Source organism: Vibrio sp. 1069 (assembly GCF_033340555.1).
The window spans coordinates 1-115343 of sequence record NZ_JAWOWP010000002.1 but is presented as its reverse complement, the minus strand read 5'-3'; the positions used below and the strand labels follow the sequence as shown (position 1 = coordinate 115343).

Below are 115343 nucleotides of genomic sequence, written 5' to 3'. Positions count from 1 at the left end.
CTCTGGTGTGGCGGACTATTACGCAGAAAATGATCACCACGCGTTAGAGTTGGCAAGACAAGCGGTTTCACAAATCAACCACTTGAAACCCGTTCAACTCAAGCAAAAAGCACCTCAGGAACCACGTTTTCCTGCCCAAGAGCTGTACGGCATCGTCGGAACCGATCTTAAAAAGCCGTTTGATGTTAAAGAGGTCATTGCCCGAATTGTTGATGATTCCCAGTTCGATGAATTTAAAGCCTTGTTCGGCGAAACCTTGGTCTGTGGCTTTGCCCATATTCACGGTATGCCGATTGGCATTGTCGCTAACAACGGCATTCTATTTTCGGAATCAGCACAAAAAGGCGCGCATTTTATTGAGCTGTGCGCACAACGCAAAATTCCTCTGCTCTTCTTGCAGAACATCACGGGCTTTATGGTCGGTCAGAAGTACGAAGCCGAAGGCATCGCCAAACATGGTGCGAAAATGGTAACTGCTGTTGCGTGTGCAGACGTGCCGAAGTTTACCGTGGTTATTGGTGGATCGTATGGCGCAGGAAACTACGGCATGTGTGGCCGCGCTTATGATCCAACCATGATGTGGATGTGGCCAAACGCGCGCATCTCCGTCATGGGTGGAGAGCAAGCGGCTGGCGTGATGGCGCAAGTGACCCGCGATATCAAAACTCGCAAAGGTGAAAGCTGGAGCGCGGAGGAAGAAGAAGCGTTCAAACGTCCAATTGCGGAGCAATATCAGACTCAAAGCCATGCGTATTACGCCAGTGCTCGCCTGTGGGACGATGGCATTATTGATCCTGCAAAAACCCGTGATGTTGTCGGCATTGCTCTGTCTGCTGCGCTTAATGCGCCGATACCAGACAGCAAATTTGGCATCTTCCGTATGTAGTCGGATGCAAGGCAAACCTTAACTCCTCGCAAACACCGATGTTTATACAAGTAACGGTTAGCGAGCATTGGAATAGAGACTGAAATGTCAGACAAAGGAAGTCACATGACCGGACTACTGCTTGAAAAAGACAGCAATGGCGTTGCTTGGTTGAGCCTCAATCGACCAGAAAAACACAACGCGTTTAATGACGCATTGATTGCCTCACTAATTGAGACACTAGAACAGCTCGAAAAGGACGATTCTCTCCGTGCACTGGTGTTTACTGCACAGGGAAAACACTTTTCTGCGGGAGCAGATCTGGGCTGGATGCAGTCAATGACAACCAAAACCGAGGGTGAAAACCTGCAAGATGCACAGCAACTAGCAAAACTTTTGCATACGCTGGATACCTTTAGCAAACCAACCATTGCTATGGTGCACGGCGCTGCATTTGGCGGCGCGCTTGGGCTTATCTGCTGCTGCGATATCGCTATTGGTACACCTGAAAGCCGCTTCTGTTTGAGTGAAGTGAAGCTCGGTTTGTTACCCGCCACCATCGGACCTTACGTAATCCGAGCGATTGGACAAAGACAGAGCCGACGCTACTTTTTAACCGCGGAACTGATTGATGCCGAAACCGCACTATCGATGAGTATTCTTCATCAGATAGACGCTCAACCACGTGAAGCCGTCAATCGCACCATTGATCACCTGCTTAACAACAGTCCACAAGCCATGCAGGCAGCAAAAGCACTCTGCTTACGTTGTGACAATCAACCTATCGATCACTCATTAATTGAATACACCAGCCAAGCTATTGCAACCGCTCGCGTGTCCAGCGAAGGACAAGAAGGACTAGCTGCATTTTTTGAAAAGCGCGCCGCCAATTGGAGGAATCATGTTTAAAAGAATACTGATCGCAAACCGCGGTGAAATTGCCTGCCGAATCATTAAAACCGCAAAAAGCATGGCTATAGAGACGGTTGCCGTCTATTCCGAAGCGGATCGCAGCAGCTTACATGTTAAACAAGCGGATTTCGCTGAATTCATTGGCCCCGCTCCGGCGAGTGAATCGTATCTCGATATCGATGCGATTATCGGCGCTGCGAAAAAATGGCAAGCCGATGCTATCCACCCTGGGTATGGTTTTCTTTCCGAGAACCCGAAACTGGCGAAAGCGTGCAGCGAAAATGGCATCGCCTTTATTGGCCCTTCCACCAGCGCAATTGAAGCAATGGGTTCGAAGTCGCACGCCAAAGCCATCATGTCTGAGGCGAACGTGCCCTTGGTTCCCGGCTATCACGGCACAGACAACAGCGTAGAGCACTTATTAGCGGAAGCTGAAAAAATCGGTTACCCAGTGATGCTTAAAGCAACCCAAGGGGGTGGCGGTAAAGGCATGCGAGTAGTCAATAGCGCAGCCGAAATGCCTCTGGCCATCGACGGTGCGCAGCGTGAAGCACTTTCAAGCTTTGGCGATAAGCAGCTTCTAATCGAAAAATGTATATTGCAGCCTCGCCACGTTGAAGTTCAGGTATTTGCTGACCAACATGGCAACTGTGTCTATCTTTCTGATCGCGATTGCTCCATTCAACGCCGTCACCAAAAAGTAGTCGAAGAAGCACCAGCTCCCGGTCTTAGTGATGAACTGCGTAAACAAATGGGTGAAGCTGCGGTTCAGGCCGCTCAAGCGATCGACTATGTTGGCGCTGGCACGGTGGAGTTCTTACTCGATAGCCGAGGTCAATTCTACTTCATGGAGATGAATACCCGTCTGCAAGTTGAACACCCTGTCACTGAATTGATCACCGGCGTTGATTTGGTGGAGTGGCAATTCAAAGTCGCAGCTGGCGAGCATTTACCTATTTCGCAATCTGAAATCACCCACAACGGTCATTCAATTGAGCTGCGAATTTACGCAGAAGATACAGACAATGACTTTATGCCGTCGACTGGCCGCATTGACTACTTAAAAGAACCCGTATCAGACAGTAATGTGCGCCTAGCGTACGTACGAGTTGATAGCGGTGTTACCCAAGGCGATAGCATCAGCGAATATTACGATCCAATGATCAGCAAGCTGATCGTCTGGGGGCAAACTCGTGATATCGCTCTAAAGCAGCTTAAGCAGGCGTTAACTCAATATCACGTACGTGGCGTAACGACAAACATTGGTTATCTGCACAGCATTATTTCGCAGCCAGCCTTTGCAGAGATTGAGCTTGATACAGGTTTCCTCGTCACACATCAACAAGGCATAAATGAGCAGCAAGACGTGTCGGATTCAATCTGGCTTACATTGGCGGCGGTTGCTCGCTGGAATGATCTGATTTCAAAATCAGACAGCTCAACGTTACCCGCGCCAACCAAACGAGGTTTTAGACTGTCGGTTGACAACGTTTACCGATTTAACTTCACGGATGCCAATGCCAACCATCAAGTACGTTTGCAACAATCATTGCAAGATACAGGATCTCACTTCACTGTCCGATGCGGTGAGGAGCTGCATCAGGTCATCCTGCTTGAAAGTGACAACCAATTTATCGTCGATATTGATAATGTGCGTTACACCTTTAATGCACTTAGCGATGAACAAAGAACAACACTATTTTATCTTGGTCAGCAGCGCACGTTCGCTCATCAACCTAACTTTGACTCTGCAAAAGATGTAGATGATGAACTAAGTCCAACCGCACCACTCAACGGCATAATTTCAGCAGTTATGGTGGCTAAAGGTGACGAAGTGGCGGCGGGCGATCCGCTTTTGGTACTCGAAGCAATGAAAATGGAATACACCATCACGGCTCCGGTCGCAGCAACAGTCGACGAATTGTTTTATCAGCACGGGGACCAAGTACAGCACGGTTCCATACTGCTGAATTTGTCTTTGATATCGGATAACGTCAGTGAAGATAAGGAGCGCGAATATGCTACCAGCGAAGGTTAATATCGTCGAAGTCGGCGCTCGTGATGGTCTGCAAAATGAAACGGCAGTGACGCTGGTTGATAAAATCCGTTTGATTAACCAACTAAGCAGCAGTGGCTTAAAGCATATTGAGGCGGGATCTTTCGTCTCTCCAAGGTGGGTGCCTCAAATGGCCGATTCCGATCAGGTGTTTGCTGGTATCTCAAAAAAGCCTGACGTGGTTTATAGCGCGCTCACACCAAATCTCGCAGGGTTAGAACGTGCGCTGGAAAGCGGTGTAAAGCGAATTGCGGTGTTTGGCTCCGCTTCAGAAACGTTCAGCCAGAAGAACATCAACTGCAGCATTACCGAAAGTCTCGCTCGATTTGAACCCGTTATCGAATTGGCGAACCAGCACAACATTCCTGTACGCGGGTACTTGTCTTGTACCATGGTGTGTCCATATGAGGGAGTAATCAAGCCAGAGCAAACTACCAAGGTCGCCAATACGTTGTTTGATATGGGATGTTATGAGATTTCGCTCGGTGATACTGTCGGTAAAGCAACGCCTAATCGCGTTATCACCATGCTGGATTCGTTGTTAACGCTACTGCCAAAAGACGCGCTCGCGGTACATTTTCATGACACCTATGGACAAGCTTTAGCCAATATTTACCAAGCCTTGTTAATGGGCATCAACACCATTGATAGTGCGGTTGCTGGTTTGGGCGGCTGCCCTTACGCGAAAGGTGCCAGTGGCAATGTTGCAACGGAAGATGTACTTTATCTGTGTGAGCAACTTGGGATTGAAACGGGCGTTGACCTTAGCGTCATCAATGAAGCGGGTTGGCAAATTTGCCGTGCGTTAGGAAAGTCTCCTGCTTCTAGGGTCGCATTAGCTCTGGGCGATCCGTATAGCTTGTAAATCATCAACAACCAATCAGGTAATGTATTTCAACGGGCATGCAGACGTACGTGCCCGTTTTTTGTTGTTACTCATAAAAACCTTAACGCTCAACGGTCTTCATCACATTAATTAGTGTCTGATTTCAGCTACAATTTAGTTTCAAACCGAACATATAAAACAGGATCAGGTAAATGCTCATAACATTTCGTTGTCGAAGCCACTCAAACGTCACAATGTTTGGTGATATTGCATTAGATATGCTCAAAATGATGGGTCACAGCGGCACGGTGCCGGGATCAATTTCCGCTCAAGATGTTCCTGACGCGCTATCAAGATTAACTTCTGCTCTATCTGCGAAAAATGCAGCTGAAGAAAACCTCCCTACTGATGTAGACGAAGAGGAAGAACAAGCAGAGCCCGCGGTAAGCCTAGGACGCAGAGCGTTTCCACTGATTGAGTTGCTAAAATCAGCAATCAAAGAAGAATGCGAAGTCATGTGGAACAACCAATAACGCCTTCAAACTGGTTTCTAGCGAGGTGAATCCGTGTTGTGACCGCCTCGCTATGGTTACTCGACACCAAGATAAGAACACCAATACCGCTTATCGCCCTATCCGTTTCTCTCCCTAGACAACTTGATTTGCCCATCAATGTGCACATCTCGTTGTGGAAACGCGATTTCAATGCCGTGCTTTTCAAAAGCTTCGTAGATTTCAAAACGCATGGCACTTGCGACCGAGCGAATACCGCCCTCAACCGTTGAGTTAATCCAAAAATAAGATTCGAAGATCAAAGCATTGTCACCAAAGTCTTGAAAAAACACATCTGGCGCTGGCGAACTCAGAACTTGCGCTTGCTGCGAAGTCACTTCCGCCATTAAGGCAGCAACCTGTTTGACATCGCTCCCATACGCGGCGCCGACGACGACCGAGCCACGAACTAATCTGTCGCATAACGTCCAGTTGATCACCACGTTCTCAATCAACTGACTGTTGGGTATGAGCATATGAACACCATCGGTTCGTCTGATTCTCGTTGAACGTGTATTTATTTGCTCGACAGTGCCTTTGGCGCCCTCAACCTCTAAAAAGTCCCCAATTCGAATTGGCTTTTCACCAATCAAAATCCAGCCACTTATGAAGTTGTTAATGATGTTTTGCGCACCAAAACCGAAGCCGATAGCGATGGCACCAGACAGAAAGGCAAACGCGGTAATTGGCACATTGATCATCGAAAGTGTGGCCATAAAAATAATGGCGAGAGCGATGACAAATAATATCCGTTTAACCAAATGAATCACGTTTGGGTCTTTCCCCGATGAAGACATTCTTGACGTAACGGTTTTGATCAAAATTTTTGATAACCATAAAGCGACAATCACCCATGTCGGCACCATCAATATCGCCCATAACGTGATAGGTTGTTCGTTAAAGGTAAACAGTGTTGTTTCTAAAAATGAAATGACCCGTTCGAACATAAAGTGCTCACTCTTGATTCATCGTTGCCAGCAAGCCAGAGCGCATAAGTCTTATATTTTTAGCCCAATCGATAGCGCAAACGGCTCAATTAAGTTCTTCTTATTAACTATATTGTAATCTACGCAAAACGCTTCGAGTGGTTTCCCGCTTTAGCTTCAACACGATTAAGCTATTTAGGGAGCACGTCTTTGTGTACTAAACGAGCCAATCAACCGACTGAATACGCAAGGCAAATCAGTGATAACTTTCTGATTTTTAAGCATCAAATTTTCACTTCGAGTCACTCTCACTTATTATTGTGCACCTTGTTGCAAATAACATTGATGGAATGATTGTTATGTCAGAACTGACTCGGATGCGCTCTGGAGAAACCTATAATTGTCTGGATGAAGAGCTAAAGCTAATGCGCGCCAAAACCGCGCAGCTTGTCTTCCAATTTAACCACGAGCCAAACCCAGATATACGTAGACAACTATTGGCAGAAATGGGCGTCCAATTAGAAAACAGCGCCTGTATAGAGCCACCGCTTCAACTTACCTACGGTTGTCACTTGTCCATCGGGGAAAACTCCTACATCAACTGGGATGCCATTATTCTGGACAATGGGCAGGTTGAGATTGGCGCGAACGTCATGATTGGGCCTAGAGTGCAAATTTACACAGCCGCTCATTCACTCGATACGCAAAGGCGCTTAGCTGGAGATGAGATCGCCAAACCGGTCAACATCGGCAATAACGTTTGGATTGGTGGGGGCGCTATCATACTGCCAGGCGTGACCATTGGCGACCAGGCCATCGTTGGCGCTGGCTCTGTCGTAACCAAAGACGTTGTGCCGGGCGATCGAGTTGTCGGAAATCCGGCGCGCTCCATTAAACCAAAAAACTGAAGAAAGTCGCTATTTCGCCAAATGGTCGCGAATAATATTGGCAAGCAGAATGAGAGCATGAACGTATTTGTCATTGAGCTCAAAAGAAGCGTTAAGACGAATACAGTGATCGTATTGTTCTGTCAGGCTGAACATCTTTCCCGGTGCGATGCTGATATTACCTTTTAGTGCTTCTCGATATATTGGCAAGGCATCAATATGCTTGGGGAGCTCTAACCAAATAAAGTACCCGCCGCTTTGGCTTAACACGTTGACTGCTTCAGGTAACAGCTCACTGAGCAGACCCGTCATCTTACTTTTGCGTTCAAACAGCTTTTTCCGTAACTGCTTCAAATGCAATTCATAATTGCGGCTTGTTAAATAATGCACCAATGTCATTTGCACTGGTGCACTCGTCGCTAATGTACTCATTAGCTGTAACTTTTGTACCTCTAGCGCCCGCTTTCCCGCCGCAACCCAACCAATACGTAGCCCTGCGATTAATGATTTTGAAAATGAGGAGCACAACATGGTATTGCCCGTGTCATCAAACATTCTTAGTGGGTAAACCGAGTCATTCTCAGCATGCAGTTCGCTGTACACATCATCTTCAATTACTGGCACGTTATATCGCTGTGTCAGTTCAATCAGCTTTTGTTTTTTCTCGTTGGAGAGCGTAAAACCCAGAGGATTCTGGAAGTTCGACATCAGCCAGCACGCTTTCACATCATGCGTTTGCAGCGCTCGTTCCAATGAGTCTAGGTCAATGCCCGTGACTGGGTCTGTTCTTACTGAGAGCGCTTTCAAACCTAACCGCTCTAAGGATTGCAAAGCGCCATAGAATGCAGGCGACTCCACAACCACCCAATCTCCCGGTCTTGTACAAGCTTGCAAACTGAGCGTTAACGCCTCCAGCGCGCCTGCCGTAATGACAATTTCATCGGGTGAAATTTCAATGCCTTTCGCAGCATAACGCTTCGCGATGATGGTGCGTAATTGTTCGTTTCCCGGCGGTAAGTTATCAAAGGTGGTGGAAATCGGCATATTGCGAGCGGCTGCGCTCATCGCCCGATTCACGTGATATCGTGGGTACAAACTTGGGTCTGGATAGGCAAAGCCAAAATTGATCATGGATGGATTTTTGCTCGCCTGCAGAACATCAAAGATAAACTCATTGATGTCTACCTGCTCTGTCCACGAAACCGCGGCTGGCGCTTGGGGTTCATTTGAACTCTTAATATTGGGCGCGACTCGATAACCAGATCGCGGCTGTGATGTTACCCAGCCTTGAGATTCCAGAATTTGATACGCGTGCAACACCGTCATCAAGCTCAAACCCGAGTGTTCAGATTGGCGACGCAGAGAAGGCAGCTTGTCACCCGGATGCCATATCCCCGATTTTATCTGCCTTTTAAGCTGTTCCACTAACTCTTGATACTTCGCCAAACGCAAATCCCCTTTCATAAAGCCGAATGCAAAATAATAACACTTCAATATTTAATCTGTTATAGGTTTATAGTCACTGTCTGTACCTACTTCCCTCATTTCACTCCTTTTAAAATAGCTCTCTCATAAAACTTAAAAGATCAAAGGAAGTTTAATGTTTGGCCTCGACGCATTTATGCTTGCACGGATACAGTTCGCCTTTACCGTATCCTTTCATATTATTTTCCCCGCTATCACCATAGGTTTGGCCACCTATCTCGCCGTGTTGGAAGGTTTATGGCTAAAAACACGTAATCCCGATTACCAAAAGCTCTATTACTTCTGGTCGAAAATTTTTGCGGTTAACTTTGGAATGGGTGTTGTATCTGGTCTTGTCATGGCCTATCAATTCGGCACCAATTGGAGTGGTTTCTCCGACTTCGCTGGTTCTATCACAGGCCCATTACTGACTTATGAAGTGTTAACGGCTTTCTTTCTCGAAGCCGGATTTCTTGGCGTAATGCTGTTTGGGTGGCGTCGCGTCGGCGAAAAGCTGCACTTTTTTGCAACCTCGATGGTGGCGTTAGGAACGATCATTTCGACGTTCTGGATTCTCGCCTCCAACAGTTGGATGCAAACGCCACAAGGCTATGAAATTGTCGACGGACGTGTGGTGCCAACCGACTGGTTTGCTATCGTTTTCAATCCTTCATTTCCTTATCGTTTGGCGCACATGAGCGTCGCGGCTTTCGTCAGTTCAGCACTCTTTGTAGGCGCGTCAGCCGCTTGGCATTTATTGAGAGGCAATCAATCGACTGCGGTAAAAACCATGTTTTCGATGTCGCTAGGGATCTTAGTGTTCCTTGCGCCACTCCAAGCCGTGATTGGCGATGTGCATGGGCTAAACACTCTGGAACACCAGCCCGCCAAAATCGCTGCCATCGAAGGACATTGGGATAACAGTGATGGCAAACCAACCCCATTGATTTTGTTCGGCATGCCAAACATGGAACAAGAACGCACAGACTATGCCTTAGAAATTCCTGTTCTAGGAAGTTTGATCCTACGCCACAGTTTAACTGAGCCAATCCCGGCGCTGAAAGACTTTCCGAAAGAGGAACGACCGAACTCACCTATCGTCTTTTGGTCATTTCGAATCATGGTCGGGCTAGGACTTCTGATGATTTTTCAAAGCTTCTACAGCATGTGGTTACGAAAAAAGAACACGCTTTATACCTCGCGTTGGTTCCTCAAATTTTCATTGTTTATGGGGCCATCTGGTCTTATCGCAATACTCGCTGGCTGGTTTACGACAGAGGTTGGTCGACAACCTTGGGTCGTGTATGGCGTACAAAAAACGCGTGATGCGGTTTCTGCACACGGAGACCTACAAATGAGCATCAGCCTGCTGTGTTTCCTTGTTGTGTACAGCTTGGTGTTTGGTTTTGGGTATTACTACATGATCCACCAAATCAAGAAAGGCCCCGATGCAATCGAGCACGATGAGCACGACATGACGACCGTTTCAGGCCGCATCTAGAATTTGTCACAAAGTTAAGGTAGAGAATATGCATTTTGATTTATCCGTGATTTGGTTCGCGATCATCGTTTTTGCCACTTTGATGTACATCATCATGGACGGCTTCGATTTGGGTATTGGAATACTGATGCCCTTCATCAAGGATGAAAAACAAAAAGACGTCATGGTCAACAGTGTCGCGCCGGTTTGGGACGGAAACGAAACTTGGATTGTGCTTGGAGGTGCATCTCTATTTGGCGCTTTTCCCATGGCTTACGCGGTAATTATTGAAGCGCTAACCATCCCTTTGACGTTGATGTTGATTGCTTTGATCTTTCGTGGCGTCGCGTTTGAGTTTCGCTTTAAAGCATTGGAAAACCACTTAAAGTTCTGGGACCGTTCTTTTATGGTCGGCTCGATTTTAACCACGTTTTTCCAAGGCATCGTTGTTGGCGCGGTAATTCAAGGCTTTGCGGTGGAAAACCGCGTCTTCGTAGGTAGCCAACTAGACTGGCTTACCCCTTTTCCCATCTTTTGCGGTTTGGGTTTAGTCGCAACGTACGCGCTGCTCGGTAGCACATGGCTCATCATGAAGACGGAAGGTGCACTGCAAAACACGATGTACCGCTTCACTAATAAAACACTACTGGCGATGATCTCCGCATTAGTCATTGTGAGCGCTTGGACTCCACTTGCTTACCCTACCATTGCGGAAAGATGGTTTTCTCTGCCGAATTTGTTCTACTTACTGCCCGTACCAGTCATTACTGGACTGGTATGTTTGAAGATTGCTGACTCCGTTAAAAAGCGTAAAGAGCGCAGCCCTTTCGTGATGGCGCTAGTGATCGTGATTCTCGGGTTCGCAGGGCTTGGTATCAGTATCTGGCCAAATATCATTCCTCCTAGCATATCAATATGGGAAGCAGCGGCTCCTGCAAGCAGTCAGCGCTTTATGCTCGTTGGAGCGGTGATCATCATCCCGATCATTCTGGCTTACACCTTTTGGAGTTATTACGTCTTCTCTGGAAAAGTGAAAGAAGACGAAGCGTACCATTAACGAGTTGATAAGGAGTGAGTATGAAAGTCAAAAATTGGTGCCGCCAATGGGCGTGGATGGTTGGAATTTGGGTCGTTAGCGTCGCTGCATTAGGGTTAGTGTCTATGTTATTTCGCGTCATGATGACCGCTGCAGGGTTAAAATCTTAGCGCGGCATTTTTAAGTCAATAAAAAATGGATGCCTCTAGATCTTGTGTAAGAGCTAGAGGCGTTGAACCTAATACTCAATCTTAATGAAAAAGCCAAGCGTTAAGAATCTACTCAAAACATTCTTTCATAAGTCTACATTGCCTGAAGTCGTTCATGCATGCTTACGAGATCAAAAGGTTCAAGCTTTTTCGCAATGCTCAGTAATGCTTCCTTTTTATCTTGCGGTAAACTTTGAAACTTCGACTCTAAACGTAAATCCACTTTGCTAAAAAGTAGCTTTCTAATTTGACTAGCTTTTGCCTTTGATAATTGCAATCCATCATTATCGGAGGTTTCAATTATCATGATAATTCTTGCTAAATCACTGAATTCATCATCAGAGCATAAATAAAGTGATTGTTTGTATAAATAGCCAACCGAAATTTCAAAATCAATATTAAGCGCTTGAATCTGACTGACAATGTTTTCACTCATATCACTTTGAGAAGCAGAGTTGATACAATCATCAAATCGCCTTTCAAATGTAACAAATCGATTATTGAGCTCGTCCAACATAGTCGTATCTTTTGCGAATGATTCTATAGGTAAAACCAATAAGAACATTGGCAGTAGGTATTTTTTCAGCGATCGGCTATTCACAATCAAGTCCTTCTTCTAAAAAACTTTCATGCGGTGTTGGTGCAAGTGTTGCTTTCAAATTCAAGTCCATTAAACTCGCCAAATGGCTTTCATTAAACTCTGATAGCTTTTGCAGCTTTAGACTGGCTTCATTAAACTCTTGGTAGAACTTATCAGGTTGAGGTATCACGACTGTTTTTATGTTTGCTCGTGTTGCCGCAAGCATACCCGAATAAGAGTCTTCAAAGGCAATACAGTTACTTGAATCTACACCTAGTTTATTGATTGTTGAAAGGTAGACATCTGGCTCTGGCTTACCCTGCTCTACATCGTCTGACGATGATATCGCGTCAAAGTAACTGGCAATACCGAGTTTGTTCAAAATGATGGGAATGAGTTGATAAGGTGAATTAGTAGACAACCCTATCTTAAACCCTTTTTCCTTAAGCAATTTGAGTGTTTCTGTAACACCCTCTAATTCGCATCCTTTTTCAATTATTAATGCCTCCACTTTATCCACAACAGCATTCTCTACTTCCTCTAGGCTCTTTTCTTGCCAAGGATTACGTTCATACCAAAACCTTGTTACTTCACCTGTCGTCATAGTTGCAGTCTGCTTTGACAGCACTTCGGTCACTTGGACACCAACTGATGAAAACACCTGCTTTTCCGCTTCCTTCCACAAAGGTTCTGAATCAATCAGCAACCCGTCCATATCAAAGACCGCAGCGTATATCATTGGTACATCCTCAGTAAGTTCTATTCGTTGAGTAAGATTTGTCTATTCAACCAAAGCATAGCTTTGCATATAACGAGTGAGAGTATCACATTTGCCTGTGGCTATCAGAGCCAATTCGATGACTCATCTTTAAGCCTCAACATGACCGATGTGCATGGCTACTTTTAGCGCTTGTTTATTGAGATTAGATGCCTCCCAAGCAACAACAACACGACTAATGAGAGGGATATTATCAATCTCAGCGACTGTCGCGGAATCATCGAGATGTTCAGCCAGTGAGCGCGGAACGAGAGCAATACCTAACCCGGCCTGCGCCATGGCAATCGTCGTACGAAGTTGCGGTGCTGCGAACTGTGGTTCGAGCCTTACTCCTGCGTCGGCAAAAAGTGTGCTCATGCCATCAAACAATGCGGGTCCAGTCTCTCGTGGAAACAGTAAAATTTTATGGCCTCTCAACTGTTTCATCTGGATACAGGGATATTTTGCCAGTTCGTGGCCCGCCGGAATCACTGCGACAAACGGGTCGTTAAACAACACCTTGTGCTCAAAAGGCTCACTGGCGTAACAGGGTAGCCGCATGATTGCGAGATCAAGTTGTTTGCTTTTTAACTGAGTGGCAAGCTCTGGCATTGATAGTTCCGCCGTCTGTAAATGAACCCCATTCTCTTGAATACGCCCAATCTTCTCCAATACCTTAATGCAGGTTGATGTTGACGTCGCGAACCCAATTTTAACCTGCGTATTTTCACCACGAGCAATCTGACGAGCTTTTGCTTTAGCGCGTTCCACATCAGCAAGAATATTTACCGCATCCGTATAAAAGACTTGCCCTGCACGGGTCAGCTCTACTCCTCTAGACAAGCGCTTAAATAAGTCCACGCCAAGCTCGTGCTCTAGCTTTTTGATTTGTTGACTCAAAGGAGGTTGCGCAATCCCTAACTGTTCAGCTGCTCGGGTAAAGTGACGAGTCTCGGCGACCGAGACAAAATACTTCAGGTAGCGAAATTCCATATATTTTCCATATCAAAATAAATCTTTTTTATATTGGATTTAGCACCGTGTAGAAGTCAATCTAAATATACTCTTCATTGCATAACTGGTCTTACTCATGCGTGGATTTTATAACCCTCTATGTGCTTGTTCGCTTGAAGTAGCGAAAGAATTTTCTGAATACCATCACGTTACCGGAGATGGTGAGATTTATCAGACTTCGTTAATGAGTGCTTTGATCGCTGGAGTTTACGAAGGTTCAACAACCATAGAAGAACTGCTGAAACATGGGGATTTTGGTTTAGGTACGTTCAATGAATTGGATGGTGAGTTGATTGCTTTTGATAAGGAAGTTTTTCAACTCAAGTCGGATGGCTCCGCAAACCCGGCAGACCTGGCGCAAAAAACGCCCTTTGCTGTCATGACTTTTTTTAAACCTGATATCGAGCTGCCACTGACATCGCGCATGTCACGTCATGAAGTCCATAACCTCATAGACGACATGGTTCCAAGCGATAACCTATTTTGCGCAGTGCGCATTGATGGCGTTTTCGATTCAGTTCGCACTCGTACCGTACCTAAACAAACACGCCCTTATCGGCCAATGCTTGAAGTGGTCAAAGAACAACCAACATTCCGCTTCACGCATAAGCAAGGCGTGGTCGCCGGCTTTCGCAGTCCTAAATACACGACTGGCATTAATGTGCCCGGCTATCACGAACACTTTATTACCGATGACCGCCAAGGAGGTGGTCATATCCAGGATTACAGCATTTCGTCAGGGTTCCTCCAGATTGGCAAAGTCTCACGGCTAGTGATTGATACCCCAGTATCGACAGACTTCCTCAACGCCAATTTGGCTCCGGAAGATATAAATACCGCCATAGAAAAGGCGGAAAAGTAACAAAGTCAGGCAAATAATAAGGACAACAAATGCAATCCAAACCTTCAAATAAAAATGGAGCTCAGTTGATCGCTCAACAGCTAGAGTCTCTCGGCATTAAGTACATTTTCGGTATTCCTGGTGCAAAAATAGATCGACTGTTCGATGCGATTGAAGACACTAACATCCAAATGATTCCGGTACGTCACGAAGCTAACGGCGCGTTTATGGCGGGCGTTATGGGAAGACTAACCGGCAAAGCAGGCGTCACAATGGTTACGTCAGGCCCTGGCTGTGGAAATCTAGTTACGGGGGTTGCAACAGCAAACTCCGAAGGCGATCCGCTGATTGCTATCGGTGGTGCGGTGAAACGAACTGACCAGCAAAAACAAACACACCAGAGCATGGATACCGTCAGTATTTTTCGCTCTATAACTAAGTTCAGTGCTGAAGTGCAGCATGTGGACGCCGCAAGCGAGATCATGGCGAACGCATTTCGTATCGCAGAGTCAGGTCGTCCTGGGGCTTGCTTTTTGAGTCTCCCCCAAGATGTTTTATCCGAGCAAACCCAAACGGACATTATTGTCCCCTCGCCTTACACACAGCCTGGTTGCGCAGACATCGCAGCAATCGAAGAAGCGGTCAGTCGAATCAGTAAAGCAAAGCGCTGTGTGGTTTTACTTGGCCTTCACGCGAGCCGCAGTCAAAACGCTACTGCTATCGCTCGGTTTCTTCAAAATACGCAGCTACCCGTTGTCGGCACTTACCAGGCCGCCGGCACGGTAGACATCAATTACTATCATCACTTTGCTGGGCGTGTCGGTTTGTTTAATAACCAACCTGGCGATGTTTTACTGCGGGACGCCGATTTAATTCTCACCATCGGCTTTAGCCCAATAGAGTATGACCCTGAGCTTTGGAACAGCCACCGCAACCCAGTGATTCACCTCGATATTGAACCGGCAGAATACCAACTTAATTATCAGCCTTGTGTTGAAATCGTCGGAAACATTGCGCAGTCATTAGACAAGATGGGCAGCTATATCTCTGAATATGCTCGTCTTTCCCCAACAGCACTTTCAGTACTGGAAGAGGTAGCACTGCAACGGCAAGTGATCAAAACCTATCCCAATGTCTATCACAAGCAAGGATTTCATCCACTGGCACTGATTAAAGCCATGCAATCTATCATCACACCAGATACCACGCTATGCCTTGATATGGGGAGCTTCCACATCTGGATCGCTCGTTACTTAAGCTGTTTTCGAGCTCGCCAAATGCTGGTGTCTAACGGCCAACAAACGATGGGCGTTGCACTACCATGGGCCATTGGTGCCAGCCTACTAAAACCTGGTAGCAAAGTGGTATCGATATCAGGAGACGGCGGTTTTATGCAATCGAGCATGGAGTTAGAAACCGCGGTTAGACTGAACTGCAATATCGTCCATATTGTGTGGGTTGATAACGCCTACAACATGGTAGAAATGCAAGAGATCAACAAATATCAGCGCTGCTCTGGTGTGAAATTTGGACCAATTGATTTCAAGGCGTACGCCGAATCATTTGGCGCGAAAGGCTTCGCAGTGACTAGTCAACACGAATTGCTACCGACATTGAATAAAGCCATGGACGTTGAAGGACCAGCAGTGGTGGCTATCCCCGTAGATTACAGCGACAACGACAAACTGATGTTGCCGCGCACAGAGAAAAATCAAGATCCCGTTTTTGTAAGTTTCGAAGGAGAAATCGCATGAGAGGATTAAAAAATAAAGTCGCACTCGTCACTGGTTCTGCCAATGGTATTGGTTTGGCCATCGCAAAACGTTTGTATGAAGAAGGCGCAAACGTCGCTCTTGCCGATTGGAATGAAGAGCAGTTGGCAAACGCCGTTGAGGGCTTTGATAAACAGCGTGTGTCGGCACATTCCATTGATGTTTCTGATCCAGACAAAGTCGCAGCACTGATTTCTGATGTTGTTACCCGTTTCGGTAAACTGGATATTTTAGTAAACAATGCTGGCGTACATGTCCCAGGTTCCGTGATTGAAGGTAGTTTGGAAGACTGGAAGAAGATCTCTGGTGTAAACATTGATGGTGTTGTTTATTGCGCGAAGTTTGCTTTGCCTGAACTCTTAAAAACGAAAGGTTGTATGGTAAATACCGCGTCCGTTTCCGGTTTGGGTGGTGACTGGGGTGCCGCATTCTATTGCGCGAGTAAAGGCGCAGTGGTGAACCTTACCCGAGCGATGGCATTGGACCATGGTGCGGATGGGGTAAGAATTAACGCCGTATGCCCAAGTTTAGTAAAAACCAACATGACAAACGGCTGGCCGCAGGACATCCGCGATAAATTCAATGAGCGCATTGCGCTTGGCCGAGCAGCCGAACCTGAAGAAATTGCGTCTGTCGTGACTTTCTTGGCAAGTGATGACGCATCTTTCATTAATGGCGTAAACCTACCTGTAGACGGCGGTGCCACCGCATCAGATGGTCAACCTAAAATAGTGTAAGCATTAACACTGATTGAGCAGAATTTTTAACTGTAAGGTATCCACGCAAAAAAAGAGCCGAGTTTGTACTCGGCTCTTGTGTGCCTGTTCTTAAGCCTGCGATGTTGCTAAACCTGCCGACGCGCCGCCTAATAACACATGATTAAATTCCATTCGAGATTCTTGGGCTTGCTCAGACAGTTCTTGTTTCTTCTTTTGAGCCAACTCAAGCGCTTCGGTTAGTTGCTGTAGCTCTGTTTGCATCTCTTCTGGTAAATGATGGTCCGAAAACCCAGATTCACAGCTGTGTTCTAAGGCAAATGCGCGAATTCTCTTACGCATGCTCATCAGGGCCGCCATTGCTTCGCGCTCTTCTTCAGCCGCCTGTTGAGCTAAGTCTTTAAAGCGCTCAAATTTCGCCAAAGCCATTCCCTCTGTTGACCAAGGGTCAATTTCCGGCAGTTCTTCAATGTTAATGGTTGGCTCTTCGTATTCTGCTTGATGTTTAATATCTAGGCTCGCCGCGCGGACAAAGGACACCATCAACATCACCGAGATAACTAACAACGGTAAACCTCCCACGATCGCAGCGGTTTGTAATGTCGATAAACCTCCCATGAACATTAGGACGGTTGGCAGAAAAGACAAAGTAAACGCCCAGAACAAACGGTTCCAGCGCATCGGTTCTTCCGTCACATCATTTTGAACCACAGACGCAAGAATGTACGAGATAGAGTCAAACGAAGTCGCCGTAAAAATGATACACAATAGTGTAAAAACACCAATAACGATTGGCCCTAACGGTAATGTGTCTAACGTTGCAAAAATAGCCGCTGGCGCGCCTGATTCGTTGAGGATTGCAATGACATCAAGCTCACCCGTCAATTGCAACGATAAACCATAGTTACCTAAAACAATGAAGAATAAGAAACAACCTAAAGAACCGTAAAATATAGAACCTACGACCATCTGTTTGATCGTTCTTCCACGCGAGATACGCGCAACAAACAATCCCATACAAGGAGCAAAGACCAACCACCATGCCCAGTAGAAAATAGTCCAGTCTTGCGGGAAGTGTGTATCTGTAAACTCACCATAACCACCAAACGGCTCCGCCCAGGTAGCCATAACAAAGAAGTTAGACAACATACGACCAATTGAATCTAAGCCCGTTTCTAACATGAACACGGTTGGCCCAACGGCAAGTATAAAGAGTAACAAGCCCATCGCACCCCAGAAGTTAATGTTACTAAGGAATTTGATCCCCTTCTCAAGCCCTGCATACGCGGAGTAACCAAAAATAGCAGTACAGAGAAGTAATACAGCCACTTGGCTGAAGGTATTGTTTGGAAGACCGAAGATATGATGTAGACCACCATTGATAAGAGGCGCTGCTAAGCCAAGCGTAGTCGCCGCGCCACCCAACATACCAAAAATAAACAACACATCAATAAACTTGCCAATACCACCGTTTGCACGCTTTTCTCCTAATACAGGCATTAACGCACTAGAGATTTTCAAAACAGGTTGTTTGCGTACATAAAAGAAGTAAGCGATAGGCAGAGCAGGAATAAGGTAAATTGACCAAGCAATCGGTCCCCAGTGAAACAGACCATAAGTCGCGGCCCAGCGAATGGCTTCTTCACTGCCTGCTTCCAACTGAAATGGTGGTGATTGATAGTAGTATGCCCACTCGATACACCCCCAATACAGAATACTTGCGCCAATACCTCCACAAAATAGCATTGCAGCCCATGAGGCGTTACCAAATTCTGGTTGCTCGTCGGCTTCACCAAGTTTGATTTGGCCAAGATCGCTGAACACGGTGTAAATCATAAAACACATTGCTGCGATACCCAGTGCGAGGTATAACACACCAAGCTTATCGGTCATGAAAAATTTGGCCGAAGCTATCCAATCCGCACCTTGTGTGGGAAATAAAATTAAGGGTATAACGACGCTGAGTAAAAGAAAGAGTGAGCCTAAGAAGGTAGGCTTATCGATGAGAGCAAATGATTTGTCCATATTATATATCCTTATATTTTCAAAGGACATAATCCACATTTCTCGCAACTTCGCCAATTCACAACACTTATCGTTACCACAAGAATAATTGTCTTTAAAAGATGCATTATGTGACGCTGATTTTGTATTCATTATTTGATGCCATAGCGTTTAAATACGGCAACTTTTCTGCCACACCATCCAGCGCTCCTACCTTTAAAAACCTCAACACTGTTTGCCACCACTGAGGATTCCACAAGCTTAAACGTCGGTTCTAGATAACCCTCCAACTCCCCACTTCGCAAACAAAATGGAGGGAAGCGAGAGTGGTAATCATCATCTATAACGAAACAACCAATTAACAAACCGTCTCTTGTCAGCAATTTATCCACCATAGCAAAGTAATCTGGCCACTGGTCTCTCGGTAGTGCAGCGAGAAAGGATTGATTTTGGCGCAACATGTATGGATGCCGAACTCGCAGCCCCAGCCAATGACAGCGCTTGGCAGACGTTCAACGCCAAAGTGACATTCCCCCAAGCGGGCTACTACGAAGTTGGGGCAAAGGCGACTGATGACCAAGAGGTGGGCCAACCTTTTGCTATCACATGGAACCCGAAAGGTTACCTCAACAACACCTTCCACCGAATCGCGCTGATTGTTAAGGGTTAAACATGAAGGGGGAATAACAGTGAAAGCAACATCCTTAAATAAGCGGGTTTTCCCGCTCTCGTTTACTTTTCTCGCGCTGTTAAGTTACTCAGCCTTAGCAAACAATGACGAGTTGATAGCCGCAGGCGAACAGCAAGCGATGGTGTGTAAAGCTTGTCACCAGTTTGAAAAATGGAGGAAGTGCTTGTGGGGCTGCCTCTTTGGGGCTTAGCAGAGCGTGATATTGCCGGCTTTACAGGCTTCAATTACAGCGAAGCCATCAAACAGCATCAAGGTCAATGGGACGCAGAAAAACTGGATGCTTTTTTGGCGTCACCACCAGAGTTTGCTCCGGGCACAAACATGGTCTTTCCCGGCGTAAAAGACCCGGGTGCGCGAGCCGCAATCATTGCATGGCTAGCAACCCAAAACCCTACACGCCACCAGATTGGAATACTGCTTCATCTGAAATGGAGGTCAAATCAGCTGGTGATGGGATATTAGCGCCAGGAGAGAATATGGAACTCGTCGCGGCAGTCTGCTCAGCCTGTCATTCGTTACACATGGTCACACAACAATGACTAAGCCGCCAACGATGAGATGAAACCTTAGACTGGATGATTGAAGAGCAAGGGATGGATGAACTGCCGGGTGATAATCGCGAAGCCATTCTGAAATACCTTTCGACCTATTATGGGGGTAACTCCCGCCTTTAAAACTAACGCTTATTGATATTTTACATACGTATTCTTTCTGTGTGAGTATCCCCTCAACAGGAATAGAGTGAAGTAACCTCTGTTATTTCACAGTATGTATCGATGAGGTTTAAAAGATTGAAGGCAGAAGAGTTTTTTGACAACCATTACCTTTCTATTTGGGTTTTTCTTGTTGGCGTGGCAGTCATTACCTTGATTATGATGGGAGGCGGCATGGCAGTAACGTTGCTGGCAATATTGATTGACCAGTCGTCTGAGCACTTAACTACTGATACTTTCTTGGCTCTAAACTTTTCTTTTGCTGGGGTCATGACTCTACTGCTTGTTATCCCAAGCATGATGATTGTTAGAGGCAAACCTAAAGCGGCAGAAATCAACTTAATCAATATTTACTTTCAGTTCCTTGTTTACGCTCTTGGCCTATTCCTTCTTGAAGATGAACATAAACTTTTTTTTGTTAGTTTTGTACTTTTTCCTATTATCGCTCTCTGGCTCATGGCATCGACCAAATATCATACATTTGTGACTTACTTTTCAGCGATTAAAAAAGAACCAGACAGTTTCCGTGAATACTTTCTAAAGAAGTCTCAGTGACGACTAACGTTTCTGCCACACCATCCATTGTTCTCTGCCTTTAAAAACCTCAACACTGTTTGCCACCACTGAGGATTCCACAAGCTTAAACGCCGGTTCTAGATAACCCTCCAACTCCCCACTTCGCAAACAAAATGGAGGGAAGCGTGATAGGTAATTATCATCAATGACGAAAAAACCAATTAGAAAACCTCCGCTTGGCAATAATTTATCCACCATAGAGAAATATTCTGACCACATGTCTCTCGGTAGTGCTGCGAGAAAGGCCCGCTCGTAAATGACATCAAACGATTGAGAAAAATCGGCATTAAATACATCACCCAATACGACTTTATCTTTGTAGTTACCTAACGCTGATTGCGCCATTTTTACCGCTTCTTGGCTGTAATCCATCGCGATCACGTCATGCCCATATTGAATAAAAGTGCTCAGTTCATAAGCGGCACCACACCCAGGAATAAACACTGAATGGCCTACATGAAGTGAATTGTCGAGATAGTCCTTGAGTTCTTGAGGTGTCGATTGGGCATCCCAAGGCATAGTGCCTCGGATAAACAAATCATCCCAGAATTGTGTGTTAATCATTGGTGCCTGTTTCATTTACCCGCTCCCTGATTGCGGTAGTAAAAAATAAAGGGATACGCAGCGCAATGTGGTATCCCTTTTCTAGCCTTTTGTCTGACGTTGTTAGTTTTTTATGACAACCACTTTCTACTGCACTTATGCCACCAATGAGTTAACTGCGAAGATCATTGATTAACGGCTGCTCCGCTTGGTTCGGTACAAACTGGACATTGCCTTTCAGTTTAGTGACAGACTGGAGTGTTGCTTGAATGTCCTCTGCTGATACATGCACATCATGACAACAGAAAGTAATGGCATCGTTGAAGCCATCGCGCTCAATTTTCAATGAGCCTTTAATATCGTGGCGACGACAGACTTCTTGGATCTGATGCGGATAAACAAATAGCCCTTTTACTTTCACCGCGGAGTCTGCTCGTCCCATCCAGCCCTTAATTCGTGCATTCGTGCGTGAAGAATCAGAACTTGTCTCTAGGTATGCCGATAAATCTCCCGTTGCGTAGCGAATCAGCGGGAACTTCTCATCGAGCGACGTTACAACGACTTCACCGACTTCTCCCGGTTGTACAGGAACACCATCAGGATCAACGATTTCAACAATAATATCCTCGGCAATCACTAATCCTTGTTCACCAGACACTTGATAAGCAATCAAGCCAAGCTCTGCACTTGCGTAGGCTTGAAAGACTGCAATGCCTTTTTCCTCAAACATCTGTTGCATGTCTGCTGTAACCGCTTCACCAGAGACCAGAGCTTTCTCAAAGCTAGGCAGCTCATCGTATTTCTCTTGGTACTTTTGTAGCAACGTCAGCAAATAGGAAGGTGTACCAGTGTAACCATTAGGTTGAAGCTGTTTAATTGCCTCTATTTGCGCTTCGGTATTGCCTACCCCAGCCGGAAATACCGAACAGCCACAAGCCCTTGCGCCACCATCCATAATAAATCCGCCAGGAGAGAAATGGTAAGAGAGCGTGTTATGCACTAAATCACCCGCACAGAACCCAGCAGCGTGAAACGCGCGCCCCATACGCCAGAAATCGGCCTCATTCGTTTGAGCCTCATATAAAGGCCCAGGAGACTGAAAAACACGTGCCATTTGACCAATGGCAACGCTATTTAAGCCACCAAACGGCGGTTTAAGTTGCTGCTGATTAGGTACATTGAACTTACGTGTAATCGGGAACTGAGCAAGCCCTTCACGATTGTTTGCCAATGTAGGCTCTAACTCAGAAAAATGCGCCGCGTAATGTTCGCTATTGGCTTTCGAATTTTCAATCAGTGCTGGCAAACGTTGAAACAGCGACTCTTCTCGCGCCTGTAGAGACAACGATTCTTTCGCATCAAATAGTTCGTTCATCCTTGCTCCTTACAACCAACGCTTACGACGTTTGTAAGATTTCAGATTCTTAAAGCTCTTGCGATCTTCATCGCCTCCGCCAAGGTAGAATTCTTTTACGTCTTCATTGTTTAACAGTTCGTGCTTGCTGCCATCTAGTACGATTTTGCCTGATTCCATGATGTAACCGTAATCGGCCGCTTGAAGAGCGAAGTTGGCATTCTGTTCAACCAAAAGCATGGTAATACCTTGCTCTTTGTTGATCTTGTTAATAATGCTGAATACTTCTTTAACTAGCAGTGGAGAAAGCCCCATAGACGGTTCGTCCAACAAAATCATCTTCGGTCGAGCCATTAAAGCTCGGCCAATCGCTAACATTTGTTGCTCACCGCCAGACAAATAGCCCGCCAGGCCAGTGCGCTCTTTGAGTCGCGGGAAATAGTCAAACACCATTTCGATGTCTTGTTCAACTTCGTTGTCAGTGCGTGTATAAGCGCCTAAGCGAAGATTTTCTATTACCGTCATATCTTCAACAATTCGGCGACCTTCCATAACTTGGAAGATGCCCGAACGGACGATCTCTTCCGGGCTTTTGTTGTCTATGCGCTCGCCCATGAAGTTGATTTCGCCGCGCGTTACTTCACCATCTTCGGTTTTCAATAGACCAGAAATGGCTTTCAACGTTGTGGATTTACCCGCACCGTTGGCCCCCAGTAAGGTCACAATCTGCCCTTTTGGAACTTCTAAACTCACACCGCGAAGCACTAGTATTACTTCGTCGTAAACGACTTCAATGTTGTTCACTGAAAGCAGTATTTCTGCCGGTTCGATATTCGTTGCTAATTCAGCCATCAAACTACTCCTTGCTAGGGTGAGAGTGTTCTCTCACCCATCTTTATTTTCAGTAGGCTTTGTTATTAATAAGTCGTAAATTAGTAACCTAGCCAATCGTCACGACGTGACAATGTCACCTGAGATACTTTCTTAATATCAACTGCGCCGCCATCGTTGTTGCCCATAAAGACGTTCACGGTTGTTGTGCCTCGGTGATCTTCCGGTTTCCAGTTCGCAGGGACACAAACACCTTCTAAGCCTTGTGGTACCCAGTTGTCATGGACATACATGCCCTTCTTGATGTTTTCACCTGTGATACCACCGTTGTCTTTCGCCCACTCCATCGCTTCTTTCATATAGAACGCAGAACAAATACCGCGAATGTAATGGTGAGTTCTGAATTCGCCCGGCTCTGATTCAGACTGCTTAGAAATCTCACGAACCAGCTTCATGCCTTCGTTATCGTCTCCCCAAAACGCCGTCATACCTGGGAAAACGTAATCTTTAAGGCCATCGCCTGCTGCTTCAAGCACTGGCTTGTCGCCGCCCCAAATGTTTGCCATGTACTGGAACTCTGTCCCAACCGTGTTACAAGACTTCACTAGTGAGATAACCGAGCTACCGATATTGGCAATGTAACCGTAGTTGGTGCCTGACTCTTTCAGCGACAAACATTGCGCTTTAAAGTCCCCTGGTTTTAGTGACACAACGACTGGGTTTTGCACATCAAAACCAAGCTCTTTGGCGTACTCTGCACACGCTTCTTTTGGCGCATTCGGGAATGGATGGTTATCGCCAATGTGCGTAAATTTCGGCGCACCTTGATTGCCCTTAGATTCCCAATCTTCTTTCGCCCACTTAACTAGCGCACGGCACGCATCTGAGTACGACGCACCATAAAAGAAATTATAAGGCGCTGGTTTCGCGGTTTTTGGGTTTTTGCCAGTTGGGTCAGTTAAGTGACCAGAGTAAGAAGCAGAGAACACCGGCACTTTGTCTTTGGTAACAAACGAAATAAGCGCTTCGGTATCCGCCGTACCCCAACCTTGCAGCGCAACCATGTCTTTACGCGCAACCCAACGTTTATAGTTAGAAATCGCCACTGGTACTTTGTACGCCATGTCTACTGTTTCAAATTCGAGCTCGGTACCGTTAATGCCACCGTTTTGGTTAATCCAACGCAATGCGTCTCGCACGCCAGAACCATAAGGCTTGCTCACATAGGCAGTTGGTCCAGAAAAGTCGACTAATTGCCCGACAAACACAGAATCTTTTGCCCAAGTTGCGGTAGTAAACAGTGCAGATGACAGCACCAACGTTGTCGCTAAATGTCCTTTGTTCATAACTCGTTGTCCTTGTTATTGAGGTATATTCCACTTAATTCCACGTTAATATGAGAACGGATAGTGTTTCCAATATGCTCGAATCTGTTGCCAGCGATGCGATAATCCTTGAGGTTCGAAAATAAGGAACAACATGATGACTAAACCAATCGCCATCTCTTTGAAGTAAGCCAGACCATCAGTGAAAGCGGTGGTATCACCAAACGCTGAAAGCCCCGTTACGCCAAACTCCAAAACTTCAGGCAGCAATACGATAAATATCGTCCCCATCAATGTGCCTTTGACTGAACCCAAGCCACCAATGATGATCATTGCCAAGAACTGGATAGACATCATGATGGTGAAGCCTTCTGCTGATACAAACCCTAGATAATGTCCGTAGAGTGCCCCCCCGATGCCTGCATAGAATGCACACACTCCAAATGAGAGCAGACGATACTTGGTTAGGTTGATGCCCATGATCTCTGCTGATAGATAGTGATCTCGTACTGAGACAAACGCGCGACCGTCACGAGAACGGATTAAGTTTGATGCCCACATATACATGAAGATCAGCGCAAACAGAGCGATGTAGAAGAAGCTTTCGTCAGTCGTAAACTCAAAGCCAAACAAATTAATTGGGTTCGCGCTAGCACCGTATGAGCCGCCACTGAACCAATCTGCGCGAGCAAAGAAGTCCTCTAGAATAAACTGCGCCGCCAACGTTGCGATAGCTAGGTATAAACCTTTAATTCGAGCTGCTGGCAGACCAAACAGCATCCCCACAATCATGGTTAAGTAACCCGCGAGCGGAATCGCAAACACGACTGGAATGTTAAACTGGTTATTTAGCCAAGCCGATGCAAAGGCGCCAAAGCCAAAGAACGCACCGTGACCTAGCGAGATTTGTCCGGTAAAACCAACCAAAATGTTTAAGCCCAATGCCGCGATACCGAGGTATGCAATCTGAATAAACAGGTTTAGGAAGTAAATATCCAAGACCAGCGGTGCTGCCAGCATGGCGATGACACCTGCAATCGCAAGGCTTCTGATGGTTTTGGTTTCAAAAATTGGCGTATCGCTTTTGTATGTGGTTCGAAAATCCCCACATGGGCGCATGCTAAGTTGAGCCATGTTATTTCTCCTTAAATACGCTCAATATCTTTGGTACCAAACAGGCCATATGGCTTGAAGGCAAGAATGATTAACAGCACATAGAATGGTGCGATGTTGTACAGGTTACCCACTTGCAGGTATTGGCTATCAAAAAACTCAGCCAAGTTTTCTAGCACCCCGATGGTAATACCACCGACAATTGCGCCGACTACCGAGTCTAAGCCACCTAAAATAACGGCTGGGAAAACTTTGATACCAATAATGGATAGCGCGTCAGATACGCCGTTAACGATACCGATAACAATCCCTGCTGTTGCAGATACCATTGCCGAAATGGCCCAACTGATGGCGAACACTTTCTTGATGGAAATGCCAAGACTCTGGGCTACTTGCTGGTTGAATGCCGTTGCGCGCATTGCCAGACCCATTTTGCTGAATTTGAAGAACCAGTAGAACGCGCCCATGATGAGCATTGAGAAGATCAAGCTCAGAATGTAAGCAAACTCAACATTCAAACCTCCGATATTCACCACGTTAGTTTCGAACACTTGCGGGTACGACACAGCAGAGACACCGAATATCCACTTCATCAGCGCTTGGAAAAACATCGATAGACCAATGGTCACCATGATCACAGAGATAATCGGTTCACCAATCAACGGTCTGAGCACAATGGTTTGCACGGCGATACCAAAAATCATCATGAACGCGAGCGTGAGTAAAAAGCCTATAAAAAACGGTAACTGTAGGTGTACCAATGCCGCCCAACATACCCATGCGCCAATCAACAAGAACTCACCCTGAGCAAAGTTGACCACCTGGGTCGATTTGTAAATCAATACAAAGCACATGGCGACAACGCCATACAACATGCCAACGATCACGCCATTAATGACGAGTTGCAGTAATAAATCCGTATTCACTATGCGATCCTCCGTTGTTCGCTATCCACTAGTGTTGGCTCATGCTCAATAAGCGTTTCAATAACTAGCGACGTTTGAATGCGTGTTTTGGTGCCATCTTGATAAGTGATCACCGTATCGACATCGACTTTTGGATCGTCGCTGTAGATGGTTTCGATGATGTCTCCGTATTTCTCTGCAACCACACCACGGCGTACTTTACGTGTGCGAGTTAGCTCTCCATCGTCGGCATCCAGCTCTTTGTAAAGTAGAATGAATTTGCTGATCTTCTGTGCATCCGGTAGGGATTCGTTCACTTTTTGAACTTCTTCACGAATCGCTTGGTACACTTCTGGTTGAGCAGATAAGTTGGTGTAGTTGGTAAATGCCAAGCCGCGTTGCTCTGCCCACTTCGCGACGATCGCATAGCGAATACAGATGATGGCAGACAGCCAAGGTCGACCTTTACCTACCACCACGGCTTCTGCAATAAACGGCGAGAACTTGAGTTTGTTTTCGATAAACTGTGGCGAATAACGGTCGCCATGGCTGGTTTCCGACATATCTTTCAGACGATCAATCACCACCAAGTGACCGGAATCTTTAAAATAGCCCGCATCGCCTGTGTGCATCCAACCATCTTGAACATCTTCATCATATGCTGCTTGGTTGTTTAAGTAGCCAGTAAACATGCCTGTACTTTTCGCGATGATTTCACCAACGCCATTGCTGTCCGGGTTGATGACTTTCACTTCTGCATTATCAAACGCAACACCAACGGAATCGTAATCCACATCATCCGCTTGGTGCACGGTGTATGCGCCACACATTTCGGTCTGACCATAAAGCTGCTTAAGTGGCACACCAATAGCTTGTAGGTAACGGAAAGTATCCGGTCCCATCGCCGCACCGCCGGTTGCCGCAGATGTCAGGTTCGAAAACCCTAAACGGTCACGCAGAGCACGCAGAAGAATCCATTCAGCCAACTTAGAGCGTTTGCCCTGCTCCAGCGCTTTGTTGGCTAAGCTCATGCCCAGTTTGTACATCTTTTGCTTAAACGGTGTCGAATCCATCATTCGTGCAGACACGTCTGCCACAATGTTTTCCCACACACGTGGCGCTAACAGCACAAAGTTTGGACCGATTTCACGCAAGTCGGACATCATGGTTTCTTGTTCTTCCACAAAGTTAACGATTTGACGAGAAATCAACGCCTGACCAACCACGTAAACCTGCTCCATAATCCAAGGCAAAGGCAGAACAGAAACATAGTTGTCGCCTGGGGAACGAGGGTCTGCACGCAAGTAAGCCGCACAGTGATCCAAGAACGTGCCACTGTGTAGCTGAGCCAATTTTGGTTTAGAAGTCGTACCCGACGTAGTACAAAGAATTGAAAGATCGCTGCCTTTGGTTTCAACAACCATATTGAGATATTTGTCTGGGTCCGCTTTATCAATCAGCTGACCTTTTTTGTAGACCTGTTCAACATCAATCAATCTTGGATCATCGTATTTACGCATTCCACGAGGATCGCAGTAAATAATGTATTCAACGCTAGGAATTTCATCACCAAGCTCAAGCAGCTTGTCGCATTGCTCTTCATCTTCGGCAATCACGACTTTTGCTTTGGCATAGTTGATAAGGTACGCCACCTCTTCGTGCATAGAATCTTGATAGATGCCCAGCGAGAAACCTTTGATCGCATGTGCCGCTAACTCGCCCCATACCCATTCCGGGCGGTTATCACCTAACAAACCAACGACATCTTGCTCACCAATACCCAAATCTCGTAGTGCCAGTGCCATCCACTTGACGCGGTTTTCATAATCCTTCCAAGTGAACTCTCGCCATATACCAAACTCCTTTTCACGCATTGCGACTTGTTCGGGCCAGTTCTTGGCATTGTGTTGCAACACTTTTGGAAAGGTATCTAAGCGGGTTATATCTGCCCAATCATTATGTTGCTGTGCCATTATGCACTCTCCTCTAATGTCGGTAACTCTTCGCCTAAGTACGCTTGTTTCACATGTGGGTTGGCCATCACTTCTTCAGGCTCACCCGTAGCAATGTGTTTACCGAAATCCAAAACCAAAACGCGATTAGAGATGTCCATGACCACGCCCATGTCGTGCTCAATCATGATGATCGTGATATCTAATTCTTCATTCAGATCCATGATGTAACGTGCCATGTCTTCCTTTTCTTCCAAGTTCATACCTGCCATTGGTTCATCAAGCAGCAGTAACTTAGGTTTTAAGGCAATGGCACGAGCAAGCTCTACACGCTTACGTAAGCCGTAAGATAGGGTGCCTGCAGTCGCTTTTCGGATGTGCTGGATTTCTAGAAAATCGATCACGTCTTCCACATATTTGCGGTGCGCCATCTCTTCTTTCTGCGCATTGGAGAACCAATAGAGTGGCCCCGTGACGAAGTTGTTTTTTAGTAGGTGGTGTCGGCCAACCATGATGTTGTCCAGTACCGACATGTGAGAAAAGAGCGCTAAGTTTTGGAAGGTTCTTCCCAACCCTAACTCAGCTCGTTGGCTAGGTGTCCGTTTAGTTACATCATCTCCAGCGAAGATTACAGAGCCTTTGTTTGGTGTGTATCGACCAGAGATGCAATTGAGCATTGAGGTTTTACCTGCACCGTTTGGACCAATGATTGAAAAAATTTCCTTTTCATTCACATGGAAGCTCACGTCAGTTAAAGCTTTCACCCCACCAAAAGCCAATGAAATATCGTTTACCTGCAACAGAGGCGATTCCGATACCATAGTTGATCTCCCTTTCGTTATTTTAAGTGCGTTCCATTGAGCACTATTTGATCAAACCTAACTTTGATACTGGTAACCGCTTTTACACCTATGCATCAACTTTGTATTCAGTTTACGTAAACGTCAATTTAAAATCAGAATAGTGCCTGAAAGATTAAGTTGCAATCGAGTTCATCGAGAAAGATTTGAACTAACGCAAACTTTAAGTAAATAAATTGTTAATAAAAATTATTCTCAAACGCTTACATATTTGGATAGTTCGGACCACCACCACCTTCTGGCGGAGTCCAGGTAATATTTTGACTTGGATCTTTGATGTCGCAGGTCTTACAGTGGATACAGTTGGCCGCATTTATTTGCAGCTCTGGCTGCTGCTCCCCCTGTACGATTTCATACACGCCAGCCGGACAATAGCGCTGTGCTGGCTCTGCATATAATTCAAGGTTCTGCTCAATAGGGATCCGCTGGTTCGCCAAACGTAAGTGGCATGGTTGATCTTCCTCATGGAAGATATTGGATAGATAAACAGAAGAGAGGCGATCGAAACTTAACACGCCATCAGGCTTCGGATAGACAATTTCATTGCTATTTTCCGCCAATAACAGAGACTGATGATCAGGCTTATCACAGCGGATATGCCACTTAGCTTTACCTTTTAACACGTTATGTTCTAGCAGCGCTATGCCACCGCCCAGCCACGATCCAAAGCGGTGAATGCCACTTGAGAAGTTACGTGCTTGATAAAGCTCTTCATACAGCCAAGACTGTTTGAAGTGTTTTTGATAGTCAGCGGTAATCACCTGATTATCAAGGGCTTCAACGACAGCTTCGGCGGCAAGCATGCCAGATTTCATTGCGGTGTGCGTGCCTTTGATTTTGGCTCCATTTAGTGTTCCAGCATCGCATCCAATTAATAAACCACCAGCAAATTGCTGAGTGGGAAGCGAATGAAAGCCACCCTTAGTGATCGCCCTTGCACCATAACTAATTCGTTTACCATTTTTGAGGTATTGCTCAATCATCGGGTGATGTTTAAAACGCTGAAATTCATCGAATGGACTCAAGTACGGATTCTTATAGTTCAAGTCAACAATCAACCCGACGGCAACTTGGTTTCCCTCTAAATGGTAGAGGTAGCTGCCACCTGTGGCTTCGTTTGATAACGGCCAGCCTAATCCGTGCACTACTAAACCTTGCTGATGCTGCTCTGATGGGATTTCCCACAGCTCTTTAAAACCGATAGCGTAATGTTGAGGAGTTTTCTCTTCAGCAAGATTAAATCGGTTAATCAACTGCTTACCAATATGCCCCCGTGCGCCTTCAGCAAATAAAGTAAACTTCGCTCGCAGTTCAATACCAGGTTCGAAATTTCCTTTTTGTTCACCATTTTTATCTAATCCCATATCGCCCGTGATCACGCCACAAACACGACTATCTTCATCGATGATCGCTTGACTGGCGGTAAAACCTGGGTAGACCTCCACCCCCAAGTTCTCAGCCTGCAACGCCATCCATCGGCATAGACTGCCCAGACTTATGATGTAATTACCTTTGTTATGTAACGTATTAGGCACCGCCCAAGAAGGCAGTTCATGACCATTGATGTCATTGCCTAGATAGTAGGTTTTATCTTGGTTTACTTTGGTATTGAGCGGAGCGCCTTTCTCTTCCCAGTCGGGAAAAAGCTCATCCAAACTCCGCGTTTCAAACACCGCACCCGATAAAATATGCGCTCCAACTTCAGAACCTTTTTCTACCACGCAAACAGAGAGGTCTTGTTTTTTTTCTGCTGCTAATTGTTTGATTCGGCATGCCGCAGACAAACCTGCGGGACCAGCGCCTACAATCAGAACATCAAATTCCATGCAGTCTCTTTCCATGATTGCATTCCTTTTTCTTTGCATGTTGCCAACTTGTTAATCAACAATATATTTAAAGTTGACGCAAACGTAAAGGTAAATTAACATCATTTTAAAGACGTCATCACATCGTCTTCACTGTAAACACATAGTCTTCACTGTAAAAGGAATCTAACGTGAAAATACTAGTGCCAATCAAAAGGGTCATTGATCCCTACGTTAAAGTTCGCGTGAAAGCGGACCATAGCGATGTTGAAACCAATAACGTCAAGATGACGATTAATCCATTTTGCGAAATAGCCGTTGAAGAAGCCGTACGACTAAAGGAGCAAGGTATTGCAGATGAAGTCATCGTTGTCAGTGCTGGCGGTAGCCAGTGTCAGGAGCAACTACGTACCGCGCTTGCATTAGGCGCCGATCGCGCTATTCATGTCGATACTGAAGACAAAATAGAGCCATTAGTTGTTGCTAAGCTGCTCAAAGCTCTAGTTGAGCAAGAACAAGCACAGCTTGTGATTACGGGTAAACAATCCATTGATACGGACAACAACCAAGTGGCTCAGATGCTGGCCGCCCTACTTGACTGGCCTCAAGCAACTTTCGCTTCCGACGTGAAGATTGAAGATCAAAAAGTTCAGGTCGTGAGAGAAGTGGACGGCGGCTTGATGACGGTCGCGATGAACTTACCTGCGGTGATCAGTACTGACTTACGCCTGAATGAACCGCGTTTTGCCTCTTTGCCTAATATCATGAAAGCTAAGCGCAAGCCGTTAGATACCATCACACCTGACAGTCTGGGTGTTGAAGTGGTATTTAGCCAAACCATTCAAGAAATCACACCGCCAGCGCAAAGAAAAGGTGGCATCAAGGTTGAATCTGTCTCAGAGCTTCTCGATAAGCTGCGTAACGAAGCGAAGGTGATTTCATGAAGAACTTAATCATAGCAGAGCATGACAATAACCAATTGCATGCGGACACACTCAAAGTGGTTAATGCAGCAAAACAAGTCAGCCAAGACAATGTTTTGATCGTAGTGGGCCACCAGTGTGAAGAAGTCGCTCAGCAAGCTTGTCGCGTTGATGGTATATCAAACGTAATTTGTGTCGATGATGAGCAACTTAAGCATCAATTTGCCGAGAGTATCGCACCTATTGTAGTGAGTATTGCTGAAGGTTTTGACGCAATCTGGGCTAGCTCATCATCAAAAGGGAAAGACCTTGCACCTCGAGTAGCAGCGAAGTTCGGCGTTGGGCAAATTTCCGATATTGTCCAAGTTATCGATGAAAACACTTTTATCCGCCCTATTTACGCAGGAAACGCATTTGCCAAAGTGACCACCAGCGACAAGGTTCGCGTCATCACCGTGCGCGCGTCTGCGTTTGAGCCGGTTACTTGTCACAACCAAGCTGATATTAAGCATCAGCAGGTCACTATCTCAGCTCCAATGGTTGAATTGGTTTCTGTCGATAAAACCGTGTCAGAACGTCCTGAATTAAGCGCGGCAGAGGTGGTTGTGTCAGGTGGACGCGGGGTCGGTAGCAAAGAGAACTTCGCGTTGATCGAACAAGTAGCCGATAAACTAGGTGCTGCCATTGGCGCTTCTCGCGCGGCGGTTGATGCCGGGTTTGTTGCCAACGACTTACAAGTGGGTCAAACCGGTAAAATCGTTGCACCTAAGCTTTATATAGCGGTTGGGATTTCCGGTGCCATCCAGCATCTTGCAGGAATGAAGGAATCCAAAGTGATTGTCGCGATCAACAAAGATCCAGAATCTCCTATCTTTGAAGTTGCCGACTATGGATTGGTTGGTGATTTATTTGAGGTACTACCTCAGCTTGCCGAACAACTTTAAACGATCAGATAAGGGGCGAACACTGCTATGTTCGCCCCTTTATTTTGTTTTTGGTCATATTCAAAAGAATTGAAATTAGAGGGACCTATGCCAAATTCTGCACCTATTTGGTCACCATCTGCTGAGCGCGTCAGCAATAGCAACTTATTACGGTTCATCGAAAAGGTTAATAAAGACAAAGCCGAAGGTACCGTAATCAACAATTACACGTCTCTACACCAGTGGTCCATTGAGCACAATGATGAATTTTGGCGACATACTTGGCAGTTTTGCAACGTAATCGGAGATATAGGTTCGCAAGTCAAGAGCCTTGGCAGTCCCAAATGGACACCAACAGGTTCTAATCATCATCATGTAAATAGAGACACAGTATGGTTTGCTGACGCCACGCTGAACTACGCAGAGAACCTCCTATCTCAGGCTGAACAATCACCAGAGCGTGAGTTTATTGTTTTTAGCAATGAAAGCGGTGAACACCGACAACTCACCGGTAAACAGTTGCTTGAACAAGTTTCTGCCATTCAACAATGGCTACTCAATTGTGGTGTCGGTAAAGGCGATGTCGTTGCGGGTTATTTGCCCTACCTTCCTGAAACCGTTATTGCCATGCTGGCCACCACCAGTCTTGGTGCCATTTGGACTTCAACCTCTCCTGATTTTGGTATCGATAGCGTCGTAGAGCGTTTTGGTCAGGTCAAACCGAAAGTTCTTTTTTGCTGTGATGGCTACCAGTTCGGAGGCAAAGCTTTCGATATGACGAACAAGAACACCACTCTTAGTAGTAAGTTAAGCAGTGCCTCCGAAGAGACTACTATTAGCGTATGCCAAATCGAATATTTACAAAACGCTGAGAGTGCTAGCACTTCTGAGTTTGTTTCTTGGTCCGATATTACTCACCACTTTTCTCCACAATCAATTCAATATCAACCAACGCTGTTTAATGACCCGTTATTCATTTTGTATTCTTCTGGTACAACAGGTCAACCTAAGTGTATTGTCCATTCCGCAGGCGGTACCTTGCTCAATCACCTCAAAGAACATCAACTGCATTGCGACATCAAATCGCAAGACAAGGTTTTCTACTACACAACATGTGGTTGGATGATGTGGAACTGGCATGTTTCCGCTCTTGCGAGTGGTGCAGCCTTAGTGATTTACGACGGTAGTCCGGTTTACCCTGATCACTCCGTCTTATGGCAATTAGCAGAAGAACATAGCGTGTCGCTGTTTGGTACTTCAGCGAAATACTTAGAAGCACTGGAACAGGCAAACTGCTCTCCAAAACTAGAACATAACCTGAAGTCACTCAAAACTCTTTGCTCAACTGGTTCGGTGCTTTACCCAGAACAATTTAGTTATGTCTATCAGCACATCAAGCAGGACTTGCATCTCGCTTCTATCGCTGGCGGCACGGATATTTGCGGATGCTTTGTACTGGGAAACCCTATCTCACCAGTTTACAAAGGTGAATGCCAAGGCGCAGGGCTGGGAATCGACGTGCGTGTTTTGGACGACGAGGGAAAAACCATTACACAGCAACGCGGCGAACTAACTTGCAATAACTCACTACCTAACTTCCCTATTGGCTTCTGGCACGACAACGGCGAACGCTATCACAACGCTTATTGGAGCAAGTTTACCGATATCTGGCACCATGGCGACGATGTGATGCAAACCGAACATGGCGGCTTCATTTTTTATGGCCGTAGTGACGCAACCTTAAATCCAGGCGGCGTACGCATCGGTACCGCTGAAATCTATCAGCAAGTGAACGCGTTACCCGAGGTTGAAGACTCCATCGCTGTCGGCAAGTTAAACCAGCAGTCTGAAGAAATCTGGTTACTAGTAAAACTCGCTCACAACGTCGAGTTAACCCAACAACTCACCGATTCAATTCGCCAAACATTGAAAACAAAATGTTCACCGCGCCATGTCCCACGACAAATTTTTGCCATCAGTGATATTCCTAAAACGCGCTCAGGCAAATTGGTTGAGCTAGCAGTGAAACAATTGGTAAACGGACAAGCTGTAAAAAACATTGGTGCTATTGCTAACCCAGAAGTGCTGGAAGAAATTAAAACGCTTTTCAACATAGAAAGTGGCGCCACTGTCAATTAGAGACTCAACAAGTCTTCCAACAATACAGACGGGTATAACCTAACTGTATTTTTAGCTCGCTCGATAACTCCTCCCCACTTTCGTGGAAACTGCGCGAAATATGCTTCATGTACACAAAAAAGGTGAGATAATTATATCTCACCTTTGAGCCATATGAGCTGGAGCATTAGTTGGGGGTTAAGCTTTTATCAGTTGGCTCATATCTTCGCGAACTTGTGGCACCGTTAAACCAACGATGATTTGAAGGCTCTCTTTATTTCTAACAATATTCACCGCTCCGTGCTGTGTGAAAAATGCGTTCTCCTTTACAAGAGAGACATCTTTAACTTTAACACGCAGACGCGTCGCGCAATTAGTTAACAAGTCAATGTTTTCTTTTCCACCCAAACCTTCAATAAAGGCACTAGCTTGTGACGGACTTGCGCTACTGTTATGGACCGCTTTCGCTTCTTTGTAGTCAGCTTTGGAATACAACTTACTATCTGCACCTTCACGTCCCGGAGTAAGTATGTTGTATTTTAAAATAAGCGCGCGAAACGTAACAAAGTAAACACCAGTAAACATGAGACCAATAATAATCTGAATCACGTATGTTCCTGCATGGTTACCAGCCAAAGGCAACCAGTTTTGGAAAATGAAGTCTATCAAGCCAGTCTGAAAGTTACCGGAAACACCAAACATAAAGGCGATCGTTGCCATTGTCGCAGATAACAACGCATGCAAAGCAAACAGCGCAGGTGCGATAAATAAGAATGTAAACTCTATTGGTTCGGTGATCCCTGTAAGAATTGCTGTGATTGCGGCTCCGAGCACTAACCCCATCACCATCTTTTTATTTTCTTTTTTCGCAACTGAATAGAGTGCTAGTGCGATACCCGTACAACCAAACACTTTACCCATTCCCGTCAACATCAAACCTCCCTGAGGAAATTGTGTCGTTAAACTTTCCGAGCTCTGGGCGAATGTCTGTATATTTTGAATCCAATAGGCAACCGTTCCGCCATCGACTGCAACTGGCCCATAAAAAACGGGACCATATACGAAATGATGTAACCCCGTTGGTATCATGATTCGCTCTAAAAACGTAAATAGCCATACCCCTAACGATCCAGCAGAAACCAAAAATGATTGCAGATTATTAATACCATGCTGAATACTTGGCCAAGTCAAACAAGTTAGAATTGCCATCACGACCATAATTGGGAAGCTAATGATCACAACCAATGGCGTTCCGCCAAATACAGCCGCCCAATCCGGTAGCTTTTTATCAAAGAATCGGTTGTGAACCCAAACAGAGAGACTTGCAATTAAAATGGCACCTAGCAAGTTGGTATCAAGCGTTAGAATGCCACCAACTTCAGTCAAACCTCGCTCACCTTCCGTATAGTTAACGCCCAGTTCTGGTCCCCAAAATTGAAGGATTCCACCAATAACGTAGTTAAACGTAATGTAGGAAACGAGTGTTGCAAGTACAGCGCGACCAGATGCTTTTTTAGCTAAAGCGATAGGTAACCCAACGGCAAAAATAAGTGCCATATTTTTAAATACAGCGAGAGATGCCTGTAAAATGATCGTCGAGACTTTAACCCAAGCACTCCCCTCTAGTGCCCAAGGAAACACTTCTTGATTTAACAGCACAACAGAGAAACCCAATAACATGCCCGCTGCTGGAAATAATAGAACGGGAACAAACATCGCGGCCCCGAACCTTTGAATAATGTCTTTCATATAAACCTCTTGTTTCATTCACGGAGCCTACAAGTAGGCCCCGAACGTCCAGTTGTTATTGAAAAAATTGAGGAAGGTAGGCTTTATTTTCTTCTAGTAATTGTTTTGTTATTTCTTTAGCTTTTGGCACATTAACCACGGTACGGTTAAGTGTGAGTGCATTAATCAGCTTTTGCTGACTTCCTTCGTACCAAGCATCCACGACTAATTTCTCGTAACCAAGTTGGCTCTCAATCATGGCTTTTTGGAAGGTTGGGATTTTTCCTACAGTAAAAGCTTTCGGTCCATCACTAGTTAGCGCAGCTGGAACTTCTACCATGGCGTCATTTTGTAAATTTGTAATAGCACCATTATTCGGTACGATGACGAGATACACATCGCTCAAGTTGTAGGCAAGCGAAGCCGCGACTCTCACCATGTATCGACCATGGATATCGGCATGCAGTGTTTCGTGCTTCGTGGTGCCCGCTTCAATTATTCTTGCGTTCAATTCGAACACTCGTTTCTCACGGCCGTTAATTACCTGCCTTGCGCGAGTATTATTGATATCCTCTTTCGCCACCATTTTTTCAGGGTACAAATAGTATTGAAGATACGTATTCGGCAAAAACTCTGGATTATCAGCAAGCATTGTTCTCATGTTTTTGAATGTGGCTTGCCACGATGGGTCATCCGCTATTTCCGCATCAACCGCACTGATCCCTTCTTTTAGGATGATATTTTTAATTTTATCCGTTAAGTCTTCACCCTGTTTGTTACGAATTTTGGTAAACCAGCCATAGTGATTAAGCCCAAAATATTCAGGAACAAAGTCCCAAATTTCACACCCTAACAATTGCGCATAGCTGACCATAATCGCTGCTGGCATATCACAAATATTTAGAATTCGCTTATCATGCGGAAATTCACGATTTAAAGCTTCAGCGACAATTGCCGCTGGGTTGGTGTAATTAAGAATCCACGCATCTGGACACGTTTGTCGGATCTCGTTCACTAGCTGGATCATATCGCCGATAGAGCGAAGTCCATATGCCATTCCTCCCGCGCCACATGTCTCTTGCCCAACACAAGAGTTGGATAGCGGGATTTGTTCATCGCGCTCGCGCATGGCCAACCCACCAGTGCGGATCTGTATAAAGAAAAAGTCCGAATCTGCGAATGCGACAGATTTATCCGTTGTATAAACAAACTCTTCAACTTCTGGATAGTGTTCTCGCAATAGAATTTCAGTAGCTAATGCATTCGACTCTTGGCGTTTCTCATCTATGTCGTAAAACACGACTTTTGCGAGTGGAAAGTTATCTTTTTCGGCAATAAGGCTGTTCATCATACCAAGTGTGTATGTACTGCCAGCACCAACAATCGTTAATTTTTGACGTTTCATTTCGCTACCTCAAATGTTCACCCTGAAATGTATAAAATAAGTATCAATACTTTTATGATACATTTAAAGTGTAAGCACAAAGATACGAGATAAAAATCACACAAAGATCCTAAGGAAAAGTATTAACTACATCTCAGATCACATTCTTGCTATCATGATCCAAGACTTAGCGAGGTATTATGAAACCCAAATACATAGACATTGCGGAACGATTAGAAAAAAAGATCAAAGATGGGGAACTACAACCTAAATCGATGCTTCCAAAAGAGAGTGATTTGCAAGAAGAGTTTTCCGTAAGCCGCGTAACCATCAGAAAAAGCTTACAAATTCTGGTCGACAATAATTTAATTAGTCGGACAAGAGGTAGTGGAACTTATGTAAACGATCTAAAAGCCCAACATGATGCCTTACATTTGCTGGGTTTTATCGAGGAAGTCAGTAAACAGGGGAAAACGCCTAGCTCTCAAGTCATAAAGTTCGAACTTAAAAAACCGAATGAACAGGTTGCTAAGCAGTTAAATCTCTCGCCCAATGATGATACATATGAAATACATAGACTCAGATGTATTAATGATGAGCCTGAAATTTACGAAGTCACTCATATGCCAGCAGTGTTATTTCCAGACTTGAGCATAGCCATAATGAATGGTTCTAAATATGAGTACATTGAAAATAGCAAAGGATTGAAAATTGCAAAAAGCAGTCAGTCTGTCAAACCGTATTTGTTAGATGCAGAGACGGCCTCATACCTGAATGAATCAGAAGCTTCCCCTATTCTAAAAGTTGAGTCCACTGGTTACCTAGAAGATGGTCGTGCATTTGAATATACCGTCAATTACTTCCGACTTCATCAATACAGCTTCGAGTTTATTTCAACTAGGACGTAGTACTATTCGACGCTAATGGTTAATCATTGCGCCAAATCTTATATCCGACCTCTCGCATTGCTCTGCCGAGCAGGTGGGAGGCGACTGGCGCAGTGAGAACGATAAACAACATCGTACCGATAACCCGAGAGATCACGGTAACTTCAGGGAGTGAGAAAGCGACCGCTAATAACAAGCAGCTCACTCCGACAGTTCCAGCTTTGGTCGCTGCATGCATTCGGGTATACAAATCAGGAAGCCTCAGGACACCTAGACTTGCAACCAAGGTCAACAATGTTCCTAAGCATAAAAATAGTCCAATCAACACGTCCATTATTCTTTCTCCTTTCTTTTAACGATCAAACGTGCAAATGCGATCGTGCCGAGAAATGCGACCAAACCTAATGTAATGGCGATGTCTAACAGAGCGTCCTCACCGCTGTCTAAGGTATAAACCGTAATAAATCCGATAGTGATAAATGAAATCAGATCTAACGCCACAACTCGATCAGCTAGCGTTGGTCCTAGAATTAAACGAGCAAAAGCCATAACAAAGCTGAGTAGTAGCCCAGAATAGGCAAAAGTGACCGTTATTTGCAGCCAACTATCCACGCGTCACCTCCAAAATTCGATGCTCTAACCCATCTTTAATTCCGCGAATAACCTCTTCATGTTCAGGTGCAAACATGGCATGAACGATAAGATACTTTTTATCAGCCGTAACATCCAAACTAAGCGTGCCCGGTGTTAAAGAAACCATGTTCGCCAGTAATGTGATTTCTAGATCAGAATCGACCTCCAGAGGGACATAAACGATATCAGGCTGACTCAAATGAGTAGGTGTCACGACGTCCCACACCACTTTCGCAACCGATATAACCATTTCATAAGCGAAGTACATCAATAACTTCAATGCAGATGCAAAACGTTGAAAATAGCTCGTTTTCAATCCAAATGGTTGACTCAACCTTAAAGCAAAAAAACCGACCGTAAATCCGACAACAAAATTCAGACTCGAATAGCTGCCATTAAGCATCATCCACGCTAACGCTAAGAAAAAATTGAGGAATAGATAGATCATGTATTTCCTCCTAACACCACTCTGATGTATTCAGTCGGATTTAACAGTTGTTCTGCAGCTTGAACGGAAAATTGATAAAAAGGCTCCGCCACTAAGCCAATGATTAGCGTCAACGTTGTCAATACAATAATTGGAACGCAGTACAACCAATGTACTTTGGCCTGCAGAGTCTGTTCTGGCTTCTCTCTAAATGGCTTTTTCCAAAATGCCTCACTCCAAATTTTCGTCATCGAGTAGACAGTAAGCAACCCCACCAATAACGCGGTACCTGCTAACCAGTAATACTCAGCCTGTATGCTCGACTTGATGACCAATAGCTTTCCCCAGAAACCCGATAGCGGTGGAAAACCGGCCAGAGAAAACGCAGGGACAAGAAACAAGAACGCCAACCAAGGCATAGCTTTGTATACCCCACCCAAATGTTCAAGTTGACTAGAGCCATATTTGCGCTCGATGAATCCACCTATTAAGAACAAATTCGCTTTTACAATGATGTGATGAACAATGTAGAAAATGGCACCGGCTAAAGCTAAGGGAGTGTAAATAGCCAACCCCATGATCATATAGCCTATTTGGCTAATAATATGAAAAGAAAGAATTTTCTTAATGTCGAATTGGCTAGCCGCTCCTAAAACGCCCGTTAACATGGTTAGCCCTGCGACCCAAATTAACGTCGGTTGCCAGCCACTCTCGGCGAGCGGAAATACTAAGGTGAAGACTCTTATCAACGCGTATACACCGACTTTAGTAAGCAACGCGGCAAACAGTGCCACCACACCACTTGGCAACGTGTGATAAGAAGCGGGCAACCAAGCAAATAAAGGAAAGAGTGCCGCTTTAATAGAGAAGGCAAACAAAAACAGCGCGGACAGCATCATGTTGATGCTCAATTCATTTTCCCCTACTTTGGTGTAGAGATCGGCCAGGTTCAAGGTGCCCGTTGCGCCATACAACAAGCCGATAGCAAGCAAAAATACCAGCGTCGAAATCAGGTTCAACATCACGTACTTTACTGCACCATCAACTTGAGTTTTCGTTGCATCTAACACCATTAAACCAAATGATGAAATGAGCATGACCTCAAACCAAACGTACAGATTAAAAATATCTCCAGTCAGGAAAGCGCCATAAACGCCAGCAAGCAACATGTGCATTAACGCATGGTAATTGCTATAGGAGGGCTTTCGGTGAAGGTCCGCCATCGCGTAGAAAACACATATCGCACCAATCACCGCCGTTATCATCACCATAGCAACGCTGAGGTAATCTGCGACAAACACGATACCAAATGGCGCACTCCACTGACCAAAAGCAACGGCTTGAATACCATTACTTATGATGTTTTCTGTGAGAAAGCCCGCAACGAAAAGGTTCGAAATCGCACTTACACCGCTCAACCACTCAACACTTTTTGTTGAGCGACGGACGAAGAAGATAGTCAACGCCGTACTCAGCGAGAGAACAACCGGTAACGTAAGCAAAATCGAACTCATTGACCCTCCTCAGAACGTTGCATTTCATCGACGTTTGCAGTTCCAGTGTCTTTATAAGCTCGATAGAACAGCATTAAAGCAAAAATAAGTAGTCCAAAACCGATGACTATCGCAGTTAAGATAAGCGCTTGAGGTAAAGGATTTGCCGCGCTATCTAGTGGTAAAAGAGCATTATCGCCAATCAATGGCGGCTCTCCGGGCGTCAGCCTTCCAGCGGTAAAAATAGCAAGGTTAACCGCACTACTGAGTAACATGATGCCGAACAAAAGGCGCAAGATATGCTTTTCAAGCATTAAATAAACACCTGCTGCGACAAATACTCCAACGACAACACTCCAAACTACTTCCATCACTCTAGCTCCTCATTAATACGAAGCAGCATACCCATCACGCCACCTATAACGGCAAGGTAAACACCAACATCAAAAACCAATGGCGTCCCTAGTGGTATCACGTCTTTCCACCACAGTCCGGTCAAAAACGGTTTATCAAACGCAAAGCTCAAAGCACCAGAAACTAAGCTCAATGCGATGCCAGATAACGCAATGAGAAACGGTTTGAAATACAACCTAGAACGAACGTATTTCGGTGATTCCGCGAACATGAGAAGTGATAAACCAATAACGGCAATCAACGCACCAATAAAGCCACCACCCGGTTCGTTATGACCACGTAACAACAGATACACTGAAAATACGAGCATGAGTGCCGAAACGATGTGTGCCGTGGTTGCAAAAATTAATGATTGGATACGATTTTGTTTTTTCGCTCTTGTCTTAAGCAAACTCACTGCCGCAATCCCAGCAATAACAACGACGACAACTTCTCCCAATGTATCAAATGCGCGAAAGTCGACCAGAATAACGTTAACAATGTTTCGCCCATGTCCACCCGGGACACTGTTTTCTGCAAAGAAATCTGACACCGAAGAGTCCATCGGCTGAGACGTGATTCCTAACAAAAGTAAAGTAACCGAAACACCTATCACACCTGCTATGCAAATATTCGCTACTTTACGTCTTATTGAATGCTTGGGCACGGTGGTTAGACGTGGCATATGACGCATTAACAATGCAAGAAAGACCACCATTAATGTTTCCACTAACAGTAAAGTCTTCGCAACGTCCGGGGCGCTATAAATCATAAAAACAAGCGTGGTCATGAAGCCAATCATACCAAGCGCAGAAATCGCAAGAAGTCTTGCGTGGGACAACGTACATACGAGCGCAGCACCAATCAACAATAAGGCAATACCAATCTCATAGAAAGTGACACTTGAAAGTTCGCCAACCAAAGGCAGAGGAATAAGCGCTACCTGACTCAGTAACGCAACGGCAAGTACCGTGAAAAATAATAGGACATAGCGACTCAATTTCTTTTGCTGTAACCGCGCCGTTTGCCACTTCGCCACTGTCATCATGCCATCTAATAGTCGTTCAAAAATATTCTCCGCTTTGGGGACGAATAGATGGAACCGCTGAAAAAATGCAGACACAGCTGGATAAACACGGTACACCACATACCCCAACGCTAACGTAATAACGCTTAACACTAACGGTACATTCACGCCATGCCATAGTGATGTCTCTTTAAGAGCTGCTGTGGGCAGAATGTCAGCAGAGCCCGGAAAAATAATATTGCGATCTAACCAATTTAAACCGAATAACGGGACCAGGAGACTGCCAAGTGCCAGGAGCAAAGGCGAGATCCACATGGCTTTTTTTGTCTCAACTGGCTTAGTTTCAATCGGCACGAGATCACGGCGAGCAAAGAATGGTCTCGCAATAAGCATAATGGTTAGCGCGACCATCAGTATATTCACGATTAATAGTACAAAGGCGATCCAATTATTGAGCTCTACTGCGGACTTATACATGTATTCTTTGCTCAAAAAGCCTAACAACGGCGGGAACCCCGCTTTAGACAATGCAGCCAAACTCCCCGCAACCATGCTGATGACGAGAGCTGACTTCAGACCGTACAATTGATCAATATCTCGTGTTCCTGTCGCTTTGTCGATATTACCCACCACCATAAACAGCGCAGCTTTATAGAAAGAGTGAGCGAGAATAAACATCAATACCGCACTAACGGCCAAATCTGTGCCCATACCTAGTAATAATGTTAATTTACCCAAAGCAACATTCGTGCTGTAGGCTAGCATCAGCTTCAAGTCAGCTTGTTTTAATGCGACAAATGTGCACCAAATGGCCGTGATACTCCCAGTGATGACTAAAGCATAAAACCAGATCTCGCTGTGGGCATAAACTGGCGATAAACGTGCTAATAGGTAAATGCCTGCCTTTACCATTGTTGCCGAGTGTAAATACGCACTGACCGGAGTGGGAGCTGCCATCGCGTTAGGTAGCCAAAAATGAAACGGGAATTGCGCAGATTTAGTAAATGCACCGAGTAGTATGAGCACTAGAGATGGGATAAACCATTCATGCTGCGCAATAGTTCCTGCCTGCTCGATAATGGTATTTAGCTCATAACTCCCTGCCATTGCTCCCAGCAAGATAAGACCCGCTAGCAACGCTAGTCCACCAGCACCGGTAACAATCAGCGACTGCAAGGCGTTTTTCCGAGACGTTTTATTTTCGTGATTAAACCCGATCAGTAAGTAAGAAGTGATGGTGGTGAGTTCCCAGAAAACAAATAACAACAGAATGTTATCGCTCATCACAATCCCTAGCATGGCAAGCATGAATAGGGTTAGATACAAATGAAAGGAAAACCGGCTATCACTTTCTCGTAAATAAGCCAAAGCGTAGATTTGAATCAGTGCGCCAATCCCACTGATCAGTCCCGCAAAAAGAAATGAAAGACCATCTAATCTAAAGCTAAGGTTGATATCGAGGCTTGGTATCCATTCCGCATTCCAGCTCACGCCTGCAGGAGTATAGATATAGAAGAGAAAAGAGAAGATTAAAACTGGCAGCGCAGGGAAAATCAGTAAGACCAACTGATTATCTAGGTTTTTCGGCAGGTTTTCTTTACCCGTTATGTTATTCAACATCGCAGCCCATTCGTTATTATAAGAAGGTATGCGCTAATCGGCGCAAATGACAAACTCCACTGTATTGTTTTAGCCCAAGCGCTTCAAAAACGATCATGAAACCAAGGGAAAAGTAGCAAACAGTAATCACTGAGTGCTACTTAGAGGAACGCCGATACAAACCGCTATTTGCTGTCTGCTACGGCATAAGAACGTAGGTCACTACTTACATATTCTTGGCTGAATGTATATGGATTATCGTCATCAGCTAACTCGAATGCATCGTAGGTGCAGTCACCGATATCATTTCTCGGACAAACATAAACATTCGAACGTTCTATCATTTCTGTGTGGCATTTCGGGCATAGGTTTTTCATGTCACTCTCCTCTGATAACTTATTGATACATTGATAATTCCATGTTCTAGAGATCCATCTCCCTCCTTTACCTAAAACATCACTTAAACCCAACTTTGTTACACCCCAATTACTGAATCGGTGAGACAAAACCATCGGGCTTAAGAGCGACCAAACTACAGTTAATCGATTGCAAAATATTTTCAGCCGTATTACCAATGACATAACCAGATATACCAGTCCTCGCTAAGGTACCCATGACCAACACGTCTACCTCAATACTTTCTACGTAATCTGGAATCTTTTCGTCGGGTTTTCCATGCAGGTGGTGAATCACAATTTCACCTGTAATCCCAGACTCCTCCAACAGCTGTTGCAGAGCTTGTTTATGATCGGCTTTTGCCTTATCGAGTTCATGTTTCAACTCAGCATCATCGACTTGAATCCAAGCGTTACCATTAAGGTAGTTTTCTAAGTAATACTCCCAGCAAGAAATCACGTGTAAACGACTATCGCAGGTGTCGGCTATCGAACGCGATAATTCGAGTAAACGCACGGCTAATGAGTGCTGTTCATCGCTTGCCGTTAATGGGTCGATAGCCACAGCAACACGGCGTTTATCTCTTGGCTTATCAATTGGTCGGTGCAACCAAAGCGGACAAGGGCATTTTCGTAACAGAGTCATATCAATAGCTTTGAAACCCTCAGCACCTTCACCGAGCGGTTCAGCTTCTTTGATGATGAGATCTTTGTTATCAGCTAATGCTTCTTGAATAATACAGACAGCGGGCTTTTCACTGCTTTTCACAGTAAGAGGAAATGCGAGATCCTCTTCAGAGAGTCCCAGCTTCTGTCTGTATTCGTGAATACTTTGTTTGAGGGAGTCTTGCAGCGATTGCTCATAACTTTGCTGATACTGGATCATGTCTGTTGGGAAATCAGGACACGCTATTAGCCCTGAGACAGGCACTTTGTTGCTAGATGCAATCCTCATCGCTTGTTCGAGGGCGTCACTATGGCCTGGCAATCCTTGTGTTGCAAAAAGTATGTTTGCGAATCGTTTCATACACACCTCCTTGTTTGGTTAAATGTTAACCACCCACAAAGTATAATACCTAACGGATAATTGTAACGGCTTGTGACGTTGATGAAATCAATTCTCATTAAGAGACGGATATTGCTTCATTTTGTTTTACGTCACACTCTCCTTTCTTCACAACTATCGCCTTCGACCTAAATAAATTCCGCTACCTAAAGTTGAGACCAAATAAAAACCCAAATTACTCAAAGTTTTTTCTCACCTTGAGTAACTTGGGTATAAGCAATAACACACTTAGTGTCCGGATTTAAATGGATGACCTAAATTTTCACGCAACTTAGTTTAAAGATGCCATCTCAATCACGAATCGATATGCAAAGTTTTACGGCTTTAGTGACCTAAAATCGCCGTAACTCAATGTTAAGGTTGTTGTTTTGTCGGTGCCAAAGCAATTTCACGAACACATACACCTTGCGGTTGCTGATAAGCAAACAGCACTGCGCGTGCGATGTCATCTGCGGCCAACACACCGCCCATATCCACCTTCCAGGCGTCATAACCATCTTTAATATCTTGAGACGTTGTATGTGAAAGTAATTCCGTTTCCACTGCACCAGGTGCAATCGTCGTAACGCGAACATTCGATGACGCAACTTCTTCACGTACGTTTTCAGAAATAGCATGAACCGCAAATTTGGTACCGCAATAAGCAGCATGATCAGGGAATGTTTTCTTGCCCGCGATAGAGCTGATGTTAATGATCGTACCACTGTTACGTGCTTTCATAGGTGCTAGGACGGACTGCATGCCATTGAGCAAACCAATTACGTTCACATCAAACATGCGCTTCCACTCCGATGCTTCCTGAGTATCTATCTGACCTAGAAGCATAACGCCTGCGTTATTTACAAGTGCATCTACCGGACCATACAACGCTTCTGCTTTCTCAATTGCCGCTTCAAAAGAAGCTTTATCGGTCACATCTACCTTTTCACAAAGCGTATTTGGTAAGTTTAATGCTTCTAAACGTTCTACACGTCTTGCTAACAAAAGAAGAGCATGGCCCTGTTCGCTGAAATGACGTGCAATCGCTTCACCAATGCCTGAACTAGCGCCTGTAATAACAATTAACTTTTTCATTTTGAATCCTTAATAGAACGGTTTACCTCAATGGCGATAAGTTTAAGAAAACTTTGTTTGTTGATATATACCGACCTAGTTGAAACACTGTTGTTATACTGCAACAATACTTTTTTGAATTATGAAGAAGTCATCATGCAAACACACATCAACCTTGCGGATATTCGCTCCTTCGTCCTAATCGCTCAACTAGGAAACTTCACGAAAGCAGCAGAGCAACTTGGCGTTTCTCGCTCACACGTTTCACGTCAAATAACAAATCTGGAGCAACAGATTGGTGTCACTTTGCTACAAAGGACCACTCGAACACTGAACCTCACCGAAGCAGGCAAGGCTCTGTATAAACAGTGTGAAACTGCCCTTCACAATATTGATCAAGCTGTTATGGCAGTGGTTGATGATGTAGAAGACTTAAGAGGTGACATTCGTATCAACTGTGTGGGGGGCTATTTAGGAGAAGACGTTGTCGCAGATATCGTTGCTCAGTTTCTAATCCAACACCCACAAGTGAGCATTAACTTAGATTTTAGTAGCCATCGTGTCGATTTAATCGCGGATGAATTCGATATCGCTTTTCGAATGGGAAAGTTAGACGACTCCAACTTTATCGCTCGCAAACTGATCGATGTGGAAATGGGGACATACGCAAGCCCAAACTATTTAGAAACATATGGCTATCCTTCACATCCAAAGGACTTAGAAAAACACGTTTGTTTGACAGGTAGTGTGACACGGTGGGCATTTGAGAACACGAATACAAAGCAGTCAACGGAACACCAGATACGTGGACAGTTACGATGTAAGAGTGGCAGAGTAATGATAAAAGCAGCCTTGGCGGGAAATGGCATCATCCGTGTGCCAACACTTTATTGCCAACAAGAACTCCAGACAGGCAAGCTAAAAGAAGTGTTTACCGACTGGAGCATTCCGAGTGTGGAATTTTCACTCCTTTATCATCACGACCGACATCAACCAAAACGCATCCGAGCCTTTGTTGATTTTACCACGCAATACTTTCGCAAACTGCAGAGTAAAGACAAGTAACCTGCATGTTGGTACCTGTCTATGTATGTTTTATAGGCTGAGCCTGCGAACCTGGGGTTTGTTCTAGAAAGAGTGTGAGCATTTTGACGCTTAAGGCTTGGTTTTCATAAACGTCAGAGGTGTTTGTCCAGTTTGCTTTTTGAAAAATGCAATAAAAGCACTGTCTGACGAAAACTCCAGCCAATCGGCAGCTGCGCTGACTGGCATGCCCGTTGATAACAATTCAACTGCCTTTAAAAGCCTCCACTGTTGCCGCCAATCTTGATAATTCATTCCCGTTTCCGACTTAAATAATCGTGTTACCGTCTTGGTGCTTGCCCCAACTTTGCTTGCAAGAGCAGTAAGCGAAGGAGCTAGAAATGAAGGTTCAACCAACTCTCGACGAAACGTTGTTAAGCGCCGATGCGATGGCAAAGGCAACTGAAACGAATAACGTTTCGCAGCATAAAACTCCTCCCAAAAAAGCGCCGTCGTATTTACCATCTCGCTGCTAGGCTTATCCCACTCCCAAAATGACATTTTATCAATAAGAGCTTGGAGTAAATTATTCACTTCTATCATCGTGATCTTACTCGGACAGGCAAACTCCTCACAATCAAAATACAAAGATCGGTACGCCACCACATTCGTCATTAGTGCGCGATGCGGCGTATTAGGTGGGATCCAAACCGCCTTTGTCGGTGGCAAAATACAAATCGAGTCTTCCAGAGCAAAACTCATACAACCTTGAGGTGCGTACAATAACTGCCCTTTCTTGTGCATATGCATACCTGAGTCGTGCTTGCCAATATCCGCAGCAATTCCCACTACACAAGTAGAAATTTTGTCTGCATCAAATTGTGTTTTTTCGTTAATAAGCGCCATTTTGTCCGAATGTTGATGTATTTGGTTTTTATGTTGTTATTAGATCAATCATAGCCTCATTTATACTGCCCGCCAACTTCATTAACGATGGGTAACAATATGAATACTAAGCCCTCTTTATGGCTCATGCTGGTTATGTTGATGTTTCCGCAAATTGTAGAAACTATTTATAGCCCAGCGCTGAGCTCAATCGCTCTTTCATTTGATGTAAACCACGCACAAGCAGCCCAAACATTGTCGATTTACTTCCTAGCTTTTGCCATTGGCGTTGTAGTTTGGGGAGTTCTCGCAGATAAACTGGGAAGAAGGCCCACCATGCTTATTGGGCTCTTTATCTATGGTTGCGCATCTTTACTCGCAACTCAAACCGAAAGCTTTGCTGTTGTCATGACCGCGCGAGCCCTAAGCGCATTTGGTATCGCGGTAGGATCCGTTGTCACACAGACCATGCTTCGTGACGCGTTTGACGGTCAAGAACTGAGTAAAGTCTTTAGCTTAATGGGGATGGGTATATCAATCAGCCCGGTAGTTGGCATGCTATTAGGCGGGCAGCTTACAGCGCTTGGTGGATACCGTTATGTGTTTTTTGCCTTGTTTTTAATCGCGTTAGTATTGCTCGCTTATAACGTTATTAAGCTTCCTGAAACACAGAAGGAACAGACACCAGTACGGTTGCATCAACTTAGCTGGAAAATGGTAAGAGACGCGCGAATTTGGCGCTCAGGATTACTGGTTGCTTTGTATAACATTGCTCTATTTTCTTATTACCAGCTTGGCGCATTTACTTTCTCGGTACTTGGGTATAACTCCGAACAATTTGGATACAGTGGCATGGTACTGGGGTTAGGCACTCTGCTTGGGAGTTGTTTAAACAAATCCCTAGTGTCTAAAAATGTTCGAAAAAGCCAACTACTTTGGCTCTCAGCAGTATTGCTTAGTTTGGGATCAGTCGGTGTGTTGATTCTGAGCCAATCAATCTGGTTTGTTGCTCCAATGGTGTTAGTCGTCATGTCTTATGGGATTGCGATACCCAATATACTCAGTGACGCACTCGTTGATTATAAACAACAGGTAGGTAGCGCAGGCGCTTTATTTGGGCTCATGTACTACATCATGATCGGGACGGGATTAGCGATGGCTGGAACAGCACAAAACTTAGGTGTCGTTCTATTAGCATGTAGCTGTTTAGCGATTTTATTAGCGTTTTCTAAAAGGCAAGTTCATACCAACTTGTGACCAGATACTACGCATTGCTTGCCTAATCTTCCGAAGATTGGTCTACATCTTTTCTAACGGTTAACTAAAACGTAAATAAAAAGCGCCTGTCGGCGCTTTAATTATCCATAGATCTTATTGCCATGTTGGCTCGCCAAACTCTTCACAACGTTGCTTGTCGTAATTTTCAATGCGCCCGCGTTTACCTACAAACTGAACCTGAACAACCATTCCAGCTTCAACATATTCACTGAAATAATCGCAAGAAACACGAAAACTAGTATCGCGTATAACAATTGGTACCCATTCATAGCCGCCGCTGCGTGGTAAGTAAGACTTGAAGGTAATGACCCCGTCATCTGAAACGTTGATTTCTTCATCATATTCATTCAACTTATAAAAACGTTGTCCATCAAACTCTGTCTTTGCTTTTTCAATTATTTCCTTCGTTGCTGTCGATTGCATCGGCGTATTTGAGACCAGTTGACACCCAACAACAGATGTCAATACGGACAAAGCCAAAGCGAGTTTAGTTATTTTATTCATTTACCTAACCACTGTTGAATTATTCAACACTTACCATTTTAAAAGGAGGGAGACCATACTTTATTTTAAAGAAAATAAAAAGCGCCTTTCGGCGCTTTTTATCTGAACATTTCTTATCCAAACGTCTCGAGTAGATTTTCTAGAAAAGCTAACTTTTTATTACAATGAATTTTATTTAGGCTCTCACCGGAATCTATTGCTATTTAACCCCAAGCTTCAAACTCATTAGGCTTTACGTGTTTTATTTTTAATCTAACGTTGGGATCCAGAGCTGTTTCAGTTCCCAATTCACAGTAGTACTCAACAGCATTTTCATCTTCAATCATGTCAACGAAGCTAGCAACGACACTCAACCGTCCACCACCTCTAGTCAATGAAAAGTACGCATTCTTGTTTTCATTTACTTCAAATTTCAAAGGAATGAATTCAGGTTCTTCAAGAGAAATATCTATCCATTTATAGTTATCTAAACTCTTCCCCTTTCGTGGGGCATAAACTGTTTTCAACCCATTTTCGTCAACAACGAAGTACATCGAATTCTCAGCTTGATTAAAGCAAGCTTTCAAACTGCCACCTTTATTTTCTAAATCACACGTAAATATGACAGAATTTTGGTTGCAGCTTGCACTTACAAAATTTGAAAACGACACAATAAATGAAAATCCGACCATCACAATTGATTTATAAATTTCATTAAATTTAAGCATTTCAACTACATTAAAAATAAAAACAATATATTCACTTTATATTAAAATAGTCTTCATCAGGGAATTTTTCGTTGGTTTTGTTAGTACTATACTTTCCATTATATGGATTAATCGTCAGTTCTTCACCATTATTATCAAACTTAAACTGCCTTCCATCAAACTCTCCCTTTATCCTTAAACTTACTCTACCTTCAATAATCTCAACATATTCATATCTTGATGAAAAACTATTCCAGCAAACATCTCGCCTATGTTCGTCATAATTAGCAGAAAAAACTATTGTAGAAGAACAATAATTCTCTTCTCCATTTCTATTCCAATACAAAATCCTATCTTTAGGTATATTCATATTAAAATTATCTCTCTGGAAAATGTAAGACAACACGCCAGTATAATTATTATTAGCGTTTTTTATTATTTTACCATTATCTCTGTCCAATAATGTATGATCGATAATATCAAAACCATAATCGTAAATGTCATAACTAAGGTTCAAACTACCAATCTCTTTTGGAACTTCTTTTTTTTCTGTGTCAAAAATAAAGTATGCTTCGCTATTTATATTACCATTAGTCAAGTCAACCAAATAAAGCTCTTCATTCAATTTAATTAAATCGCTTGTGCCACATGAGTCAAAAAAGCTAAAATCATATGAAGTTCCATTTGCTTTTAGAGAATATTGACAAAAAGGCCCCTCAGCCTCTGTGAATTTTTGCTCTTGCGTAATACTGCTTTCCGCAAAAGAATATGTTGATAAAAAGATTAAACTAAATGTAATCATTTTATTCATTTATCATTAACTCCAGCTTGTGATGTACACTCTTACTTCTTTTATAGTAATTTTTATTGATCATTGAACTATCCTTAAGATAAAACTTACTAAAGTCATAGTTATCGGATATTGAATTACAATTAATCAACTTTGAAAGTTTTAATAAGTTATTTTTTCTCTCTAACAAATGATTGTAACCACCATTTACTGAGATCGTTACACGAAATAGATCATTCTTGGTAGCGAATGGACGAATATCTCCCCAAGCACTACCTTTTACCCAAAACCACCCTGAAGAATCTACTGCCGTGTGTAAATCTTTAGCAACGCTTTCTATCATTTCTTTTGTAAGATCTTTAGTATTCACACCAAAGTATTTAGCATAGTTTTCTATATGTGTTATCTGTAATAAACCACGTCCATGATAGAATGCACCACCTCTGTACTTATTCCATTTCTCTGGATATTTCCCGTTATAATAGTACTCTTCCGTCGTTTTGAAAAAATCACTTTCTTGAAATGCTTGAGACAGAAAGTGGATTTTATTCAAACAATCATCGATTTCATACGTCCTAAACATGTCATTCAAGCTATTTAATAACTCATCTAAAGAAACATTTCTCATACTGTCATAATGAGAGTTCTCAAAAATAGTTTCTTTTCCACCTAAGACTTCAAGTAAAAAACTCTTGGAAATATCACGATTACAGAAACATTTACTTTGGGTGTGATTTCCTACAAAAGGCCAATAATGCCAAAGGCTCTTATCATCGCTTAGTTGCAAATCACCATGTAAATCTTGCATCCATGAAAACTTATCTGCTCTTTCCAGTTCGAATTGCGAGAAAAGATCAAAGCTATCCATCACTTGATCGCGCCATGGGGAGTTACGGTAGTCCTCTATAGTCACAAAACCAGCGGAGCACTTAATATCTAGAGCTTCCTTTGCGGTCTGATGGATTGATTCATAAAGACTTTGTGACGACTCTGTATGCCAATCTGTAGGATGTTTCACAATAAATCGCTCAAAGTGTTTACGCTTACCGTCTAAGTATACTTTGGCATCGCGAGCAGTGAACGAGGAGAAGTCCGTTACTTGATCTTCTGTCACAGATTCAAGTAATTGCTGAATAAACGAATTACTCATATCAACGGCACCGCTACTATCGGCCCCATCGAGAACAACAAGTGGATTTTCTTCCGCATTTTTGGGAGAAATCTGTTTTTTGAAAAATTCGGGCGGCTCCTCAAAAGAGAACATCTCGATATGCACACGATTATCTTCTTTCTTAGTTCCAATTGCATCGTTACTGTACTCATGCAGTCCCATGTAACCGATATCTTCCCCAGCTGAAACCTTTATCCCCTCTCTAAATAGGAGTGGGAGTAAAGAAACCACACTACCGTCCCTAATCATTGCCGCCTTGTCCGACATCCATTTAGGTTCTGAAACTGGTTCTGATAGGACAGCAGAGGAATCTTCTAAAATGTCAAAGTCACTATTGAGACCCGAAGCAAACCAAACAATCTTGTTTAACAGTGCTTTTTCGCTACCACTTGCCGATTTACCATTCTCTACCACACGGCACTTTATCATTTTGTAGGTATTTTTGTCGATCTGGTATGGATGGGTCTCCTTCTCTTCTGCATACAGGTATTCAAGTAATGTTCCTTTAGACATCGACTGTTTTTTTTCACCAGAATTAGTAGGCACATCACTATGTTTGAAAGTGCGTACATTTCTCGCTTCTTGTAAACGGTAACGCGTGGTTATAGATGAATTGGCGCCAATATCTGAAGGTGGCGCAAGGTGCATATAAAGTGTATAGAACTTAAATACATCTTCATTATCTTCGGGGTTTACAGCCTCATGCTCGATAAGCACAAAGTTATTACTATACTTAAACTCTTGCTCTTGGTACGTTGATGTTAGGTAATCAGGATTTATGCGAAATGCCACTATTTTTCCATCAAGCATCGCTTGAATAGGTCTGAGCCCTTTCCCCCACGGTAACATTTTTGATGTTAAGTGAATGCCACTATGCCAACCGTACCCTTGTCCTATTAAATAACGACCGCTCTTAGCTTGATCAAACAATTTCGTAAAATCACTGAGCGTGTAGTAAGCGTCACCTTCTCGTTGCGCTATCGGAAAAACTGCATCCATGATTTAAATGTCCTAGTCAGAAAAGTTATCGTCAAAAGTGACAAATGATGGGCGGTTCAAGTTGTTTGACTTCGTGTACACCACCGCATTAACCCTACCTAAATTAGTAGCAAAGCTAGATTGGCTCGCTATGTTAACGGTACTCCCAAGGGCCATTGCCGATATAGAAATTAGGGTGTCATTTTTGGTTTCGAAAATTTGGCTAATGACGTCAGGAAGTGCTTGTTTGAAGTGGTTAAGTGCTTTTTTATAACCGTTTATACCCTCTTCAACAGAACTCAACGATCTTGCAGAAGCTTGGCTTTGTATGAAATCTAAACGACCGATGATTTCACTGTTTAGCTCATCGATGTATGAACAGATTTGATTGTTTATCAACGTCCATAAAACAAACTGCAAATACTTCACAGTATTCCCAGTCCCTAAAAAGCGAAGCTTCGCTAATAATTCATAGGGAGGATCAAACACATCAGCTTGATATAAGACTCTCAATATATCGCCATTTTCGTGCACTTGCTCCAAGAGCAGTTCAACTAAAGGTTCATATTTCTCTAGCGCAGTAGTATCAGTTTGGATGTGATAAAGTGCCGAAACATAAGCATCAGAAAAATCTTTAGAGTGATTTTGACTAATCGCATAAGGAGACGATATACGGCTTTGCTCTAACACAATATCTTTAAAGTCATCATCACTGAAGGATGGGGACATCAATATGCCCCAGTCATTAGCAACCCCAACACGATCTTCCCAAAATGGCGAGCGGCGACCTGCTACAAACGTACAAAAATCATTCGGATCAGGGTAAGTTTCCGTAACAATATTTTCAGCTAAAGATTGGTTCGGGGTGTAAGAGTCTTGAGTTTCGCTGAGCACTAACCTGCATTCTTTTAGAGCGAGACCATTAACAGATGCTTTTCCGCTAGAATCCAGCACTCCACTCCCAATGACAGCACCTGAAGGTTCGACTAAAGAAAATTGTGCATTAGAGTAAGGGAGCCCATTTGGATATTTGCATTCTATATCCAGCGTATACGTCCCTTCCTGCTCTTCACTCACAGAAACCGATGGGTTTTGTGCGCCGCCAAGACACACAGTGTTGGCTTTGTTCATGGTCATTTGATCGGACAGGCGACATACGCCCTTACCTTCAAATTTAACCGTTGGTGAGGCTGAAATGAATTTTGCTTCAGCTTCTATCGTGCCAGAGGAAACGCCTTTTCTGTCACCGCCCGCATCGCCGGTACTTTTTGAGAACGTACTGCCCTTGATAGCGACACTGTTACCGCCATCCATAGAGACTGTCGTAGTCCCACCAGCAAGGTCTGCTGATTTAGCATTGTTGCCATAAGGGATAGGGACGACTGGCTTGCCGACCTTAGTTAAACAAACATCTGGGAGCGTTGCATTCGCTTCACCACCTGAGCCTTTATGAACTATCGAAAGTCCATTCGCACCAACTGTTACGCCCATAACCAATCCATTTGAATTTTATTGATTGAATGATAAAAGAGATCGCAAACTGCAACCTCTCTAAATGACTAGTGAATTTCACTAAAAGACCAGTGATATTCACAATAAGCCCTAACACTGGCAGAAGATCTCATTTTAGATCTCTGGTTATCTATACATTTCAAGCAGTTGCTGAAATTTTAAGTCTATGACGATGTAGGTTGCCGCATACATAAGCGCAAACGTCATCGCACTAAGACTTAAGATCAGCTTGGGTGAAATTACCCTTTTTAACGGCTTCTTTAGATATTTAGCTTTAAGGTTGATTAAAGAAACTTTTTCTTGTTCTGCTAGGCGGTCATCTCGCACTAATCGATAAATGGTGCTGCCAATTTCCGCTAACTTTTCGTTGCCACGCTCTTCACGGCCGTACTTGCCTTGGAAACCAAGTTGAAGCAATAAATAGAGAAACTCTATAACGTGACGGTATTTGCGAGGGTCGGCTTTTAAGCGGTCGAGAATAACGAAAAACTTGTCACCACCAGATGTTTCGTTGTGGAATTCAGACAGTAAGCTGTTCTGGCTCCAGTGACTATTTGCCCCCCACTCTTGTCGACAAACAGATTCATCAATCGCCGCACACAAGCAGTAACGAATAACAAGAACCGAAGCACGATCGAGCTCCATTTCATTAAGTTTTCGTTCACCTTTTCGAATCTCACGTGCCACTTGTTCACGAAATGGCATCGGGTCATCAAGCCAAGGGATCGAAGACATACAAGACAGACTGGCGATCAACCATGAGAACTGGTCCACTAGCGGGTTAATACCCATGTTGTCGATAGATAGATCTTGTACTGCGATGTTTCTCGACAAGTCAGGCGCTGGCATTACCTCCATTGGTTTGCCAGGCTCTGGTTGGAATAAGACTACGGTGACGTCGGTTTCTGCGTAACTCATAGACGAACGGCCCAAAGTTGCAATGATAAGTTAGCGAAATCGCCCGCAACGTGAATCGCAATCGCAGCAGTGTTCTTCAATGCCATCCACTCTTCGCCCGTTTTATCGAGCTCGAAATAGGTGTAGCCAGCGTGATACGGCAGCGCGCGTGGCACAACTGGCATTGGTTTGATCTCAATCCCAGGCAGTTGAAGGTTAATCAAGTCACGTATGTTATCGATAGAACCGATCTTCGTTTGGCTGACAAACTGGGTATGCAGAACATCCAAGGTCACGTCGGCTTTAACTGCGAGGATAAAGGTTGTCGTATCAATGATCTTATTGTCAGGGATTGCTGCCGTTCTGATGCCATAGTTCTGATCTTTTAAGGTCAGTGGAATTGCTCTTTGCTCAGACATCACGCTCAATGTCATTTTCGCACTGTCTAGGACGCGAGAAAGACAGCTAGTAAGATCACCATGATTGTACTTCGTAAACTCAATAGGTCGGCGTGTCGTTGAGCACAGCGTCGAAAGCTCACCCTCTGCCTGAAGAAGAATTCGATACAAAGACTCAGGATGCACAGCTTCTGTGCTGGCGAAATGCCAAAACAAGGGTTCGTATCGGTTGAGCGCTTGCAATAGCATAAAGTCAGAAACCGATGATACACCTTGTTGATCCACCACCCCTAATCGCTGGACTATCGATTCCGCGCGATGCTTCAACATAGAAGCAAACTCGGTCGCAAATTTACTCAGTACTGTCGACGCATGAATATCGATACAGGTAGGAATGAAACTATCATCTAAGATCACGCTGCCATCAGGCTTCACTTCTGAGATCTTTAAGATCGGAATAGACGTGTAAGCACTCTTATCTTCATGATCGTACATTAAGCAAAAGTTAAGCTTACCGACGACGATATTTGCCATGTCTTCCGAATCATAACAAGCGTCAACCGCTTCTTGAGATTCCATCGTATAGCGCGCACCGTCTTTTTTGGTACCAAATAACTCAGAACGTTCCGATGGTAACGGACAGCACAAATAAACGACTTTATCGGCAATCGAAGGATCTACATCTTTCACTTCAGGCAGCTCAGCAAGCAACGGAAGCTCAAATGGTGTCCGGTCTTGTAAAATACCTTCAGCACGAGTAATACCGATTTTACCCAGTGCTAGTAACTGAGAGTTGATTTCTAAACGTTTAATTCCCCAATGCAAAGGCGATGCATTGGCACTCAGTAGGCTCGATAGTTTACTTTGCGAACGATCGAGTTGTTGAAAATGCTGCGGCTTCATGAACATTCCATCTTGCCAAACAACTGGATTGTATAAAGACATGTTTCTATCCCTTAAAAGTAAACCTGTTCAATGCCGCGAGTGTTATCAGAAATTAACTCACTGCCCTCTAACTTGAGCTTGATGTAGTACTCGCTCTTCTCTTCAATAACTTCCACTTTTCGCCATGACGAACCATCAATATCACGAAAAGCCACTGAAAAACCGACGGCACGAGTGTCAGGGTCTAGCGTTAGCATTTCATGAACTTTTCCACCTGGCTGTATTTGATATTCGTAACGTTTGATGTACTCATCACCCAACGACGCTTTATCGCTCTCAAACAAGGCAAAGAAATCTAAGCTTCGGAACAATACTGGCGAACTTAATTCGTGAAGACGGAGAATAACTGGAGATGACTGGCCCCCATTTCTCACATTGAGTACAGGTGATGCCTCAATAACCAATTCAATCGACGAAGTTTCTGGTGTGATACCCGTGGACTCTTTAAATTGATCCCACATGGAACAACCGGACAACATGGCAAATCCGAGTAATACGGCGATACTACGCATGGTTTCCCTTAATCACTTTGTTATAGTTTTTCTTAATCAGCCCTTTTAAGGATGTTTCATTAAGCAGGCGACGATTATTAGTGTAGAAATCTAGGTATTCGGCCCACAGCTTTGACTTAGTTGAGAACAAAGACTGGCTAGCGACCCTGTTAGCAAATGCTACGGGATCGTTCGTTTCTGACTGTTCTAAAATGAGCTCATTCAGTGCTTTGTTAAACATAACTTGGTGGTCGTTCAGCTCATCGAGCATTTGTTCAACCAGTTCATTTGGAGCCAGTAATTGCTGACTATTCAAAGTAAGCATTAGCTCTGCAATGTTCGAGTTAGCCTCACTCGCACTCTGCTCATCTTTTAACGATTCCACTTCGTGCAACTCTTTCTGTAGGTTATCAATACATAAACGCAAGCAAGTACCCATTTGCTTGAATAACTGCGCCTCGTTTGTCATCAACTCTGGGTTTCGAATACCCAAACCATCAAAAAACGCTTGCGCTATATCTTGAGAGCAAACGGCCGCATCAGTATCGACTTGTGCTTTCGTCGTACTGTTTATCGCGTGCTCTGCCGTAGGTATTTGAAGTTGCTGATTAGTGTTAGGAGAAGGCGTAAAAGATTGGGTCATCTCTTCCCATTTTGACCCTGTGTTAGCCTGTTCTACGACCATCTCAGTAACATTATGCGTACGATGTTGTCTTTGAATCGTGCTATCTGGGGCTACCGTGCCAGGTTGCATCACCTCAGCTGAGGCAATATCGGCTCTATGTGCCTTACCGCTTTCTGGCGCTAATGCATCATTGACTGATGCGTTACTCTTGGTTTCCGCAGCCATCCAGTCTTCAGGGATTAGGCTTGGCTGATCGAATTCGGAATATATGCTGAAACTGTCATCGACCACCTGACGCGTGCTTTCCACGGTTCTAGGTTGTTCAGATTCTGTACGCTCATTATCACGAATTAAGTAATCGTCATCTCGCTGCATCGAAAAGTTAAGGTGAGCAACAGGATCATGACAATCAATGTCATCCTGTTTAGTCTCCATAAACAAATCTTCTAAGGCACCGACTTTTTCTTCCTCTTCGACAACCGCATCTCCTAGACTAACCAGAGGATCGCTAGATACTCGCTCAGGAGCAATATCAGCGGCGATGTCTAGTGTTGAGGTAACGTGCTCAAGAGAAACACCAATCTCATATTGCCCTAAAGAAATGATGTCGCCATCAACTATCGCAACGGGTTGATTTTTTAGTATTTTATTCCCATTTACCATTGTGCCATTAGTTGATACGTCACTTATATAGTAGGTATCTCCATACACGCTGAGCAAACAATGAGTGCCCGATATAAAGCGGTTGTGATCGGCTAAAGACACGCTACAGCTTGGGGAACGACCTATCGAACCACCACTTTCAGGCATTTCAATATGCTTTGCACCGGTGTATTCCTCTGGACACTTTGAGATAAATAAAACTAGCTGATTTGAGTACATTTACGAACCTCAAAAGAGCAAAGAAACTGATAGTTCAAGCCCACCAATTCCATCATTTACAACCGGAAGGATATAAGAGGCCTGCGGGATAATTTGTATATGGGCGTCAGGATTACTGCCTAACTTTATAGCAGTACCAAGGGTCATAACCGCACCTAACTCAAACTGGTCGATGTCTTCAACACTCTCATAACGATAGCCCTCTTGGTCTACTTGCCAGCGATTAGAATATTGCGAGTAACCGACAGACAAGCCCGCACCAACGTATGGCGTGAAAACACTCCAAGAAGTCAACGCATATTGAGGAACAACACGAAGTTCATAGTTCGTCGCTTCTTGATATAAGCCGTTTGCTGGCGCTTCAATATCTTCTGCTAGATAGTTTAGCCCTAACCACCAACGCCAACGGTTATTGTTTTCATCAATAGGACGAGTATGAACCAAGCCGAACCTAAGCGTATCCTGCTCACCACTTTTACCTTCATCGTATTTAATGCTATCGATAGTCAACATACTGGTAGAGAGTCCATATCGCTCCCCTTTTGCCATTGCAACAGAAGAAAATAGACACATGGCTGAAATCAGCCCAATTTGACTTGGTTTTAGCATTTCGTCCCTCTAGGAAAACCGATATTCTACTTAGAGGCGAAAGATATCAATTATATTCTCTTTTTCAATAAGCCTAAAAAAACACCTATAATTTAATACATTTCAACTATCAGGTTGGTTGTTTTACCTACAAACAAAAACTAAAGAACCGACTACAGATTAAGTGACGAGACAGTAAATCTTTCTATTTAAATAGAAGTAACAGAATTTGATTGCTAATTGAACAAAACGTAATCTCCGATAACAATTTAGTTACTTTTTAATCAACGTTCTTATCTTCATATATAAGTTTCTTCTTATAAATAGACTTAACTATTGATATTAATATTATGAACAAAGATCACACTAAAAGTAATTTAATTTCTTTTAATGAATTTTTATTATCTAATCCGCTTATTTTGTCTATAGAATTGCGGCAGATGTGCACTGCTTATAATTTAATATAACAGTAGTGAAATCCTATATAACTTAATACTTCTATATGATCAGTTGGAACTTTCCTTATGTTTTTTACCGACTTCGCTCGAAGACCAATCGATGAAAATAACCCAAGCGGCTCTAATCCTAATGGTTCTGAGGATTTTGACGAAATTAAACGTCAAATAAACAACCTGAATAAAGTCACAGGGAGAGTCTCGTGGAAAACGGTTCAAACACTCTCAAAAAAGATCTTGAGTACCCAAGCGAAAGACCTACGTTGTTGCTGTTACTTTACCGTTGCGTCAACCTATAACGACGGCTTAAGAGGACTTGTTGAAGGGTTAAACTCAATACTTGATGTGTGTGTCGTATATTGGTTCAACGCGTATCCAGAGCATTCAAAGTCAAAGGCACGAATGAGCGCTATTGAATGGATGGTAGAGCATACTGAAAAACGAATTAATAAGCATCGGGCGTTACCAGAAGAGCTTCCATTGATAGAGGCAGCACATCAATTATGCTTGAGGATTGAGGAAGAGCTTCGTCTTCATTACGGTATTGAAGCGCCGTCATTAGGTCGCATTCGCCGTATTTTGAATCAATGGATTGAGCAGATAAAAGAACAACAAATTGCGGCTGAGTTACGCGAGAAAAAACAAGCCAACACTAGCGCTCCTGCAGCAACGCAGAAGGCACCTGAAATTAAAGTGAATGTGTCTCCCTCTCCCGCACCGGTGTCATCACCCAACCTAAATAGCCAAGAGAAAGCATCACCGGCAAAGTCTGGTCGATTTATGATCTACTTCGTTATTGGTTTGATTGTTACTGCGATATGTTCACATTTCATGTACGAGCAACAACGTTATCGAACATTGGAGCAAAAAATTAATCAAGCTTCACTTAATGAACTTGTAAATTTGGTCGCCTCGTTAGATTACGAAAATAAAAAATATGCTCAGTCATTGAAAACGCAGGCCATTAATCGTGTCGATATTATGATGAATAACTGGTTTTTAGACTCGGCAAAAGTAAGTAACGTCAGCGAGCTCGATAGCTTGACCAATGAATTAATCGCAATCTATCCGGATTCGTCTTCTGCACAGCAGCTACGTCAAAACTTTTTGACACAGAGCGCCCATTTAGAAGACCAGTTTATGGATGTTTATAAGCGATTCTCAGACGCAAGAACGGTGTTTGCCAACGTAGCTAGACAGAATGTAGATAAGAACTCTGAAAAGGCGTACGAATACAGTAACTCGTTATTCCCGCTTTTAGGTCGTATTGAATACGCTGAAAAGTATTCACAGCAAAAGGAAATTGACCGCGCAACCCTTTTACTGAACATCTACCTATATAAATTGAGTCAGCTACAAGCTGAAAAAACTGACAATAAATAACAATACAATTAAAGAAGTTTTAGGCTTATGTTCAAACAAAAACTGTTTAAAAATCCAGTGGTGATTTCTACTATATTGATGTTTTTAGTGGTTGCAATTATCACCACTATTTATCTGCTTTTTCTTGACGAAATCGATCAACTTTATCTTTGGCTGACCCTTGGTGCTATCGCCATTGTTTACGTCACTTTTCAATTCACATTATGGTTGAAGAAAAAGAACAACGCTAAAGCTCAACATTTGGAAACCGAGGAAGAAGCACTTTCTATGGTTATCCAGCCTCTTCTTGCTAACTCAGGCAAGAAACCAATTTACCTGATGCTTGGTAATAAAGGGTCAGGGCGACGTCAATTTTTATTTAATTCTAGTGCAATTAAACCGATGGATCGCACTAGAACCGCTAAGAATGACTTTTTTGAATGGTACGAATCTGACAGCGCTGTGTACATCAAACCAGACCAACGCTTAGTGTTCCAGGAAGTATCAAGCAGTGATGCTTCTTTATGGAATACGTTCATTGAAGAAGTTATTCATCATCGACCTCGAAAGCCATTTTCTGGGTGTCTATTCTTCACCGATTTCGAGTTCATGATCGTCTCTGAGCCAGAGCAAAAAGAGTACACCATTTCGTCGTTATTGGCGCGCTTGAGTACCATCAACTCTAAAACGTCTTCAGCATTGCCAATCTATTTGATTATGTCAAAGCTAGACAAGTTAGACGGCTTTAAAGAATACATGCACTTTAGCTCTCTCAAGACACGTGTTGAGTTCCTCTCTATCCCACTAAAAGAAGCCAAAGGTGTATTTGCAGAGTACTACCGCGATAGCTATCGAAATCTAGTGAGAGTGCTTGAAAGTAATGCGCTAGATGCATCCGCTAATTCAACGGACATTGATGAGAAACAAGCAATACTCGCTTTCCCTAAGCAGTTTGAGCTATGTCAGTCTGAAGTCAGCTATGTGCTTGAGCGTCTATGTGATGTTAACAACGGTGTCTATTCACTAGACATCCGTGAGATTTTCTTTAGTTCGAGTCTGCAAGGCGGTCGCAAGTACAATTTACTTGCAAAAAGTTGTAGTAATTACTTCAACTTACCTATTATCGCGTCAGAGCATACTCAGTTAACAGAAACGCCTTATTTCTCTCGCTTTCTGATTGATTCACAAATATTGCCGGAAAGCGACTTTGCGGGCGAAAACAAGACGTATCTTCGTCTAATTCAGAGACAAAGCCGTTTGGCAATACTCGGCTCTATTATCCTGCTTACTGGGGGCAGTTACTTCTTTTTCACGACATTAGACAGTAACTTACATGTGATGAATCAACTCTTGAGTATCGATGACAAATCACAAGTGGAGCAAGATGCAAGATTCGATGAGCTTTTAGCGAAGGCGACGAAAGCAATAGAGCCTTCTTATGGGGCGTGGCTTAAAGGTTCTAAGGCTTTGGATGAAGAGATATTACCACTCAACATTAGCCGTTTGGATCAAAGCACTCGCATCGCTTACGAAGCATTACTTAAGGACGTTGCTCAACAGTTGATACCTCTCATTGAGAAAGGTTACCGTCTACAACTGACACAAAATCAAAACACTTTTACACGCGCTTTACCTCTATTGAAGGGGTATCTAATGCTAAACGATCCAACAAAGCGTGATATCCGTTTTTTGCGTCATCAAACTCTCCAAATGATGAACGACTTGAGCAACCAAAATGACGTCGTCAATCAGGCGATGCGCTATTTGGACGCTTACTTTCGCACACAGTTTGATCCAATTGATATCAATATGGATCTTGTTCGCGCAACACGTCGCTCATTGCTAGCAAATTCGAATGTTGATCTCGTTTATGCAGGCATTTTAAACGAAGCAAATTCGATTGATTTAGGAACCCTAGATCTGCAACGAGCTGTGGGTTTTGAGTTTAGCAATGTGTTCAACACACCAATCGATAGCGAACGCTTGATCGTAGATAAGATCTATACCTCCACTGGTTTTAGCACTTTTTATCGACCACGCGTGGACCTAATGTCACAACAAGTCATCAGTGACAACTGGGTTTTAGGTCTGTCACAACACGTTATTCCTACTAGTGAAGAACAAGAAGCCTTCAAAGAGGAAGTACGTAAAAAATATACTGACGACTACATCAGTAATTGGCGCAATGCGCTGAGTGAACTAAAAGTCCAGAACTATGACAATGTCGGCGATCTAACGAACGCGATAGACTTAATCTCGGGCCCTTCTTCACCAATGACAACCGTACTGAAGCAGGTCTATGCCAACACACAATTTTCACCCGTTGGTGAAAAAAATGCTCTGATTTCAAAGCTAGACCCGAAACTCGTGGCAGCGGCAGACTCCGCATCAGACGCAGTAGAGGAAGTAGTTAAGCCTGATTACTTGTTAATGAAACGTGTTGAACAAGCTTTTCACTTATTAAACCAACTTCAGGTCAGTGAAACACCAAACTCCCCTACTCCTTGGGATGAGACCGTAACAGCGCTAAGCCGTGTTCGCACGTATATGAAAGACATTGCTGATGCACCTGACCCGCAAATGGCGGCGCTAGCGGCAGCTCAGCATCGAATGAACAGCAGTGAAGCTGACCCATTAATAAAACTTAAACAGATTGCCCAAAAATCACCGGAACCCGTTCGTAGCTGGTTGTTAGATGTGGTTCAACAAAGCTGGTCAGTCATGATTAAAGAGTCCGCTAAAGGCATTCAAACCCAATGGTACAGCGAGATTTACACCAAGTTTAAAGAGATAGGGCTAGGACGATACCCATTTGATCTAACAGCGACCGAGGAAATCTCAATTGAAGATTTTGAATTACTGTTTGCTTCAGGTGGCTTGTTAGACACATTTATTCAGAAAAATTTTGCACCGTTCTACGATACCAATTTGTGGACGCCAAAACAGGTGGATGGCGAGACGATGCCAATCTCTCCGGCTCTGTTAGTGCAACTGCGTAACTATAACGTTATTCGAGACACATTAATTAATAAAAGCACTAACCGCGTTCATATTCCGTTTAGTGCAAGAGTACTCGATCTTGATTCTAGTGCGATTAGAGCGAGCTTAAAAATTGCAGATACCAATATAAGTTACTACCACGGTCCAAGCCGCATTCGTGAAATGGCATGGCCACCGCAAAATGGTGACTTCAATATTAGTATCACACTCCAGGATGTAACCGATGAAGGCAGACAGCACGTTTTAAATAAGAGTGGTCAATGGGCGATATACAGATTGCTAGGTGACTCGACCTTGACAAACACTCATAACGGCAGCTTTGTCAGTGACATAAAAGTGTCAGGGAGGGACTTGAGCTTACGCATCACTCCGTTGACACAGAAAAACCCATTCACTCTTGCTGAGCTGTATAACTTTACGCTCCCTGAGTCGATTTAATAACAATATAAAAACAAAATAGGCAGAACACATGATTTCAAACATGACTTTACAAGGTTTAGATAAATTAGATCGAAAAATACTTTCAAGTCTATTGTCGAATGGGCGAGAGTCGATTGCGAATCTATCCCGAAACATTGGTTTGTCTCGAACAGCAGTAGCAGAAAGAATTAATCGTTTAGAAAAGACCGGTATTATCAAAGGCTATACCGCACAGATTCGTGTAGAAAATGAAGGGCGAAAAGCCGCTAGTTATCTACTGATCTCTTGTGAAAAGGGTAAGAAGAATGATGTAACGAATGCACTTAAAGAAATCCCTGAGGTTCGCTTAACGAGCGTTGTTGGTGGCAACTTTGATATTATTGCCCTAATTGAAGCGCCCGACCTGCAGTCTATTCATCATCTTTGTAATGAAATTGAATCATTTAACGGCATTCAAAGGCTTGATACTACCGTTGTACTGCACCAGCCGATCAGTCGTTAAGCGTTTCTGACCTCTTCGAGGAAAACATAAAGGGCCGCTCGTTGAGCGGCTTTCTTATATGCTTCCGATAAGTCGAATTTTGGCGTCTTTATCACCTGGGTTACCAAGCCAGAACGTTTGACCTAGTTGGTTCCCTTCTCCATTACCCAGTTTGTTTTCTGGAATACTGTCTAGGTTAACTGTCAACTTTAGGTCCCACGACATTGGGTCACGCAGAATAAAGCGCATCAAGCCCACCAGCGTCTTATGTAACTCACCATCGTAGGAAAACTGCTTAAACGTTTCAAAATCAATGTTGTCGATACACAAGTTAAACTTGCCGTTCAAATCCGCAATGCTTTGTCCCAAGTGTAAGCTTTGCCCCAATACACAATTGGAACGATTGAGTTTGTTACGCTGGCTTTCAGCGATTTCTACGCGTCTATAAACCCATTCTTCGATTCGCACATTCGGCAGTGAAAAGTAGTGCGAAACAATACCGGAAATAAGCTTAGGTGAACGTGTACGCGTAGATAACTGGTTCACGTAAGACAGAACTTTCGCTCGATCTAACTCCGCGACTTCACAATCTTGCATAACGCTAGAGAGACCAGCCAAATGCAGTATGCGCCCAGAAAACGCATCGCTTGCCCCGCTTTTGTACTGCACGTGATATCGGTATTTCTTCCAAACACGATACAGTAAGCTTGTATAGCGGTTGTGGAAAAAGTCGAAGAAATCCTTCACTGGGTTATCATCGGGATCACGACCGACGAGTTTCTCAGTGTAAGACGCTGGCAGGGGCGAGCTTGAACCATGCAAGCCAAGAAAGTTCGTCTCAATACGTGAATATTGCTTTCCGTTTCTTTCCATATGAGTAATAAAGTCCATATCACTCTTTGGAAAGCACAGGTTTGGCGACACGCTGAACTCAATTCGCTCTTGATGGAAGTATTTGTTCTCGCCCACGGCAACAAAATTTGAGTTTGGCTCCAGCTGGTAGTGTTTCTCTAACAGCAACACCGCTTGGTAGAAACTAAACTCATTCGACTTATCAGAAAGTGTGTTAATCATAGTATCGTCTGCTGCCCGATTAGGCTTGCCCAGTTGTAAACCTCGCCCGTCGCTTCATCGAACACCTCTAGTTCGGTAAAGGAGTTCACACTCGAATACAAACGGATAAATTCATTCAATACCGTGGCCATAAGGAACATATCGCCTTCATTTACGAAGAACTTAGAGTCCGTCACGAGCTTGAATTGGTTACCACGCACAGATACACCACGAAATACGCGATCGATTGGTTTCATCTCTGAAGAAATAATGCCATCAAGTCGATGAATCGACGCGCGGTGGGCTTGTCTATCAACACGAGAATGGAAGTCGTAAGTCGAGAGCAACACTTTCAACACATCGATATTCGCTAAAGACAAGTAGTTAAGCGACATATTGGCAATCAGCTGCCATTGAAGTTCACCATTAACCTGAGGACTTACTGACTGTGTTGGCTTAGTAATGTTTTTAAACGTCGCATACGTTGGCGACTTGTGCGTCGCGTACGTGATATCTCCTACTGACAGGCGCTCCGCTAAGTCCGCGTTACTGCATTGCAGTTTCATCAATACTGTTTCAGTCCCTAAATCCGCGATGTCGCCATTGTGAGTATGGAATGAGATATAGCGCTCTAACCCTCTTCCGCTTACTCGCTCGCCCACTTTGGATTTGTAGAACTCTCGCTTATCACGCTGGTTGATTTGGTGCTCAAACGATTCAAATTCAATCAGTGGTTTTCGGCGACGCTCGTCTTTACTCCAGCTCTCCACTTGCTCAATGGAATAAACCTCGTAATGCTCTTGAGTGTTACTTTGTGGACGCACCTTGTACTCGTTTCGTCGATGCTCTAAACGGATTGGATCGCCGTCTTTTTCAAACAAGTTAACGGCAGGTGTGCAGTGCAACCTTAAGTGTTTATCTTTAAGCACCACCTCTGAAGGCAAAGCACGCTTAAAGTGGAATTTGATTTTGACCGTACTGCGCTGTGGAATGCCTTTTAGCCACTCTAAGCCTTTAATGTCGAAGAACATGAACTTATCTGGCAAAGAGAAGAATTCTTGCAGCAAACGGTAGCCTGCAAAGGAATTTTTGCTGTAAGGCAACAGCGCCTCGTCCTCTTCATGCCCGACTGGCTTAACGTATTCTGGCCCTAAACGATGTTTGTAGCCGCCACCAACATCCAACTCGACGTGATCTAGATAGCGGAACAGCCATAAGAAGACAGTGCGAGTAATATGAATCTCACCATGCAGGTGCAATCGCAGCGTGTCTAAACCTATCCGAGACAGCTCAAGGCCATGCTCCGTCGATAACGTCACATCAATCATCGAGCTGGTGCGGCTATTAGTTTGTTCGATGTTAGTAATCGTAATTGGGTATAGATTGACGTCATAACAAGTACGGAACAAACACTGCGTGCCTTCTACCTGCTCGCTGGCCATTTCCGCACCACGTTTCACCACGGTTTTCTCAGTAACACTTCCGGTATGCGGTTTTAGTTCGCTAATACACAAAGACGGAATCGAACGCATGTAATGTGGCCACAGCAAAGTCATCAGAGATTGCGTTAGCTCAGGAAGTTCATCGTCAATCTTTTCGCGGATGCGTCCGGTCAAAAAAGCAAAACCTTCCAGCAGTCGTTCGACATCTGGATCAAAAGTTCCTTCAGAGAGAAAGTGAGTTAACTTCGGATGATATTTGGCAAACTCACTACCCGACTCGCGTAAATACGTGAGTTCATCTTGAAAGTATTTACTGTTACTCAAGTGGCACCTACTAAACGTTAAATTGGCCGTCGGTTCCCATGTAGACATCGATCGACATTGGGACTTTACCGCCGTTATGGGAAACTTCGCCGCGAATACCAAAGCCGAGTTGTAATGGGTTATGGTGGTCTTCACGGTAGTGAACCTCGACATTCAGCAGTCGGGGCTCAAAGCGTTCTATGGTTGACGTGATGTTTTTTTGAATATGGCGAACGAGGTTCGTGTTGTTAGAAAGTACGTCGTTAAAATCTGGCAGACCATACTCATTGTCGATCATTGCGTTGCCGGAATGCGTATTCAACAAGTCAGCGAGATGCGAGTGAATGGATTCAATCAAATGCTTATGAGACACCACTTTCTCGTAGCAGTTTTTTGGTTCTCCTAGCTCGATCCGCTCTAAAAGACGGTAACCTTTTTCCATATGCGATCCTACGAAAAAAGCAGCCAGTCTTCACTGGCTGCTTGATGGTTTCAGTAATGGGTTATTGGTCTAGCTTACCAACTAGAGACAAGTCGAAGCTTGCGCCCATGTACTTGAAGTGAGGACGTACAGACATCGATACTTTGTACCAGCCTGGATCGCCTTCTACGTCTGATACTTCAACCTTCGCAGCGCGAAGTGGGCGGCGACCACGAACTTCCGCTGGCGGGTTCTCTTGGTCAGAAACGTATTGACGAATCCACTTGTTCAGTTCGATTTCTAGGTCAGAACGCTCTTTCCAAGAACCAATTTGCTCACGCTGTAGCACTTTTATGTAGTGCGCTAAACGGTTGATAATGAACATGTAAGGAAGCTGAGTACCTAGCTTGTAGTTCATCTCGGCTTGTTTGCCTTCCGGCGTGTTCGCAAACACTTTTGGTTTTTGAACAGAGTTTGCAGAGAAGAACGCCGCATTGTCAGAACCTTTACGCATGGTTAGCGCAATGAAACCTTCTTCTGCTAGCTCATACTCACGACGGTCAGAAACCAGGATCTCGGTTGGGATCTTAGTCTCGATTTGACCCATAGCTTCAAAGTTGTAAACCGGTAGATCTTGTACAGTACCACCGCTTTGAGGACCAATAATATTCGGACACCAACGGTACTTAGCAAATGATTCACTGATCTTAGACGCCATCGCGTACGCTGAGTTGCCCCATAGGTAGTTATCATGGCTGTCTGTTACTTGCTCATCGTAGTCAAACGCCTTGATTGGGTTATCTTCAACAGAGTAAGGTGTACGTAGCATAAAGCGAGACGTACATAGACCTAGGTAGCGTGCATCTTCGTGCTCACGCAGACCACGCCATTTCGCGTACTGTGGACCTTCGAATACAGACTTCAGATCTTTTAGGTTTGGCAGCTCTTCGTAGCTGTCTAGGCCAAAGAATTTAGCCGATGCCGACGTTATGAATGGTGCGTGAGACATTGCACCTACGTTAGCCATGTATTCCATCAATTTGATGTCAGGCGACGAAGCTGACATAGCGTAATCACAAATGACGGCGCCAACAGGTTTACCACCGAACTGGCCGTATTCACGTGTGTAGATTTGCTTGTACAGGCCAGACTTCACCACCTCTGGAGCGTCTTCGAAGTCATCAAGAACTTCGTCTTTCTTCGCAGAGATCAGTTCGATTTGAATGTTCTCGCGGAAGTCAGTGTGATCAACCAGGTACTTAAGGCCACGCCACGTTGATTCAATCGCTTGAACTTCTTCGTTATGAAGAATTGCATCAACTTGCTTAGACAATTTTTGGTCGATTTCAGAGATCATCAGATCAACCAGAGATTGGTCGACTTTCTCTGTGTTCGAACTGCTTAGTAGCTCACTGATGAATGCTTCTACGCCGCGTTTTGCAACGTCAAAACCTTCATCACTTGGCTTTAAACGTGTTTCGTTAAGAATGCTATCCAGAAGTGAGCCTGATTCAACTAAGGCTGCTTCTTGTTCTGGCGCTTGTGCTTCTGCAGACATGATATCCCTTACTCTTCTTTCGCGTCTTGGTCGTTGCCAATGCTTAGTTCATCCAACAGTTTCTTTCTCGCTTCTTCATCTTGAAGAACCGATGCGATCTTCTTACGGAACGCAGGAACGTTTCCTAGAGGACCTTTAAGTGCAACCAAGGCTTCGCGAAGCTCAAGTAGGCTGTTTAGTTCAGGTACACTTTTCGCGATCGCTTCAGGAGAGAAGTCCTTCATGTTTTGGAAGGTCAGATCAACACCAATCTGGCCGCCTTCTTCATCAGAAAGACGGTTTTCAACGTTGACTTTAACGTTTGGAGACATGCCCTCTAGCACTTCGTTAAAGTTGTCTTTGTCGATGTTAATTGGAGTACGTTCTTCAATTGGTGTCTCATCTGCACGCGCAGTAAAGTCGCCAACTACCATCATGCTTAGCGGCAGCTCTACGTCTTCTTGCGTATCGCCAGTTGCTGGAACATAACGGATATTAATTCGCTCTTTAGGAGCCACCGAGCCGTCACGTGACATAATTCGTTCCTTATCTAACTCTTTAATTAGTCGTAAATTGCTTTCCACTCTTCATACTTCTCAGGTAGAAGATCCTTGCTTCCAAATAACCGATGGAGTGTTTTTCGAATTAGGTCTTCTAACTGTGACGATAAGTGGGGTTCCCAGCTCGCGAGATTAAACGCTTTTTGTACTTCCCACCCCTTCTCAAGATACGGCAAACACAACGGGTATAATCCAACAGACTGGTAAGCTGCTATCAATTGTAAATACAGCATGAACTGCCCACGTCCCGAGCTATCCAGCTCAAGTTTGTGGGCAAGCTCTGCGGCACATTCCCCTAGATTTTCTAGAGTGATATCCTCCATTGGCAGCGAGTCTTCCTGCGAAATCACAACCGTTTGAACAACAGGTTGAGAAGTCGAAGAAGTAGTATCTTGAGTCGATAACCAGCTCAAGGTCGCTTCATCTGCAAATGGTATAGAATTCTTAAATGAGAGGTGCTCGATGCCCTCTAGCGATTCAACAAAACGCGTCACTTCTTGTTTCACAGCAAGCGCTGCATCATCAAAGCCCAAGTTATTAAGCATCGAATACACGAAGTAATGGCCCGTCAGCCAAAACGGCGCATCCGTTAATGTGCGCTCCAAACGCTTAATGGTGTCGATGTCGCTTTCTTGGTCAGCTTTATCTCGGTATTCCGCTTGTTGATCGGACGACACTGCCAAGCTCAAAGGCGTTTGATTATTTTGGTGGCCGGGTAGACCATCAATGTCATCCCAAGTCAGATGACGATAAATCCGGTAAGCCAGCGGATCACTTGGGTTCGCATGAAGCATGACTTCCGCAACCTTCTTCAAGGTGCGCTTAGAAGCCGTCGGCGAAGAGAAGTCCGTATCGACATCGACTTCTTTTGCTACCGCTTTCTTAACTGGCGCAGGTTTAGGGGCCGGCGGAACCGCCTTCACCGGTGCGGTTTGCACTTCACTCTGCGCTGGCGTTTCTGCGGCGGCAGGCTGCGTAGCTGGTGCAGGCGCCGCTTGTTCGACGTTAACGACTGCTTCATCGCTCTGCTCATCAGCCGCCGCTTGTTGAGATAAAACATTGAGTTGAGTGCGAATCTCAAAGAAATCCGCTTCTGAGTCTTGATAAACCTCGTCGTATTGACGCTGCACTTCTTCAATAGTCGAAATGCAGTTTGATACCAAATCCCATGACTGAGCGCTTTCCGCTAACTTGCTGCTGACCAGTTTAAACTGATGGTTCAACCATTCGACCGCGCCATCTCGACCCCGCTTTCGCGAAGGATACAATTCAACGCCAAAGCGACTTAACGCCTCACTAAGCAGCTTTAGACCTTGTTCAAAGCCTTGCAGACCAAACTCTTCTGTTAGCGCGCGAACGAGGTAACAAATGGCTTTTAAGTCTTTACTGTGGTGCTCTAGAACTTCAGTCGCGTGCGTTTTTACCACGCTCCAATCTACTGTTTCGCCAAACAAGGAACCGAATTTCTTCACTTCGGACTCCATCATTTCGTAGCAAAACTCGTAACGGGCATCGTTTCCCACTGGAGATTCATCAGAAATAGGATTAAGCAGACGATCGATATCAATGTTGGACAAAATTCACGTCTCCTTCAGTCAAGTAATCTCTCAACGCACGCGCTACCGCAATTGCGCCATTTGCTGGCTTAGATAATCGATGGCTCTGCTCAATCGCATCCGACGCCATGCTATCTAGAATTTTCGTGATTTCTGTAAATTTACTTGGTGCATTCCGTTCTAAATCGGCAAGGGATTCATGTAGCTTTTGTTTGTCGTAAACGGATTGCTCCATCACGGTGCTAAACAAAATAAATTCGCTTCTTGCGACGATTAAATCCTTTATTTTTTTGTCTAGTTCTGGCGTATTACCGAAGTAGGCTTTGGCTAATTCGGCTTCTTCAATTGCTTTGGTGTAAAAGTGCGCCTCTGCATATTTATCGATGGAGTCATTAATATTTTCCATCACAGCCTTTGGTAAGATTTGGTTGTAGAAATAGGCTTGTGACTGGTTTAACAACCATGCCTCTTTCATTTCATTTTCTGCGAGCTTAGCTTCACCATCTAAAATTAAGCGAGCAATCTGCTTATCTCGACTGCCAGCTATGGCAGATACTTTCATGGAATCGATAGACGCGACATTTAACCCAGACATCACTTTAGTCAACGCCTCATCCGCATATGGAAACAGAGCACCGTCACGAACAAGGGTTTCTCGCAAGGTGACAAGCTCCTTACGTAATTCGACTAATGCCATTGGTAAGCCATCCGCTAACGATTGATACGACGTTAACTGAGCCTGTTTTTCTTCATATAAATTCGAGAGGCTTAACTGCTGAGCTTGATATGCTGTTCGATAAGCTACTGTCATATCAATACTCTGAGTAGCTTGAGACAATTCTTCTTTGATTTTCCATGGAGGCTGAGCCAAAAAAGAAGCCGTTTCAGAGGGCGTAATAACGTGAGTTACAGTAGTGACACCTCGGGAAAAAATGGCATCCAATTGATCTTTATTCTGTTGATATAAATAACTTCCTGCTGTTGCCAGCACACTCAGCACTAAGCTCGCCTCTAATATTTTAAAGCGACCGTACGCCGTTTTATCATTTGGCTTACAGTGTGTAAGCAGCAAATCCGCGTTACGCAAGCTACTGAAAATTGGTGCGTTAGAATTTGAGCTAATTGATTGCGTATCGATTCGCGCTAACTGTTGAGCAAAAGAAATAGCGGTATAGCCATGCCCTCTTGGTTTGTTAATGACTTCTTTCAGCAATTTCCAAATATGAGCCGGGATCAAAGCCGGACGCTTTCGGTCTTTTAACTGCTTATTCCAAGCATCACCAAATATTGAGCCTAAAAATAGATGTCCAGCGAGCAAAGCGAGAGAGTAAACATCATCTTGCGGTTCCGCGATGCCAGTTTCTATATAAAGAGGGGAAGCGTAGCTCAAGCTTGCTTCTGCGTAAGGTTCTGTCTCTCCAATGTAACGAGCAGCGCCGAAATCAATGAGCTTAACATAATCGCCTTCACTCACTAATACGTTAGATGGTTTAATATCAAGATGGCAGATACCTCTTGTATGCATAAACTCTAGAGCGCCAGCGAGTTGATACACCAACCAAGCGATGTGGTCGTGGCGGAAGCCTTTAGAAGAATGACGCTCCATTTTTTCTGCCAGTGATTCACCTTGGATCCACTCGTACATCAAATATGGGCGTTCGAATTCGTTGCCGATTTTTACAAAGTTAGCAACGCTAGGGTGTTGAGAAAGCTCCAGCCTGCTCGCTTCGTTAATCAACATTTTGCTCGCAAATTCTGGCGAGTCATCATTGATAACTTTGCAACAGATTTGCTTCTCTGGCTGCCCTTTTTTTGCAAGATGGTAAACCGTTGTCTTACCATTTCTAGAAGGAAGCTTGTCTAATACATCAAACTGTGAAAAAAGCACGTACTCAAGCTTCGGCTTATTTTTTTCTGCTAGCCTTTGCTCATTCAGTTTCTTTTTCTCAATAGCTTTAACAACCAACTGATCGATATATCCTTTGGCTGTACTCTGATTATTAGACACTTAGTACTCTTTCATAGAATAAATATTATTAGAGTTGAATAATATTTTCTTGAACGTACTTGTATCAAGGTTGGTATTTAAAACAAACAGTAAGCCTATTATTTTAGTTATTATTACTAACTTATTAGACCTTTTTACTTACGCTTTCACTGCATGAGTTATACGCTTTTTCGTGTTACAAACTTCAACCTAATAATATGAGTATACTTTCATTGCCATTTGATCGATGAGTGCCCACTAACATTGCAGTAATTGGAGAACTCCTTTGTCACCATGAAAGTCGAACATTAACAACGTAGTTGGTTGCTTAAAGTGGTGCTCTCTGACCGCAAAGGCAATTAAAGCGAGAGAAGAACAACTGCCCATTGTGCCCCACAACTCATTGATAAGCTGCGGTTGTTCTGGGTTCGTGAATCGTTCTGCTTTAGCCCCCAGAGCAAAACCGTAATCTTCCGAATGCATGCGCAGGTTCGTCATATCGGAATACACTTCACCAAATGAATCGAGCTTTTTACTCGCACGTTGAACAAGTCGAAACATGCCTCTTCGGTCTGAAGTGTTTAATTCCGTATCAATGTAGCCAAGCTGCGCTTGAGGCTTAAGTTTCAATGTTTCTACGGTGTTTTTTCGACAAAGAATTAAACCCGCCCCACCCTCGCTCGGAATAACGCCCCATGGATTATTGGTACTCATTACCATCGCATCGTCGATGAGTGTTTGCATCGAACTCACCAAGGAATCGACACTGATACACATCATAGCATCATATTTATCCAATGATTTCATGGCCTGGAGAACGAAACTGGGCCCACTGGCATGAACAGCATTCACCACAGAGAGAAATTCAGCATAGTTACTTTCACCAAGCCATTCTTGCACCTTTACTAGTGAAACAGACACAGGCACCGCTATAAGCAAAGGTATTGGTCTCAATGAACGTGGTAACTGTGCTAACAATGAATCAAGCAAGTGGGTGATTAACTCACACGTTTTCTCAAACTGCTCACTTTCTTTGGTGTATTCGATTTTGGCGTAAGTAAAACGCTCGATACCATCATCCCCTACACATTGGTCGAATCTTCCTAAGTCAGCATACGAAACTGCACTAGCAATATCTAAATTCATACCGGTTGGCGTCATCACTTCCATCCCTAGCACGTAACGGCCTGTTGAATTATGCATGCTCGCTTACCTCTTCCAACTTAGTGATGGATGTCGACACCAACAAATGCTCCTTGCCCTGACAAGGAAACGCAGCGGTGTAACTGATTGATATAGTTTTCTTTTCCGCATCAACGAATAAGGTGTACATCGCCATATCAGCTTGATAACTTTGATCTTTGAACGTCGCGATCGCACTGTATTTTTCTTTAGGAATTCGAAATGAAAGCGTGTCATCATGACAAAAGCCACTCATCATCAAACGCTCCCCCCCACGAAGGAAGCCTTTGCACTGTTGATCAATAGGCGCGCTTTGGAAGAACCGCTTATCAAAATCGAGTGGCAACATTGGCTTGCGATTCTCAATCCAATCGTCATCGAACGTGCCGGCCAGCTTCTGGCGCGACTCAAAGAACGGAGGCACTGGCCCGAACCCCGCAACGCGTAGTTTTTTCGCGGCGGCACTCCAGTCCTCTCGGGGATAAAAAATCGAGGGTACTTTCTGTTCAAGCAATTCTTTGTTGGAGTCGGCAACCCCACCACCTATTCGGTTACGTAAATCACCGCCTACCGCGCAAGTGTAATCAATGTCTTTTTCAATAAATGGGACTGGATTGCTCAGCGTGATACTGCCAGCATGCTCAACCCATACGCGTTCCCCGTGAATAGCGAGAGTCTTATCGATATGACCATCAATCAACACGCGACACTCTTGGTATGTCACTGGCTTTTTCGCGTAACTGCGCGCTTTACCGTAAACAAGTACATCTGTATTGTCTTTGGTATACGCGAATTCGTGGTCAACTTTCATCGCAGAGAAGCCTTCTTCGCCCAAATATTGGGGATCATCGAAGATTTCACTTTCACCTAATTCGTGCCAAACCACACCATCGAATTGCCATGTGCGTTTGGCGACCACAACCCACACTTCATCGCCGTTTTCGTCACGTTGAAAACGACCTTTAAGTGATAGCTCAGGGTGCGCCTCAATATCCCATAACTGCATTGCTATTCCTTAAGTTGAATCGTTCGCTCGCAGAAGGTGCGGCCTTTAAATTGTTAAAGTTCCAGTCTTGTTGATGAATCGACATTGCCATATCCCAAGGCACGTAGGCTCTGGATTGAATACAGATTTGGCGCCATAGCCAGTCGCGGAACAGCACATCAACGTTAGAATCTTGCATCGCAGCTAACGTAGACTCGAAGCTCAATGCGTAACCCAAGCGGCTTGGTAGATTTTGGATATATTTTTCATCTTCCACCCACTCATTGAGCAGATCGACGATCTCTTCCCATTCATACTCGACACCAACATCTTGCGGAGTCAGAGGAAGAAGCTTTCCGTAGACGACATACAAGGCTTGAAGCCAAATTTCACCTTCAGCTTCCTCCAGACTTTCCAAGTGCTCGATGATTTGGGGCACCAGTTTCCAATCACCACTCAGCGCAAAATCAACAGGTGCTAATGAAGAAGAGATATCAAACGCCTCAAACTCTTTTAACTCAAGCAACTTGGCGTAAGTGAGCACTTGCGCTGATGGTAATCTATTTGGTTCGATGCCAAAGCACTGACGGAACCAAGTGCCTCTGTCACGTTTGGTAATCAAACGTTCAAATAGATATTGTTCGCTGCCTGCATTGTCATTAAGCCAATCAATCCCCTCTTTTACGTCTTGTAAAACGAGCAGTGGCAAAGCAACTTGAGAGCTAATGATGCTGGCTTTGTGCCAGCGCTTGATGAGAGAAACACTTAATGTTTGACGTACACGTAAGCATTCAAAGTAAAACGCACTGGATGTCGCATTGCCCTCAATAAGCTCCGAAAGCGTGCTATCCATAGATTCAACCGGAGATTGTACGGCAATGACCATTGCGGTTTTAGCGTCAATATCTTCGAGTAAACTCAATCCGCACAAAAGGTTATCCAACTCTGAGCCCAACTCGCCCTGTAGCATCAGCCAGCTGTAGATTTCTGGCTCCTGGCCTCTTAACTGATGAATCAACCCCGGTGCTAGCCGATAAAACGACAAGTACACCTGCTTCAGTTCTTCAATTTGGCGTTCGATCAGCTTGAGATACGCCAACTCACGACTTGGATAACCCCTTTTGTGAATTTGAACTCGCTGCCTGATTAAAAACCCGATACTTTCAGAAGCAATGGACAGCTTTTCATTACAGAAATCCAGCCATGTTACTGGCAACTGGGAAAGGTCATTCACAGCGCGATCAGCTTTTGCTAACGCGCCTTCGACTTCTTGATTGGTTATGGGTGCCTTTAGGTGCTCGACACCGATTCTTTGTCGCATCTAGTTATCCGTTATTAGCGTGCCATAACGCGATTGCAATTAGTTAATACAAAGTAATTAGTTAATTGCGATCGTTCCGCCTTGAATTTTTTGTGCTTTTTCTGCTTGAGAAGTGACGTACTTCGCTTTAGTGGTAATTCGTCCATCGCGCCCGCTATAGCGAGTTTCTGTCTCACCACTTTTGACTACCAACTCTTGTTCTGTCTCGATAACCATCTTCTTCGCTCGCAATACAAACTCGTCAGAGTCATCCAGAATGGAGAAGAAAATGTCCGTCACAAGAGGCAAGCTTAAGTCGTCGTTCAAAAATTCAACTCGACAACTTAATCGATTATCGATAGCCATTTGCAGCTCAGAACGACGAAAGCCACGTCCTAGTCTCGCAGTGAGTGGCTGCTTAAATGGGTTACCATCAAAATCAACTCGCACACTGCCCGTAGACTCATTGATAGCCACTATTCTTCCAAAACGCGAAAAGCAAGCCGTTGATTCGGCTTGCTGCTTTGATATTACTTCTGTTGTAAGAGGTTGTTTTTCCATTGTTAGTTAACCACTACGTTGCCACCTTTCACGACGACTTTGTCACTGCCTTCGATCGTAATAGCCGAGCCTGATAACTTTATTGAACCATCACTGTTCATCACTAAAGAGGAACCACCCGTTTTCAATACAATCTTGTCGCCACTGATAATTTGCGTTGCACCATCAGCTTTATAAGCGGTGTTCCCTTTCACTGATACCGTTAAGTTGCCACCAACCGTCTGGTTATCATCCGCACCAATATCTGAACTCTTAGACGCACCGATAGTAAGGTTACTGTTTTCGCCAATATCTAAGTCATCATTTTTACCGATCTTAGTCGTACGGTTATCACCAATTTCTAAGTCAGAATTGTTTTTCACATACTGGGCTTCGTTCGCGTTGTATGTGACGGTAACGTCTTGCTCGACTGTCTCGGTAAACGTACTGTTTACTTGTGTCGTTTTATGTCCATGAATGGTTTCTTTATGGTCACCATGAACTTCATTCGTTTGGTGACGTGCAACCTTCAAGAATTCATCTTGACCGATATCACGGTAACGGTTGTTGAGCACCTTGGTCGACATGTCTTTTTGAGCGTGAATATAGACTTCTTCTTGGTTCGCTTCGTCTTCAAAACTCAACTCGTTGTAACCTGTTCCTTTGTGCGTTTGCGTGCGGAACGTGGTACGAGTTTTGTTTTCTGGCAAAGAGTACGGTGGGAAATGCAAACCGTTGTAAACTGCGCCCGTAACTAACGGACGATCTGGATCCCCCTCAAGGAAAGTCACTACGACTTCGTGGCCAATACGCGGCAAATAAACTGCGCCCCATGTTGGCGCCGCCATGGATTGGCTTACACGAATCCAACAGCTTGAATGCTCGTTGTTATCACCGTAGCGATCCCAATGGAACTGTACTTTCACTCGACCAAGCTTGTCGGTGTAAATCTCTTCACCTTCTGGTCCTACAACGACCGCCGTTTGCGGGCCATCCACTACTGGTGCCGCTAGTTTAGGCGCTTTAAACACCACATCACGTGGAATACACGAGAACTGGTTGTAGTAAGTGGTTGGCATACCACTCGCTTCATCTTCATGCACTTGCGGATCTTGACCTGTGTGCATTACAGACAACATGAGGTAATCGCGGTTAATCTCAGAACGCGGGTGGTCACTGACGTTAAAGCTGTAACCAGATGCTAAGCGCATTACGTCACTCGTTGCTTCCACTTGTTGATTATCGACTATGTGTTCCGACATCCACTCCGTGGTTCTCACCTGACCCATCAGCGGGTCGACGTATCGTCCAGGATAATCAAACTGCTTGAGATCTTGGTCTAGCTCGCCAGCCTGTGTCATCTCTTGTGGAATTTTAGGGTGTTCGTAGTTGTAATCTGTGTACGTAACCTGTCCTGTTCTAACGCGGTTAACTAACTCGAGATCAGAGATATGTTCGCGATCGGCAACACCGCCACCATCGGCATGATAAACAATCGGCCCAATGTAAGAAGCATTTAGTGGCGAGCTTATCAAAGGTGCAATCGCGTCATTACTGTCGACAATGACCATCGTATGATTTGAATCGCTATGGTCAAAGTAATACCACATACCGTGTTCAGCCATCATACGCTGCACGAAATGCAAGTCAGACTCACGGTATTGCAGAACGTATTCTTTTGGAGGATAAGTACCCGACACTTCAAATCGGTAATCGGTGACTGCCCCATCATCGAGTACTTCTGTGATGATGTCTTGCGCTGACTTTTGCTGGAAAATACGACAATCTTGGCGCTGAGATAAGAACCAAGCTTGAGGAACCAAGACTAATTGATAACGAGAAAAACGACGTCCAGTCCCTAAGTAACGAACTTCATTCACCACGCCGTTGAACACACGCGCAGCCCCAACACCTTGTCCGTAAAGTGTCAATGTTCCTGCTTTACGTATTAACTCATCGAACGAGATATCTGGATCAAGTGAAAGTAATGAGAGATTGATGTGGAAAGGCTTAGATAACTCTTCATGAACATGAAAGCTCTCAACCCGAAATTCATGCCCACATCCAGGCACTTCAAATTTAAATTCTACGTCATTCACCATATCTTTTACCTGATACAAATAATCGAATTAGGGCCAACAATCGTTGGCCCTGAATCTTTACGCGACGAGCAATTAAGCTTCGCGTGGAGCACGCCAGTCGTCGTTACCCGCAGTACCACAGTTTTCGTGAGTTACTTCGATCGCACGGTAAGTGAACTTAAGCACTTCTTCTGTCACGCGGTCAGCTGTTGCTGCGTCTTGACAGTGGTTCATACGAGTTTGGATATCGACAAGTAGCGCATCAATCAATTTGATTGAGTAGTAATGCTCTTGTTTACCTTGAACTGAAGTACGGTAGAAGCGGATCACACACTCAGGAAGTTTTTCGCCAGATACTAGTGCGTTGAATAGTAGTGGAGATGAGCGATCTTGAACTTTAGTTACAACAAGTGGACGGTGTACACGTTGACCAGTTGGCTGACCACTTTGTGGATCACGTGGAACAGTTAGCACGTGATCAAGTTCTTGTACTAGGAACTCATCAACGTGAGCTTCTTGCCATGTGTTACCTACTGAATCTGCAGAGTAAGTATCTTTAGTAATATGGCCTTGAGTCTCACCTTGGATAGACATATATGCTGGAGTTGGCATCGCTATTTCCTTTTCTAAAATCTGTTTTGTTTAAATCACCAAATCGCTTATCACCGCGACTACTTGGTATAATCAAAGTCCGTGCCAACTTTAAAAATACAATAAAAACAACAACTTAAACAAATTAAGACATTGTTCACTAATATCTTGAGTACAATTTATTGGATAAAAAACCAAAAAGTTGGATTAAGATAATAATAAATTGTTCTAACTTTAAAAAGTGAAAATAACCATATAAAACTGTGTAAATAAAGTCATTAAAACTAATAAATCCGACACTTTTACTATCAATTAATTTAGAATAACAACGCCATTAAAATAACCACAAACATTAATGTCACAATAATCATTAAAAATAACCAACAAACGATAGTCAAAATATCTTGATAAAAAAAGAACGCAATCACTTTTAGTATAATAGCCGCTACCTCTTTTCCTCTAAAGAATAAAATGGCTATGATAAATATAAACCTTTCTTCATTAATTCAGCGTCTACACCCGATTGCAAAAGTAGCATTAGAAGACGCCGCTGCACTTGCAGTCTCTGAAAAAGCAAACGAAGTTCAAATTGAGCATTATTTACTGAGTCTATTAGAAAGGCCAAATAGTGATTTTGACGTCTTATTAAGTCATTTTGATTGTTCTGAGAACTTATTAAGACAATCGGTTCGATCCACACTCGACACCAACGCCAAAGGAAATGGCAGCAAACCTGTTTTTTCTGCTTTATTAATCGAATGGTTACAAGAAAGCTGGCTGGTTTCTTCTTTAGATCTATCCGAAACACAAATCCGCTCTGGTGCCCTACTCCTTACTCTTGTTAGTAACCCTCTCCGTTACGGCCAACATGGTTACGCCTCTATCCTTGAAGCGGTAAACCCTGACAGCCTTAAGCGTAACTTTGCAGAGCTAACAAGCCACTCTATTGAGGCGCAAGTTGCTACTTCAGAGAAAACACAAGCTCGTGAAGATGGTTCAGCACTGAGCAAGTTCACAACCGACTTCACTGGTAAAGCACGCAAAGGCGAAATCGACCCTGTTTTCTGCCGCGACCAAGAAATCCGCCAAATCGTGGACATTCTTGCTCGTCGCCGTAAAAACAACCCTATTGCTGTTGGTGAACCGGGCGTTGGTAAAACCGCAGTAGTAGAAGGTTTGGCACTTAAGATTGTACAAGGTGACGTACCAGACAACCTCAAAGGTGTTGAGCTTTACGGCCTGGACATGGGTCTTCTGCAAGCTGGTGCAAGCGTAAAAGGCGAATTCGAAAAACGCCTAAACGCAGTATTGGATGAAGTGAAAAACTCACCAACTCCAATCATTCTATTCATCGATGAAGCACACACCCTTGTTGGCGGTGGTAACCAAGCGGGCGGCAGCGACGCGGCAAACTTGCTAAAACCAGCCCTAGCGCGTGGTGAAGTGAAAACCATCGCTGCGACAACATGGTCGGAATACAAGAAGTACTTCGAGAAAGATCCTGCCCTTGCACGTCGTTTCCAATTGGTGAAACTCGACGAACCGTCTCCTGAGCAAGCAGCATTGATCATTCGTGGTCTGCGCCCAGCATACGAGAAGTCACATAACGTTTACGTGCGTGACGATGCTATCACTGCTGCGGCAGCGCTTTCTGCTCGTTACATCTCTGGCCGTCAACTGCCAGACAAAGCGATCGATGTACTAGATACGGCGTGTGCACGAGTGAACATCAGCCTTAATGCCATTCCTGCTTCTGTTGAGACTCTGCAGCAAGAACTTGCAGCTCAACAGCGCGAGCTAGAAGCTCTTGAGCGTGACGCTCTGCAGCAAACTGGCGACAAGCACAGCCTTGCTAACATTCCAGACCTAAAACTGGCAATGGAAACAACGAAAGAAGAGCTAGCAGAACAAGAAGCGCAATGGCACAAAGAAAAAGAGCAGATCCAAGAGATGATTGCTCTACGCTCTCGCTTACATGAACTGGTCTTTGGCGAAACAAATGAAGAAGAGCTTGTTGCAGACGAAGATTCAGAACAAGAGCAAGACGTTTCTCCATATGCAGAAATGGATGAAGAAGCCGTTCGCATTGCCATTTCGGCCTGCCAAGAACAGCTAGATGTAATCCGCAATGGCAACCCACTGGTTCACTTTGAAGTGGGCCCAGATGAAGTCAGCCATGTGATCTCGGACTGGACTGGTATTCCAATGGGTAAGATGCTTCAAGACGAAGCAGAAACCACGCTAAAACTGAAAGAAAGCCTAACACAAAGCATCAAAGGCCAAGAATACGCTATCGATGCACTGTCTGAAGGCATTCAAACTGCGAAAGCTGGTCTAGGTAACCCAGACGCACCAACAGGCGTATTCCTGCTAGTTGGCCCAAGTGGTGTGGGTAAAACCGAAACGGCTCGTGCGATCGCTGATCAAATGTTTGGTGGTGAGCGCTTTATGACGACCATTAACATGTCTGAGTTCCAAGAGAAGCACACGGTATCACGCCTAATTGGTTCACCTCCGGGTTACGTAGGTTACGGTGAAGGCGGCATGCTGACAGAAGCGGTTCGTCAACGTCCATATTCTGTTGTTCTTCTTGATGAAGTGGAAAAAGCCGACCCTGAAGTGTTGAACCTGTTCTACCAAGTGTTCGACAAAGGCACGCTGAACGACGGCGAAGGCCGCACAATCGACTTCAAGAACACGCTGATCATCATGACCAGTAACCTTGCGACGCACGAGATTGAATCTTTGGTTCATCAATCCAAAGACATCGATGCGAACATCATCGCAGAAGCTATTCGCCCTACTTTGAACCAACACTTCAAGCCGGCGCTGTTGGCACGTATGTCAGTACTACCATTTGTTCCGCTGTCTGATGAAGCAATGACAGAAATTATTCACCATAAGCTGAACAAAGTTTCTCAGCGTCTACAGAGCCATCACAAGTTGTCTCTGAGCTACGAAGAAAGTTTGGTTGAGTTCGTACTAGGTAACTGTCGCCTTGCTGAAACGGGCGCGCGTAACATCGACGCGGTCATCAACCGTCAGTTACTGCCTCAGCTATCGACACAGCTATTGGTGCATGATAAGGATGATTCACACACGCAAATCACAGTTTCTGTCGATGAGCAAGGAACACTGACCTATGCGTTCAGCTAACCATAGCGAACTTAGCAACGCCCTACTTGCGATCAGCCAATCTTTGGCTGATCGCAGCCAGCTTACCCAAACATTGGATGCCGTGTTGACCGCTGCGAGACAAATGACCTTAGCAAAGCACGGCATCATTTATGTTTTGGACCAGACAGGACAGGCGTTGATTCCAAGTACCGCTCACCACAACGATAAAACCGTCGTTTCCCACCCTTGGGAAGCATTACAGTTAGACTCAGCCAGTGAGAACGACCCATTTAACTTTGCGATTCGTAATGGTGAAGTGGTGTTGATTAACGAGTTATACAAATACAACGGCTACGACTGTGAAAGCATTTATCAAACAGAGCAGACATTGGGACTAAAAAGCGAGAACTTACTGGCTTGGCCTTTGATTGATAGCGAAAGCAAAACCATTGGGCTGTTAGTCTTACTCGATTTGAATGTCATTGACAACGAGGCAGCCTTGACTGAGTTTTGTCGAATGGCAGCGAGTAACATTCGTCAAGCCGTTTGGTTAGAGCAATATGGGCAAGTGATTAAAAATCTCAATGCCGACAATCAAGCCCTAGTGCGCGAGAACACTCAGCTCAAAAAACGTACTCAGAAAGCCTATCAAGGTCCTATTGCAGAGAGCGAAGAAATGCTCAATGTCTTGAATCGTCTTGATAAGGTGCTATCTCTTCCTGTCGACGTTCTGTTGCGTGGTGAAACGGGCGCTGGTAAAGAAGTGATCGCGAAATACATTCACGAAAACTCTAATCGTTCAGAACAACCTTTGATCGTTCAGAACTGTGCGGCTATTCCAGAGCAGTTATTGGAATCTGAGCTTTTTGGGCATAAGAAAGGTTCATTTACGGGCGCAGACAAAGACAAAGTCGGTTTGTTTGAAGCAGCCAACGGCGGCACGCTTTTCCTAGATGAAATTGGCGATATGCCAATGCTACTGCAAGCAAAATTGCTGCGTGTGCTACAGGAACGTAAAGTTCGCCCAATCGGCACTAGCAAAGAGATTGAAGTGGACGTTCGCGTTATCGCCGCAACCCACTGTAATCTTATGCAGCAAATCAAAGATGGCGGATTCCGTGCCGATTTGTTCTATCGTTTGAATGTGTTCCCTATTACATTACCACCATTGAGAGCTCGCAAGTCAGACATTATTCCCCTTGCCGAACATTTCGTGCAACACACCACCAACACGCTAGGTTTGCCGCAAGCGCCAGGGTTAAGTGCCAACGTACGTAAACAGCTCCTTGCCTACCAATACCCAGGGAACGTGCGTGAGCTTAAGAACATCATCGAGCGCTCGGTGCTACTGTCCGATTTTGAAACCATTACTCACATTGAGTTTGGCGAACAAATCCCAGAAGATGTACCAAGTATTGACATGAAAGCAGCTTCACCTACCCCAGAGCAACCTGCTTACGAGCAGCAAGCACAAGCGGATTTAGAAGACGTTTCAAAGAGCCTTAAGGACGTTGTCAGCCAATACGAGCGTACAGTAATCATCGATTGCTTAAATGCCTGCAATTGGCACACCAAGAAGGCCGCCGAGCAATTGGCACTTCCAATGAGCACTCTCAACCATAAGATGAAGAAATACGACATTTCTGCAGCGGGTTGATGGGGCTTAAAAAGAAAATTCTAAATTCAGTATGAAGTCATAAGAAAAGAAAAACCGCCCGAAGGCGGTTTTTTTGTATGTTACTTTGCCTGTAAAAGAGCGATTTCCGGAGCATTGAGCGAAGACGCTTGTTTCGTTATCCAATTCTCAACATATCCTTTCTGCTCGTTCTGTACCCCTAGGTTTTTCCAGTGTAAGTGATTCGCCTCACTTGTCGCATTTTCCTTTTCAACCGTTTCTATCCATGGCTTACCCGTCATGAAGTCTTTCACCGCAGGAACTTGAAGCTCAAACTTCGGTAGTTCATAACCTTCACTTACATCCATTTGTTCAAATGAAGCCAGCTCAAGTTTGATAGGTTTTAGATCATTACCATCTAAAACATCACCAAAAGGTCTTAAACCATTAACTAGTTTGCCTGTAGGCGACACATAAGAGTACTCAAAGCGAATGATATAAAGGTACTTTTTCTCGCTTGAAGTTAATAAACGGGAGAAATTCGCGTCATTCTGATCAATAAATTGAACGGCGCTTTGCTCCAGACCTGTACGCTTAGTCGCGCCGCTATCGTCAAGCTCTAGATCAAAAACGGTTCTTGTTTCTATTCCATTATACCCAGTATTTGACTTCTCGGTAACAAGACGAGAATGAATGTTGACCACTCCAGCATAATGCATCACGTCATGTTTAACTGGACCATCTTTGATCTGCAGTTTCACCCCACATTCAATGGCATTGAGTAACATTGTATCGTAATCGTCACTCGCACGATCATCCCCTAACACCGCAAAACAAAGTGAGAACCGTTGCTCTTTCGACCAATCAAACTTGTTGCTTATCAGTTTATTCGCATTGCCTTCACCCCAAGCAAGGTCACCGTCAATTTCAACACCAGGCAAAATAATAAGGTTGCCATCGATCACCTTCGGTGTAGTGTCTCGGGATGATGCAGACTCACTCATGACAAACTCTTCGATTAAAAAGTCAGTGTCTGTGAGTTTCGTCTTTTCCAATGTTCGACCGTTAAAGTTTTTCGCTTCTTGTGCAGGGCTTTGACCATCGATACCAAAGTTAACTTCAGTAATATCTAGAGTGTAATTTTTATATGTACCCAAGCCCTCTAACTTACCCGCTAGCAAATCATGTCCTCCTAGTGAGAAGACATATTTCATCTGTTCAAAAGCACCAGAGTCTCGAACATATTCAAATACGCTTTGACCTGTAAAGAAGGCTTTCACCTCATCTATGACTTTAACATTTGGACATAACGGCTTGATGCCATGGATTAAAAACTCACCAAATTCATATGTTGGTTCAAATTCAAGACCATGCAATTCCTCAACACGCTTACTCTTAAAGTGTTCTTTAATCGCTTCATCAGGGTCTTCGAATTGAGAAGCATCCATTTTTGTAAACAACACATCAAAGGTTGGCCCATGAGAGTCCAAACCAACAACAGCGGCGCGATAAGCGACCTCCTGTAAAAACAGTGTCTTAGACGAGAAACCATCTTTTAAAACCACCTGTAGTTTCACACGCGTTTGTGGGCGTAGCTTTCGTCCATTCTTCTCAAATATCCATTTGATGTATGGTTCCCATATCCCATCCTCTTGGACCAGCAAGCGACTGAACTCTATATCATCACGCCCAAGTTCTTCTTTGGCTAAATTGAAGTCGTGACAAAATGCCTTTAGACCTTCTCGGATAGAAGCACTTTCTTGCAAGGACTCATCTGATTTTCTGTCCAAAAATAGACGTGTTTGTACAGGGAATCCCGTATTAAATGCACCACCTATCTTTTCACCGTAATTCCATTGTAGCGAGCTATTGATGCCAGAGTTAGAGAACAAACCAGATTTGTTAAAACGGTTTACCCAGTTCAGGGCAAGCGTATTGCCATCATTGACTGGAATTTCCCAGTTATCACTCATGACATACAGCTGAATAAACTCGTCAACTCGATAATCCTCAATGAAATCATCAAAGTCACCCGTAAGGCTCCACTTAGCGCGGAGAAGCGTTAGTAACTCAATCAAAGAATTCAAAGCATAGGAGCGCAACAAAAAGCGCTTCAACAACTCATCATGATTCGCCTGTTTTTTAAGAAAGTCGGCTAAGCCAACGGCATCAATGATCTGAGGTTGAAGATCTTGACTGATCCCCTTATACAATGAGACAAGTTCTTTATTGATACTGCTGAGCGTTTTTAGCATGCTTTTGTTATTGTACTGAGCTTTGATCTCCTTAAACGTCGCATCACCAAAAAGATCACCATAGAAATCAGTTGCAGCGCCCAAAAGATCTGCCCCCACTTTACCGGCAAAATAATAGGCAGCCACTGGTGCGGCAGGCGTCCAGATTGCGACGCTTGCCATTGCGTCAACGGCGGCAAGAATCATCTTATCTTCAGCTTCCTTTGCCGCAAGCTGATGCCCTTCCCAAATTTGATGCGCGCGATTTAATGCCATCGTTCCAGATCGGCTCGGTGGTAGAGAAACCGCGAAGTCAGGGATGATCAACCTTACCTCTACACGTCGGTTCACAGCGATATCCGCATTATCTGATCGGTCGTTAACGTCGGCATAACCGTCGATATCATCGATCAGTTGTGACTTACCCTTAAATTCAATCCACAACCTTGATTCTAGGTTCGCTCGTTCTTCTCCGCTTGTTTTGGCGAGGATGGCCTCTTTAACTACATCCGCACGCATTTTTGATATCTTTAAGTTATTTTCATGCGTTCCTATTGGCCCTGCATGGCCAATAATGGCAACTTGGTAATCAGGGTTTTGGGATAAAAGCTGGCATAATTTTTCACATACTTCTATATAGTCGATATGCAGTACTTGAACTTCGTTCTCAAACTCAGCAGAGTTAAACTTGAAGTTCATTCGAACAACGACCCCTTGACCATCAGCAAAGATCTGAGCATTCCCTTCTTTACCAAGTGCTTCCTGCACCGTTTCTGCTTTTTTTTGCCAATGTTCTGGATTATCAAAGCGACGAACAAACGTTAAAGAAGAAAGATAGTTTTCAGCGTATTTACTTAAAGTTTCTTGCGCTTCTTTCGCATTTTTAATTTGTTCAGAGAACGCCGAATATTGATCGAACGCTTCCTTGCCACTTGCGATAACTCCAATTGCTGGTAGTGCGCGATTTGTTCCGCTCAAAAAATCACTGCTTAATCGTCCAACGCCACGCATGATTTTTGACTCTGGGCCTGCCGTTTTAAAAGCACGCTTGATATAAGGAATATCAATGACATGCTTTCTAAACACTAACGCTTGTGCTTGTTTCAGCGTTAGCTCTTTACGCGCAAAAACTTTTGCAAGGCTGACACTCTTTTTAATACCACTAGTGGCGGCAAGTGCCGAATGTAACGCGATACCACTCATCAGAAATGGAGGTAAGGCCCCCGACTCACTGTTTTCCCATAGCGCCTGCCCGATGGTTTTCGCCATTTCTGCAGGTGGGCCATATAGCTTTGCGCCCTCAATAGAGAGAAAGTCACTGCTCAACGATTCGTAGGTTTTGTTGATCGCTGCATGCAAAGATAACGGTGCAACGCCCGGTTTTTGCTTAGTTTGATAGGTTAACCCCTTCGTCGCGTAGTCTGAATAAGATGGCAACTGATTAGGGAATTGTTGGATGAGCGCTTCCTCTAAGGTGATCATGTCACCACACACGCACGCCATTTTGCCAATGCCCGCTGTATCGATAAACGTCAGTTTTTCATGCAGTTCATAAGTATATACATTCTGCTCCACATCAGTTTGAGGGTGTTTCATGAACTGCTTTGTGACATTGGCCTTCAGTACACTTTCGGGTAACACCTTACGTGTTTCATCGAATGCTAACCATTCATCTTCCCAAAATTGGATGCGCAACAAATAAAAACCATCTTCAACTTGGCTTGGATCGAGGTTAAACAATGCACTTGGTAAAACGTTTCGATCACCAATTTCATTCGCCCATTCTGCAACATGCGTATCGACAACCTTTACATCAATCACTTCTTCTGCGGCGCTCTCTAAATCACCCGCTTTGAGGTGTTTCACTGGTCTAACAAGCGAGACCTCAGCGCCGCTATAAAGCATGTCTGTAAAAAGTACCGCGCAACTGTGCATTCTTGGCACAACGAAACCTTTCAGGGGCTTGTTTCTTTTTTTCTGACGCTCCAACCAATCATTGTAACTTTGTTGCTCTGGCGTAAGATCGCCCCCAACATACTCAGGGGCAAGTTGACCAAGGGCAATTTCTGTAAGTTGGAACTTCACCCCAGTTTGCTTTGTTTTGTTAGTCCCATCATCAATATACTGGGCGAAATGCTTAATGTTTTCTGCAAGACTTGCCAGATCTTTTGCGCCTCCAGTACTTTCTGGTTCATTCTGCGGCGCAATCATCTGCGCTAACAAACGCAATGGTGGAAAGCTTAATTCATAGCTTTTCCCTTTGCTGATCCCTTCCGGTCGGTTGCCCAACTTGAGTAATTCATAATTGTCGACATCGCTTGGTGCAGAAGTTTCAGAATCGACTTTTTCTCCCGATAAAGGTTGTTTACCCGTTGCTTGTGATGGCTCGCCTAAACCTAACTCGACCAATTTTCCCTCTTTGGTGGTTCCCCACAGTGCGGGTTCGCCTCCTGACAAGGCATTGACCATCACGGGAGTCAAAGGAATGGGACGAATCTTACCCGCTAGCTCATTTACTTGGGTGAGATCTGGCTGGGTATGCCAGTCAGGGAATATATATTCACGGCCTAAGAACTTGCCCTCAAACAAAGCACCGAACAGATAGACTTCATTATCAAATGTGAAGGCCATTAGTTCACCTCCTTAAACCAGTTACCTTGATTTGCGGAGAGGTTATACACAATGGCGGGGTCTAACGTTCGGCTGTAACCCAACGGAGACCAACTCCACGCTTGTTTTGTCTGGTTGTTCTGTACTGACATCAGCATCGCATTATAATTCGTCAAAGAAAAACGATTATTTAGACCGATGGCATATTGCATTGCGCCATCACGGTCAATTTGTTTACCTTTTGCTAGGTCGACGACAAATACATTGTGATAGTTGCGATTAGCCGCCCAAACAATGTCCCCTTCTGGACTGATCGCCGTAAAATGCGCTTTTGCTTTCTTAACAGGTAACTTTTTCCCCCATTGAACGACCTTTGTCGTTTCATAAGTTTTTTCATCTTCTATAAGCGCAGCACCATTAGTCACACTGTAAATTAATCCATCGCGAATAAAGCCTGTCCCGGATATATGCAGATCCGTCTTTTCCGCTTCACCTTTAGCAATATCCCACTTATAAACCACACGACCAACCATACCAGTGCGGTAATAAACGTAGCTACTGTCTTCCGCCCACAAAAAGCCTTTCGGCCCTTCAATGTCATGTGGCAGCTCAATCATCTTCTGGGTTTTGATATCAAAAAGGTAGTTAGTCAAACCAAAACCGACTGCCACATAGCGATTATTTGGCGAGCGACTGGTTTTATCAACACCAGATCCATTCATACCTAACCAAGCCAAATCGGTCACCAAGCGTAGATCCGTGCCATCGGTCTTCATACTCCAGATTTTGGTTCGTCCTTCGTACTCGTTGTACATTGGATCCGGCTCATAGCCTGGAACACTTGATAAGTTTGCCCAGGTAAATTGAACGCGTGGCAAATCGTAAGAGCTCGCGTCATTTAAATCTTCCCTTGGCCATTCCTTAGCGCGGTGAATAAAGTAACGAGGAAAGTCACGTTGTTGATAAGTCGCAGAGTCAGATTTACGGACCTTGCTCTGCTCCATGGTGTAGTAGTTATGTTCACCCACGTAAGTGCGGCCGTCATCTTTACAACCCGCTATCGATAAAGCAGTAAGTAACAGTAATATTATTTTTTTCATGGTTTAACCTACCAATTCTGAAATGGGTACATTTTCTTCTACAACGACAAGACGTTGGCTACCGGTGGAGAGGCTCGAATGAACACCTCGAACAATATCGACGTTCTTGACCTCTGCCGGCGGGAATGCAAAACGCAGCGTCATATAACCATCGTCGTCTTTCATCGCTGAACGAAAGTACGATTTGTGAATCCAATCGTGTTCTATGTTACGAAGCCCAAAGAAATCGTCCGGCTGATCTGTCAAAGGCTCGTGAAGGTAACGTATAGAAGGCAAAGCGCCTCTTGGAGCCAATTTAAGCCCCGCAACATTGCTCTCTTTGTGTTCGTTGATGACTCCACTGCCGATGCCTGTCGATGCGGTACCGGAAACTGGAATAATATTCTCGCCCGCATTATTAAAGCTTTGGGATGAGGAGTATATTTGCAACTCTGAAAGAGACTTAGCAATTGAAGCAGGATCACTCTCTAGCTCAGACAGTTCCGTGTTTGTCAAAGCCAACTCGGAGTAATGGATATAACATTCTTGTGCTTTTCCCGCGACTTTATATGGCACCCAAATATGCGGTAGAGGAACGCCTTGCGCAATACGCAAACCATCTTTGCCAGCTTTATAAGGGCTTAGCACCGTTTTAACAGTGATAGGATCAATATCTAATTCTGGAAAAACAACATCTACTTCCTCATCTACAAAGCGGAATACCCTAGCACCTTGATCAAGGCTTAGATGTCCCGAATACACTTTCTGACCGGATTGATAAATCTCAAATGCTTCTTCGCCAATATAGTAGTCTGGTACAAGGTTGGCCCCATCAATGTTGACATGTCGTGTTTTCATCGAGGATTCAGGATCATTATTTCTGTAGTACTCTAAATCGACATCAGCAAAGTAGCCTTTTGGTGTAACTTCAACCTCTCGCCAAACTTTGTTATTCCAGATTACATAGAAATAACCTTCTGCAACCAACTCATGTCCATTTGGGCCCTCTAGCATAGGTAGTACAGGCACCAACACGTTGTCCCACTCATCCATCTGAGTTTCTTTATCAACGGGTTGCAGGTCTTCGGCGAGTTTAAGCAAGATTGGCTGAGGCTGGTCGGAGCAAGGAATTTTGATATAAAGCGTTTTACCTTCAGCATCGAGATCTTTAAACGTCGCGAGGCTGCGGTGTTTGTTTTCTGTATCAGCCTTGCCTACAGTCACTTTTTCTTTTTGAGCTTCGGTTTTTCCCAACATCAAACATGCCGCGTTGCTATACCACTGCCCTGCAAACTCGACAACGATTTTTTGATCTGGGCTTGGCTCAGAGGGGACATGCGTGTAACTACGAACTAAAGCAACATCGTCGGTAACCTGCTTGTATCCTGCTTTAAAAGCTTTGCTTTCATTCGAAGCTGATACAAAGTCAACGAGTGATTTAAGTCTAGGGAAGCTTTGCAGCTGAGAGTCCGTCAATGGCGACCGACGAGCAACGGTAGATAATGACACCCAATTGCCTTTTCCCAATTCGATTCTTATAGCAGCTAGCAATGCGCTGGTCGTTTTTTTGGCAGAGATGGAAATCTTTTGCGCCAATTCTTTAGGGAGGTTTCTGAGGATGTCATCTGAATTTCGCAAACGCGAAAGCTGTCCTATACACTCGTCCGGTGTAAGAACATAAGATAGCTCGTTGGAGGATAGCTTCGAGCTAGGTATAAATTTGCAAACTAAATGCATTTGAATTCTCCACAACCAACATCGTAAATATGGCTGCGGTGACAATTAAGCTGATAAGGCTTACAAGTACGATTTGGTCTGCGTATCCTACTTACTTAGCCATTTATTTTCAACGAGATAGAAAAATCGCCCGAAATCAAAAACACCAAAAAAATGGTGATTTTTACTATTAAAACATGCGATTCGACCACAATAAAAGCCAGTAACATCACCCACTCTGTCAAAATGGTAAAATCTTACTATCTAAAAAAATTTAATTTATGGACTGAAGTTAACAAAAATCGTAGTAACGTGTGCTTCAGGTAAGCACGAGGAAATTCAGAAGTTTATGAGGTGCCCTCCTCAGCAACAAACAACAAATTGACTGTTACTGAGGAAGTTTAAATAAAAAGGTGAGCGCATTACGCACTCACAAAAGTAACTGCTCTGAAGCTTGCTAGGATTAAATTTGCTTCATCGCGAGTTAAAGAGGTGAGGTATTACCCATCGACCTCATGCAGAACACTATACTCAGAGTATAGAAACGAGCGTAAATATATAATATTTAAAAAGATTTTCAACGCGACACATTCACCACAGCTCCTGCCGAGCGACCATCACAATCACGTCATACACACCTAAAAGCAACATTGGCCTAGTTATTATAGTTATTCAGCCTTGTATTAAGACGATTCATTAATTCGAGTAACTTATCAATAAAGGCAATTATTTTGATAAATATCACAAAAAGTCCCAAAGAAATAAAGCGAGCTAAACGCTCGCTTTATTTATGCCGCATTTTTTAAAGTTTTGTCATCACTAAAATATCGGTTGTAAACAGCACCTAAGGAGGCTGTACTTGCGAAACGATCATAGTTAAATGTTGCTTGAGCCTCTTCGGCAGAGGCGGAAAGCTTGTTGGTACCATTTACATAAATCGTCACTACCCCCTCCTTCAGTCCTGAAAGATCTAAATCAGTTGTCCATGAGTCTGAAAGCACGGTTGCCATGCCTGTGGCTTCTGTACCATCAGCGTCGACTGCTTTGATATCTATGAACTCACCATCTTCAAATCGTTCACTGCTACCACTTACTGTCACGCTTTCCACTCCAGTAACATCGTTGATAACGTCTAGGTGTATTGTCGGTGTAATTGGCATGGAGTAAGCCGTGTTCTGACTACCGGTATTTCCTGATAAGTCTTGGTAGTCACGAACAAGCAACGCCACATTGAGCTCTGACGTGCTTGGTACCACCACATCACCAGTCCAAACACTTGGGTCCGCGGTTGCCACTAATGAAGTGATCGTCGTGCCACCTAACTCCGCCACAGCACCTTGCAATGCTTTATCGAATTCCAGCGTTACCGTCACGCTTTGGCCGATGGCTTGGTGCTCAGGCGTAAACGTCACGTTAGTCAGCGTTGGCAGAGACTGCGCCAGTGTAAAGCTCTGGCTTTCACTCACTTCAATGCCGGCTGAGTTCGTCCCTGTCACAATCACGGTATAAGTGCCGTTGGTTTGGTGACTCATATCAATCGCGTCACTGGTCCAAGTGCCACCGGCTTGTACCGTTGCGCTGCTGCTTTTTAGTACCGTCGCGCTGCCTTGGGCTTTCACTTCAAGACGCAGGGACTGACCGTCAAAGCGTGTCGACGTACCTTCAAATTGTAGCGTGGCGGCATGCGCTTCATCCACATTACCCACTGGCGTAATAGCTAAGGTTGGTGTGATCGGCATGGAGTAAGCCGTGTTCTGACTACCGGTATTCCCTGATAAGTCTTGGTAGTCACGAACAAGCAACCCCACATTGAGCTCCGACGTGCTTGGTACCACCACATCACCAGTCCAAACACTTGGGTCCGCGGTTGCCACTAATGAAGTGATCGTCGTGCCACCTAACTCCGCCACAGCACCTTGCAATGCTTTATCGAATTCCAGCGTTACCGTCACGCTTTGGCCGATGGCTTGGTGCTCAGGCGTAAACGTCACGTTAGTCAGCGTTGGCAGAGACTGCGCCAGTGTAAAGCTCTGGCTTTCACTCACTTCAATGCCCGCTGAGTTCGTCCCCGTCACCATCACAGTATAAGTGCCATTGGTTTGGTGACTCATATCCATTGCGTCACTGACCCAAGTGCCACCAGCTTGTACCGTTGCACTGCTGCTTTTTAGTACCGTCGCGCTGCCTTGGGCTTTCACTTCAAGACGCAGGGACTGACCGTCAAAACGTGTCGACGTGCCTTCGAATTGTAGTGTGGCGGCATGCGTTTCATCCACATTGCCCACTGGCGTAATAGCTAAGGTCGGCGTGATCGGCATGGAGTAAGCCGTGCTCTGACTTCCGGTATTCCCTGAGAAGTCTTGGTAGTCACGAACAAGCAACCCCAATTTGAGCTCCGACGTGCTTGGTACCATCACATCACCAGTCCAAACGCTTGGGTCCGCGGTTGCCACTAATGAAGTGATCGTGGTACCACCTAACTCCGCTGCGGCGGATTGCAGATCTTTATCGAATTCCAGCGTCACCGTCACGCTTTGGCCGATGGCTTGGTGCTCAGGCGTAAACGTCACGTTAGTCAGCGTTGGCAGAGACTGCGCCAGTGTAAAGCTCTGGCTTTCACTCACTTCAATGCCAGCTGAGTTCGTCCCTGTCACAATCACGGTATAAGTGCCATTGGTTTGGTGACTCATATCCATTGCGTCACTGATCCAAGTGCCACCGGCTTGTACCGTTGCACTGCTGCTTTTTAGTACCGTCTCGCTGCCTTGGGCTTTCACTTCAAGACGCAGGGACTGACCGTCAAAACGTGTCGACGTACCTTCGAATTGTAGCGTGGTGGCATGCGTTTCATCCACACTGCCCACTGGCGTAATAGCTAAGGTTGGTGTGATCGGCATGGAGTAAGCCGTGTTCTGGCTACCGGTATTCCCTGAGAAGTCTTGGTAGTCACGAACAAGCAACGCCACATTGATCTCCGACGTGCTTGGTACCACCACATCACCAGTCCAAACACTTGGGTCCGCGGTTGCCACTAATGAGGTGATCGTCGTGCCACCTAACTCCGCCGCGGCGGACTGCAGATCTTTATCGAATTCCAGCGTTACCGTCACGCTTTGGCCGATGGCTTGGTGCTCAGGCGTAAACGTCACGTTAGTCAGCGTTGGCAAAGACTGCGCCAGTGTAAAGCTCTGACTTTCACTCACTTCAATGCCCGCTGAGTTCGTCCCCGTCACCATCACGATGTAAGTGCCATTGGTTTGATGACTCATATCAATCGCGTCACTGGTCCAAGTGCCACCGGCTTGTACCGTTGCGCTGCTGCTTTTCAATACCGTCGCGCCGCCTTGGGCTTTCACTTCAAGACGCAGGGACTGGCCGTCAAAACGTGTCGACGTACCTTCGAATTGTAGCGTGGCGGCATGCGTTTCATCCACACTGCCCACTGGCGTAATAGCTAAGGTTGGCGTGATTGGCAATTCGTGAGCGGTGTTATCCTCACCTATGTTGCCAGTCAAATCTTTAAACTGACTAACAACCAAGTCGACACTTAACAGCGCGGTGCTCGGAACTTGTACATCACCAACCCAGACCTTTTTATCTGCCGTTGCTGACAGAGAACTAATGCGATTGCCGCCAAGCGTAGCGGTCGCCTCTTGGATCTCTTTGTCAAACTCAAGCGATACATTCACGCTTTGACCCGCACTCTGATGCTCGGGGTTAAATGTCACATTGGTTAGTTTTGGTAAGGTTCCTTCAACCGCGATACTTAAGCTGCTTCCTTTTCCAGGAATGGTGTTGGTACTTTGGTAGCTATCGTCCTCTACCTGTATTGTTATGTTTTTATCTTGCTTTTCTGGACTGATGTAATTAACCGTCCACGTAACGTTGTCTGAAGTGGACCACGTATCTTGCTTTAACGTTCCTGTTGCGCCGTTATCACTAGCGACAAGATGGACATCTGAGATATCAAAGTTCGTAACTTCTTCTGTAAAGTTAAACGCAAGCGTAATCTCTTCGCCTCCAAAAAGAGGGGCGCTTGAGGCGGTAGAGATACTTAGCCCGGGAACGGTTGCCGCTTCCACATGCGCGTCAATAGAACTTTCACTCTTGTTATCCACCTTGTCTGTTGCTGCCACCGTGATCGTATGATCGCCTTTCGGTAACAAATAGCTTATGACATAAGGCCCCGCTTCGGTTGTCGGCTCAGTAATCGCTTGAGGAGCCACTGTGCTACCACCACTCACCGCTTTTGACGTGACGAGATTTAAATTTTTATCTGTAATGTATGCACTAATTTCTAGTTGATACTTATCGTTTGTCGGCACCTTAGAGGTTTGATTAGCACTTAAGCCCGAAATACTTGGAGCGTCATAATCAACAATAGACTCGATCACTTGTCCATCATAACTTTTGCCTAGTAATTCAAAGCTTGTATTCTCTCTTCCAACTGAGTCCGTCACCGTCACCTTAAGGGTATATGCCCCTTGGTTATCGACGGCAAAGTTCATCATTCCATTACCACTAGATGAGATAACATCACCTGAGTAACGCAAGGAATCACCGAGGCTTGGAATAAGCTCCACAGAATATTGTGAAGCTTTCACTCTTTCTCCTTCCACCGTAGATACCGTAAACGGCTGGCTCGCCTTGGTTAAAAACAGTTTCCCACCCTGCAAACTCGTAATTCCATCGAAATCAACTGTGACTTTAGGAACACTAATATCAATGACTTTTCTGATATCAGAATACAGTCCGACGCTATCTGTCGCTTTGATATCAACCGTGATTGAACCACGCCCCTCTAGCTGAGATTTTGATAGTTCAAAGTACGTAGATGAACCGTTCCCATCCTCTACTCTTTCTTCTTGATAGCTTGGGTTTAAAACCGAATAGTTTACTTTTGCCAGGCTGCTACCAGTGTCCGTTATGTCGAAACGAAAACGAACGTTATCTGGATTTGTTGGCGATTCAGTTACGATAATCTCATCGCCAACACTTGGAGGTGTGTTGTCAACTTTAATATCAACGGTCGCTTCACCGACTCTCGACCACACATCCGTTGCGATAATCGTTGTCCTGATCGTTTTTCCATCCGCATCGCTAGGAAGTTCACTCGTAAATGTTGAACACTTGTAGGTTGGGTCATCTGCACACACCTCTAATTGTGCAAACTTCTCCGGGTTATCTTTATAGTTGTAGGATTCCGTTCCAAATCTGGCCATCACATTGTCTAGTCTAGAGTTTTCATACAGCTTAATTCTGAATTTGGCGACAAGCTGCTGACCATTAATGGTTGTGTTTCCAACCGGATCAGTAATTTCGACGACTACCGAACCTTTAGGTAATTCAAGCAGTAGATCGTGCTCTGGCGTCAAGTTTCCTGCTAAATCAGATAAGTTCTTGATTTTGTATTCTTGAGTTGTACTCAGGCCATCAATAATATCGGCATAGGGTTCAGAATACGTACACTTGATATTTCCAACACCTTTGGCACAAGTCGTTGGTGTATAAGCTTTGTTGCCAAGATTACGAACCAACTTTGGATATTCATCTGAACTTTCGGTATTCACGCCTGATAAAGCATCATTAAAAGAGAGCTCAAATGTGAGCATCTTCTTCTTCAAAGCTTCATCAAACCAAACATCACTTCCTTTAAAACTGTATGAGTTACCATCCACGACTGTCGGTGCATCAATATCCACCATCGAGAAATTGAACTTGTTGATCGTTTCACGCCCATTTGTACCCAAGGTTTTAGTGATCAAAGTAACAGGTGCTTTGGTCATGTTTTGCCCAACATTGACACTACAACTGTAAGGTTCTTGCGATACGTTGATAACGCCAGAAGTTGGTTGCTCATTAGTTGGTGGCGCATCTAGAGAGTTGTATTCTTCACGAACCCAACACTCTAACGTTTTGGCTTTGACCGCACTCAATGTAGTAAAGGTGACATCAAGAACACCATCAGATAAGTAATTTTGGAAGTCCAGCGGGCTTTCAACTGTTAGAACCACGCCTTCACGCTGTACGCTAAAGGTTTGGTTTACTTTTCCAACCTTTCGGTCTTTTTCATCAAGGTAACGAACTTTGTTATAAACCTTGATATCAAGTTCATAATTACCATCTTTGGCAATTTGTGTAGAAAGCAACGTTGCGGTCCAAGTGCCATCTGCGGTTTCTGAGAACGTAAAGTTAGTCCCGTTTTGCTCACCAGAAAATCTATACGTTGAGTCAATTCGATCAACGCCACTATCATCAACAATATCAAGCGTAAGTACGATATTCCCATCTTGATAGATGGTGTTGTTTGTAATTGGCGTTCCATCCGTGTAACTCATCGCCAGCGTCACCTGCGGGATTGAGTTGTACACTTTGACGGTAAAATCTTGCTCATCACTGGTTAAGGTTGTGTTGCCACGAACATCAGACCCTTTTAAACGAATCTTGTGTGTACCCGTACCTAAATCACCAAGGCTCACTTTGAGATCCTCATTGATTTTTGTACCAGGAGAGCCAGGTAATGGTTCCAGATCGCTAAACGTCCAATACTCTAGGCTTTCTCTATTTACGCCATTAATTGAAACATCACCGTTAGCATTTAGGTCTAGCGCCGTTAGGTCAAAGACATAGTTACCTAAGTAGTAGTCATTCGCATTGAAACCACTTAATCCTAATGTTGGCCCATCACGATCAAGAATAACCTTGTGCGTGTTAGAACTAGACTCAAAACCATATATATCGGTTGCTTTTACATACAATGACGTTGTTTTTTCATCTTCAGAAATGTCTATTTTATCTGTGTCACTCTTGATAAGAGACATGACAAACTCTTTAGATGAATCCGTTGGCACAATTGTCTTAATTGGCGAATCTTTACCACTTTGATACAGCGAGACTTGCTCAAGGTCTGAATCGTCTATTACGGATTTAAATCGCACATTGAACTCACGCCCTATGACATAGTTCTCTTTAGACAATGTGTCTTCAACCCAAGGCGTATTTAGGATGATTTCAGGGCCTTTGTTATCGACTTGGAAGGTAAATTTCCCTGTTGTACTAACATTGGCAGGGTAAGCGTTGTCCGTCGCAGTGACGTAAAATTCATTCCATTCATCGTAATCAAATGCTTTTGAAACCAGTTGGACTTTGACGTCAGGCTGTTCACCAACTAGGTATGGTACGTCACACGCCTCTGTTAGAGGGTCACAGCTTTCTAATGTCAGAGCCTGACCAGATCCGCGGCGCAAATCTATTTTTACGTTATTGCCAGAGCTTAACGTCCCCCAATCAATGACAGGTGTCCATTGGTTATTACCACCTAAACGGCTTTGAACCTGCTCACTTTTTACAATAGGGGCTTCAGAGTCGATACGAATATTGAATCTCGGAGCGGTGCTAGTTAACTCTGAAACGGAGTTACCTAAGTTGTCCTCTGCTGCTGCAACAACTAACCAATCTCCATCACCAGGATAAATCGTAGAGCCTTGATTTGAACAAATCTCGCCCGTACATAGTTTGACTTTAAACGCGTCTTTCGAGTTACTTGCAAAGTTTTCTGGTGTATATGTTACTTTTTCACCGGTTTGCTGGTAGAAAACAAGGCCCCTCGAGGCAAGCTTATCACCAACAATATCCTCAACCTTGAAGGTTAATTCATGAGTATTGTTCGCATTTAAATAAATACCGTTTTCTACAGGTTTACCATCGACATCATTCGGTGGAAGGTAACTGGCCTTAGGGAAGTCGTTATCAATAAACACCGATTCTATAAACGGAGATTTACCATTGTAACCATACGCATTGCCATGTGGGTCCATAGCACTGGTCTCCACGGCAAACTCTATAATATCTTTTAGTTCACTAGACTGGGAGTTAAGGGTGAAGAAGTACTCTTTTCGATAAGCATTGCTGCTGTCTGAGTTTTCTACGATGTTGATGTCCAGTGGTATTTCGATATTTGGCTCATTAGCTTGATACCACATCGTGCTAAACTTCGGACCGTAAGCGTCGGTTCCTACAATACCAGAAGGATCGTCTAGGACAATTTTAGAAACAACCTCGCCAGCGATATAAAGCCTATTACCAACCATCGTCTCTCTACCGCTTTCAATGGTTAATTTTGGCTGCGGCGGCAAGGTATCGATACTGCTACCCTCTGTATCAAAAATGTTCTTACCATTTAAGTCAGGATTAGCCATCGAAATATCATCAGCATAGAGCTGCGCGATATTGGTCTCAATACCGTATTTGCTCGCCATGATTTCATAATAGGATTGCGCCAGATCTTTTCGGTAAGTTTCAGCGCCAAACGTGTAAGAATCGAGCGTAACTTGACTTCCTCCGGCCCCTATACCATTTGCTTTTCCATCGTAGCTAAAATCATCGTAAATAGCAGATGCAAAATCTAATGAGTTATTTCTTGGCATTCTCTCGGCAATACTATCAATTGCTTCAACAAGGAATCGGTGTAGATAGTCATTTGATGGCTTGTCTGGAATCGCTTTAGTCGTAAGCATTTCATTGGTTGCATAAGACACAACCGTTGGATCAAACCCAAAGAATGAGTTGTTATTCGTACCTGATAACGCGTAGCGCACCTCATCAAGAATTTGAATCGCACGTTCTGAAGTTTTCTCTCCCGCTGTCACTTGATCCCACTGGAAATCAAACAAACCAGTCTGATATGTCGATAGTTCAGTAATATAGTAAGTTTGAGAACCGTTGAGCTTAAAATACACACCAATATTGGCCTTGTTTAAGTCAACCGTTACTTTCTTGGTCCCTGGATCTCTTTTCCATTGGTAATAGTATGGCTCACTACCTTCGATACCAATTAAACGAACACGCATGAAATCATAATTCACTACGTCAGTTGTGGTTTCACAGCTCGCTACGTCAAGAGCCATAGACTGGTCACTTTCCAGTTGCTGGATAGTGGTACAACTTGCAAGTGAAGTGAATTCACCACTTGGGCTCAACCCTTCAAGTTGAGCTCGCGCACCAATAAATGGTGTCACCACTTTTATGGTTGGTAGGTCAAAGCTACTTCTAAAATATACTTCTCTTGGAGTGCTTTCGTTATCAGACTCATCGACGGTTTGAATGACTAACTTTTGACTACTGTTTTCTGATACCGATTTAAAGCTGTCACCCAAAATATCTCTTACAAAAGGAATGTAATAGATGACATCCTCTACTCGCCCATTGCTATCTAACAGCGTTTCGTGCGGAATTTTTGCGATGTAATCGTCATCTGATGCGGTTGTGTCAATAACTTGCTGAAGTGAGTAGTTGTTATCGTTGTTTTGGCTTACGTAGTACTTGACGACGAGCTTTAGCTTATTAGCGTTGGAGCCTAAAACCGTATCGGTATTTACGTCTGATACTTTCACACGAACATAAGGGATTTTATTCTCTTTCAATAAATTAGCGTTGAAGTTACTAAAATCTATCCCTTTTAATGAGCTCTGAATCCCTAAACTTGCGTACGCATAGTCAATCTTCAGGAAATCGCGGCTTGCTTGAACATTGTCTGGGGTGTACGTATCTTGAGAGTAGATACCATCGTAAGTGGTTCGTTCACCATCTAAACCCACATTTACGTACGTCATTGACGTACCTTCAGGATAGGTTATCGTCTGTGCTGGCGCTTGATCGTCACGACTTACTGCATGCTGCGCAGAGCCCGTATTGCCTTTGCTATCCTTCGCTCGAACCTCAAAGACCGTCGTAGATAGGAATTCATCAGTTGGGTAAGCCTTACTAAACTCACAAGCATTTCCAGACTCTACAGTGGCAGGAGAACATGTGACGCCCTCATGTAAGCCATCTTTAAATGAAATACTGACAGAACTAATCTCTTGCGAGCTTTCTTTTACAACCCCTTTCAGAACGTATTCTTTAAGTTGGTTATTAATTGCACTCGCCGATGTAATATCGATAACAGGCGCATCGTTATCCCATTCAAAGTTGATATGAAGACCCGAATGGCTGCCTGGAATTAACTCATTACCCAGTACATCCGCTGTATATAAGACTAACCGTGCTGCTGTTACGTTTGAGAGCCCTGTGGCAGGGTTCATATCTACACTATCGATCTCTTTAGTATTAATGTTAACTTTAACGTTGGTCTCTCGAAGGCCAACTTCAAAATCATCAAATTCAACCGAACAGAATGTGCTTCCAAAATCTTGTATGTCGTTACATTGAAATTCACCAGACCAAGAGCCATTAATCTGATACTGAATAAAGGCGGATACGTCTTCTACACCGATATCATCAACAATTTTTAGGTCAACTTTATCGGTGCCTGCAAGTACATCACGGTCAATGCGTGTCACGATAGGCGCTGTGGTATCAATCTCCGTCCCATCTCGCGGTGGAATGATGCCATCTGTACTGCCATATGTACCTAAGTCATTAAGCTTCTTACTAAAGTCGACATAGTCGGCAGCATCAGTACCAGAAATATTGATACTTGGGTCGTTTACCACGATCAAAACGTGCTGAGATAAGTCACGTGTGTAAACGTCGCTGTTTATCTTTTTCTGTCCAAAGCTGAGGGGAGTCACTGCTCCTGAAGTCTTGCTCACTTCAAGACCATCAAGAACACCATCTGCAATAACATCCCGATATTGGATGTCAGCGAAGTGCATCGAAGTGTAGACGTTATCGCTGTTGCCGTATTTTTTTATAAGATCGTAAGAGTAAGACGAGTATGCTGTTAATAAAGCACCGTATTGATGCCCAGCACTAGCAAAACTGCTTTGCCCACCTTTGGTAATATCAATAGGTTTGGTCTCATTTACGTCAAAACCATACATGCTATTGATACTACCCAAAGCGGTTGAAAAGGCACTTTCATCTGTGGCCCCCTGAGAAATTTTGTACTTTGCCAAGCCTGCTGCCAAGTTCGACAGCGGAGTAAGCATTAACTTTTGCTCACTCCCCTCTTTAAAGTTCACAACACCTTCAAATTTAAGTGTCTTCGCATTGCTCACAGATACCGTTTCATTTGTAAACGGATCGGTATAACTCCCCTCTTTTGCAACAACAAAAAGAGGCATTGACGACGATTCAAACTCTAGCAGATAGTTTCCGAAGGCATCAGACGTCGTGTTAGCCAACTTCCGACCTAAGTTTCCATTTTTGAACTCGAAAACCTCAATCTTGGCGCCATTGACTGGGGCGTCAAACACCATACCGGAAATGCTTCCTTTGCTTCTAGCTGGAGGTGTGTTGTCTCCTCCATCACCACCACCACATGCACTCAATAAAAGAGATGTAAGCGTAAGACCTAATGTTAATTTCAGCGTATTTTTAGCGAACATAGTAATTTGGCAAAATATATTTTCCCGAGATTATATTATTGAAAAATATTTTCTCAACGTGACATTAACACCAACAAAATAGGCATAAACACCAAGCCAACCGTCACTTTGACTGAATTATTAAAATTATTTTTACATCCTATAATTATTAACTTAGTTAAAACAGAGGAATTACTCATGCTTTAATGCTAGTTTTTATTTAAAATATTATACTCTACGCACAACTGTCAGTATTGATAAACCAACAAAACTAATGACTATTTTAATAATAAAAAGAAGTGTGCAAGCTCCTACCGTAGCCCTTATCACTACTGCGTTAATCATATTGATTAGCGTATCGCTTTCTCACTACTTCCTCACTCCTGTGGATAGGCTACCTACCATCAAGCCTTTAGAATTCGAAAGTGAGAATGTGCAGCCATCAATTAAAAAGAAGACTCGTAGGCAAAAAATCACTACCGGTGTTGTTGAATACTCTTTTGTCGCTTCATTATTAAAATCAGGAGTGAGTCAAAAAGAGATCAACTTGCTATTAGCACTTATCAAAAGCAAGTTTAATATTATTGACTCTATTAAAAGAGGTGATAACTTTATCTTAAGAACTAAATTAAATAGTAAAAATGAAACTTACATTAGTTCTTTTTACTATTTAGGCAGTAAAACTGATTTATTTATTATCAATGATGGTCACGGTAACGTATTTGATGAGCATGGTGTGTCGATAAATAATCAGTTCATGTTTTCTTCACCCTTTGATAAAAACTACAGAGTGAGCTCTGACTATGACTTAAAGCGAACACATCCAGTGACCAATATAACGACTCCGCACTTAGGCACTGATTATGCCACACCTGTAGGTACACCGATTCGTAGTATTGCTGATGGCATCGTTTTAAAGTCCCGCTACAACCGTTTTGCAGGCAACTACATTAATATCCGCCACACAAATGGCTCTGTATCACGCTACCTACACTTATCTCAGCGCAACGTCCATGTTGGAGAGAAGATCAGCCGAGGACAAGTGATAGGGAAAACGGGTAACACAGGAAGAACAACAGGGCCGCATTTACATCTTGAACTGCACATCAATGGTGTTCCGGTTGATTACGAGCGATACATTCAAAGGCACCCAAACACTGACGTAAATATAGAAATGCTGATTGCAGCGAGAAAAGAAAAAGCAGAGTTAACAGCGGAATGGCAACGGTATGAGCAGTCAAATAGGTAACAACAGCCACTTCGATTCGCTCTTTCTTCATTTATCTGAAGCGAGTCCTCGCAACCCTCTGAACGCTTCGTAGTCTGTCGCCACTAACCAATTTCAGGATCAAAAAGAGCCGCTACATGCGGCTCTTAATGATTCTAATCTTTATTTACATACCCATGAATTGATACTTTGTGACATCACGTTTCAAACTCAGAAATTCAACCATAAACGTTATTACATAAAAGAAACTCATAACTAGTATTACTAAGTAGTCATAGAAAAAATCAATTGGTAACTACGAGACAATAAAAATGAAACGGCTTACTAGTATACTAGTAGTCGAACACATCTAGTAGATCGAGATCGAATTCGACACCACGCAGGTCATGCTCATTACACAAGTTCTTTAGCTTGTCATCGCAATAAAGCAACGCACATCCTTCCATCAACGACTTGAAAACGTACTTATCTGCAACGCTCAACTCGATGAACTTAAGCGACTTCAAGCCAACCGGATGCTCATCAATATACTCGTGTTTCGTATTTTCCTGGTCTTCTTCTCCAAAACTCATGACATTGAAAACCTGAAACTTCTCACCATCAATCACTATAGGTAAAAACTCACCATCTGTTTCAATGTATGGTTTAAGCACTTCAGCCGCTCGCAGCGTCAGCACTAAACACGTTCCCCAAACAGATATGTCAGGTTTTTTTACCGATGTCTTGTAGTGAGCCGTAAATTGAACACTCTCTTCTACCCAAACATCAGACAAGCCCTCTGCTCTTACTGGCTCATTGAAAAGCCTATTCAACAGGTCATCATCGCCCGCATCTATGGCCCTCTGATACGGATCATGCTCAAGAACTTTAAAGTAACGATTGAGGTTTCTTACCTGGTATATACTCATTAAGCTGGTTTCCAAACTGGTTCTTTCTTCACAAGAATTTGAAGATAATGACAAATATTATCTTCATGACACTTAATTCTAGTCCCAAAAACGCGTTTACAGTTTCAAATTTCGACTAATATTCCAACCTATCTCTAAAAACCGTTGCATGTATACACGAATACATCGCCGCTAAGAAAACTGAGACAAAAAGAGCGCTACTTACGGCTCATAATGATTCAAACCTCCTATCGAAACAACCATAAAGTGATATCTACGATTTCTTTCACTTCAATAGCTTACTCAAAAAGCAACCATTTGTTGATATCACTTAAAGGAACCATAAGTTGATATTTTTGTGAACCCGACAGTTTACTAAAAAACCATAGGTAAGAAAGTTACCTTCAGTATTACTGTACAACCACTTCATGTAAAGATTTCTCTGAGGGAAAAGGAATATAGCTAACCCAGCCGTATTGATATTTAGCTTCACTTGCTTCTGCACCGACCAATAGGTTTCTCAGTATTTATCCGTTGGACGTCAGACGCAAAGCTGGAGGCCAATCTAACTATCAGCCAGCATGCGAACAATTACTTGAGACTCAGGATCTTTAATAATATGCGCTTGGGATAACGCCAGTTCTTTAAGTACATTCAACCCGACCTCGACTAAATATTGGTAAGAGATACCAACCATGATATACATACGACGTTTGTTGCTATGACTAAAATTACAAACAGTTGAGCTCCAAATAACACTGTACTAACTAGAAATGTAAAGGCCATCTGCCGTCTAAAACACGGGAGTGAATAAACCAATATCAACCAAGCTACCTGAGCAGCTTCCGAATTCAACAAACCCACCTTTTTTGTTCGGCTTCAGAAATAAAATCATGGTACCTGCGGCAGTGTTGCTCAGGGTGCCTTTCAGAGCCAAACCAATCGCTAAACCCGCTGCCCCCACTAAAGCTACCAAACTGGCAACATCTACAAGTGCGACTAAACAAACCGCATAAGAAGCCACTTGAGACAGCGAGCGATAATTTCATCTCCACCACTGACTTTGTCTGTCTTTTTAAATATCCCGAGGTTGACGAGCTTGGATACCACATAAGCCAAGATAAAATTGTCAAGAGCGTATTTTGCAAGATCAGCACAACGAGTGCCTAATGCGTATCATAAAAAACCGTAATGTGTTCCATAGTTACTGCGTGACTCAATAAGTTCACTGTTCAATATTTATGTATTAAAGCGCTCCATAGATTAGATAACTGTTGTATCCCAAATAACACACCAACAGAACAACGCCCTCACTGAGAGAAATTGTCTGTGATTTGCCAAAACGAGCAGCGGTCAACAACAGTAATCCCGTGACAAAAAGCATCGATGTCCAGTCACGCCAGAAGACTTCAGCACCAATATTGGCAATAGGTGTAATGGTGCCCGCAATACCGATGACTGCTAAGGAGTTAAACATATTTGAGCCTACCACATTACCCACAGCTATATCATGCTCGCCTTTACGAGCCGCCACTATAGATGCCGCTAATTAGGGTAACGACGTTCCTAAGGTCACAATAGTTAGGCCAATCAATAAATCGCTGACACCGAGTTGTTGTGGGATTTCCACAGCTCCCCACACCAAAATGCGCGAGCTGATAATCAGTAACACTAACCCTGTAAACAGCCAGAAAATGGAAGACTTCTGTGACATACGTTGGCTAGACAGTTCGTAGCCCATCTATTGCTCTAAGTAGTCTCCCTTTGAGCGTAGTGCGCTCCAGATTGACCAACCAATCAAAAGCATGAATCCACCAATCAAAGTCCAGGCTTCTAACGTGCTGATATGGTGATTCCATAGCATTGCACCAACGCCAAGCGTAATGACTAAAAGTATGGAAAAAGTCCCTTACGAGAGTATTCAGTATCAATGGATCAGAACAAATCCATTGCACCGTAAACACTAAACTCAATTTTAACTGGTAATGCCACGTGTTTCGAATCAATATTAAATACTTTGTTAAATAGCTAGGCGAAACCTATAAGCCTATATCTCGATTCATTTTCTCTCCTCGGTTAAATTTATTTGATTCTGTTTTAGCTAACTCTTCATATTCTTCACATCGGTAGTCCAGACGAGTGCTTTTAGAACCAAGCGGGTCTTTGTTGCGTAATTCGGTCAGAGCACCAAACTGCCTGAAGTTGAGCAATTCTTATACAGCACACTGAGTTTCAGGCATACCAAACCCTGTAAGTTTGTTCAACTCTTTAATCATGGCGTAAGTTTCATCAACCTGAGCATTGTAGTTTCTCTGGCTTAACCGCTCAACTAACAACTTCTTCACTCGATACATTGCTGTCTCTGATAGTGAGCGTTTATGGTAGCCGTATCGTTTTTTTCCACTTACACTTGGATACGTATGACATCGTGACAATCCCCTGTGTCATAAGCGCCATCACCTAATATCGCTATGATTTTACGACTTGTTTGCTTGAGCAAGTAAGGGAGGACTTCTGCATAGGTAACATTAGATAAAATCAGTTCTGCCGCAACGATTTCGTAAGTGCTGGTATCGATAGCTCAATGCCATTTTCTCCAGACTCTACACTTCCCGCCAGTCCATGCTTCTTGACCTTCCGTTTACCTTCACCATAGACCTTGAGACCTGCCGCATCGAGGGCTAGATGATATATTACACATCTAGTCTTTGGTTTAAATAAAACCTCGACTTGCTTAGCTCTTCGACTGATACAACTGTAATGTGGACAGGCTATAGGGACGTTAGCCAATGAAAAAAACAGAATCGATAAACCCTTGCAATGTTCTCAACGGTATTGAGAAAACTCGTTTCACTATAAGCACAGTGATAATGGCTAAACCTCTGAACTGACAAGGTTTACCACGTTTACCTTGCTTATTCTACTTCCACTTGCGAATGGCTTCTTCATCAATCCAGAAAGTGAGAGAACCACGGTTGATTAGAGATGTCATCCATGGCCAAACTGGTTTCAAGATCGTACTACTCTGAGGTAGTGCTCGATAGTCCAAATTGGAGCCAGTTTACCGACTTAGTCGACCAAATATATAGTAAATTTAACGAAGAAAGTGCTAACTAAAAGATAGCTATTCATTCTTGTTTTGCAATAAAGCAATGGGATGAAGCAAGGCATCCTTAGTACTGACATCCAACACTTTTACTTTTCGAAAACGTTCCGGTTCTTTGATCGCGACATCATGAGCAAAGATCACAAACTTCGCTTTCTTGATGTCTTTCTCGGTAATTCGGTTGATGACGCCATTCGCCCCTTGGGTTTCGACTTTAATCTTAATGCCGAGTGCACAAGCTGCTTTTTCCAATGACTTCGCCGCTAAGAACGTATGTGCCACACCTGATGGACAAGATGTAACCGCCAAAACATCCGCCTCACCTTCGCCTTGAACAGAACCATATACTTGAGAATGACCTTTGTAGCTCTCATCTTCTGTGACGGTTTTCTTTAGTGCAATCACGATCAACGCGGTGGTAACAGAACCAGCAATCGTGCCGATGATGTAACCAATTTTTCCATCCACAACAGGGAGAACAATCCAACCGCCCCACGGTGCATGGTTCATTACGTGGAACATAAAGCCAATCACGTTACCGACAATGCCACCCGCCACAATAGCGGGTAACACTCGTGCAGGGTCGCCAGCGGCAAAAGGAATCGCACCTTCGCTGATGCCGATCATCCCCATAATACCTGCGGCTTTCCCCGCTTCGCGTTCATCTCGCTTAAATTTACTCGGCGCCAAAAACGTGGCTAGTGCCATACCCAATGGCGGCGTACAAATCGCAATACCGACCCCGCCCATCAACCATGGTTGCGTGTTCACTTGGGTTTGAGCAAACAACGTCGCCACTTTGTTAATTGGGCCGCCCATATCAAACGCGGTCATGGCCCCAAGCACAGTTCCGAGCATCACTTTGCCTGAGCCCGCCATGCCCGTCAGCACCTCGTTCATGGTGGTCATTGCGCTGGCAATCGGAGCGCCTATCACCCACATCACCGCGCCGCAAGTAACAAACGTCCCCACTAGCGGATAAATAAAAATCGAGCCAAGCGAACTCATGCTGTCTGGTAGCTGAATTTTCTTTAATAGCCAAACGACAAAGCCAGCAAAAAAGCCGACCACAATTGCACCTAAAAAACCCGTATTGTAATGACTGACCGCAATCCAAGATCCAATCATACCCGGCGCAAGGCCCGGCTTGTCGGCAATGGAATAAGCAATGTAACCGCCAAGAACGGCAGTAAACAATGTCAGGCCAGCAATCCCCATTTGAGCAATATCGGCCAAAATGCCCTCTTGTGGTACACCACCGTGACCAGAGATCATCACCGACAACGACAACAACACACCGCCCGCAACGATAAACGGGATCATGTGGGATGTGCCAAACAGCAAGTGCTCTTTAATGCGACCAAGTTTTTGCGCCCAAGGGCTCAGGGGTTCTGATGCAAATTCTAAAGAAGTTGGGAGAAATTCATTGGATTGGGTTTGAATATCAGTCAGCATCTCAAGCGCTTCTTCTCGCGATTGAGCCTGTTTGAGCTTTTCAACAAAGCCGTCTTCGATAATTTTGGTGGAAATTTGTGCCAATACTTCAATGTGATGATGATCATCACCATCTGGAGACGCCAGCATGAAAAACACATCGGACAGCTCGCCATCTTCGGCGCCATAATCAATCCCATTACGGCTGATCCCGACCGCGACAGCCGGTTTCGCTACAGCATCACTTTTGGCATGAGGGATCGCAATACCATCATCAAATCCTGTGTTACCGATCTCTTCTCGTTTCCAGATATCTGCCAAGAACTGGCTTTGACTATTGAGTTTGCCGGCGGCCTCTAGCATCTCGACCAGCTCTTTGAGCGCTTCATCTTTGGTTTGAGCTTTTAGATCTAAACATATCGTTTCCAGCTCAATTAGGTTTGTGATGTCCATTGTTTTACCTTCCAATATTCACGCTCGAATATATACCCAAGTGAGTTTGAGATACAGGATCCCCTGGCTCGTATGCGTTCCTACTCATTTTATTTGGGCATAGATTAACCAGTGCCTACCCTTTGATATATAGGACTAAAAGTGCATTAACTGGATTAATGTAACATGAGATTCAAACTGTGATAGAGCTCTTGCGTTAATCCAGCTCAAATCAATTAAATCTGCGGTGGCTGTGCTAATATCCACAAAAAATAAAATGGATAGAACATGAAAATCGTAGCGGTGACAGCATGCCCTACAGGCATCGCTCATACTTATATGGCGGCAGATGCACTAATGAAAGCTGCGCTAAAACATAACGTGCAAATTAAAGTAGAAACGCAAGGTGCGATGGGGATAGAAAATCAGCTCACTCCTCACGATATCGCTCAAGCGGATCGGGTTTTGATTGTGTCGGATATTGAGATAGAACAACCTGGCCGATTCGAAGGGACGCGCAAAATTCAAATCCCCATTGAAGAGGTTTTGCTAAACGTCGACAAAGTATTCCTCGTCCACTGCCGCGACTAAATTTGCAGATGAACGAATACCAAATCACCTTTTTCGTCGATAATGCAAATGCCAGTGCGCACCTTGCTCAGCCACTCAATCGAGTGGCAAAGAAGTTCAAAAGTACCTTACATATCATTAATGTAACGCAAAATCGTGTTGCGGAACTCACCAAGTCCGTGGCGATTTTGCAAGCAGGTCTACAACAAGGTGATTTGTGTCAAATCACAGCGATTGGCATTGACGCAGAGCTGGCCTGCTTCGTCATCAAAGACATGATTGCTGAACACTTTACGGTGGTGGGATCTCATATCAACTATGAGTTTTCTAGCCAACTGGCCGAGCGTTTACCGCAAATTTGCCCACCTTGTGAAATCAAATGGCACTACGCCAAAGCACATACCGAGCTCACCAAGTTTGAATGTCTTAAAGGATTAGCTCAACTGATCCACCCTATTCATCCTGACGAACTGATCCTTGCTTTTATTAAACGTGAAGAACGTTCATCAACTTGCGTGACTCCGGGGATCGCTCTACCGCATGTGATGTTTTCAGGTGTTGACCATATTTCCATTGCCGTTATTGCAAATGACAAGTCGATGGATTGGGCTTCAAAGATGGGTGATGTTCATCTGGCTATAGCACTGGTGATGCCAGAAAAGCCGACCCGAGAACAGATCATTGCGGCCACTAATCTCACACGAAATCTGCTTACCGATCAAATGGCGGAACGCCTACTACTAACAAAAAGCAGCGTCGACTTACAAGCGCTGCTGATGTACGCCATGTCGAGGCTGCTCGCCTAAACTTTTCTATGATTTACGCACTCTGACTGAAGGCTTAAATCGAACCACGATATTCCGTCGGCGTTCTGCCTGTGCGGTTCTTAAATACTCGGCAGAAATAGTTCACGTCTTTAAATCCACAGCGCACTGACACGTCATTGAGTTTGAAGTTGTATTTCTTGAGCATAAACTTCGCACGATCCACGCGTACCCAAGTAATGTAGTCTGCCAAGGTCATGTGCCCCTGCTGACGGAACAAGCGCGACAAATGGTTCGAGGAAATACTGAATCTCGACGCAATGCTGTCACGCGTGATTGGGCGATGGAAGTTCTCTTGAATGTAGATACAAATCCCTTGATAGAGATCTTGCACACGGCTATGTGACTGCTGCTCGACTGGTGCATCCAACATCGTCTTCGCGTATTGCAGTAATGCTTGCAGTAAAAGCTCATCCATTGGTTTTTTAGTATTCTCACGAGCCAGTGAGCTCAACGCTTCTAAGATGTTATCTATCGCAAATCCTGAGCGTGTTTGGATGCTATGCTTTTGAATATCGTAAAAGTTTGCCTCACCTTTGCGTTTGCTCACCAAACTTAACCCAAGTTGTCGACGCCCAAACAAGGCTTTGTTGCGTAATTCGATGGAACTAAATCAGGAAGTTACGATCTGATCGGTTACATCAGTTAATCATCGTAGCC

85 protein-coding genes and 6 pseudogenes (1 of these 91 running past the window's edge) are annotated in these 115343 nt (G+C 44.1%); 29 read left to right on the top strand and 62 right to left on the bottom strand.

The window, feature by feature from the left end; genetic code table 11:
- The 5 genes from R7040_RS03650 to R7040_RS03630 form a co-directional block, all read left to right on the top strand.
- Positions 1 to 886, top strand: the 3' portion of a protein-coding gene (locus R7040_RS03650) for a carboxyl transferase domain-containing protein (RefSeq protein ID WP_054574658.1). It extends 722 nt beyond the left edge of the window; 886 of the gene's 1608 nt are visible here — the last part of the coding sequence; its start codon lies beyond the left edge, outside the window; it ends in the stop codon at positions 884 to 886.
- A 105-nt stretch (positions 887 to 991) separates the two neighbouring features.
- Positions 992 to 1774 (top strand): enoyl-CoA hydratase-related protein, encoded by a 783-nt coding sequence (locus R7040_RS03645; protein WP_318081067.1) that lies wholly within the window; start codon positions 992 to 994, stop codon positions 1772 to 1774.
- A complete protein-coding gene (locus tag R7040_RS03640) occupies positions 1767 to 3815 on the top strand; it encodes an acetyl/propionyl/methylcrotonyl-CoA carboxylase subunit alpha (RefSeq protein ID WP_318095392.1) in 2049 nt (682 codons plus the stop codon). Before R7040_RS03645 ends, R7040_RS03640 begins: the two co-directional genes overlap by 8 nt.
- Positions 3796 to 4698: a hydroxymethylglutaryl-CoA lyase gene (locus tag R7040_RS03635; protein ID WP_318095390.1), complete on the top strand. Its 903-nt coding sequence runs from the start codon at positions 3796 to 3798 to the stop codon at positions 4696 to 4698. Before R7040_RS03640 ends, R7040_RS03635 begins: the two co-directional genes overlap by 20 nt.
- Positions 4699 to 4871: 173 nt before the next feature.
- The gene (locus R7040_RS03630) at positions 4872 to 5192 is read left to right on the top strand and encodes a DUF1840 domain-containing protein (RefSeq protein ID WP_318081064.1); all 321 of its coding nucleotides are present in this window, start codon (positions 4872 to 4874) and stop codon (positions 5190 to 5192) included.
- 98 nt (positions 5193 to 5290) lie between these two features.
- Here the strand turns inward: R7040_RS03630 and R7040_RS03625 are convergent, their stop codons facing one another.
- On the bottom strand, positions 5291 to 6157 hold the full coding sequence (locus R7040_RS03625) for a mechanosensitive ion channel family protein (protein WP_318081063.1): 867 nt from the start codon (positions 6155 to 6157) through the stop codon (positions 5291 to 5293).
- Between the two features lie 338 nt (positions 6158 to 6495).
- Here R7040_RS03625 and R7040_RS03620 point away from each other — a divergent pair, with 338 nt between their 5' ends.
- Positions 6496 to 7044 carry a sugar O-acetyltransferase gene (locus tag R7040_RS03620; RefSeq protein ID WP_213891425.1) on the top strand — a complete coding sequence of 183 codons (549 nt, stop codon included), beginning with the start codon at positions 6496 to 6498 and terminating at the stop codon, positions 7042 to 7044.
- A gap of 9 nt (positions 7045 to 7053) precedes the next feature.
- Here R7040_RS03620 and R7040_RS03615 read toward each other — a convergent pair whose 3' ends face one another.
- A complete protein-coding gene (locus tag R7040_RS03615; RefSeq protein ID WP_213960690.1) occupies positions 7054 to 8487 on the bottom strand; it encodes a PLP-dependent aminotransferase family protein in 1434 nt (477 codons plus the stop codon).
- Between the two features lie 136 nt (positions 8488 to 8623).
- Between R7040_RS03615 and R7040_RS03610 the strand changes: the two genes are divergently transcribed.
- Genes R7040_RS03610 through R7040_RS03600 form a run of 3 tightly spaced genes read left to right on the top strand, consistent with a single transcriptional unit; the run spans position 8624 to position 11173 of the window.
- Positions 8624 to 9988 carry a cytochrome ubiquinol oxidase subunit I gene (locus tag R7040_RS03610; protein WP_064354697.1) on the top strand — a complete coding sequence of 455 codons (1365 nt, stop codon included), beginning with the start codon at positions 8624 to 8626 and terminating at the stop codon, positions 9986 to 9988.
- A gap of 28 nt (positions 9989 to 10016) precedes the next feature.
- Positions 10017 to 11024 (top strand): cytochrome d ubiquinol oxidase subunit II, encoded by a 1008-nt coding sequence (cydB, locus tag R7040_RS03605; protein ID WP_064354696.1) that lies wholly within the window; start codon positions 10017 to 10019, stop codon positions 11022 to 11024.
- A gap of 20 nt (positions 11025 to 11044) precedes the next feature.
- Positions 11045 to 11173: a DUF2474 domain-containing protein gene (locus R7040_RS03600; protein ID WP_017447407.1), complete on the top strand. Its 129-nt coding sequence runs from the start codon at positions 11045 to 11047 to the stop codon at positions 11171 to 11173.
- Between the two features lie 133 nt (positions 11174 to 11306).
- Here the strand turns inward: R7040_RS03600 and R7040_RS03595 are convergent, their stop codons facing one another.
- From R7040_RS03595 to R7040_RS03585, 3 genes are all read right to left on the bottom strand, one after another.
- Positions 11307 to 11813 carry a hypothetical protein gene (locus R7040_RS03595; protein WP_054574663.1) on the bottom strand — a complete coding sequence of 169 codons (507 nt, stop codon included), beginning with the start codon at positions 11811 to 11813 and terminating at the stop codon, positions 11307 to 11309.
- Entirely contained in the window at positions 11806 to 12531 is a 726-nt protein-coding gene (hxpB, locus tag R7040_RS03590) for a hexitol phosphatase HxpB (protein ID WP_054574664.1), read from the bottom strand. Before hxpB ends, R7040_RS03595 begins: the two co-directional genes overlap by 8 nt.
- A gap of 129 nt (positions 12532 to 12660) precedes the next feature.
- On the bottom strand, positions 12661 to 13542 hold the full coding sequence (locus R7040_RS03585) for a LysR family transcriptional regulator (protein WP_064354694.1): 882 nt from the start codon (positions 13540 to 13542) through the stop codon (positions 12661 to 12663).
- Positions 13543 to 13639: 97 nt separating this feature from the next.
- On the opposite strand from R7040_RS03585, the gene budA reads away from it, so the two are divergent.
- Genes budA through R7040_RS03570 form a run of 3 tightly spaced genes read left to right on the top strand, consistent with a single transcriptional unit; the run spans position 13640 to position 16913 of the window.
- Positions 13640 to 14425: an acetolactate decarboxylase gene (budA, locus tag R7040_RS03580; RefSeq protein WP_005382707.1), complete on the top strand. Its 786-nt coding sequence runs from the start codon at positions 13640 to 13642 to the stop codon at positions 14423 to 14425.
- Positions 14426 to 14454: 29 nt separating this feature from the next.
- Entirely contained in the window at positions 14455 to 16158 is a 1704-nt protein-coding gene (gene alsS / locus R7040_RS03575) for an acetolactate synthase AlsS (protein ID WP_064354693.1), read from the top strand.
- Positions 16155 to 16913: an SDR family NAD(P)-dependent oxidoreductase gene (locus R7040_RS03570; protein WP_064354692.1), complete on the top strand. Its 759-nt coding sequence runs from the start codon at positions 16155 to 16157 to the stop codon at positions 16911 to 16913. Before alsS ends, R7040_RS03570 begins: the two co-directional genes overlap by 4 nt.
- A gap of 90 nt (positions 16914 to 17003) precedes the next feature.
- Here the strand turns inward: R7040_RS03570 and R7040_RS03565 are convergent, their stop codons facing one another.
- The gene (locus R7040_RS03565) at positions 17004 to 18917 is read right to left on the bottom strand and encodes a BCCT family transporter (protein ID WP_318081061.1); all 1914 of its coding nucleotides are present in this window, start codon (positions 18915 to 18917) and stop codon (positions 17004 to 17006) included.
- 131 nt (positions 18918 to 19048) lie between these two features.
- Positions 19049 to 19357, bottom strand: coding sequence for a TPMT family class I SAM-dependent methyltransferase (locus tag R7040_RS03560; protein ID WP_226083206.1), 309 nt, complete (start codon positions 19355 to 19357; stop codon positions 19049 to 19051).
- Here R7040_RS03560 and R7040_RS03555 point away from each other — a divergent pair.
- The 3 genes and pseudogenes from R7040_RS03555 to R7040_RS03545 all read left to right on the top strand — a co-directional run.
- Positions 19342 to 19566 (top strand): annotated as a pseudogene (locus R7040_RS03555) (molybdopterin containing oxidoreductase); the annotation flags it as partial. The gene R7040_RS03560 and the pseudogene R7040_RS03555 sit on opposite strands and share 16 nt — an antisense overlap.
- Positions 19567 to 19642: 76 nt before the next feature.
- A pseudogene (locus R7040_RS03550) lies at positions 19643 to 20261 on the top strand (c-type cytochrome).
- 117 nt (positions 20262 to 20378) lie between these two features.
- Positions 20379 to 20855 carry a hypothetical protein gene (locus R7040_RS03545; protein WP_250654678.1) on the top strand — a complete coding sequence of 159 codons (477 nt, stop codon included), beginning with the start codon at positions 20379 to 20381 and terminating at the stop codon, positions 20853 to 20855.
- Positions 20856 to 20858: 3 nt separating this feature from the next.
- On the opposite strand, the gene R7040_RS03540 is transcribed toward R7040_RS03545, so the two are convergent.
- From R7040_RS03540 to R7040_RS03500, 9 genes are all read right to left on the bottom strand, one after another.
- Entirely contained in the window at positions 20859 to 21455 is a 597-nt protein-coding gene (locus R7040_RS03540; RefSeq protein ID WP_085569108.1) for a methyltransferase domain-containing protein, read from the bottom strand.
- A gap of 136 nt (positions 21456 to 21591) precedes the next feature.
- Positions 21592 to 22794 (bottom strand): phenylacetate--CoA ligase family protein, encoded by a 1203-nt coding sequence (locus tag R7040_RS03535; RefSeq protein WP_104980556.1) that lies wholly within the window; start codon positions 22792 to 22794, stop codon positions 21592 to 21594.
- A 9-nt stretch (positions 22795 to 22803) separates the two neighbouring features.
- A complete protein-coding gene (locus R7040_RS03530; protein WP_005373283.1) occupies positions 22804 to 23625 on the bottom strand; it encodes an ABC transporter ATP-binding protein in 822 nt (273 codons plus the stop codon).
- An 80-nt stretch (positions 23626 to 23705) separates the two neighbouring features.
- Positions 23706 to 24950 carry an ABC transporter substrate-binding protein gene (locus R7040_RS03525; protein WP_005373285.1) on the bottom strand — a complete coding sequence of 415 codons (1245 nt, stop codon included), beginning with the start codon at positions 24948 to 24950 and terminating at the stop codon, positions 23706 to 23708.
- A gap of 45 nt (positions 24951 to 24995) precedes the next feature.
- A complete protein-coding gene (locus tag R7040_RS03520) occupies positions 24996 to 26063 on the bottom strand; it encodes a branched-chain amino acid ABC transporter permease (protein ID WP_005382737.1) in 1068 nt (355 codons plus the stop codon).
- 11 nt (positions 26064 to 26074) lie between these two features.
- Positions 26075 to 26968, bottom strand: a complete 894-nt coding sequence (locus R7040_RS03515) for a branched-chain amino acid ABC transporter permease (RefSeq protein ID WP_005373295.1) — start codon at positions 26966 to 26968, stop codon at positions 26075 to 26077.
- Positions 26968 to 28920 (bottom strand): long-chain fatty acid--CoA ligase, encoded by a 1953-nt coding sequence (locus R7040_RS03510; protein ID WP_005373296.1) that lies wholly within the window; start codon positions 28918 to 28920, stop codon positions 26968 to 26970. The genes R7040_RS03515 and R7040_RS03510 overlap by 1 nt, the downstream gene beginning before the upstream one ends.
- The gene (locus tag R7040_RS03505) at positions 28920 to 29720 is read right to left on the bottom strand and encodes an ABC transporter ATP-binding protein (RefSeq protein WP_005373297.1); all 801 of its coding nucleotides are present in this window, start codon (positions 29718 to 29720) and stop codon (positions 28920 to 28922) included. Before R7040_RS03505 ends, R7040_RS03510 begins: the two co-directional genes overlap by 1 nt.
- 242 nt (positions 29721 to 29962) lie before the next feature.
- On the bottom strand, positions 29963 to 31600 hold the full coding sequence (locus tag R7040_RS03500) for an electron transfer flavoprotein-ubiquinone oxidoreductase (RefSeq protein ID WP_213904435.1): 1638 nt from the start codon (positions 31598 to 31600) through the stop codon (positions 29963 to 29965).
- Between the two features lie 155 nt (positions 31601 to 31755).
- On the opposite strand from R7040_RS03500, the gene R7040_RS03495 reads away from it, so the two are divergent.
- From R7040_RS03495 to R7040_RS03485, 3 genes are all read left to right on the top strand, one after another.
- On the top strand, positions 31756 to 32508 hold the full coding sequence (locus R7040_RS03495) for an electron transfer flavoprotein subunit beta/FixA family protein (RefSeq protein WP_042523555.1): 753 nt from the start codon (positions 31756 to 31758) through the stop codon (positions 32506 to 32508).
- Positions 32505 to 33431, top strand: coding sequence for an electron transfer flavoprotein subunit alpha/FixB family protein (locus tag R7040_RS03490; protein WP_017820355.1), 927 nt, complete (start codon positions 32505 to 32507; stop codon positions 33429 to 33431). Before R7040_RS03495 ends, R7040_RS03490 begins: the two co-directional genes overlap by 4 nt.
- Before the next feature lie 87 nt (positions 33432 to 33518).
- Positions 33519 to 35549, top strand: a complete 2031-nt coding sequence (locus R7040_RS03485) for an acetoacetate--CoA ligase (protein WP_213911890.1) — start codon at positions 33519 to 33521, stop codon at positions 35547 to 35549.
- Positions 35550 to 35726: 177 nt separating this feature from the next.
- Here the strand turns inward: R7040_RS03485 and R7040_RS03480 are convergent, their stop codons facing one another.
- Complete coding sequence (locus R7040_RS03480; protein WP_213911889.1) at positions 35727 to 37277, bottom strand: alpha-glucoside-specific PTS transporter subunit IIBC; 1551 nt, start codon at positions 37275 to 37277, stop codon at positions 35727 to 35729.
- 55 nt (positions 37278 to 37332) lie between these two features.
- Positions 37333 to 38661 carry a 6-phospho-alpha-glucosidase gene (locus R7040_RS03475; protein ID WP_005373308.1) on the bottom strand — a complete coding sequence of 443 codons (1329 nt, stop codon included), beginning with the start codon at positions 38659 to 38661 and terminating at the stop codon, positions 37333 to 37335.
- A 179-nt stretch (positions 38662 to 38840) separates the two neighbouring features.
- Here R7040_RS03475 and R7040_RS03470 point away from each other — a divergent pair, with 179 nt between their 5' ends.
- A complete protein-coding gene (locus R7040_RS03470) occupies positions 38841 to 39548 on the top strand; it encodes a GntR family transcriptional regulator (RefSeq protein WP_005373312.1) in 708 nt (235 codons plus the stop codon).
- 19 nt (positions 39549 to 39567) lie between these two features.
- On the opposite strand, the gene mnhG is transcribed toward R7040_RS03470, so the two are convergent.
- The 9 genes from mnhG to R7040_RS03425 form a co-directional block, all read right to left on the bottom strand.
- A complete protein-coding gene (gene mnhG / locus R7040_RS03465; protein WP_005373314.1) occupies positions 39568 to 39861 on the bottom strand; it encodes a monovalent cation/H(+) antiporter subunit G in 294 nt (97 codons plus the stop codon).
- The gene (locus tag R7040_RS03460; protein ID WP_005373317.1) at positions 39861 to 40139 is read right to left on the bottom strand and encodes a cation:proton antiporter; all 279 of its coding nucleotides are present in this window, start codon (positions 40137 to 40139) and stop codon (positions 39861 to 39863) included. Before R7040_RS03460 ends, mnhG begins: the two co-directional genes overlap by 1 nt.
- Complete coding sequence (locus R7040_RS03455) at positions 40132 to 40608, bottom strand: Na+/H+ antiporter subunit E (RefSeq protein ID WP_104976188.1); 477 nt, start codon at positions 40606 to 40608, stop codon at positions 40132 to 40134. The genes R7040_RS03460 and R7040_RS03455 overlap by 8 nt, the downstream gene beginning before the upstream one ends.
- Positions 40605 to 42101 (bottom strand): Na+/H+ antiporter subunit D, encoded by a 1497-nt coding sequence (locus R7040_RS03450; RefSeq protein WP_005373322.1) that lies wholly within the window; start codon positions 42099 to 42101, stop codon positions 40605 to 40607. Before R7040_RS03450 ends, R7040_RS03455 begins: the two co-directional genes overlap by 4 nt.
- On the bottom strand, positions 42098 to 42451 hold the full coding sequence (locus tag R7040_RS03445; protein WP_213968864.1) for a Na+/H+ antiporter subunit C: 354 nt from the start codon (positions 42449 to 42451) through the stop codon (positions 42098 to 42100). The genes R7040_RS03450 and R7040_RS03445 overlap by 4 nt, the downstream gene beginning before the upstream one ends.
- Entirely contained in the window at positions 42451 to 45120 is a 2670-nt protein-coding gene (gene mbhE / locus R7040_RS03440) for a hydrogen gas-evolving membrane-bound hydrogenase subunit E (protein WP_318081060.1), read from the bottom strand. Before mbhE ends, R7040_RS03445 begins: the two co-directional genes overlap by 1 nt.
- 164 nt (positions 45121 to 45284) lie before the next feature.
- Positions 45285 to 45476 (bottom strand): hypothetical protein, encoded by a 192-nt coding sequence (locus tag R7040_RS03435; RefSeq protein ID WP_082245536.1) that lies wholly within the window; start codon positions 45474 to 45476, stop codon positions 45285 to 45287.
- Positions 45477 to 45585: 109 nt separating this feature from the next.
- The gene (locus tag R7040_RS03430) at positions 45586 to 46521 is read right to left on the bottom strand and encodes a universal stress protein (protein WP_005373330.1); all 936 of its coding nucleotides are present in this window, start codon (positions 46519 to 46521) and stop codon (positions 45586 to 45588) included.
- Positions 46522 to 46914: 393 nt separating this feature from the next.
- On the bottom strand, positions 46915 to 47634 hold the full coding sequence (locus tag R7040_RS03425) for an SDR family oxidoreductase (RefSeq protein WP_005373333.1): 720 nt from the start codon (positions 47632 to 47634) through the stop codon (positions 46915 to 46917).
- Positions 47635 to 47769: 135 nt separating this feature from the next.
- On the opposite strand from R7040_RS03425, the gene R7040_RS03420 reads away from it, so the two are divergent.
- The gene (locus R7040_RS03420) at positions 47770 to 48678 is read left to right on the top strand and encodes a LysR family transcriptional regulator (protein WP_158155879.1); all 909 of its coding nucleotides are present in this window, start codon (positions 47770 to 47772) and stop codon (positions 48676 to 48678) included.
- A 90-nt stretch (positions 48679 to 48768) separates the two neighbouring features.
- Here the strand turns inward: R7040_RS03420 and R7040_RS03415 are convergent, their stop codons facing one another.
- On the bottom strand, positions 48769 to 49542 hold the full coding sequence (locus R7040_RS03415) for an AraC family transcriptional regulator (protein ID WP_132937156.1): 774 nt from the start codon (positions 49540 to 49542) through the stop codon (positions 48769 to 48771).
- A gap of 99 nt (positions 49543 to 49641) precedes the next feature.
- Between R7040_RS03415 and R7040_RS03410 the strand changes: the two genes are divergently transcribed.
- On the top strand, positions 49642 to 50778 hold the full coding sequence (locus R7040_RS03410) for a multidrug effflux MFS transporter (protein ID WP_005373339.1): 1137 nt from the start codon (positions 49642 to 49644) through the stop codon (positions 50776 to 50778).
- A 114-nt stretch (positions 50779 to 50892) separates the two neighbouring features.
- On the opposite strand, the gene R7040_RS03405 is transcribed toward R7040_RS03410, so the two are convergent.
- The 10 genes and pseudogenes from R7040_RS03405 to R7040_RS03360 all read right to left on the bottom strand — a co-directional run bounded on the left by R7040_RS03405 (position 50893) and on the right by R7040_RS03360 (position 61287).
- Positions 50893 to 51303, bottom strand: coding sequence for a hypothetical protein (locus tag R7040_RS03405; RefSeq protein WP_005373341.1), 411 nt, complete (start codon positions 51301 to 51303; stop codon positions 50893 to 50895).
- A 203-nt stretch (positions 51304 to 51506) separates the two neighbouring features.
- Positions 51507 to 52010 (bottom strand): hypothetical protein, encoded by a 504-nt coding sequence (locus R7040_RS03400; RefSeq protein ID WP_005373343.1) that lies wholly within the window; start codon positions 52008 to 52010, stop codon positions 51507 to 51509.
- A gap of 31 nt (positions 52011 to 52041) precedes the next feature.
- Positions 52042 to 52800, bottom strand: coding sequence for a hypothetical protein (locus R7040_RS03395; protein WP_005373345.1), 759 nt, complete (start codon positions 52798 to 52800; stop codon positions 52042 to 52044).
- A complete protein-coding gene (locus tag R7040_RS03390; protein ID WP_005373349.1) occupies positions 52793 to 54949 on the bottom strand; it encodes a hypothetical protein in 2157 nt (718 codons plus the stop codon). Before R7040_RS03390 ends, R7040_RS03395 begins: the two co-directional genes overlap by 8 nt.
- 893 nt (positions 54950 to 55842) lie before the next feature.
- Positions 55843 to 56419 (bottom strand): annotated as a pseudogene (locus R7040_RS30570) (DUF4150 domain-containing protein); the annotation flags it as partial.
- A gap of 147 nt (positions 56420 to 56566) precedes the next feature.
- Positions 56567 to 57358: a type IVB secretion system protein IcmH/DotU gene (gene icmH, locus R7040_RS03380; RefSeq protein WP_005373354.1), complete on the bottom strand. Its 792-nt coding sequence runs from the start codon at positions 57356 to 57358 to the stop codon at positions 56567 to 56569.
- Positions 57355 to 58680, bottom strand: coding sequence for a type VI secretion system baseplate subunit TssK (gene tssK, locus R7040_RS03375; protein WP_005373357.1), 1326 nt, complete (start codon positions 58678 to 58680; stop codon positions 57355 to 57357). Before tssK ends, icmH begins: the two co-directional genes overlap by 4 nt.
- An 11-nt stretch (positions 58681 to 58691) precedes the next feature.
- The gene (tssJ, locus tag R7040_RS03370; RefSeq protein ID WP_005386118.1) at positions 58692 to 59192 is read right to left on the bottom strand and encodes a type VI secretion system lipoprotein TssJ; all 501 of its coding nucleotides are present in this window, start codon (positions 59190 to 59192) and stop codon (positions 58692 to 58694) included.
- Entirely contained in the window at positions 59185 to 60678 is a 1494-nt protein-coding gene (locus R7040_RS03365; RefSeq protein WP_137282735.1) for a type VI secretion system-associated FHA domain protein, read from the bottom strand. Before R7040_RS03365 ends, tssJ begins: the two co-directional genes overlap by 8 nt.
- A gap of 9 nt (positions 60679 to 60687) precedes the next feature.
- A complete protein-coding gene (locus R7040_RS03360; RefSeq protein ID WP_054574680.1) occupies positions 60688 to 61287 on the bottom strand; it encodes a hypothetical protein in 600 nt (199 codons plus the stop codon).
- Between the two features lie 503 nt (positions 61288 to 61790).
- Between R7040_RS03360 and R7040_RS03355 the strand changes: the two genes are divergently transcribed.
- The 3 genes from R7040_RS03355 to R7040_RS03345 are packed head-to-tail and all read left to right on the top strand — an operon-like array spanning position 61791 to position 67005.
- On the top strand, positions 61791 to 63104 hold the full coding sequence (locus R7040_RS03355) for a type VI secretion system ImpA family N-terminal domain-containing protein (protein ID WP_005386112.1): 1314 nt from the start codon (positions 61791 to 61793) through the stop codon (positions 63102 to 63104).
- Between the two features lie 27 nt (positions 63105 to 63131).
- Entirely contained in the window at positions 63132 to 66521 is a 3390-nt protein-coding gene (gene tssM / locus R7040_RS03350) for a type VI secretion system membrane subunit TssM (RefSeq protein ID WP_054574681.1), read from the top strand.
- Positions 66522 to 66552: 31 nt separating this feature from the next.
- The gene (locus R7040_RS03345) at positions 66553 to 67005 is read left to right on the top strand and encodes an Lrp/AsnC family transcriptional regulator (protein WP_005373369.1); all 453 of its coding nucleotides are present in this window, start codon (positions 66553 to 66555) and stop codon (positions 67003 to 67005) included.
- 54 nt (positions 67006 to 67059) lie between these two features.
- On the opposite strand, the gene tssG is transcribed toward R7040_RS03345, so the two are convergent.
- From tssG to R7040_RS03280, 13 genes are all read right to left on the bottom strand, one after another.
- Positions 67060 to 68058 (bottom strand): type VI secretion system baseplate subunit TssG, encoded by a 999-nt coding sequence (tssG, locus tag R7040_RS03340; protein ID WP_042523537.1) that lies wholly within the window; start codon positions 68056 to 68058, stop codon positions 67060 to 67062.
- On the bottom strand, positions 68055 to 69803 hold the full coding sequence (tssF, locus tag R7040_RS03335) for a type VI secretion system baseplate subunit TssF (protein ID WP_017820373.1): 1749 nt from the start codon (positions 69801 to 69803) through the stop codon (positions 68055 to 68057). Before tssF ends, tssG begins: the two co-directional genes overlap by 4 nt.
- A gap of 10 nt (positions 69804 to 69813) precedes the next feature.
- Complete coding sequence (gene tssE / locus R7040_RS03330; protein WP_005373376.1) at positions 69814 to 70224, bottom strand: type VI secretion system baseplate subunit TssE; 411 nt, start codon at positions 70222 to 70224, stop codon at positions 69814 to 69816.
- Between the two features lie 61 nt (positions 70225 to 70285).
- Positions 70286 to 71761: a type VI secretion system contractile sheath large subunit gene (gene tssC, locus R7040_RS03325; RefSeq protein ID WP_005373378.1), complete on the bottom strand. Its 1476-nt coding sequence runs from the start codon at positions 71759 to 71761 to the stop codon at positions 70286 to 70288.
- An 8-nt stretch (positions 71762 to 71769) separates the two neighbouring features.
- A complete protein-coding gene (tssB, locus tag R7040_RS03320) occupies positions 71770 to 72276 on the bottom strand; it encodes a type VI secretion system contractile sheath small subunit (protein WP_005373381.1) in 507 nt (168 codons plus the stop codon).
- 26 nt (positions 72277 to 72302) lie between these two features.
- On the bottom strand, positions 72303 to 73877 hold the full coding sequence (gene tssA, locus R7040_RS03315) for a type VI secretion system protein TssA (RefSeq protein WP_318081057.1): 1575 nt from the start codon (positions 73875 to 73877) through the stop codon (positions 72303 to 72305).
- Complete coding sequence (locus R7040_RS03310; RefSeq protein WP_318081056.1) at positions 73864 to 75864, bottom strand: serine/threonine protein kinase; 2001 nt, start codon at positions 75862 to 75864, stop codon at positions 73864 to 73866. Before R7040_RS03310 ends, tssA begins: the two co-directional genes overlap by 14 nt.
- Positions 75865 to 76101: 237 nt before the next feature.
- The gene (locus tag R7040_RS03305) at positions 76102 to 77046 is read right to left on the bottom strand and encodes a hypothetical protein (RefSeq protein WP_017633759.1); all 945 of its coding nucleotides are present in this window, start codon (positions 77044 to 77046) and stop codon (positions 76102 to 76104) included.
- Positions 77039 to 78031 (bottom strand): DUF2169 domain-containing protein, encoded by a 993-nt coding sequence (locus R7040_RS03300; protein WP_191115762.1) that lies wholly within the window; start codon positions 78029 to 78031, stop codon positions 77039 to 77041. The genes R7040_RS03305 and R7040_RS03300 overlap by 8 nt, the downstream gene beginning before the upstream one ends.
- Positions 78012 to 79331: a hypothetical protein gene (locus tag R7040_RS03295; protein ID WP_191115763.1), complete on the bottom strand. Its 1320-nt coding sequence runs from the start codon at positions 79329 to 79331 to the stop codon at positions 78012 to 78014. Before R7040_RS03295 ends, R7040_RS03300 begins: the two co-directional genes overlap by 20 nt.
- A 57-nt stretch (positions 79332 to 79388) precedes the next feature.
- A complete protein-coding gene (locus R7040_RS03290; RefSeq protein ID WP_017633762.1) occupies positions 79389 to 79871 on the bottom strand; it encodes a hypothetical protein in 483 nt (160 codons plus the stop codon).
- A gap of 2 nt (positions 79872 to 79873) precedes the next feature.
- Positions 79874 to 81952 carry a type VI secretion system tip protein VgrG gene (gene tssI, locus R7040_RS03285; protein WP_005373412.1) on the bottom strand — a complete coding sequence of 693 codons (2079 nt, stop codon included), beginning with the start codon at positions 81950 to 81952 and terminating at the stop codon, positions 79874 to 79876.
- A gap of 72 nt (positions 81953 to 82024) precedes the next feature.
- Positions 82025 to 82543, bottom strand: a complete 519-nt coding sequence (locus R7040_RS03280) for an Hcp family type VI secretion system effector (protein ID WP_005373415.1) — start codon at positions 82541 to 82543, stop codon at positions 82025 to 82027.
- 456 nt (positions 82544 to 82999) lie between these two features.
- Here R7040_RS03280 and tssH point away from each other — a divergent pair, with 456 nt between their 5' ends.
- Positions 83000 to 85678: a type VI secretion system ATPase TssH gene (gene tssH / locus R7040_RS03275; protein WP_213966689.1), complete on the top strand. Its 2679-nt coding sequence runs from the start codon at positions 83000 to 83002 to the stop codon at positions 85676 to 85678.
- Entirely contained in the window at positions 85665 to 87296 is a 1632-nt protein-coding gene (locus R7040_RS03270; protein WP_132937165.1) for a sigma-54-dependent Fis family transcriptional regulator, read from the top strand. The genes tssH and R7040_RS03270 overlap by 14 nt, the downstream gene beginning before the upstream one ends.
- 80 nt (positions 87297 to 87376) lie before the next feature.
- On the opposite strand, the gene R7040_RS03265 is transcribed toward R7040_RS03270, so the two are convergent.
- The 4 genes from R7040_RS03265 to R7040_RS03250 all read right to left on the bottom strand — a co-directional run bounded on the left by R7040_RS03265 (position 87377) and on the right by R7040_RS03250 (position 106223).
- The gene (locus tag R7040_RS03265) at positions 87377 to 92119 is read right to left on the bottom strand and encodes an OmpA family protein (protein WP_318081055.1); all 4743 of its coding nucleotides are present in this window, start codon (positions 92117 to 92119) and stop codon (positions 87377 to 87379) included.
- Positions 92119 to 93198 carry a hypothetical protein gene (locus R7040_RS03260; RefSeq protein WP_085569129.1) on the bottom strand — a complete coding sequence of 360 codons (1080 nt, stop codon included), beginning with the start codon at positions 93196 to 93198 and terminating at the stop codon, positions 92119 to 92121. Before R7040_RS03260 ends, R7040_RS03265 begins: the two co-directional genes overlap by 1 nt.
- A 3-nt stretch (positions 93199 to 93201) precedes the next feature.
- Positions 93202 to 94914 carry a hypothetical protein gene (locus R7040_RS03255; protein WP_318081054.1) on the bottom strand — a complete coding sequence of 571 codons (1713 nt, stop codon included), beginning with the start codon at positions 94912 to 94914 and terminating at the stop codon, positions 93202 to 93204.
- Positions 94915 to 95681: 767 nt separating this feature from the next.
- Complete coding sequence (locus tag R7040_RS03250; RefSeq protein WP_318081053.1) at positions 95682 to 106223, bottom strand: tandem large repeat; 10542 nt, start codon at positions 106221 to 106223, stop codon at positions 95682 to 95684.
- A gap of 253 nt (positions 106224 to 106476) precedes the next feature.
- Here R7040_RS03250 and R7040_RS03245 point away from each other — a divergent pair, with 253 nt between their 5' ends.
- Positions 106477 to 107451 (top strand): peptidoglycan DD-metalloendopeptidase family protein, encoded by a 975-nt coding sequence (locus tag R7040_RS03245; protein ID WP_021707562.1) that lies wholly within the window; start codon positions 106477 to 106479, stop codon positions 107449 to 107451.
- 311 nt (positions 107452 to 107762) lie between these two features.
- Here the strand turns inward: R7040_RS03245 and R7040_RS03240 are convergent, their stop codons facing one another.
- From R7040_RS03240 to R7040_RS03220, 6 genes and pseudogenes are all read right to left on the bottom strand, one after another.
- Positions 107763 to 108338 carry a hypothetical protein gene (locus R7040_RS03240; protein WP_064354833.1) on the bottom strand — a complete coding sequence of 192 codons (576 nt, stop codon included), beginning with the start codon at positions 108336 to 108338 and terminating at the stop codon, positions 107763 to 107765.
- 544 nt (positions 108339 to 108882) lie between these two features.
- Positions 108883 to 109023: a hypothetical protein gene (locus R7040_RS30565; RefSeq protein WP_372059719.1), complete on the bottom strand. Its 141-nt coding sequence runs from the start codon at positions 109021 to 109023 to the stop codon at positions 108883 to 108885.
- 87 nt (positions 109024 to 109110) lie between these two features.
- Complete coding sequence (locus tag R7040_RS30560) at positions 109111 to 109341, bottom strand: mechanosensitive ion channel domain-containing protein (protein ID WP_372059718.1); 231 nt, start codon at positions 109339 to 109341, stop codon at positions 109111 to 109113.
- Between the two features lie 222 nt (positions 109342 to 109563).
- Positions 109564 to 110214 (bottom strand): annotated as a pseudogene (locus R7040_RS03230) (sodium:calcium antiporter); the annotation flags it as partial.
- A gap of 316 nt (positions 110215 to 110530) precedes the next feature.
- A pseudogene (locus tag R7040_RS03225) lies at positions 110531 to 111309 on the bottom strand (IS5 family transposase).
- A gap of 132 nt (positions 111310 to 111441) precedes the next feature.
- Complete coding sequence (locus tag R7040_RS03220; protein WP_258470642.1) at positions 111442 to 113310, bottom strand: fructose-specific PTS transporter subunit EIIC; 1869 nt, start codon at positions 113308 to 113310, stop codon at positions 111442 to 111444.
- Positions 113311 to 113577: 267 nt separating this feature from the next.
- On the opposite strand from R7040_RS03220, the gene R7040_RS03215 reads away from it, so the two are divergent.
- Both R7040_RS03215 and R7040_RS03210 read left to right on the top strand, forming a co-directional pair.
- Positions 113578 to 113880 carry a PTS fructose transporter subunit IIB gene (locus tag R7040_RS03215; protein WP_318081052.1) on the top strand — a complete coding sequence of 101 codons (303 nt, stop codon included), beginning with the start codon at positions 113578 to 113580 and terminating at the stop codon, positions 113878 to 113880.
- Positions 113881 to 113888: 8 nt separating this feature from the next.
- Entirely contained in the window at positions 113889 to 114665 is a 777-nt protein-coding gene (locus tag R7040_RS03210; protein WP_005499695.1) for a PTS sugar transporter subunit IIA, read from the top strand.
- A gap of 34 nt (positions 114666 to 114699) precedes the next feature.
- Here R7040_RS03210 and R7040_RS03205 read toward each other — a convergent pair.
- Positions 114700 to 115266, bottom strand: a pseudogene (locus R7040_RS03205) (helix-turn-helix transcriptional regulator); the annotation flags it as partial.
- Positions 115267 to 115343 lie beyond the last annotated feature (77 nt).

What these genes read in the sequence shown, in the direction of transcription:
- R7040_RS03645 (WP_318081067.1), top strand. Translation starts at nt 992, where the DNA reads ATGACCGGACTACTGCTTGAAAAAGACAGCAATGGCGTTGCTTGGTTG.
- R7040_RS03640 (WP_318095392.1), top strand. Translation starts at nt 1,767, where the DNA reads ATGTTTAAAAGAATACTGATCGCAAACCGCGGTGAAATTGCCTGCCGA.
- R7040_RS03635 (WP_318095390.1), top strand. Translation starts at nt 3,796, where the DNA reads ATGCTACCAGCGAAGGTTAATATCGTCGAAGTCGGCGCTCGTGATGGT.
- R7040_RS03630 (WP_318081064.1), top strand. Translation starts at nt 4,872, where the DNA reads ATGCTCATAACATTTCGTTGTCGAAGCCACTCAAACGTCACAATGTTT.
- R7040_RS03625 (WP_318081063.1), bottom strand. Translation starts at nt 6,157, where the DNA reads ATGTTCGAACGGGTCATTTCATTTTTAGAAACAACACTGTTTACCTTT.
- R7040_RS03620 (WP_213891425.1), top strand. Translation starts at nt 6,496, where the DNA reads ATGTCAGAACTGACTCGGATGCGCTCTGGAGAAACCTATAATTGTCTG.
- R7040_RS03615 (WP_213960690.1), bottom strand. Translation starts at nt 8,487, where the DNA reads ATGAAAGGGGATTTGCGTTTGGCGAAGTATCAAGAGTTAGTGGAACAG.
- R7040_RS03610 (WP_064354697.1), top strand. Translation starts at nt 8,624, where the DNA reads ATGTTTGGCCTCGACGCATTTATGCTTGCACGGATACAGTTCGCCTTT.
- cydB (WP_064354696.1), top strand. Translation starts at nt 10,017, where the DNA reads ATGCATTTTGATTTATCCGTGATTTGGTTCGCGATCATCGTTTTTGCC.
- R7040_RS03600 (WP_017447407.1), top strand. Translation starts at nt 11,045, where the DNA reads ATGAAAGTCAAAAATTGGTGCCGCCAATGGGCGTGGATGGTTGGAATT.
- hxpB (WP_054574664.1), bottom strand. Translation starts at nt 12,531, where the DNA reads ATGATATACGCTGCGGTCTTTGATATGGACGGGTTGCTGATTGATTCA.
- R7040_RS03585 (WP_064354694.1), bottom strand. Translation starts at nt 13,542, where the DNA reads ATGGAATTTCGCTACCTGAAGTATTTTGTCTCGGTCGCCGAGACTCGT.
- budA (WP_005382707.1), top strand. Translation starts at nt 13,640, where the DNA reads ATGCGTGGATTTTATAACCCTCTATGTGCTTGTTCGCTTGAAGTAGCG.
- alsS (WP_064354693.1), top strand. Translation starts at nt 14,455, where the DNA reads ATGCAATCCAAACCTTCAAATAAAAATGGAGCTCAGTTGATCGCTCAA.
- R7040_RS03570 (WP_064354692.1), top strand. Translation starts at nt 16,155, where the DNA reads ATGAGAGGATTAAAAAATAAAGTCGCACTCGTCACTGGTTCTGCCAAT.
- R7040_RS03565 (WP_318081061.1), bottom strand. Translation starts at nt 18,917, where the DNA reads ATGGACAAATCATTTGCTCTCATCGATAAGCCTACCTTCTTAGGCTCA.
- R7040_RS03560 (WP_226083206.1), bottom strand. Translation starts at nt 19,357, where the DNA reads ATGTTGCGCCAAAATCAATCCTTTCTCGCTGCACTACCGAGAGACCAG.
- R7040_RS03540 (WP_085569108.1), bottom strand. Translation starts at nt 21,455, where the DNA reads ATGAAACAGGCACCAATGATTAACACACAATTCTGGGATGATTTGTTT.
- R7040_RS03535 (WP_104980556.1), bottom strand. Translation starts at nt 22,794, where the DNA reads ATGAACGAACTATTTGATGCGAAAGAATCGTTGTCTCTACAGGCGCGA.
- R7040_RS03530 (WP_005373283.1), bottom strand. Translation starts at nt 23,625, where the DNA reads ATGGCTGAATTAGCAACGAATATCGAACCGGCAGAAATACTGCTTTCA.
- R7040_RS03525 (WP_005373285.1), bottom strand. Translation starts at nt 24,950, where the DNA reads ATGAACAAAGGACATTTAGCGACAACGTTGGTGCTGTCATCTGCACTG.
- R7040_RS03520 (WP_005382737.1), bottom strand. Translation starts at nt 26,063, where the DNA reads ATGGCTCAACTTAGCATGCGCCCATGTGGGGATTTTCGAACCACATAC.
- R7040_RS03510 (WP_005373296.1), bottom strand. Translation starts at nt 28,920, where the DNA reads ATGGCACAGCAACATAATGATTGGGCAGATATAACCCGCTTAGATACC.
- R7040_RS03505 (WP_005373297.1), bottom strand. Translation starts at nt 29,720, where the DNA reads ATGGTATCGGAATCGCCTCTGTTGCAGGTAAACGATATTTCATTGGCT.
- R7040_RS03500 (WP_213904435.1), bottom strand. Translation starts at nt 31,600, where the DNA reads ATGGAAAGAGACTGCATGGAATTTGATGTTCTGATTGTAGGCGCTGGT.
- R7040_RS03490 (WP_017820355.1), top strand. Translation starts at nt 32,505, where the DNA reads ATGAAGAACTTAATCATAGCAGAGCATGACAATAACCAATTGCATGCG.
- R7040_RS03485 (WP_213911890.1), top strand. Translation starts at nt 33,519, where the DNA reads ATGCCAAATTCTGCACCTATTTGGTCACCATCTGCTGAGCGCGTCAGC.
- R7040_RS03480 (WP_213911889.1), bottom strand. Translation starts at nt 37,277, where the DNA reads ATGAAAGACATTATTCAAAGGTTCGGGGCCGCGATGTTTGTTCCCGTT.
- R7040_RS03475 (WP_005373308.1), bottom strand. Translation starts at nt 38,661, where the DNA reads ATGAAACGTCAAAAATTAACGATTGTTGGTGCTGGCAGTACATACACA.
- R7040_RS03470 (WP_005373312.1), top strand. Translation starts at nt 38,841, where the DNA reads ATGAAACCCAAATACATAGACATTGCGGAACGATTAGAAAAAAAGATC.
- mnhG (WP_005373314.1), bottom strand. Translation starts at nt 39,861, where the DNA reads ATGGACGTGTTGATTGGACTATTTTTATGCTTAGGAACATTGTTGACC.
- R7040_RS03455 (WP_104976188.1), bottom strand. Translation starts at nt 40,608, where the DNA reads ATGATCTATCTATTCCTCAATTTTTTCTTAGCGTTAGCGTGGATGATG.
- R7040_RS03450 (WP_005373322.1), bottom strand. Translation starts at nt 42,101, where the DNA reads ATGAGTTCGATTTTGCTTACGTTACCGGTTGTTCTCTCGCTGAGTACG.
- R7040_RS03445 (WP_213968864.1), bottom strand. Translation starts at nt 42,451, where the DNA reads ATGGAAGTAGTTTGGAGTGTTGTCGTTGGAGTATTTGTCGCAGCAGGT.
- mbhE (WP_318081060.1), bottom strand. Translation starts at nt 45,120, where the DNA reads ATGTTGAATAACATAACGGGTAAAGAAAACCTGCCGAAAAACCTAGAT.
- R7040_RS03435 (WP_082245536.1), bottom strand. Translation starts at nt 45,476, where the DNA reads ATGAAAAACCTATGCCCGAAATGCCACACAGAAATGATAGAACGTTCG.
- R7040_RS03430 (WP_005373330.1), bottom strand. Translation starts at nt 46,521, where the DNA reads ATGAAACGATTCGCAAACATACTTTTTGCAACACAAGGATTGCCAGGC.
- R7040_RS03425 (WP_005373333.1), bottom strand. Translation starts at nt 47,634, where the DNA reads ATGAAAAAGTTAATTGTTATTACAGGCGCTAGTTCAGGCATTGGTGAA.
- R7040_RS03420 (WP_158155879.1), top strand. Translation starts at nt 47,770, where the DNA reads ATGCAAACACACATCAACCTTGCGGATATTCGCTCCTTCGTCCTAATC.
- R7040_RS03415 (WP_132937156.1), bottom strand. Translation starts at nt 49,542, where the DNA reads ATGGCGCTTATTAACGAAAAAACACAATTTGATGCAGACAAAATTTCT.
- R7040_RS03410 (WP_005373339.1), top strand. Translation starts at nt 49,642, where the DNA reads ATGAATACTAAGCCCTCTTTATGGCTCATGCTGGTTATGTTGATGTTT.
- R7040_RS03405 (WP_005373341.1), bottom strand. Translation starts at nt 51,303, where the DNA reads ATGAATAAAATAACTAAACTCGCTTTGGCTTTGTCCGTATTGACATCT.
- R7040_RS03400 (WP_005373343.1), bottom strand. Translation starts at nt 52,010, where the DNA reads ATGCTTAAATTTAATGAAATTTATAAATCAATTGTGATGGTCGGATTT.
- R7040_RS03395 (WP_005373345.1), bottom strand. Translation starts at nt 52,800, where the DNA reads ATGAATAAAATGATTACATTTAGTTTAATCTTTTTATCAACATATTCT.
- R7040_RS03390 (WP_005373349.1), bottom strand. Translation starts at nt 54,949, where the DNA reads ATGGATGCAGTTTTTCCGATAGCGCAACGAGAAGGTGACGCTTACTAC.
- icmH (WP_005373354.1), bottom strand. Translation starts at nt 57,358, where the DNA reads ATGAGTTACGCAGAAACCGACGTCACCGTAGTCTTATTCCAACCAGAG.
- tssK (WP_005373357.1), bottom strand. Translation starts at nt 58,680, where the DNA reads ATGTCTTTATACAATCCAGTTGTTTGGCAAGATGGAATGTTCATGAAG.
- tssJ (WP_005386118.1), bottom strand. Translation starts at nt 59,192, where the DNA reads ATGCGTAGTATCGCCGTATTACTCGGATTTGCCATGTTGTCCGGTTGT.
- R7040_RS03365 (WP_137282735.1), bottom strand. Translation starts at nt 60,678, where the DNA reads ATGTACTCAAATCAGCTAGTTTTATTTATCTCAAAGTGTCCAGAGGAA.
- R7040_RS03360 (WP_054574680.1), bottom strand. Translation starts at nt 61,287, where the DNA reads ATGCTAAAACCAAGTCAAATTGGGCTGATTTCAGCCATGTGTCTATTT.
- R7040_RS03355 (WP_005386112.1), top strand. Translation starts at nt 61,791, where the DNA reads ATGTTTTTTACCGACTTCGCTCGAAGACCAATCGATGAAAATAACCCA.
- tssM (WP_054574681.1), top strand. Translation starts at nt 63,132, where the DNA reads ATGTTCAAACAAAAACTGTTTAAAAATCCAGTGGTGATTTCTACTATA.
- R7040_RS03345 (WP_005373369.1), top strand. Translation starts at nt 66,553, where the DNA reads ATGATTTCAAACATGACTTTACAAGGTTTAGATAAATTAGATCGAAAA.
- tssG (WP_042523537.1), bottom strand. Translation starts at nt 68,058, where the DNA reads ATGATTAACACACTTTCTGATAAGTCGAATGAGTTTAGTTTCTACCAA.
- tssE (WP_005373376.1), bottom strand. Translation starts at nt 70,224, where the DNA reads ATGGAAAAAGGTTACCGTCTTTTAGAGCGGATCGAGCTAGGAGAACCA.
- tssC (WP_005373378.1), bottom strand. Translation starts at nt 71,761, where the DNA reads ATGTCTGCAGAAGCACAAGCGCCAGAACAAGAAGCAGCCTTAGTTGAA.
- tssB (WP_005373381.1), bottom strand. Translation starts at nt 72,276, where the DNA reads ATGTCACGTGACGGCTCGGTGGCTCCTAAAGAGCGAATTAATATCCGT.
- R7040_RS03305 (WP_017633759.1), bottom strand. Translation starts at nt 77,046, where the DNA reads ATGCATAATTCAACAGGCCGTTACGTGCTAGGGATGGAAGTGATGACG.
- R7040_RS03300 (WP_191115762.1), bottom strand. Translation starts at nt 78,031, where the DNA reads ATGCAGTTATGGGATATTGAGGCGCACCCTGAGCTATCACTTAAAGGT.
- R7040_RS03295 (WP_191115763.1), bottom strand. Translation starts at nt 79,331, where the DNA reads ATGCGACAAAGAATCGGTGTCGAGCACCTAAAGGCACCCATAACCAAT.
- R7040_RS03290 (WP_017633762.1), bottom strand. Translation starts at nt 79,871, where the DNA reads ATGGAAAAACAACCTCTTACAACAGAAGTAATATCAAAGCAGCAAGCC.
- tssI (WP_005373412.1), bottom strand. Translation starts at nt 81,952, where the DNA reads ATGGTGAATGACGTAGAATTTAAATTTGAAGTGCCTGGATGTGGGCAT.
- R7040_RS03280 (WP_005373415.1), bottom strand. Translation starts at nt 82,543, where the DNA reads ATGCCAACTCCAGCATATATGTCTATCCAAGGTGAGACTCAAGGCCAT.
- tssH (WP_213966689.1), top strand. Translation starts at nt 83,000, where the DNA reads ATGATAAATATAAACCTTTCTTCATTAATTCAGCGTCTACACCCGATT.
- R7040_RS03270 (WP_132937165.1), top strand. Translation starts at nt 85,665, where the DNA reads ATGCGTTCAGCTAACCATAGCGAACTTAGCAACGCCCTACTTGCGATC.
- R7040_RS03265 (WP_318081055.1), bottom strand. Translation starts at nt 92,119, where the DNA reads ATGGCCTTCACATTTGATAATGAAGTCTATCTGTTCGGTGCTTTGTTT.
- R7040_RS03260 (WP_085569129.1), bottom strand. Translation starts at nt 93,198, where the DNA reads ATGAAAAAAATAATATTACTGTTACTTACTGCTTTATCGATAGCGGGT.
- R7040_RS03255 (WP_318081054.1), bottom strand. Translation starts at nt 94,914, where the DNA reads ATGCATTTAGTTTGCAAATTTATACCTAGCTCGAAGCTATCCTCCAAC.
- R7040_RS03250 (WP_318081053.1), bottom strand. Translation starts at nt 106,223, where the DNA reads ATGTTCGCTAAAAATACGCTGAAATTAACATTAGGTCTTACGCTTACA.
- R7040_RS03245 (WP_021707562.1), top strand. Translation starts at nt 106,477, where the DNA reads ATGACTATTTTAATAATAAAAAGAAGTGTGCAAGCTCCTACCGTAGCC.
- R7040_RS03240 (WP_064354833.1), bottom strand. Translation starts at nt 108,338, where the DNA reads ATGAGTATATACCAGGTAAGAAACCTCAATCGTTACTTTAAAGTTCTT.
- R7040_RS30565 (WP_372059719.1), bottom strand. Translation starts at nt 109,023, where the DNA reads ATGTATATCATGGTTGGTATCTCTTACCAATATTTAGTCGAGGTCGGG.
- R7040_RS03220 (WP_258470642.1), bottom strand. Translation starts at nt 113,310, where the DNA reads ATGGACATCACAAACCTAATTGAGCTGGAAACGATATGTTTAGATCTA.
- R7040_RS03215 (WP_318081052.1), top strand. Translation starts at nt 113,578, where the DNA reads ATGAAAATCGTAGCGGTGACAGCATGCCCTACAGGCATCGCTCATACT.
- R7040_RS03210 (WP_005499695.1), top strand. Translation starts at nt 113,889, where the DNA reads ATGAACGAATACCAAATCACCTTTTTCGTCGATAATGCAAATGCCAGT.